Source organism: Bacillus sp. PK3_68 (assembly GCF_003600835.1).
Classification (GTDB): domain Bacteria; phylum Bacillota; class Bacilli; order Bacillales; family Domibacillaceae; genus Pseudobacillus.
This window is the reverse complement of sequence record NZ_NQYC01000001.1, coordinates 2491472-2606814: the sequence shown is the minus strand read 5'-3', so window position 1 is coordinate 2606814 and position 115343 is coordinate 2491472. Positions and strand designations below refer to the sequence as shown.

Genomic DNA, 115343 nt, shown 5'->3' with positions numbered 1-115343 from the left:
GGATGGCAGGGGTATTCGTGATTATCAAATAAACGGGCTGCGAAAAAGAGTAGGGATCGTTCTTCAAGACACGTTCTTATTTTCAGGAACGGTTATGGAGAATATACGCTACGGGCGTTTAGAAGCGACGGATGAGGAAGTGATAGCCGCGGCAAAAATGGCATCGGCTCATCAATATATTAAGCATTTGCCTCAAGGCTATCAAACTCCGCTTACTTCTGGCGGGGCTAATTTGAGCCAGGGGCAGCGCCAATTATTGGCTATTGCTAGAGCAATTTTAGGTGATTCAGATATTTTGATTCTTGATGAAGCTACGTCAAGTATTGACACAAAGACTGAAATAGAAATCCAAAAAGGGATCAATCAGCTGATGAAAGGGCGGACAAGCTTTGTCATTGCCCACCGATTGAAAACCATCGAAAATGCTGATCGAATTTTAGTTATTCATCAAGGAGAAATCATTGAATCGGGCACACATCAAGAGCTGTTACAGAGAAAAGGATTTTACTTTAGTATGTATGAAAGCCAGTTCCATTTTCGGGGGAAACCATCAGGTTTGTCTAGGTAAAAACTGGCGGCCATTTATAGTATAAATCATATAAGAATGGGAGAGATAATGATGTTTGTACAAATGAGAAAGACTGTGGTTACGGAAGGCAATGCAGAGAAGGTAGTGGAGCGTTTTAGTGGAAAAGGGCTGATTGAAGAGCAAGAAGGATTTATTGATGCAACAGTCATGGTAAAAAAAGTGCGACGTGGCGATGAAGAGGTTGTTGTCATGATTAGATGGGAATCTGAGGAGCATTGGAAACAATGGGAGAAAAGTGATGCTCATATTGCCGGCCATAGAGCCAATCTTGGAAAGCCAAAGCCTGAATATATTATCCATTCAGAAGGTGGAGTATACGAAGTAAAAACAATTAAGAAGCCAGCAAACTAACTTCTTTACAGAAGTTTTAAGTAGGGCTCAATCTTATTTTAATAATAAAGAGCGATTTATCAGGGGTAGAATAGCTAAAGAAAGAAGCATCGAAGATTATTTAAATAATCTTCGATGCTTCTTTTTAGAAATAAAGTTACGAAAGGCATTTATATAATTTCTAGTGTAACATCGATATTCCCGCGAGTTGCTTTTGAATAAGGGCAGAATGCATGAGCCTTGTGAGCCAGTTCTTCAAGCTGTTCTCTGTCGATTCCACTGCCTTTTACTTGAAGAGTTACGGCTAATTTAAACCCTTGGTCGGATTCGTCTTTTAATAAACTCACGTTTGCCGTTACTTCTGATTGAAAGGTGACGCGTTCTTTTTTCGCAATTAATTGCAGGGCGCTGTCAAAACAAGCGGAATATCCAGCTGCAAAAAGCTGTTCTGGATTGGTTGCCTGAGAAAGCTGTTTGGCTCTTGGTGTTCCCGGCATGGCCAAGTCTAATTTGATGACGCCATCGGGAGATTCTACTTTTCCTTCTCGTCCTCCCACTGCTGTGACAGTTGATGTAAATAGCGGATTTGCCATTATAAATTCCTCCATTCATTTTTGGAATTCTGCCTATAGTTTCTCTTTGCTTGATCCTCATTTACTTTACCCAAAGAGGAATAAATATAATACTCTCTTTGACTATTGAGTTGTTCAAATCAGAATAGCAGCTCATTTCATAAAATAAAGAAAGGAGGCTTACCCATTATGGACAGGCCTCCTTTCTTCTATCTTGATGCAGACGCGAAATACTGCCACCGTTAAAATAAGTAAAGACCTCTACAGTGGTTAGGAGTGGTGTACTACCCTTCATAAACTCTAACAAATTAAACAGAAACGGAAACGTCCTTTTTATGTCCCAATCTTCGGTAAACAAGCGCCAACAACATAGATGGAACGCTGCACACAATCATCCCAATAAAGGCGTATCTTGGCTCAATTTCGTATAAATAACCGCCGAAAATGGTGAATATAGCTGTGCTCCAGCTAAGGGCTAACGCTGAATACATGCCTTGGGCTTTCGGAATCTGCGCCTGTGGAATATGTTTGATTAAATATTTCATAAAGGCATAATGGCCCATTGCAAAGGAACAAGCATGCAGCGTTTGTGCGATACAGAAAACGATCACGTTTGGAAAAGCGAATACCAATATCCAGCGTATAGATGAACCAAGTGCGGCTAGCGCTAGCAAGGAGCCGACGGAAAATTTATGAAAACTTCGATCGGCGATGGAAAAGAAAATGATTTCTGCGATCACAGCAATGTTAATAATGACGCCAATTAAGTATTTAGGTGCATGGATATCTTGTAAAAAAATATAGCCGTAGCTGTAATAAGAAGCATGTGCTGCCTGCAGTAAAACCACGATGGCAAGCACTAGACCAAAGTGTTTAATGCGAAATAGTTGCAGCATCCCTCCGGTGTTTGTTTGCTCCGCCGTCGGTTTCTCTGATAAGACAGCAGGGGCACGCATGATACCCAAGCCTGCGAAGATGACTGTACCGAGCAACAGCGCCCATAAAATAACTTTATCTCCAAGCGCGCCTGTAAAGACGGTTAAGATCATTCCGGCTACGACAAACCCGATCGATCCCCATGAACGGCTTTTTCCATAATGCTTTAATTGTTTATTTTGTGCCAGGAAGCCAGCAATGCTGTCTAAAGCCGGCATCAAACTTGGATAAAAAAAGTGCAGAAGCAATGTCACCACAAGCAGGCTGGCAAAAGAACTTGCCGGAATATAGCATAGGAGCGAAATAAGCGTCCCAATCGCCATTCCGTTTAATAAAGTTTTGCTGCTGAATTTTCCTGATAAATAGGGAAATACAACCAGTGTAGCAAGCCCTCTGGCGACCAAGCCTAAACTCATAATCAAACTAGCCTCGGAAACCGTAATCCCTTTTGTATGAATCATCCATCCTGTCCAATAGGGGAGAAAAATCCCCCATGTCATAAAAAAACTAAAGAATTGTTTGCTCATCCAGCGTTGTGTATTCATTTTTTATCCTCCCATTATTTGCATGATATCATGGAGGTGCAGACAAAAATATGAGATATCTCATATTTCTTGAGGTGACTAATGAAAGTTTATAAGAATAAAAAAAGACAGTGCTATTTGAACGAACACTCTATTGCTCATTTATTTTCTTTTCCGATTGAAGAGTTTATCGAAGTACAGGAATATCAACGTGATGAATGGATCATTCAAGAGGGAACAAGGCCAGATTTCTTGTTTTATGTTGTAGAAGGAAAAGCAAAAATTTATGTGACCCATCAAAATGGGAAAGTTTCCTTAATAAATTTTATCAATACCAATGATTATATCGGGGAAATGGAGTTACTACATGAGGTTTACTACACAAAAGGGATTCAGACCTCTACCAAGACCATTTGCTTTGCCATTCCTTTATATCGCTGCCGTGCCCAGATGCTGGAAGATGTCACATTTCTTCGTGAGTTAACGAGGTTTTTAAGTGTGAAAGCCACGCAAATGGCCGCAAAGTACTCACAAAGCCTTGCTTTCCCGCTTGAAAACCGGCTGGCGGATTTTATTTTACAAACCGCTGATGAAGGGGTTTATAAGGAAAAACACGTAACGGTTTGTGATTTTTTAGGCGTCTCTTATCGACATTTATTACATGTGCTTGCCCAATTTTGCGATAAAGACTATTTGCAAAAAGAAGGCCGGCATTATCGCATTCGGCAGTATCACTCGCTATATGAACTCGCAGAGGTGCTGAGGAATAAATAGTGAGCGTATGATGGGGCATACCCCCATCATAGTAAGGTGTATCTTAAATGAAAGAATAGCGGTTCAAAGTAGCTGTAAAAAATTATTTTATTTATGGGAAGACAGCGTGCAGCAAGCAAACGCTCTCCAGATAGAGGGGATAGATGGTGTAAAAGTAAAAAAATACATTAAATGTACTTCTAGAAAGAATAAGAGATGTAAAAAGAAAGCGCCTGTTTCCCGAGGCAAAGGGATTCAGGCGCTTTCTTATAGGATTTTAAGTCATTTTTGGTAAGTAGTGGCCTATAGGTAATAAAAATTAAAAGCATAAAACGACAATTTTGTAGGGGGTCGTTTGAGCTGGAATGCTTTTTGTGCTAGGGCCATAGATAGCAATGAGATTACGATTTGCTGGATTGTTGGAAAAAGCCTGGCCGTTGGTTAAAACGATTTGGGTAAAGGGCGAGAGATTTAATTTTAATTGGCCGTCGCTGCTCTCTAACTGACTGTTAAAATAGTCTACTTTTACATTCTGAAGCGGATTAAATTTTGCCATGACAAGCGCTTGAAATTGCGGCGGGAAAATAAGAGGGGCAGGTGCATTTGCATCATAATAGCCTGTAACTTTATCTCCTACAGCTACCATCGCATGGTCTACAAAGTAAGTGGCAGGCGAAGCAACAAAATTAACGATAGATCCAGATCCATTGTCTGCAGATAGCAGTTTATAACAACCTGCTCCTATATCATTTTGACCAGTTATCAGATCACTAATCGATGTAATAGTCCCTTGATAGGCTTTGAAATTGACCATCCTTACGCCTCCATTACAATATTAGATTTTATTCATCTAAGTATTAACATATAAATGTTTGCTGTTGATAGGGGGGGATTTATGATACTTTGCCTCAAAACAATATATGGCAATTGCCTAGAAATGTGAGAGTTGACTTATACTGAAGGCAAGCGTATAGAAAGCTTATTGGAGTAATGAATCCAGCCAAGGGAAAATTCTTTTCTTGGCTGCTTCCATTTTATAACACGCAACTGGCTTTTAGTTATAGTTATCAGAATATAATTATTATTTTTGTAATTAAAAGATATTAACTTTGTTTACATTGATTAACATGTGTTTTTCTGAGAAAGACAGTTGTATTTTTCTGAAAAAATATTATGATAGAATAAGAAAGTTGCTAGTGTTGATTACAAAAGGGAAGATGGCCATTCTTTCGAATGGCGGGAACACTAAAAAGAAGCAAGGAAATACTCAAGGGTAGATAAGAAGTGACGCTGGATGGGTTCCTTTGATGTTAAATAAAAGCGTAGAGTATGCCGCTTAACATTTCGGCTATTGTTGGAGTAGAAGAGGAGGAAATAAAAGTGGCAAATAAAGAATTGAAGAGAGGCCTGGAGTCGCGTCACATTCAGATGATTGCTTTAGGTGGAACGATTGGTGTCGGTTTATTTATGGGGTCGGCAAGCACGATTCAATGGACAGGCCCGTCTGTTATGCTGGCTTATGCCATTTCGGGAGTTTTTATATTTTTATCATGCGTGCAATGGGAGAAATGTTGTATGTAGAGCCAAGTACAGGTTCCTTTGCAACGTTTGGCTATAAATATATTCATCCGCTCGCCGGATATATCACTGCCTGGAGCAACTGGTTTCAATGGGTGATTGTCGGAATGTCAGAAATTATTGCGGTTGGAGCATACATGCAGTATTGGTTTCCCAACCTGCCAGCTTGGATCCCGGGTATGATTGCTATGATTATTCTTGGTGCAGCCAATTTAATTTCTGTTAAATCGTTTGGGGAGTTCGAATTTTGGTTTGCAATGATTAAAATTGTCACTATTGTTTTAATGATTGTGGCGGGATTTGGACTTATTTTCTTCGGTATTGGCAATGGCGGGGGTGCTCTGGGGTTGTCTAATCTTTGGACACACGGTGGTTTCTTTGCAGGTGGCTGGTCAGGCTTTTTCTTTGCTCTTTCACTCGTTGTAGCAGCTTATCAGGGTGTCGAGTTGATTGGAATTACGGCTGGCGAAGCAAAAGATCCAAAGAAAACATTAACAAAAGCTATTCAAAGTATTATTTGGCGTATTTTAATTTTTTATATCGGTGCGATTTTTATCATTGTCACAGTTTATCCTTGGGATCAATTGAATTCTATTGGCAGCCCGTTCGTTGCCACTTTTGCAAAGGTCGGCATTACGGCTGCGGCTGCACTGATTAATTTTGTCGTTATCACGGCGGCTATGTCTGGCTGTAATAGCGGTATTTACAGCGCAGGCCGCATGCTTTACACATTAGGAGTGAATGGCCAGGCTCCTAAGTTCTTTACGAAGCTGTCCAAAAATGGCGTTCCTTTAATCGGTACGCTTGGCGTACTCGTTGGTTTGGCCGTCGGTGTTATTTTAAGTTATCTTGCCCCGGAAAATTTATTTGTCTATGTATATAGTGCCAGTGTACTTCCCGGCATGGTTCCGTGGTTTATCATTTTGATTAGCCAAATTTCATTCAGAAGAATGAAAGGGGCAGAAATGGAGAAACATCCATTTAAAATGCCGTTTGCCCCGGTATCGAATTATCTAACCATTGCTTTCTTAATCATGGTATTAATCGGTATGTGGTTCAACGATGATACGCGCATATCGCTGATTGTCGGTGTTGTTTTTCTTGCCGTGATCACAGTTAGCTTTTATGCTTTTCGAATAGGCAAGCGTGTTCCTGTAGAAGGACAAACAGATGATGAAGTGACTAAGGGATAAGGTAACAAAAGGTAAAATAATTTGAGGTAGACAGGTGGAAAAGAAGCGGCGATCTAAAGCTGCTTCTTTTTATTTGGCTCTGTTTAAGAGAAATGTGGTTTTTTCAATAGTTGATTGTAGCGATAGCGTTGACTCTAGGGAGAAAAGCGAGTCCTGATAAGACCCCATAAGAGCGCATGTAAAGAGTCGGCTTACGGACCGCTCTTGGAAAGCGTCCGCCTGCAGCGGAAATCAACAACCGGTTATACCATAGCCTTTATAGTAGAGACAGCAACTTTATTTAAGAAGCGTCATTGAGCTGTGGAAAGGGTATAATAAATTGGTAGAAGTAGACATTAAAAAGAGACTGCATCGTATTTTTATGAGTGTAGATCGTTAAAATCATTTCTTGCATATACAAAAAACATTTATAAAAAGAAAGGAGAAGCTATGACAAAAAGTAAGAGTATAGGATGGAACACGGACAATAGTTATGCCCGTCTGCCAAACTTCTTTTTCTCCCATACTAATCCGACCCCTGTGCCCTCACCGGAGCTGGTGGTTTTTAATGACCGATTGGCGGAGCATTTAGGTTTGAGCGCACAGGGATTGAAAAGCAAGGAGGGCATAGCCGTGCTTGCTGGAAACAAAATTCCCGAGGAGGCTTCTCCTCTTGCTCAAGCATACGCGGGGCATCAATTCGGAAACTTTACCATGCTAGGGGACGGGCGAGCGGTACTGCTGGGCGAGCAGGTGACTCCACAAGGAGAGCGGGTTGACATTCAGCTTAAGGGCTCTGGCAGAACACCGTTTTCTCGTGGCGGGGATGGCCGTGCATCTCTTGGGCCGATGCTTCGCGAGTATATTATCAGTGAAGCCATGCATGCGCTTCGTATTCCTACTACCCGCAGTTTAGCCGTGGTCACAACGGGTGAGCCTGTATTTCGCGAAACCGAGCTTCCGGGCGCTATTCTCACTCGAGTGGCTGCCAGCCACCTGCGTGTTGGTACTTTTCAGTATGTAGCGAATTGGGGAAAAGCAGAAGATCTTCAAACATTGGCAGATTATGCATTACGCCGGCATTTCCCAGACATTGAAAGGGATGGAGAGCAATATTTGTCTCTGCTTCAAGAAGTGATTAGGCGTCAAGCAGAACTAATTGCTAAATGGCAGCTTGTTGGATTTATTCACGGCGTAATGAATACCGACAATATGACTATCAGCGGAGAAACGATTGATTATGGTCCTTGCGCTTTTATGGATACCTATGACCCGGCGACTGTATTTAGCTCCATCGACCTTCAAGGCCGCTATGCCTACGGAAATCAGCCATACATTGGCGGGTGGAACCTTGCGCGCTTTGCAGAAGCTTTATTGCCACTGCTGCATGAGGAGGAGGAAAAAGCGGTTGAATTAGCTCAAAAGGAAATCTCTCATTTCACCAAGTTATATCACTCTTATTGGTTTGCAGGAATGAGAGCCAAGCTTGGGTTAGTGAATGAAGAAGCGGAGGATGAAGCCTTAATTAAAGATCTTCTTCATATGATGGAACAACACCATGCCGACTATACGAATACTTTTAGAGCTTTAACCCTTAACAGTCTGAAGGATCAAGAGCTATTCGCCACTTCTGAATTTAATAAGTGGCATGAACGTTGGAAAGAGAGGCGAGGCAGACAAAAGGAGTCGAAAGATGCTTCCAATCAGCTGATGCGTGAAAGCAACCCTGCGCTCATTCCAAGGAATCACAGGGTAGAAGAGGCGCTAGCTGCAGCTGTGGAAGAAGGAGATGACAGCGTCATGCACAGGCTTCTAGACGCGCTTTCCAATCCGTACGCATATTCTAATAAGTATGAGGATTACTGTACGCCAGCTGCACCCACTTCCCATCCTTACCGAACCTATTGTGGTACCTGATATGGCGCAAGCGAATGCTGTCTTTCTTTTGACAGCATTCGTTTGCTTTTTAAAGTTTTTAGATTCCAATATGGTATTTGAAATAAAAAGGGAACATGTATATTGTTTTATTCAGGAAGGACAAATAGTAAAAAAATCAATAATTTGTAATTTTTGAGGGTATTTAGAGGTAATTGGTATCTAGGGGTCTTACTTATTCAGGTATAATTTATTTATGGCTCGTCCGTGTAATTGGTTGCTTTTAAGAAAATATCCTTATGTTTCTTACAGGTTGGTATTATTTTCTTTATTGCCTATATTAAATTTAATGGAACCTCTGTACAATAAGAAGTAATAAAATATTCATAAATAAAGCAAAACAGTGCTATGCAGGCCTTGTTTATGTAATAAGGTTTATTTTATTATCTCTACGATTGGGGATCGGCAAATGGGAGTAGAACAGACGAGATATTCTCGGCTTGCAAATATAACAAAGATTATCAATACAAAGTTAGAATTACGGGAAGTGCTTGAACATGTAACAAAGGCCATATCTGAAGAAATTGTTCAGTGTGATGCTGTAGGTATTTATTTGCCGCAGCAAGATGGAACATTTAAAGGATTTGTAGGGAAGCCTGATTTTATAGCTGGAATAACGATTGATAAACAGATCATTGATCCGAAAAAAGACTTATTAGCCAAAGAGGTAATTGAAACGAAGAAACCTATTTATATACCTCATACATCAAAGGATTCAAGGCCAGATCCAGCAGTTATCAACGCCTTTAAAATTAAATCCTTACTAGTACTGCCCATCTCGTACGAGCAAGAGCTATTTGGCCTTGTTTTTTTATTTGATTATGGCATTCCAATGAATTTAACGGAAGCTGAAATTCAAAGTGTGGAAGCCTATGTAAATATGGCTGCTGTTGCTATTCAAAATGCGAACAACCTTATGCAAAAAGAAAATCTGATTACCGAAAAGCAGTTATTACTAGATATTACACGTGAGTTACCGATGTGCTCCTCTGTGCAGGAAAGTCTCGATACATGCTTTTCCTATTTAGGGAAGGTATTAGGTAGCCACCATATAGCTGCATGCCTTCTAGGTCCGTTGGATAAGAAGGTAATAAAATCTGTAAGGCTAAGCAAAGAGAGCGATTGGACAGAAGCAGAGTATCAAAATATTCAAATGAGTTTAAACTACGAAGCTATTATTCAAGAGGTTATTAAGGCGAAAAATGCTGTTTTTATACCGGATGTTTGTGCAGATGAAAGAATGGATCATGACAGTTGTAGCCATCTTCATATTGAGAACCTGCTTATGATCCCATTTATTTCAATGGGAGAAGTGCTTGGCGTAATAGCTGTCGTCAATCTAAAGGAGAAAGGCCACTATTACTGTGATTCCCAAATTCGAATAGCGCAATCAATTGTTGATGCGACGGTTCCAGCATTTTTAAACTTGCAATATATGAATCAACTTGAATATATAGTGGAAGAACGAACAAGAGAATTGGCTACGGCCAATAAGAAAGTGACAAGTATCATTGAAGGCATCACGGATGGATTTTTCACCTTAGATAAAGAATGGAAATTTACTTATATAAACAAACATCAGTTTCTTCCAAAAAATAAAACAATAGAAGATGTAATAGGAAAAAACATCTGGGAGATATACCCGGAGGTAATTGGAACAACGATGTATAAGGAGTTTCATCGGGTACTGTCAGAGCAGATATCCATACAGTTTGAAACGCCTTCAGTCTATGAAGATTATTGGCATGAGATAGTCGCTTATCCTTATGACGACGGTCTCTGTTGCCTCTTTAAAAATGTAACTGACAAAAAGAAATATGAGAAGGAATTAAAGCGATTGTCGAGCTTGGATTTAATAGGACAAATGGCGGCAGGCATCAGCCATGAAATTAGGAATCCAATGACAACTGTCCGCGGGTTTTTACAATTATTAAAGAAAGAGGATCGTTTTGATCAATACAATCATTATTTTAATTTAATGATTGAAGAGCTGGACCGTGCAAATTCTATTATCACGGAGTTTCTTTCCATGGGCAATACGAGGACCTCTGATTTGCAGATGCAGGATTTAAATGCTCTTATTCATGATATGACTCCCTTGATTAAAGTGGATGCGTTCAGCCAAAACAAAATTATTAAAATTCATACGACACCTATTCCAGAGCTACTTTTAAATCGCAATGAAATACGCCAGTTATTAATCAATCTATATCGGAATGGACTAGAAGCAATGAGTGAAGGGCAAACGCTTACTATTAAAACCTATAAAGAAGGAAACGACAATGTGGTTCTTACTGTACAAGATCAAGGAACAGGGATCGAGCCGGAAATATTAGAGAAGCTAGGTACCCCATTTTTCACTACAAAGGATAATGGAACTGGTTTAGGTTTAGGGGTGTGTTATGCTATTGCCGCTCGACATCATGCAAAGATTGAAACTCAAACAGGACCGGAAGGCACGACATTTTTTATTAAATTTCATTTAAGCAATCAGTAACTATATGTTAAACGGGGAGAGAACTTCTCTCTCTTTTTTTTGAAAAAATACGTAGGAAATATTTTCTTTCCTTTATTAAATTTCATTATTAGGTTGTAAACTAATGGCTATAGTAGCTGCTAATTCTGACAGGGAAGAGTTGAATCATGAATCTGTCTCCGTCTATTTTACCTATTTTTCAATTCTTAAAATAATCTACCAGTTATACAAAAATTGTATGGTACTATATAAAAGTTATTTAAGATGACGTGATGAGAATAATTGAACAATGGCGGTTATTTTTTGATATAAAAATAAAAAGGAGTAGATATGAACGGGATTTATACTCATGTAAATAAAACATTATATTACATTACAGCAGTAAGTGTAATAGCTCTTATGATTGTAGGCTTGTTAATAGATAACCCGCATTTGGAAAAAATAGATTTTGGCCATCTTTTCCACATTGTGCTTGTTTTTATGCTAGCAGGCTGTTTGTTATTTTACCCTAAATATGCTACGCATATTTTTAGAGTGGTAATTACAATAGTGACATTCATTTATTTTTATACGCTTTTCTTTCTCTATCCAGACACTTGGTCTACCTTTATTTTTCTCTGCCTAGTGCCAGCTGTTTCTATCTTATTTTTTGATTCCAAGCTATTTTATTTTTCATTGTTATTAAATAGTGTGGCTATCGTTCTTGCATTTAGTTATATTGCAGTCTTTGATCAAGGACATTCCTATCCCTATATAAAAGAAGATATAACCGGCAATATCCTTAATTTTATAGGCAGCCAGGTGATGGTGTACTTCATCTTCTATCTATCGCACCGCCGAATAAAAAAGCAGCAGTTATACTATGAACAAATACAACAATCGGAGCGCCTAAGAATAACAGGACAACTGGCAGCGGCTGTTGCTCATGAAATTAGAAACCCTTTGACTGTCATAAAAGGATTTTTGCAGCTATATCAACAAGAGACAGCACCTAATTGTGAAGATGCCAAAAGGCATTTTGCTTTGATGATTGATGAATTGGATACAGCTGAACAGGTGATTTCTCAATTTTTAGAGATTGCCAAGCCAGATAAAGATAAAGAAATGGAAACTGTCAATGTAAAGAATGTTCTTCAGAGTGTAACGGATTTTCTTTGTTCTTATGGGTTGTTACATGATAATAAGATCCAGTTAAACGTCGTAGATGACTTTTTTATTGCTGCTAATAATATAGAGTTTAAGCAGTTACTCGTAAATATTATTAAAAATGCCATTGAGGCTTCCAATGCCGGCGATCCTGTAATTGTATCAGCTAATAGAAAGAAAGATTTCATTGAGATCAAAGTGATCGATTATGGACAAGGCATGTCAGAAGCAGAAATTAAGACCCTCGGTACACCTTTTTATTCCTTGAAAAGTAAAGGGACAGGCCTAGGAATGATGATTTGTTACAATGTTGTAGAAAAGTACAAGGGAACCATTGATTTTCAAAGCTCAAAAGGTAGAGGAACAACAGTGACTATACGCTTTCCCTCGAAATAATCATAGACATTGATAACTAGAATGCAGTAGGAATATACGGTAAAAAAACACCTTCAATTGAGGGTGTTTTTTGCGTTATTGCTTTATTAATAAAAGAGCTTTGTTTGAAGGACATCGAGGGCGCGGTCAATATCCTCTAAATCTTCCTTCGAAGCATGCTGTACACGGCTTAAGAAGTTGGATTCTATAAGTGAAAAGGCATCATCCATCATAGTTTTTCCCTTTTTAGAGAGACGTACATATTGTTTTCGTCGATCTTTAGGGTCGGTTAACCTCTCAATTAAGTTTTTTTCGCTTAATTTTTTTAATTCACGGCTCATATTTGGCATGGATACATGCATGCATTCACTCATTTCACTGGGAGTAACCGGCTGATTAACGGTTATATGTTCAAGGATCGTATATTGAACAGGTGTAATAGAATCGGATTTAGCGTTTTTTGTTAATTCATGCGTCACACGATGAACCGAAGCTGTGAAGGACACACATTTAAAAAAAGAGCTTTTTTGTCCATAGTTTTCACCTCTTATTGACAAGATAACAAATTTATTATCAATGCACAATTATCATTTGACAACAAAACACGAATCGTCATATAATAATTATTATCATATGATAACTAAATGAGGTGCTTTATGAAAACACTAGTTATTTATGCACATCCTAATAATGAAAGTTTATGTCATGCCTTTTTACAAAAAGTAATCCAAGGGAGCCATGAAAATTTCTTCATAAACGAATTGCAAGTTCTTGATTTATATGAAGAGCAATTTAATCCTCTTCTAGTGTTTAATAAAGATAAGCGGAGACGCGATATATATCGTGATCCTCAGATTGAAAAATATAGACAACAAATTACCTGGGCTGACAAGATTGTTTTTATCTATCCCATTTGGTGGGGAAGACCACCGGCTATGCTGTTGGGATATATAGATCAATTATTTGCTGCGAATTTTGCTTACAGAGACAAGAAGGGACTTTTCCCGGAAGGGTTATTAAAAGGAAAATCAGTTGTATGTGTATCCACCATGAAGGGGCCTGCAAAATATCCTCTTTTCTGGTTAAACAATGCGCATAAGATCTTAATGAAAAGAGCTTTATTTCGCTTTGTAGGTATTAAAAAAGTGAAGTTTTTTGAATTTGGCAATATGGAAAGCCCAAAAGGAAAACAAGCAAAAAAGCTGGAGAAAGTATATCGCTATTTTAAAAGCGTGAATGCTTGAAAAAACTCTTAAGTGATTCATAGCAATGAAGATGATTAAGGAAGAGATATTTACAGTCAGCGAGCCTACTTTCTTGTTTTGGGAGCTTAGTGAGGCGACAGCGAAAAAATCCGGCAAAAACTATTGTTCTTTGCCGGACTTCATTTATTGTTGAGGGCTATCTTTTATGGATTGGAAGGATAGGAATTATTTTACCGATTGCTAGGGAAGTCAAAGTCTACCTGGTCGCTATAAACCTGGTTTTCCGGCCATCTTTCGGAGATTGTTTTTGATTTTGTAAAGAAGCGTGCCGTGTCCGGCCCAAACATATGGCCTTCGCCAAACTTTGAACGCTTCCATCCGCCAAAATTGTGGTAACCGACCGGAATTGGAATCGGTACATTGATGCCGACCATGCCGACTTCAATTTGTTCCGCGAACTTTCGGCCTGCATATCCGTTATTTGTAAATATCGTTACGCCATTTCCATATTCGTGATTATTAATTAGTTCAATCGCTTCGTCCAACGTATCGACACGAACGACGATCCGCGCTGGACCAAATACTTCTTCACGATAGATTTCCATATTAGGAGTTACATGATCGAGCAAAGTGGCTCCAAGAAAGAAGCCTTGTGCATTCTCAACTTTGGGATTCCGTCCGTCTACGCATAAGTGGGCACCCTCTTGAATGCTCTGTTCTATAAATCTTGTCACTGTTTCCTTTGATTCTTGTGAAATAAGAGCACCAAAGTCGGCGTTCTCATCGTTATAGGCACCAACCTTCAATTCTTCCACTCGACTTTTTAACTTGGCTACGAAGGCCTCCGCTGTTTTTTCTCCTACGGGCACCGCTGCAGAGATAGCCATGCAGCGCTGGGAAGCAGCTCCGTATGCTGCTCCGAGGAAGGAGTTAACAGCGAGGTCTAAATCAGCATCAGGCATAATAATCATATGATTTTTTCCACCACCGAAGGCCGCTACTCTTTTATGATTCCGGCATCCTTCCTCGTAAATATATTGGGCAATCTTCGTAGACCCTACAAAAGAGATGGCCGGAACATCAGGATGTTTCAGCAAAGCATCTACCGCTTCTTTATCCCCGTTAATGACATTCCATACGCCATCCGGCAGACCCGCCTGTTTCCAGAGCTCCGAGAAGAATAACGCCGAATTGGGTACTTTTTCGGAAGGTTTTAAAATAACGGCATTTCCGCACGCTACAGCCATTGTCGACATGGAAACCGGAACCATGAAAGGAAAATTAAATGGCGAAATAGCAGCGACTACACCAAGTGGTTGCTTCATCGAATAAGCATTAATTTCTCCGCCTACATTAACGGAGTACTCGCCTTTCAAAAGATGGGGAGCATTAATGGCTAGATCAACCGATTCAATGCCCCTGCTGATTTCACCTTTAGCATCAGAAAGGGTTTTGCCGCTCTCGAGGCCAATTAAGTTTGCTAGTTCATCAGTCTTCTCAACTAGCAGGCTTCTGAAGCGGTGAATGACTTCTATCCTTTGAGCAACAGGCGTTTTTTTCCAGACACCAAAAGCTTTTTTAGCTATTTCTACTGTTGCATTTACTTCCTCTGTTGAAGCATATGGACATAGAGCCATTATCTCACCTGTTGAAGGCTTGTACACTTTGCCGAAACGCTTGCTCGTCCCTGGCTTCATTTCTCCACCGATAAAATGAGTGATCTTTTGTACCTCGACTAATTTTTCCATCTTCGCTATCTCCTCCACCTTATTCATTATTTTTATATGAAAGCTTTCATTCATTAGTCTATACATGCAGCTGTTTACAAATGATAAAAAATTGGATAAGTAGATGTTTAAAGAGATATGCCTATAAAGAGTGGTCATCTGGGCTGGTGGCATAGATTTAGTACTTTCTATCCGCCTATACATACCAGTTATAACAGGGTATGGAGATAGAAGGACAAGGTTAGCTTTTTAGAAGGGCGAATCTTAAACATAAGCTATCGCTCTTTGACTGCTCCGATCATTTAAAGACACAAGATTCCTTCTAATGATTGAAGCAAGTTTTTAGCATGGATTCCCATTTAGAGAGATGATGAGGAAAAAATTGCTGAGTAATTGGCTTGGCTAAAGATGAATATTGTTTTTTCACTAGTTGATTGCAGCGAAAGATGATGAGTCTAGCGGGAAAAGCGAGTCCTGGTGAGAACAAGCAGAAGCGCACGCAACGAGGAGGCTCACGGACCGCCCGCAGAGAAGATCGATAATGAAGTGTAAAGAGACTTAGTAATGAAATAGTTATATAAACTATATAATTAAAAACATTGCTAAACAATAGACAGATTGTTGCTAATAATAATAATATTTTATACAATTTGTTAGATTAGAGCAATAAGCATCAGTTGCTTTTTTACTTGCTTTCATTCTGTTCCTTTATTATTAGAACAAGGGAGACAATGTAACGGTCCATGCTTAACCATTAAAGAAAAAGGAAGAGGACTATAAAACGTTCTCCTTCTTCATGAGTGAGCAGCCTAGTTTGTTTTGTAATGCCAACAGAATCCAACCTGCCGGCAACAGCTTGTACTTCTTTTTCTTCTCCGTGAAGATCGACGGAGGGATTGACAATAAAGTTGTTAATTTTTATTGGACTAACGGGGCGGAATAGTTGAATGCGAGTATAGTACATACACAAGTTCCTCTAATAAATTGTTGTTTTTTTCAGTCTAATAAGTAAGATAAGCTTAGAGATGCATGGAAAGGGGAATTAAGATTCTACATGTGGCAAACTCTGTGATGAATAATCATAAATAGACAGCTTTAACTTTATACCCATTTAAGGGGAGGCATGTGTCTAGTTATTTGAATGATAATCATTCGGGGATACATGGTGTGGAGTTATAAAATATCCATTGACTAGGCAGATACTATTAGGGGGTCTGCTTTTGTTTTTATGAGAATCGACATCTCTATTACCCATAGCATATTATCCCTATAATCTGGGGGTTAAAATAATGAGTCATATTCAAAAAAAAATTGCACTAATTACAGGAGCGAGCAGTCAAGGAGAGATTGGTACAGCTATTTGTCGTAAGTTAGCCTCACAGGGGATAAATATTTTCTTTACTCACTGGAATTCTGATGAGGTATGGATAGAAAAATTTCAGCAAGAAATTTTACGAATGGGTGTCCGTTGCGGGGCAATGAAAATTGATTTATCAGATGCAAATGCTGCCTTTATCATATATGAGGAAATTTTGGCTAAATTAGGGTATCCCTCAATCTTAATTAATAATGCAGCTCATTCCACAAGTAATGATTATTTATCGTTAGATGCTAAATCACTTGATGATCATTATGCGGTTAATATGAGGTCAAATTTTCTTCTTTGTGTGGAGTTTGCTCGTCGTTTTAAAAAATCTAATTTAGAATCGGGAAGAATAATAAATATGACATCAGGGCAGGATTTAGCTCCTATGCCCGGGGAGTTAGCCTATGTAGCAACTAAAGGGGCTATTTCTGCCTTTACTAGGTCGTTATCACAAGAACTTGCACCATTAGGAATCACTGTTAATGCTGTAAATCCAGGTCCAACAGATTCTACATGGATGACGGATGAAATAAGAAATTTTCTTTTACCTAGATTTCCAATGGGCCGTATTGGTACACCAGATGACGTGGCACGGGTTATTGCTTTTCTTGCAAGTGATGAGGCTGAATGGATAACTGGACAAATCATACATTCAGAGGGTGGATTTGTTCGCGGGTAGGCTAGAACTAACGGAGGCGTCAGTTGAGTTAGAATTAAACAACTTTAAGGAGCCTTGCTACACAATAAAATGTAGCAAGGCTCCTATATTTACTCTCAAAATTAACTAACTTTATTATCTCTTTACAGAAAAAGAAGCCAAATGAGTGATCACTCATTTGGCTTTTTCATTTACCACTGTTTCGGCTCATAGTCCAGGTCTTTGAATAACTGGGTGCGTTCTTTTTTCGTCAAATCTCTCCATTGCCCAATAGGCAGGCTGCCTAGGTGAATGTTCATAATCCGGATGCGCTGGAGCCTTAACACTTTATACCCGAGTGCCGCGCACATGCGGCGGATTTGCCGGTTTAAGCCTTGTTTTAATATGATGTGAAACTCATACTTTGAGGTTTGGATGACTTCACAAGGAAGTGTTTTTGTATCTAAAATTTCCACACCACTAGCCATTTTCTTTAAGAATTCGGAGGTAATTGGCTTGTCTACAGTGACGATATATTCTTTCTCGTGATTATTTTCAGCACGCAAAATTTCATTTACAATGTCGCCGTCATTTGTAAGGAGAATGAGGCCATCTGAGTCTTTATCAAGCCGTCCAATATGGAAAATTCGCAAAGGGTGATTGACGAAGTCAACAATGTTTCCTTTTACATGCTTTTCTGTTGTACTTGTGATGCCAACTGGTTTATTTAATGCAATGTACACATGGTTTTTCTCTATTTGAACAGATTCTCCATTAATTCGGACGTCATCGCCGGGTTCTACCTGGCTTCCTACTTCGGCCAACTTTCCATTGATGGTTACTTTTCCTTCACTAATTAATTTATCTGCTCCTCTTCTGGATGTTTTTCCTGACTCGCTAATGAATTTATTAATACGCAACGTTAATCACAGCCTTAAGTAAGAATTGTATGCTTAAGAATAACTTACTAACCCGTGTGTTTTCAAGAATTTTTCAGCTGCTTCGTAATAATGCCCAAGCGGAATGCGGTGTCATATAGCTGAAGAGATACACATTTTACAGCTTTCTTTAATCTATTCTTCTATTTTTGAAGTTCTAACTTAGAGTGCATCAATTTTTGTGATCTAAACACCCTTATTTGAAAAAAAGAACGAGAAAGCAGAGAAAATTTTATTTGTCCTGAAAGGGGTCAATGGGAATAGCTTGAGCCCATAAGATGAATGGCATTTTCCGTTTTTCCGGATTTTTAAAGGGAAGAGATTCCGCAAAACAGGAAATTTCCGTGTTTTCGGAACGGATCTTTCATTTTTATAAAAGCCTTCCTTTTGCTAGAGGGAGATTCTTGAATCTTCTTTAATTGGTATGATAATTGCAATTTGAAGACGAGAGAGAAATGAAAATCATCCTGTTTCATGGCGGTCAAACAACATAGCAGGGTCGTTCGCCTGTGTGACTGAGGGCAGAAGGAGTAACAAAATAAAGGCTAGCCTTTATTGTAAACGCTTACTAAGAGGGGCCTTTATGATTGATCAAACGATACGGGGGGATTTGCATGGATTTGCTAGTTATTTTATTGTCGCTCGGACTCTTAATCTTTTTTGCTTATCGAGGTTACTCAGTTATTTTGTTTGCGCCCATATGCGCGCTTCTCGCTGTCCTGTTAATTGCACCGCTGCATGTTTTGCCGTTCTTTTCAGGTGTATTTATGGAAAAGATGGTCGGTTTTATTAAATCCTATTTTGCTGTTTTTCTATTAGGGGCTATTTTTGGGAAAGTCGTAGAAATGTCCGGAATCGCGGAATCTATCGCCAAGACGATTGTACGTTGGCTCGGGGCCAGACGGGCTATGTTGACGATCGTGTTATTAGGAGCAATTTTAACGTATAGCGGCGTTAGTTTATTCGTGGCCGTGTTTGCCATTTATCCATTCGCAGCCCAAATGTTCCGGCAGGCAGATATTCCAAAAAGGCTCATTCCAGGAACGATTGCTCTCGGTGCGTTTACCTTTACGATGGATGCCCTGCCAGGAACGCCGCAGATTCAAAATGTCATTCCTATTTCGTTTTTCAAAACAAATATTTATGCAGCGCCAACACTCGGGATTATTGGGGGGATTCTTGTTTTAGCTGCAGGCTTGTTTTATCTGGAAATGAGGAGAAAGAAAGCTGAAAAGGCCGGTGAAGGCTATTACGGCTTTGAATCAGAAGAAGCAGCTGCTGTGGAAAGTGCCAAGGCACAAGGGACGGGCGTTGAGCCCTCTAATCTGGCTTCACAACAGTCAGTAGCCAGACAGGTTCTTGCTTTTATTCCGCTTCTTCTCGTTGGGATCACTAATAAGCTGTTTATTACGTATATACCAAAATGGTACCCCAATGGTTTTGACTTTTCTGCCATTGGCTTAAAGGATTATTCAGTAGATGTCGCCGCCGTTGCACCTGTTTGGGCGATTATTATGGCCTTATTAGTGGGGATTGTCTCATCAATAGCGTACGATTGGAAACGTGTTACACAGGGATTTAAAGAAGGCGTAAACACAGCAATCGGCGGTTCACTGCTGGCGACTATGAATACCGGGGCGGAATATGGATTTGGGGGAATTATCGCCGCGCTTCCGGGATTTGCAAAAATAAGTGATGGGATTTCTAGTACATTCACCAACCCGCTTGTAAATGGAGCAGTGACGACAACGACACTTGCCGGTATGACCGGATCGGCCTCTGGCGGTATGGGTATTGCATTGGGAGCGATGGCAGATAAGTACAACCAGGCAATTGCAGCGGCTAATATCCCTCCTGAAGTGATGCATAGGGTAGTAGCTATGGCTTCTGGCGGCATGGATACTCTTCCTCATAACGGGGCTGTCATCACGCTGCTTGCTGTGACTGGATTAACACACAAGCAATCGTATCGAGACATATTTGCCATTACAGTCATTAAGACATTAGCTGTATTCGTTGTGATCGCGCTTTATACATTTTTGGGGATTATTTAAGTTCGTTTGATAACTAAAGTGTCTAAATTTAAGGAGGCAATAGAAGTATGAACAAAGCATTAGCTGGAAAAACAGCGTTTATTACAGGATCGGCCAGCGGGATTGGCTTAGAGATTGCCAGGACATTTGCTGAAGAAGGAGCCAATATCGTTATTTCAGATTTAAATGCAGAAAAAAGTAAACAGGTGGTTTCAGAATTAAAAGAACAAGGGTTCACGGGATTGGCCGCTCCATGTGATGTCACTAATGAGGAAGCTTATAAAAATAGTCTTCGATCAGCACAGCAAACTTTCGGAAAAATAGATATCTTAGTTAACAATGCAGGGCTTCAATATGTTGCTCCCATCGAAGAGTTTCCTACAGAGAAATTTGAGCAGCTAATAAAAGTGATGTTAACGGCTCCGTTCATTGGAATAAAACACGTATTCCCAGCCATGAAGGAACAGGGCTTCGGCAGAATCATCAATATGGCTTCTGTAAACGGCATTATTGGCTTCGCTGGAAAAGCAGCATATAATAGCGCCAAGCATGGAGTCATTGGTCTAACGAAGGTAGCAGCCTTAGAAGGTGCGGCATATGGAGTCACTGTCAATGCTTTATGCCCCGGCTACGTGGATACACCGTTAGTCAGAGGGCAATTAGGCGACTTGGCAGAAACAAGAAATGTCAGTTTGGACCGTGCGATTGAGGAAGTTTTACTACCGCTTGTCCCGCAAAAACGGCTGTTAACGGTAGCAGAAATCGCTGATTATGCGGTCTTTTTAGCAAGCGACAAAGCGAGGGGGGTGACAGGGCAAGCGGTCGTGCTGGATGGCGGCTACACAGCCCAATAAAGCTTTCTCTTCTCGAAAAGCAGACTAGATATTAAAGAGAACCTTGTTCGATTCGTTAGAATAGGGTTCTCTTATTTGCCGTTGATCCATTTCTCATAAGGAAATTTATGGGTTAATCTTTGTTATAATAAATGCACCAATGTAAAAAGGAGGGATGTGGAATGAAACGGGCTTTTGAAAAAATTCCTGACAGCTGGTATGAGCAAATCATTAACTTATTGGCAGAAAGAGTGGTTGTTGTCGATCGCAACGGCATAATTCTCTATATCAATGAGGGATACTGCGAATTTATTGGGACGACGGTAGAAGAAGCAGTCAATCGTCCGGTACAGGACATAATTGAAAACTCACGCATGCATATCGTTGCCCAAACGGGACAAACCGAACTGGCTGCCCTTCAATCAATTAATGGCAGCGAAATGATTGCTAACCGGTTCCCTCTGTTTGAGAATGGAGAAATTGTCGGCGCTGTAGGCAGTGTCATGTTTCGCAATCCAGAAGAGTGGCAGATGTACAAAACAAAAATCCAAAATCTCGTGGAAGAGTTGAAGTATTATCAAGCAAGAGCCCAGCGAGATTTGCAAAGTAGGTATAACTTTAATGATTTAATTGGAGACAGCCCTGCTTTTCTGTCGGTCAAAAATCTTGCTCAAAGAATCTCAGGTAGCAACTCCTCGGTCTTACTGATCGGTGAATCGGGCACGGGAAAGGAATTGTTTGCCCACGCCATTCACCATAACAGCATGCGCGCGTCCGGTCCTTTCGTTGCCATTAATTGCTCCTCTATCCCGGAACATCTGCTGGAGTCCGAGCTGTTTGGCTATGAGGATGGAGCTTTTACAGGAGCCAAAAAAGGCGGAAAGAAGGGGCAGTTTGAAATGGCCAATGAAGGTACGCTTTTCTTGGATGAAATCGGGGATATGCCTCTCTCTATGCAAAGTAAATTGTTAAGAGTGCTTCAGGAAAAAGAGATTCACCGGGTAGGCGGCCAAAAATCCATTTCTGTGGACGTGCGGATCATTGCAGCGACCCACCGCGATTTAGAAAAGATGGTGAAGGAGGGGGAGTTCCGCCAGGATTTATACTATCGCTTAAATGTCATCAAAATCGAAATTCCTCCATTGAGACAAAGAAAGGAAGACGTGCTTTCTATCTCCCGATTTTTACTGAAGAAGCTAGAGAAAAAATTTTACCGCAGTGGCATTGAATTATCACAAGAGGTGGCATTGAAGTTAAGGCAGCATTCCTGGCCGGGAAACATCCGTGAATTGGAAAATGTGCTGGAGCGTTCAATCAATGTGCTGGATGGCAAGGTGATTCAATTGGTTCATCTGCCCCTATATTTGCGCGACCAGGAAGCTGGAGGAGCAGAGGAAACGGAAATCAATATACAGTGTGACCCTGACCCAGCAAGTATTTCTGCATCTATGTCAGTATTACCGTTAAAAGAAACACTAGCTGTTGTTGAAAAACAAGCCATTCAACAGGCTTTAACTGCTGCAAAAGGAAATAAAATAAAAGCAGCCAAGCTATTAGAAATCAGTAAAACCAGCTTTTACGATAAATGCAGATTATATGATATTAAATAAGGTTATCTAAAATAAAACCTGCCGGTATGGATGACTGTTCAAGTGTAGCAGCTCATGACTGCCTTCTGTGCGTTTGTGCAAAGCACAGTGCTGACATGAGCTTATTAATATTCTCTCGAATTATTTTTTGCAGGAAGGATAACTTGTTCACCTTTCTCGTAAATGGCTAACAGCTTTCTCATGACGCTCAACTTAGGTACTACCTGACAAACAATGAGAGCCGTGAAGATACTAAGAAGTGCTCCTGTAATGACATCTGCCGGGTAATGAACACCCACCCAAATACGCGAGAGGCCAACGAGGGTAGCCAATAAAATCCATAACAACCTCCCCCTCTTTTTAAATAAATAAAAGGTCATACAAAACGAAAAGAATAATATGGTATGATCACTTGGAAAAGAGTTATCTACTGCGTGTCCTAACAGCTTATTTACATTTTCCAGCTCAGCAAATGGCTGGTGGTTTGAATGGAGTTTTCCAGCAATCTTTCCGAATACCTCAGCTACGGCCAGAGTGAAGGCCCCACAGATAATCATCATTCTATTGTCCTCCGTTCTCGTAAACCAAAAAAGAGTGACGCTTAAGGCTAAGATAAAGACTGTATATTCAGCGATGAAAGTCATAGATGGATTTAAATAGGTGAAATGCTTTCCGAGATCATTAATAAATCTAAACAAATCAACGTTTAGTTGGAAAAAATTCACTGATATGTCCCTCCTCATAACGAATCTAAAAAGAGTATATGTAATTTGTTCGAGGAGAAAAATTGGTTTTGCTTACATAAATATTACATTTTCGTAAGATTGATCGCTTGCCACTATTCCAACTATCTATCTGCTGGCTTTTCGGATCTTCTCTCTGCTCTTTTTGCTATCTTTCCATAATTGCTCCTCGCGATCGTACTTTTACACCAATATAGTTAAAGGTTTTTGGCAATAATACAGGAGGAATTTGATCTTTAACTTTTATTCGATAATAAATGTATATTTTTCAAAAGTAACTTTACTTGGGAGTGGTGGCATGAGGAACTGTGAAGATATACAGATGAAGTTTTATCAGAGTGGAGACGAGGGCGCCAAACTTTTGCCAGTGTCTATAAAAGAATGGGAAGAGAAGGCAAAAAAGACGCTTGCAGCCGGTCCCTTTGATTATGTAAATGGCGGGGCAGGAGCGGGAGATACCATGCGTGCCAATTTGGAGGCCTTTCAGAAGTACCAGCTCCGACCAAGGATCTGCCGTGATGTCAGCAAGCGGGATTTAACGATCAAATTGTTTGATCAATCCATTCCTGTGCCGATTTTTCTTGCACCCATTGGAGTAAATTCTATCTTGCATCCGGAAGCTGAGCTGGCTCCTGCAAAAGCGGCAGCTCAATTAGGAGTTCCTTATATTCTCAGCAATGTTTCGACAAAGTCAATGGAAGAAGTGGCGGAAGCAATGGGAGATGCTTTACGGTGGTTTCAGTTGTATCCTCCTAAAGACCATGACCTAACAAATAGTTTTCTAAAAAGAGCCGAAGATGCCGGCTATTCAGCAATAGTAGTAACGATTGATTCCATTTTGCTCGGTTGGCGGGAAAAAGATCTTCATAATGCCTACTTGCCTTTTCTTTCAGGAGAAGGGATGGGAAATTACTTCTCTGATCCTGTGTTTCGCTCAAAACTGGAAGAGCCGCCAGAAAAAAATGTAAAAGCAGCGAGTCGAAAGGTGCTGGACGAGGGAAATAACACGGCATTTACGTGGAAAGAGCTGGAGTACATTTGCCAGCAAACGTCATTGCCGGTTTTGCTCAAAGGAGTAACTCATCCGGATGATGCCTTGCTTGCGCTAGAACATGGCGCGGCCGGTATTATCGTATCTAATCACGGAGGGCGACAATTGGACGGAGCGGTGGCAACGCTGGATGTTTTACCTTCCATATGCGAAGCGATTGAACAGAAAATTCCTGTTTTACTGGACAGCGGAGTAAGGAGAGGAGCGGACGTGATCAAGGCAATGGCTCTCGGAGCCTCGGCTGTACTGATCGGTCGGCCTTACGCTTATGCTTTAGGAGTAGCTGGGGAAACAGGAGTAAGAGAAGTTATTGAAAATTTTATTGCAGAGACGGAATTGCAACTGGCTATTTCAGGGCGAAATTCAATTAAAGAAGTGGATCGTTTTCTCGTAACAGATGCTTATCGATAGAATCAGAAGAAAAATAAAAGTACACGCATGAGCGTGCACTTAAAGATGTTTCAAAGGCCCGTCATAAGGCTAACGAAATAATGGTTGCACCCAAGAAGGAGAAGTATTTCTCCTTCTATTTATCGTCTGATAATGTTTTAGGGGAGGCTATTAGGCTACACTATTCCAGTCGGACACATCCTCTTCAATTGGCAGGTCGTTTGCGCGTGCTTTTTTAGCGGCGTGAAAGAACAGGGCAACAAGTATAATAGTGCCGATAGTACTGCCGATCCAGGAGGTTGTCATGGATAAGCCAAAACCAATTGGTGCATTTAAGATGTAAGCGAGAACCATGACAAGCATAAAGGTTCCCGGTATGAGCGAAACCCAGTAGTTTTTTCGGGCAATATATAAATACATAGCGCCAACAAACAAGGCAATGACTGCCGTGGACTGATTCGCCCAGCTAAAATATCTCCACAAGATATTAAAGTCGATCTGTGTAAGCAAGACAGAAATAACGAATAACGGCAGAGCAATCCATAAGCGGCTCGAAAATTTCTTTTGGCCAATATTCAAATATTCAGCGATGATCATGCGAGCACTCCGAAAAGCTGTATCTCCGGAAGTAATTGGTAAAACAACGACACCAAGCACAGCCAGTGTTCCGCCGACGGCACCGAGCATGGAGGTTGACACTTCGCTGACCACTGCTCCCGGACCACCTGCGGCAAGCACTTCGTTTAAACCACCATAACCGTCGAATAAGCTCATTGCCGCCGCCGCCCAAATCATAGCGATAATTCCTTCCGCAATCATCATGCCGTAGAAGATTTTTCGGCTCTGCTTTTCATTTTGAGTTGTGCGTGAAATAATGGGTGTTTGGGTAGCGTGAAATCCTGAAAGTGCGCCGCAAGTAATCGTAAAGAACAACAATGGAAATACCGGTGCATGATCAGGATGGAAGTTAGTTAAAGAAAGTTCTGGGATTGGTGCCCCTGTAAAGATTAAAGCGATGCCTACTCCAAGAGCACTAATCACTAGGAGGGCACCAAAATACGGATAAAGACGACCGATAATTTTATCTACAGGGAGCAATGTAGCTAAAATATAATAAATAAAGATAGCAGCGATAAGAATGCTTAAGGCGACTTTGCCATTCATTAAAACATGGAGCAAGCTGGCCGGCGTCGACACAAATACAGTTCCTACTAATAAGAGAAGAAGAACAGCAAAGGCATTGACTATGTGTTTCATTACTTTTCCTAAAAATTTACTTGCTAGTTCAGGCAAGTGGGCGCCGCGGTTACGGATGGAAATCATGCCCGTTAAATAGTCATGAACAGCGCCTGCAAAAATACAGCCAACCACGATCCAAATAAAAGCAACTGGCCCATAAAGCGCCCCCATAATAGGCCCAAAGATCGGTCCTGTGCCGGCAATGTTCAACAATTGGATTAAGGAGTTTTTCGATGTACTCATCGGTACGTAGTCCACTCCGTCATTATTGACATAAGCGGGTGTCGCCCGCTCTTCTTTTACTCCAAAATATTCTCAATAAATTTGCCATACGTAAAGTAACCAATGATTAAAAGGGCAATTCCTGCTAAAAATGTGTACATGTTTCTCCCCCCTATTCAATAAGTGAATGCGTTTACATAATAAGTATAATAAACAGCAAGGAGGAAAAGAGGTTTTCAGGGACAAAAAGCTAAAAATTCAGATTATCATGCAAAAAAGCGAGAATAAGATGCAACAGATAAATTAAATTTCCAACCGTCTTCTTAACCCTTTTACATAATTTCGACTAACTGACAGCCTTTCCTCTCTTCCTTCCACCTGCAGCTGGTAAGCGCCATTAAACCAGGGAGTAAGGCGGGTGATGTACTCTAAATTAACAAGATAGCTCTTATGGATTCGGAAAAAGTGAAAAGTATGAAGCCGGTTTTCCAAATCCTTCAGCGGAATTTTTGTATCAAACTCACCGGTTTTCGTAATAATTTTAGTTAATTTATCATCTCTAAATGTGTAAAGAATCTCTTTAGGCTCCAAATAAAAAATTTCCCCATTTGATTCAACCGCCAGTTTGCCCGCTGGTTTGCTTGCTTCAGCCTCTGTGACAGAGAGGATCTTTTTTTCGATGCGTTCAATGGTTTCCTTCAATTGATCTTCGTCATAGGGCTTCAATAAGTAGTCAACTGCCTCGTATCGGAATGCTTCAGCCGCAAATTGCGGATAAGCAGTCGCAAAAACAATTAAGGGAGGCTTTTTTAATTCCATTAACGCTTTAGCTGCTTCCATTCCATTCATCCGTGGCATTTCGACATCTAAAAATATAATATCCGGTTGCAGATGAAGTGCCTTCATGACGGCAGCTTCTCCAGATTCAACTTCACCAATAATATGAATGGAGGGAAAGGCCTCTAACAGATGCTTCAGCTCATCACGGCTGTATAATTCATCGTCTGCGATGACGGTTTTAATAGATAGATCCATTTAATTCGCTTCCTCCATGTATGGAATAGAAAAGGTGATTTCTGTGCCTTCTTCAGGTTTACTGTTTATTTCAAGCATTGTCTGATCTCCAAACATCATTGTTAGTCTGCGATTTACGTTATAAATCGCAAGACCGCTTCCTTCCTTTGAATCAATAAGTGCTTTACCAATCTGTTCTGAACGTTCCTTGCTCATTCCTTGTCCGTTGTCCTGTATTTTTATATAAGTAGAGCTGCTTTTTCTTTTAACAGTAATTTTCACTATGCAGTTGCTTTCTTTGTCCTTGAACCCATGTTTAATTGAATTTTCAACGATGGGCTGCAATGTAAGAGGGGGAATGTTCTGCAAAAGCGCCTTTTCATCAATATCGTAGATCACTTCAAGTTTATTAATGAACCGAGCTTTTTCAATTAGTAGATAGGCCTTTACATGCTTTAATTCCTGTTCAAGTGTTGTCATGCTTTTTGTCGTTGCAGACATGTTTTGCCGCAAATAATGTGATAGGGAGATGAGCAGCTTTCTTGCTTTAGAAGGATCAAGACGGACGAGTGAAACAATCGTGTTTAATGTGTTAAATAGAAAGTGAGGACTTATTTGAGCTTGAAGCACTTTGATTTCTGTTTCTTTAGCGAGTTGATAGGCTTGTTCTGCTGCAGCAACCTCCAGTGCATTGCTAATCATTGTGCTGAGACCAGTAATAAGCTCGATGATGACGTTAGAAATCTCTTTTTCTGAGCTGAAGTAAAACTTCAACGTCCCAATCGTTTCACCTCGTTGTTTTAATGGAGCGACAACAACAGCACGGAGCGGGCAATTTTCTACTTGGCAATAAATCGAATGCTGGTCTGCGACAATTACCTTCCCTTTCTTGAGAGTATCAAGAGTAACACCGGTTTGAATGGGGCTATGGGGGCGGTGATGGTCTTGGCCCAGCCCGACATGTGCAAGAATTTCTGTTAAATTGGTTATAGCCACTGCGCTAGTTTTTATTTCATTATGGATAATGCAGCAGACAGCTTGGGCAGAATGGACGTTGAGCCCCTCTCGCAAATAAGCAAGGGTTTGGTCGGCAATGCGCAAAGTTTTTTGTGCTTGTACAGCAACCGCCTTTTCTTCCTCATTAATCACATTTTTTATAACTAAAAGAAAAAGGGCACAGCCTACCCCGTTAGCCAAAATCATAGGCAGACCAATGATCTTGACCAATGTCAGGGCTTGTTCAAAGGGGCGGGAGATCAGCACGATGACGACCATTTGGATCGTTTCCGCCAAGGCACCAATGAAAAGGGCAGATGAGAGGCTGACATGCCGGTTTTTTCTATGAAACAATCCGGAAAGCACGCCAGCAATAATGGAAGCCACTCCACAGGAAACAGCTGTAAATCCTCCTAAAGTAAACCGATGGATTCCAGAAATAAGGCCTGCTCCAATGCCGACTCTATAACCTCCAAGAAGCCCGCCTAGCACAACACCAATCACCCGCGAGTTAGCAAGGGCTTCATCAGTGGTTAGGCCAGAAACCCAACGATTGAATTGCAGACTTTCTGTGCTGAGACTTAATCCAGTATATGTACCGATAATCCCGAAAAAACCAAAAAATATAATGGCAGTCAGCTGTTGCGGGCCATCAAGCCGCTCCTGATAGACCATGTCCCTGAAAAACTTAAACCGTGTTAAAATGAAAGCAATGGTTACAATAATGCCAAGTCGTTCTATCATCGTAATAAATAACTCCAACATAGAATGACCCCTTTTTCTACGTATGCACGTCTGAATTTTCTGTAACTATTTTATTATATCAGTATTTTAAACAGGGCTAACAGCTTTTTAGTTAGATAGAAGTAATGTTACACTCAAGTTTAGGCACCATGTATATTAAGGGAAAATAAAAAGAGTATCTACCATTCATTAAAAAAAGTACAATTAATAGTATTAATTCATCTCGTTTCCTTATTAGGAATGAGTTACAATATCGCAGAGGTACAGAGAAAAGAAGGTGAGGATATTATGAAATTCGAGCCAGAAGCAATGAAAGAAAACAGTCTGTTTTACGGTGACAATCTATATATTATGCAAGGATTGATGAATCAAGGATACCGGGAAGCGTTCGATATGATTTATTTTGATGGCCCGTTTAATTCTGGATGGGTTTTCTCCGTATTTAACCGAACATTAAATGAACACATTGTTGATCCTTGGAACGAGGCCAATACTATTAGAAATTTTTATCGATCAGATATTTATCGGTCTGATTATCGGAAAAGAATAGAAGCTGCCAGGGAATTGTTAAATGAAAAAGGAATCCTTGTTTTTCATACATCGCAAAAAGAAGGGCATTATCTAAAAGTCATTTTAGATGAAATATTTGGAGCGAACCATTTTCTTGGAGAGGTTATTTGGAAATTTGCTGATGACGCTGTCTATAAACATTCCCAATTTGGTTTAAATCATGAATCTTTATTTTTTTATGCCAAAACGGAAAATTATTTTAAAAAGAAGGGAATCACCTATTCTTCTGTTTGGGATGATGGCGGGAAGTATGAATACCTGGGACAGGAAGATACGTCCTACGCTACACAAAAACCGGAAAAATTGATGGAACGGATTTTGCAAATGACAACAGAGGAAGGAGCTTTAGTCGGTGATTTTTATTGTGGGAGCGGCACCCTGTCATTTACAGCAGAGAAGATGAACAGGAGATGGCTGGCAAGTGACAATTCCCGACTAGCTATACAAACTACAGCGAGCAGAATAAGCTCGTTAGGGAAGAATGTCACCGTACACCAGCTCATTGAAGATTTTAATAGATCTTATCTTTGTGGAAGAGAGTATAGAAAGAAAACAAAAATCCCCTTTTCTTTAAATGAATACCAAGGTCTAAAGGCTGAAATAGGCGATATGCCTGTTACCGTTTATGCTTATGAGTATACCTCCGAAATAGATGTACTTGAAAATCAAAATGTTACATTTCAATTGATTATGCCTTCTATAACTCCTGACGGCATAAAAAGTGAGATTTGCACTGCCATTTCAAGACCAGTCCCTTCATTAACAGAAGAGGGCTATCAGCTAGCTGTCGACAATCCATTAAGTTGGATCTTGTATCATCTTATACATGGAGAGATTGAAGGCGATCGTTATGTTATCGATTTTCCGATGTTGCAGCAAAGGGCTCATAACGCTCATTTGAAAATCGCTAATAATTGGATTGATAGTATAAAAGAACATAGCGAATATGATGTGTTAACGGACATTTTTGGCTATGTATATAAAGTTACCAAATGAAAGAGGTGCAATATGAGAGAGAAAGTAGCTATTGTTATAGGCGGTTTAAAGGGAATTGGCAAGGCTATTAGTTTAGAGCTCGCCAAGCAGGGGTTTGTCACATATGCCACAACCCGCGAGAAGAATGTAGACAATCATATAGAAAATTTGATCCCTTTGCAGATGAATATTATGGACGAGAAAGAAGTTCAAGAGGTTTTCCAACGTATCGGTGAGCGACACAAAGCGATAGATGTATTGGTTAACAATGCAGGCATTGGTTATTTTAAAGCGTTTGAGGAGTTTGCAGCTAAAGAATGGGAGGCTGTTTTTCAAACGAATGTTTTTGGTGTGTTTCACTGTATTCAACAGGCTTTTCCGTTACTGAAAGAAGAAGGAGGGCGCATCGTTAATATAAGTTCCATTGCAACTAAAAGAAGCCTTCCGATGAATTCTGTGTACGCAGCTTCAAAGCAAGCGATGAGTGGCTTGGGAAGCGTGTTAGCAGAAGAATGGTATCCATACAATATTTTTACTACAAATATTCAGTTAGGTGCTACGTATACGGATATTTGGAAAGAGGCCGAAGGGTTTTCATCTGAAGATATGTTGGACGTGAATGATGTTGCGCGCGTCGTCTCATTTGTGGCTGCGACTCCTCTTCACGTTCGGATGGACGAAATTACCTTAACCCCGCCCAAGGGCGTATTATAGGACGCTAAAGGCAGCTAACAGAATAAAAATCTATAGATAAACAGCTCGAATTGGGGGAGATAGTTTGTCTTTAAGGAAAAAACTATCATTCATCTTTGCTACGATAGTAACAGCCATACTAATTTTAAATAATATCTTATCTTACTACTATACGAGAGATCTGTTAATAAAAGATCAGGAAAAACAGACAGAGCTCTTAGTGAATGAAATTAGTATAGCCATTAATCATTCACAATTTGGGGTGGAGTCCCTGGAAAGTGAAATAGGGGAAAAACTCCGTGCAGCAGCTATTGCGGCAGAGAACGCACTAGATCCTCATATAAATAATGTGACGAATGAACAGCTCGTTGAGCTTAGCAAAAAGCTGGATGTCTCCCATATTACCCTGCTTGTTAAGGAGAAGGGAGACATTGTGGGAGTAAAATCTTCTGATCCCCACGAGAGAAACTTAAGTACGAAAGAATGGGGATATTGGTATACTGCCTTCCAACAGCTATTCAACAATAAAAATGTTACGATTGCCCAAGGGCAAAAACTTCCAAACTATTGGTCAGGTCCTGTAAATGTTTCTGCCTCTAACCCTGATCATGTGGATAAATGGGGATATTATTATGACGGCACGACCGATTATATAATCAGCCCCTATATGCGTGACAAGCGGATTACAGACTTTGAGAAACGTATTGGTCCCAATGCCATTGTAAGGAAAACATTAAGCGATAATGATATGCTGTTAAATATTACCGGTTTTAATCCGGAAACTTTCGGATCTCCGCCTGTCTATACAGAGCAGAATGGAAAGAGATTTATAGAACTGGCAAATAAGGATATTCAATTTGGTAAGTACCAGTATAAGGACAAAAAAGCTGATATTAAAGCTGTAAGAGAAGCGATGAGAACGGGCAAGCTCGTTAGTTTTCAGAGCACGGTGAACGGTAAAAAAGTGTTTAAAAGCTTTGTTCCTGTTTCTTCTGAAGATCCTTATGTTATTGGGATAGTGACAGATTACAAAGTGATCCAAAGCGTATTAAATAAACAGTTGTTAAACAACTTAATGATTTCTATTGCTGTTTTAATTCTCGTCTTTGTTATTAGTTATTTCTTAGCTAGATATATTGTTAGGCCTATTAATCAAATTTTATTAAAGGTAAATGAAATCGCTAAGGGGAATTTCGGGGAGCAGGTATTGATTGAACGCCGTGATGAATTAGGATCACTTGCCAATCAAGTGAATGTTATGTCATTAAACCTGCTAGATTATACCGATGAGCTGAAAGAAAAAAATAAAGAAATACAGTACCATGCTTACTATGATTTTTTGACGGGGCTTCCTAATTCGCGTTTATTTAATAAGACCGCATTAGAGTTAGCAGAAATAAATGAAAAGAGCCCGATGGCATTCTTATTTCTTGACTTGGACAGGTTCAAATTTATCAATGATTTGCTGGGCCATTCGGCAGGAGATGTAATTTTGAAAGCTGTCACTAATCGTATCTTGCCTTTTCTTAGAGAAGGTGAAATGATGTCACGCATTGGGGGAGATGAATTTATTTTACTTTTACCCAATACTAGCAGTGAAGCGGCGAATAGCATGGCACAAACGATTTTAAAAGCACTGGAAAAGCCTTTTTTATATGAAGGAAACGAATTGTTTATCACATCAAGCATAGGAATAAGCATGTTTCCGGAAGATGGGGACAATATCGAAGATGTAATTAAAAATGCGGATATAGCTATGTATCGTGCCAAAGAACAAGGTAGAAATAATCACCAATTCTATACATCCGGCATGAATGACTGGATTCAGAGAAGAGCGATTCTGGAAAAAGGTATGCGTCAAGCATTGGAGCATGACGAATTTACTTTATTTTACCAGCCTAAGGTCGATATAAATACTGGAGTTATTACTGGAAGTGAAGCCTTAATTCGCTGGCGCCATCCACAATTGGGAGTGATTTCCCCAGAGGAGTTTATTCCATTAGCTGAGGAAACCGGCCTGATTGTGGCGATTGGCGAGTGGGTTCTACAGACTGCCTGTAAGCAAATGCGGAAATGGCAAAATTCTGGATTTCCACACATGACTATATCTATTAATCTTTCTCCGCGGCAATTCCAGCAAGCAAGCTTAGTAGAGCAAGTAAGCAAAGTATTGGAGGAAACGGGTCTCAAACCGCAATATCTAGAATTAGAAATTACAGAAACGATAGCAATGTATAACGAAGATTATGTAATTGCTAAGCTGAACGCTCTAAAAGACTTAGGCGTTAAAATTGCGATTGACGATTTTGGAACTGGGTATTCTTCATTAAGTTATCTTAAAAAGTTCCCCTTCCATACTCTAAAGATTGATAAGTCATTTGTTCGAGACATCGAAGATGATTCTGATGATAATAAAATCATTGCTACCATTATTGCAATGGCTCGTAATTTAAAAGTTAGTGTGATTGCTGAAGGCGTGGAAACAGACAAACAGCTTTATTTCCTTCAACAGCAAAAATGTAATGAAGTACAAGGTTATTTATTTAGCAAACCTTTATCAGTGGAAGAGTTTAACAAAACATTTGTTGAGATACAGAAAGCGGCACTAACTAAGGTGAATAAAAGGATATAATAGTAATATAGCTGGCATTGTTAAATTCTTGAATGAAGAAGAGGTGAGACCTTGGTTTTATTAACGAGAAAAGTAGAGTTTTCAGCAGCCCATAGTTATCGTGTTCCATCGTGGGATGAAGACAAAAACAGAGAAGTATTTGGGCTATGTAGCAATCCAAATGGTCATGGCCATGATTATCTGTTAGAAGTGACAGTTAAAGGGCATCTTAATGAAAAATCAGGTATTGTAGTGAATATTACAGATGTTGACCGTGTAGTGAAGGGGATAGTTCTAGAGGAATTAGACGGCAGGTTTCTAAACCGTGAACACCCTTTTTTTGTAGAACATATCCCGACGACAGAAAATATTGTGGCGTATATATGGAATGAATTAAAAGATAGATTCGAAGATTGTAAGCTTCATAAAATAATATTGCATGAGAATCCATTTTTGCTCTCTCAAAAAGGAGAAGGTTCAATGATTCAATTAACGAGAAAATATCATTTTTCTGCTGCACATCGATTGCATAGTGATCAGTTATCAGATGAGGAAAACAAAGAGATCTTTGGAAAGTGTAATAATCCGAACGGGCATGGGCACAACTACATTCTTGAAGTAACAGTCGAGGGAGAAGTTGATCCTGTTACAGGAATGATTATAAATTTGGCTGAACTTGACGAGATCGTTGATCAAACAATTATACAAAAGTTTGATCACAAACATTTGAATCTAGATACTGAGGAGTTTAACGGGTTAAATCCTACCGCTGAAGTTATGTCGATCGTCTTTTGGGACTTGCTTCAATCGCGCTTACCAAATCTGCATAAAGTAGGACTCTGGGAAACAGCAAAAAATTATTTCGAATACTGTGGACCAACAAAAGAATAAGAGGGCTTTTATGAAATGGAAAACATTCTTATTCGTAATAATGTAAAAGTGACTGGTCAAGGGGAGCAAACCATCGTTTTCGGGCATGGATTTGGGTGTGATCAAAATATGTGGCGATTTGTCGCTCCCCATTTCGAGAAGGAATACCGAGTGGTGTTATTCGATTACGTTGGCTCAGGAAAATCAGACTTAACGGCTTATAGTTATGAGAGATATGGAACTCTTAAAGGGTACGTAAAGGATTTGCTAGAAGTTATTGATGTGTTAGAAATAAAAAAAGTTATATTCGTGGGGCATTCTGTCAGTGCAATGATAGGCATGCTGGCCTCTATTCAAAGACCCGAGTCATTTGAATGTCTAGTTATGCTTGGCCCATCTCCTCATTATTTAAATGATGAGCCTGATTATTTTGGAGGCTTTGAAAAGGAAGATGTAGAAGAGTTATTGGACATGATGGAGATGAATTTTGTTGGCTGGGCAAGCTATCTTGCCCCTCTTGCGATGAAAAATCCGAATCAGCCTATGTTGACTCAAGAGTTGGAAACAAGTTTTTGTTCAACTGATCCAGCTGTTACCCGCAAGTTTGCCGAAGCTACTTTTTTCTCGGATCATAGAGAAGATTTAGCAAAAGTAGAGGTCCCCTCACTTATTTTACAATGTTCGGAAGACAGCATTGTTCCTTTAAAAGTTGGAAAGTATTTGGAACGCCATCTTAAGAACAGCACTTTTCGATTAATGGAGGCAAAAGGACACTACCCACATTTAAGTCATCCAAAAGAGACTGTCTGCCTGATACAAGAATACCTTTCATCTTTTAAGAAGAACCATGGCTAGTGAAAGGATGCATATAGATGGATGAGCGGCTAGACCGTGCCCCTTGTGGATATGTCATCATTACAAGTCGGGGGTTATCACGTACGCAAACCAAGCATTTCTTGACATGGTCGGTTACAGTAAAGATGATGTATTAAACCATCATATGGAATCGATTATGTCGATGGCTAATAAGTTTCTTTTTCATACCTATTTTTACCCGTTTATTCAACTGTACGGACATGTAGATGAGATGTATTTAACGTTGAAGTCCAACAAAGGAGAGAATGTCCCTGTTCTGCTAAATGGGAAAAGTGGTGAAGGAAATCAAACAGAGCTCATAGAGTGTGTATTTGTAAAGATGAGCAGACGAATTGATTACGAGAAAGAAATTCGCAATGCCAAGAGAGAAATGGAGGAAGCGTACAGAGTTAAAAATGAGGCACTTGAAAAATTAGAGGCATTGCACCGGGATATTGAGGCAAAACAAGAAGAACTCATAAGGTTAAATGCCAAATTAGAGAGCCTGGCAGTAACAGATACTTTGACTGGACTGAAAAACAGGCGTTATTTTATTGACAAGCTGGATTCACATATTGAAAGCTTTCTTCTCTCTAAAGTCCCTTTTTCACTCCTTATTATGGATATCGATCATTTCAAAAAAGTGAATGATACATATGGCCATCTTGCTGGGGATCAAGTGTTGAGGGAATTTGCACAGATAATAAAGGAACATTCGAAAGAAACTGATACAGTAGCTCGTTACGGTGGAGAAGAATTTATCATTCTTTTGCCAGAGGCGGATGAGGAGCAATCTAAGCAAGCAGCTGAAAGGCTAAGAAAGAGTATAGAACATGCCTCCTGGAGCCATTGTCCCACAACAGTGAGTATCGGTGCAGCTACCTTCACTCCCGAAGATACAAATATTTCTATATTGGCCAAAGCAGATAAGGCTCTATACACATCTAAGTCTAAAGGGCGAAATCGTGTCACACATTTTGCAGATATAAAAGAAAGCCTTTAATTATCAATATATGAGAGAATTTCTTTTTCCTGCTGCAGGGTTACATTCGTTTTTGATGCGTTAAAGCCACTTTGTGGGCGGTACACAGGTTATCTTGTTATCCCTAAGCACGTTATTCATCCGTGTCTAGGGATTTTTTAATGATAGGGCGTTCCGAGCAAAGAAGTAGAATTTAACATAAAAAATAGCATGTAAATGATTATTTTCCGATACAATGTAATTATTCAGGAAAATGGAAAATAATAAAAGGACTAATCTGCAGAATCGCAAAGTCATTGACCGATATTAGATCAACCGTTTGGAAAAGCATTAGGTTCTCATACGCATTAAAAATGCATGATAAAGCTCTTTAGTTAAAGTAAAGGTTAACATTTATTGAAAATAGACAACTTATGCAATAATCATGCCACTATTATGTTACATTAGAGTGTATACTAAAGGGCTAGAAAGAATAGACTGCTGGCTTTGTCTATTAGTTTTCTAAAGAGATTAAGCAAGGAGAGAGTGTTCATTATGAAATCCATTACGATTGAGGACATAGTCCGTCGGTTTTCATTAGAAGTATTAGCTGGAGAGGATCAACTGCACCGAAAGATTGAAAAATCTCCAACGCAGCGTCCAGGTTTGGAGTTCATTGACTATTTTGACTTTTTTCCAAGTGGACACGTCCAAGTGCTCGGCACCAATGAAATCAATTATTTACATAGATTAAGCGACAGTGAAAGCAAGCTGCGAATTGGTAATATTGTTAAATATAATCCCCCTTGTATTATTGTTACGGCTCACGAAGAGGAATTAATGTATTTGCCGCAATATTGTACCGAGGAAAAAATTCCTTTGCTTCGTACGGATGCATCTACCTATGAGTTTGTTGGAAAATTAGATGCTTATTTGACCAAGACGTTAGCACAAGAGATTGCTGTGCATGGAGTTTGTGTAAATGTCTCGGGGATCGGCATTTTGCTTCGGGGCAAATCAGGAGTGGGAAAAAGTGAAACGGCCCACACGTTGATCGGCCGGGGGCATCGGCTTGTGGCGGATGATATTGTCGTACTCAAGAAACTGAGCCCGCAAACGCTGCTTGGCACCCACAATGAGAAGAATAAGGAATTTCTCGCCTTGCGCAGTGTGGGACTATTAAACGTTGTGCGTCTATATGGGAGAAAAGCTTTTCAGGAAGAAACACGGATTGCACTCGATATTGAGCTGACAAAGTGGCAAAATAATTCATTGAATAATGAGCTGGAGGTGGAAGCGAAGTTTACGGAATATATGGGAGTTCGCGTTCCTCATATTCAAATTCAGCTCCAGCCGGGCCGCGATGTGGCTGGATTAATTGAAGCAGCGGCGAATAACTGGTACCTTCAACAGCAAGGATACAGTGCAGCTGAGGAGTTTATGAAACGGATTCAATCGGAGTTCACTGAAGAATAACAGCGTTGCAATAAAGACAGACACGTCCTTTTTCAGGTACGGCCTGTCTTTTTTCTTAATCAATTTGTGTCTTACGAGGAGAAGATGAAGAAACAATTATTCTTCATTATCGGGTTGCCCGGATTCATTGCCTCAAAAATCCTTGGGAACTTAATTACCAGGGAACTGGCGGCAGAGTTTAAGCTGCTCGTTCATCCTAGCGATTAGAGAGGCTCCAACGCCAAATTCAACGAATCAGCAAAGATGAATTCCATCTATCTAATTTTATCAGGAATACCGGAACGACTGCGACAAAATGATAACAGTAAATGAAGGAGGAACGTACATGACATGGACAGTGAGAAGTCCCGCAACAAAGAATATCATTGGCGTATTGGAGGAAACATCTGTAGAACAAGTTGATATGTTCTATGAAAGCGCGAAGGGAGCTGGCTTAACTTGGGCTGACTTGCCAATTTCAGAGAGAATTCGCTCGCTTCGAAAGCTGCGGCTTCACATTCTGGATGAATTGGATCATATCGTGAAAGTGATTAGTGACTCCACGGGAAAAGTGGCTGTGGAAGCATTAACAACAGAAGTGATGACAGTCGTTGATTCAATTTCGCACATTGAAAGAAGAGCAGCTGCCGCGTTAAAAACAAAAAAAGTTAAAACGCCCCTGATATTTATTGGAAAATCCTCTTATATCGAATATAAGCCACGGGGAACCGTATTGGTCATTTCCCCGTGGAACTTTCCATTCCAGCTTTCTATGATTCCGATCGTTGAAGCGCTCGTTGCCGGAAATGCGGTTATTTTAAAGCCGTCCGAGATTACACCGATGGTTGGTGTATTAATTGAAAGCTTATTTAAAGCGGCTGGCTTTCCCCGAGGTCTATTACAGGTAGCGCATGGCGGCAAGGAGTTAGGAGCTGCGCTTATAGAGGGCAAGCCGGATTTTATTCATTTCACGGGCTCTGTCCGAACAGGGAAAATCATTCAGATGGAAGCAGCTAAGCAATTAATTCCGACGCTGCTGGAGCTTGGCGGTAAAGACCCGATGATCGTTTGTGCCGATGCAAATATGGAAAGAGCTGTACAGGGGGCTATTTGGGGAGCCTTTACGAACAGCGGCCAGGTGTGTATGTCTGTTGAGCGGGTGTATGTGGACAAGTCAGTCTATGAAGAATTTGTTGGTCGTTTAGTTCAGGCAACGCAATCTTTAAAGCAAGGGACAGCTTCTGACAGCGATGTTGGTTCGATGACTTTTCCCCAGCAAACAGCCATTATTAAGGAGCATGTGACAGAAGCGATCGAAAAAGGAGCAGAACTTATTGCTGGTGAGCACCCAGATCAGTGGGCAGACGATCAGATGTTCATTAGACCTATGATAGTAACGAATGTCAATCATGACATGGCCATTATGCAGGAGGAAACCTTTGGGCCTGTCTTGCCGATTATGCCATTCGAGACAGAGGAAGAGGCTGTTTCTTTAGCTAACGATACCCGCTTTGGCTTGAATGCCAGTGTCTGGACGGCCGATGTAGAACGAGGCAAGCGCATTGTCTCCCGGCTCGTATCAGGCAATGCAGTTATTAATGATGTAATCATTACAGTAGCCAATCCTTATCTTCCTTACGGAGGAACGAAAGAGGGAGGAATTGGCGCGTATCATGGGGATGTAGGCATGCAGAGCTTTTGTGTTCAAACAGCCGTTATGGTGGACAAGGGCCGTAAGAAAAAAGAAGTGAACTGGTACCCTTATGAAGGAAAGTATGAACTATTTGTACGCCTGGTTCGCAGCTTTTGGGGAAAAAAAAGAAACTGGGGCGAATTCTTAACGGCCTATCGTCAGCTTTTGAAGACTGGAAACCGAAAATAATACGGATGTAAAGGAGTGTTGATTCTTGGGTGAACAATGGAAGCTAGCTACATTTGCAGGCGGCTGTTTTTGGTGTATGGTATCACCGTTTGATGAACAACCGGGAATTAAAGAGGTTGTCTCCGGTTATACGGGTGGCCACACAGAGAACCCGACGTATGAAGAGGTATGCTCTGACATAACGGGTCATTATGAAGCGGTACAAATCATGTATGATCCTGCAGTTTTTCCTTATAAAAAATTACTTGAGCTGTTTTGGCATCAAATTGATCCAACTGATGCGGGCGGACAGTTCAATGACCGGGGATCATCCTATAGGACGGCCATTTTTTACCATGACAAAGAACAAAAAGAATTGGCGGAAGCTTCGAAAGCAGAATTAGCAGCAAGCGGCCGTTTTCAAAAACCGATCGTGACAGAGATTCTGCCGGCGAGGCCCTTTTACCGAGCGGAAGAAAAGCACCAGCACTATTACAAAAAGAATGCCTTCCACTACAATCTTTATAAAGAGGGGTCCGGGCGAGCAAAATTTATTCGTGAAAACTGGAAAGATCAAAAAACAGATGAGCAATTACGGGAAGAACTCACTCCTCTTCAATACGAGGTAACAAGAAATAATGCGACAGAGCCACCATTTCATAATGAATATTGGGACCACACGGAAGAGGGAATCTATGTGGATATTATTTCAGGAGAGCCTTTGTTCAGCTCGACGGATAAATATGACGCGGGCTGCGGCTGGCCAAGCTTCACGAAGCCCTTGCGCCGGATAGAGCTAGCAGAAAAACTTGATACGTCTCATGGCATGCGCCGGATTGAGGTGCGGGCAAAAACATCTGACGCTCATTTAGGCCACGTCTTTGATGATGGTCCTGGTCCTGACCGCGCACGCTATTGTATTAACTCGGCTGCTCTCCGTTTTGTGCCAAAGGATAAGCTTGAAGAAGAGGGCTATGGAGAATTTAAAAGCCTGTTCGAATAAGAGAAGTTCCTTTATTGGCCACTTCTGTTTGTTGATCCATCAATTCTGCACCTTTACGGATCAATGACGCTTATGTACTCGCCACAAGAGCCAATTTATTGGTCCGTTCAGCAGATTGACAAGCGGTATTCGTTTGAGTGGATTATATCGTCCGCTTTATAATAAAGAAAAACAGATCGGGGAATGGCAATGAATGAAAAAGAATACGATCGCTTGCTAAAGATTCAGACAGGCGGCACATGGGAATGGCTATATCAGTCAATTCACTATAATCGTTATGAGGCAACCCCCTATGAGGCCATCGATGAGCTTTTTCGGGAGTATGAGGTGAAAAGAACAGATGGGGTAGTTGATTTCGGCTGTGGAAAAGGGCGTTTACTATTTTATATCCATCATCGTTTTCACGCTCGGGTAACAGGGATTGAGGTAAACGGCCAGCTTTACCAGGAAGCACTTGAAAATCAAGCCGATTATATGAAAAAGAAGAAGAGGTCGGATCAATCTATTCGCTTTGTATGCTGCGCGGCAGAGGAGTATCAGATCGAAAAGGCAGACAATCGGTTCTACTTCTTCAATCCTTTTTCGATCCAAATTTTCATGAAGGTCGTCCATCATATCCTGCACTCAGTTGAAGAGCATCAACGGTCTGTTGATATTGTCCTTTACTATCCGACAGCGGAGTACATCCAATTTCTTGAAGTGTATACTCCATTTCAACTGGTGAAAGAAGTGAGAGTGCCGGGTTTCTATGAAAAAAATGACAATGAACGTTTTGTTATTTTTCATTATGGAGGATCTAGTCTATAGGTAAGAGAATTGGGAAAACAATTGACAATCACCAATATTTAAATTATTCTGAATAAAAATAGCGGATGACGATTGTGGGAGAGTGCGAGCAATAAGCCACCGAAGGAGCAAGTTCCAAAAAGGCCCTTGGAATTAATCTCTCAGGTAGAAGAACCACAATGGGACGCACCTCTGGAGAGCGCGTTTAAGTACGCCACCAAAGGGGAAGGCCCTATTGAAGATAGGGTTAAACTCTCAGGTAAAAGGACAGAGAAGGGATTGTACCCTTTTCTGTCCTTTTTTGCGTGCAGAAAAAGGGAGTGAGCAAAACAAGGTGTATAACTAGAAAACGCTCGCAGAAGGAGGGAAGGATGATGATTACATTAACAGGACCGGCGATGAAGCAGCTAAAAGCAATGATGCTTGAAGAAAAGTATTCTCCAAGAATTGATGCTGATGTGGCTGGTGGATGTGGAATATCGGTAAGGTTTGCCCTTACATTTGATGAGCCGCGCCGAAATGATAAGGTGATTGATTGCAATGGGGTGCAAATTCGCATAGATCGCTTTACTGAACGTTATCTCGATGCTGAAACACATATTGACTATACAAAGGAAACGGGCTTCTTAGTTGGAGAAAGCTTTGCCTCAAGTGATTGTGCGATCGAATAGCTTTTCGTTATACAAAGAATGGCGTTTAAGGATGGGGGAAGAATTTTGCATAAAAAGGGGAATATTCATTATTTTAAATTGTTAGTTACTTGTCCAGAAAAACCGGGCATTATTTCAGCCGTATCTAATGTATTATTGGAACATAAAGCAAATATCGTTCAATTTGACCAGCATACCACGAATCCTAAAGATGGCATTTTCTTTATGAGGGTTGAGTTCGATATGGATGAGAAGGGCTCTGCTATTGATAAGCTGGAGCAGAGATTGCAGGAATTATCTGAATCCTACCCAATGGAATGGCAGTTGAGAAATAAAGAAAAATCAAAGCGGATGGCGATTTTTGTTTCTAAAGCAGACCATTGTCTCTTGGAGCTTCTTTGGCGCTGGAAATCAAAAGAACTCCCGGTTGAGATTCCAATGGTTATCAGCAATCACTCTGATTTAAAAGAAATGGTGGAAAGCTATGGCATTCCTTACTATCATATCCCGCTTTCTCATGAATCGAAAGAGGAGGCTGAACACAAGGCGATGGAGTTAATGGAAGGAAAAGTCGACTTTATTGTTTTGGCAAGATATATGCAAATCCTCTCTCCTAGTTTTATAGCCAAATATCCAAACCAAATCATTAATATTCACCACTCATTTTTGCCGGCATTTGTAGGGGCAAATCCTTACGTCAGGGCTTTTAACCGCGGAGTGAAGTTGATTGGGGCGACTGCTCATTATGTAACTAATGAGCTTGATGAAGGGCCGATTATTGAGCAGGATATCTTGCGAGTCAACCACCGCTACACAGCAGAAGATTTGAAGATTGCCGGTCGTCATGTGGAAAGAAGTGTCCTTGCAGAAGCCGTTTCCTGGCATGTGGAAGATAAAGTTATCGTTCACGGCAATAAAACAATCGTGTTTACGTAAGCCGGATGATAGCCAATCAACTCCTGTTAGATATTACTTGCATCATCTTGGCAATGATATGTGTGGGACTCTTTTTAGTGAATAAGCAGAGAAGAAGAACGGGTCTTCTGCAAGTCATTTTACTTATCTATGCTTTAACTGTTTTGATTACCTCGCTGTTGAATCAGTGGTGAATGGTTAGAAAAGAAAAAGCTTAACGGGCCGGCAGCCCATCAAGCTTTTTCTTTTCAGAAGATCATTAGCTTTTTTGCCGTAAATACTTTTTATCATGCATAAACAGCCTCCAAAAATAAATAAAGCCGGGAAAGAGAATAACGAAGCCGGCAATATAAGTGGCAAATACGGCCATAAAGGAGTTAGGATCGGTAAAACCGGACTGGATAGTCACATTGGGGTAAACCATATATGGCAGATGGGCTTTGCCGTACACATAACTGGCAATGAAATATTGAGTCGTAACTGCCACAACAGCAAGCCTTGGCATTCCCCGTACATCTTTCTTTGAAAATGAAGGAAGAAATAAACCAAGCCCTCCAATTAAAAAGAAGCCAAGTGACACAAGCAGCAGAGGCAGATCTTCCATCATGCGCGTATATAACCATGGTGTTTCTGCCCTTAAAGTGAGCATAATGGCAAAGGCCATCAGTAAAGAAATTGGCCCTAAAATTCTTCCATCTCTCAAGTACACTTTGTAGGCTTCCTCTTCATTGGATGTCTTGGAATAATCGGCTAACAGCAAGGATGATAAAAATAAGGTGCTGCTAATGGCAAATCCAATAAATGCATATTCACTCGGACTCGTAAAAAGCTTTTGTAAATTCAAAGTGGGATGTCCGCCTTTATAATCGATAAATGTGCCGTGGGTGATAGGTAAGACGCTGATTAACAAGCCCGGAATTAAGATGCCGGTAATACCTGAGACATATGTCAGTGGCTTTTTATATTCTACAGCAATATTAGAAAAGACTAAGAAGGCGCTTCTGACGGCGAGCAGCAACAAGATAATGCTGCCCGGAACGAGCAAAATTGTACCAAGTGTATAAGCTGCCTTCGGAAATAAGCTGTACACAGCCACAACCAAGGCAACGATAAATGTGTTCGTCACTTCCCAAGTAGGTGACAAATAGCGGTTGGCGATATTCGTTGCTCTTGTCTTTTCACGATGTATGTAAATCATTGACCAGAAGCCGGCGCCAAAGTCCATCGTTGCCATGATCGAGTAAATAAATACAAATCCCCATAGAATCGTAATAGCAATCAGCTCATTTGGCATGAATCACGCCTCCTGTATAGTTAAATAGCATGGCTAAGCTCCTTTCTCGGCCTTCTCAAGATCATCTAATTCAGTGTTCTTTCTAAAGAAATACAGCAGCACCATGACAACCGTAATGCCTAACAGAACGTACACAAAAAGAATAGAAGAGAAAGAACGCCCAGGTTCGTAGCGGTTGTAACCGATTCGGCTGTTGCTAACACACGATAAATCACCCATGGCTGTCTTCCTGAGCAAGCGAAAATCCAGCCGCACTCAATCGCAATAACAGCGAGAGGGCCAGATAGAACTAATAGCCACAAAAACCATTTCGGAAATCGGTCTTTCTTCAGAAATTTTCTCCATACGATCCCGGCTAACGAAATAAGAATAAGCAGTGAACCGATCCCTACCATGGCATTAAAGAGAGTATGGATAAACAATGGCGGCCACAGTTCTTCAGGAAAGTCGTTTAACCCGACAACAACGGTATCAAAGCTGTTGCCTGCCAGAAAGCTCAGCAGCCAGGGAATTTCGATGGCTCCCTTGATCGTTTGTGTTTCCCGATCGGTAATGCCTCCAATCGCTAAAGGAGCATGTGATTGTGTTTCAAACAGCCCCTCTGCAGCAGCTAACTTTTCAGGCTGGTACTCATGTAAATATTGAGCGGACGCATGGCCATTAATCGCCGTTAAGAAAGAGAAGATCCCTCCTAAAACAAGGCTGACCATTAATGCTTTTTGATGAAAAAGATACACTCTTGAGCCGTGCTTATTTCGCGTCATTTTAAACGCTGCCACGGAGGCAACGACGAAAGCGCCAACGACATAGGCGGATAGGGCGACATGGCCGGCCGTAACAAAAAAGCTTGGATTAAAAAAAGCTTCCCATGGATTAATATCAAAGAACTTTCCATTTTCATAACGAAAACCAGCGGGTGTTCCTTGAAAGGCGTGCACATTTGTAATCAGTACGGCAGAGGCTAAAGCTCCCAAGGCGACTAGTATTAAGCTGACAATTCTCATCCACGGAGCGATTCTCTCGGCTGCGTAGACATAGATAGACATGAAGAGGGCTTCAACAAAGAAAGCATAAATTTCAATTTGAAACGGCAGTGGCATAACTTTTCCAATAATCTCCATAAACCCAGGCCAAAGAAGGGATAACTGCACACCGGCAATTGTGCCTGTTGGAATACCAACTCCAAGTAAAACAGCAAACGTTTTTGTCCAGCGCTTGGCCATCACTACGTAGTCCAGGTCTTTCGTCTTTTGATAGAGCAGCTCTGCTGTTAAAATCATGAGAGGCAGCCCCACCCCGATGGTAGCGAAAATAATATGAAATGCCATAGTCGTTCCAAATAAGGAACGTGCAATCAGTAAATTATCCATTCTGTCTTCCGTCCTTTCTTTCTGCCCCTATCATTACCAATAGAGAGAAAGAATATGTAACCATTATTGGGGCAAAGAAAAGCCTCCTCATCAGACAATGAGAAATAAGGTGCCTAGTGTCTGAAAAGCAGAGAGTCCCTATCTCATTAATAGAATAAACAAATCATTTTAAAATTAAATAATTAGATGTTAAAATAGTTTGGCAGGTACAAGTTAATCATTAAATGAATCGGTGAGAAAATAGCTGGGAAGCATTAAATAAAGGAGTGAAAGACATGGGACGAGTAGAAGGAAAAGTAGCTCTCGTTACAGGGGGAGCTTCAGGAATTGGCTTATCAGCAGCTTCGTTAATGGCCAAAGAAGGAGCCAAGGTTGTTATTGCTGACTTTAATCTCGAAGGGGCCAAAGAAGCAGCTGAAAATATAAAAAAACAAGGTGGAGAAGCAGCAGCTGTATTTTTGGATGCTTCTAAGGAAGATTCTATTCAAGCGGCCGTTGATTTTACAGTCGAGCAATATGGAACAATTACTGTTCTTTTTAACAATGTCGGCTTAACAAACCTTCATAAAGATTTAGATGTCATAAACATAGATTTAGAAGAATGGGACCGCTTAATGAACGTCAACACAAAAAGTGTGTTGTTAGGCAGCCGATTTGCTATTCCTCATATGATTAAAGCGGGAGGCGGCTCTATTATTAACACGGCTTCCATGGCGGCATTTGCTGGCGACGCTCTGCGCTCTGCCTATGGAGCTTCTAAAGCTGCCGTTGTAAATTTGACAAGATACATTGCAGCACAGTATGGAAAAGATGGCATTCGCTGTAATGGAGTGGCCCCAGGACTGATTTTAACTCCTGCAGCTAAAAACAATATGCCAGAAGAGGTGCTGAATATTTTCGCTAAATTTAACGCCCTGCCATACCATGGCGAGGCGGATGACATTGGCTATACGGCTTTATTCCTTGCTTCTGATGAATCTAAATTTATCACAGGACAGACAATCCAAGTAGAAGGCGGGCATTATATCTCTAATCCAACGATGCCGGATTTCAATCAATTTGTAGAGCAATCACGTTCTAAATAAGAGCGTTAAGAATAGATAAAATAACCAACATAAAGCTGGCTGAAGTTTGTAAAAAACAGCAAAAAGCCCATTGAGTCTAAGCTATTCAGACTCAATGGGCTAAATTTATGCTAAACACGTGATTACTTTTTCAGCAGCAAATACATAAAATAGGGAGCTCCAATCAAAGCAACTATAATGCCAGCCGGGATACCGTCGGGATCAACAAGATTGCGCCCGATCGTGTCCGCAAGCAGCAATAGCCAGCCGCCAATGAGAATGGCAACAGGAATAAATAGCTGATTTCTAGGACCGACCAAAGCTTTGGCAATGTGAGGAGCCATTAATCCGATAAAGGAAACCCCGCCGGTCACAGAAACGGCTGAAGCAGCAAGTGCTACTGCTGTTAAAAGCAGCGTGAGCCGCTCTTTTTCAATTGCTACGCCAACACCGATAGCTACTGGCTCATTTAAGGCAAGGAGGTTAAGCCGATTCGCTTTATATAATGAAAAAGGAATAAGTACGACTAACCACGGAAGGAGTGCCCAGACAAATGGCCAATCAGTGCCCCAAATATTGCCGGCCAGCCACTTAGCGATAAAGTCTACTTTTGAACGCTCAGCGGATGAAATAAGGACAATCATCAGACCGGAAAGCGCCATAGCAAAACCAACTCCAACAAGTACGAGCCTTACCGGCTGCAGACCATTGCTTTTGCTGTACGAGAAGGCATAGATAAGGCCAGCAGTTAATAAAGCTCCGGCAAAAGCGACGAGAGGCAGGGCGTAAACGAACGACCCGGCTTCGATTGGAAAGAATAAAAAGAAAACAGCGATCGCTACACCTGCACCGGAGTTAATGCTGATAATGCCGGGATCAGCTAAATCATTACGTGTAATGCCCTGTAGAATAGCTCCAGACAAAGCGAGTGCCATTCCTGCTAACAATGTAATAACAATACGCGGCAAGCGAATGGAAAATAAAATAAACTCTTCCTTAAATGTGCCCTGGCCAAGAAGGGTTGGAATAATCCGATCATAGGACAGGGAGGCATACCCCATTCTTATACCAATGATGACGGTGATCATAATAAAGGCAAATAAAATCCATAAAATCATGCGCTGTTTTCTTACTAAAGCGGGCTCGATCATGAGAACATACTGCCTCCTTTACGTACGATCAACAGAAAGAAGGGCAACCCCATTATGGATACGATAGCAGCGACCGGTGTTTCGTACGGAGAGTTAATTGTGCGTCCGAGTGTGTCAGCGACAAGCATAAAAGCAGCGCCTACAAAGATGGACATGGGAATAATAAAGCGATAATCCGTTCCGACCACAGCCCGTACAATATGGGGGATCATTAAACCGATAAAGGCCATGTTCCCAACAAGTGCAACAGCAGCGCCTGCCAGCAGGATAATAGCAATAAAGAGTGCTATTTTGACAAGCAGCGTCTTTTGACCTAGACCAACGGCAACTTCTTCGCTCAAGCTTAAAATCGTCAACTGCCTGGAGAGCAAAAGTGAAATGAGGAGGCCGATTAAAATAACTGGCACGACAAGTTGAAGCTGGTTCCAGGATGTGCCGATCATGCCTCCTGCTGTCCACATAGATACATCCTTTGAGATTTTAAAATAAATGCCTACACCTTGTGCGATAGCATATAAGAATGCTGAAACAGCGGCGCCCGCTAGTACAATTCGTAGAGGGGAGAAGCCCCCCTTTTTAATCGCACCAATACCAAAAACCATCATAGCCCCGGCAGCTGCTCCGATAAAGCAAGCTATCATAATCGAGAGATAGTTTGCCGAAGGAAAAAGAGCAATAGTTATCGCGAGAGCGGCATTTGCTCCGAATGTTAGCCCTAACAGCCCTGGGTCTGCCAGTGGGTTTCGTGTCATCCCTTGCATAATAGCCCCCGAAACAGCTAATGCCGCTCCGACAAAGATAGCTGCTACTTCACGCGGCAGGCGGATTTCACGAATCAGGGAAATATTTTTGCCGGAGGCATCGGAGGTCAGTGCCAGCCATACTTCCTTTACGGACGTATCAGCTGCCCCAAATACCATCGCTATAACAAAGGTAATGATCAATAAAAGCACACTGACTATGAACTTATAAATAAATAAAGTAGAACGTTGATTTTCTTTTTTCATCCGTCTCTCATCTTTTCTTTTGTGAAATAAGGAAAGGGAATTCTTGAATAAGAACTCCCTTAATGATCATTAGTTACCAAGAAAGCTTTTAACAAAGTAGTCTAATTGTAAATCTAAAGTAATTGGATCATTAAAGTAGAACTCTTTTGCATTCACTTCAAGCACGTGATTGTTTTTCACAGCCGGGATGTTTTTATACGTGTCTGTTTCCTGGAATGAATTATCGGTATCTGGGTTTTTGCTAAAAACCATATAATCGCCAGCAAATTCAGGTAAAACCTCTAAAGATAATGCATAGTAGCCGTCTTTTAAAGCCATTTCTTTTACTTTCTCTGGCATTTTCAGTTTCATTTCCTGATAAAGGATTTCGGTACCGCGACCCCAGTTATCACCGAATACGTAAAGCTGTTTATCGAAGTTTTCAATAACAGAAACGGTTGTATCTTCACCAATTTTCGCTTTAATATCTTTTCCGGCAGCTTCAGCGCGTTTTTTAAAGTCGTCAACCCAAGCCTGTGCTTCTTTCTCTTTGTTGAGCAGTTTACCAATTTCTACATGTTGAGTTAAGTAATCTACTTTTCCGTATGTATAAGTGACAGTAGGAGCAATTTCTTTTAGCTTATCAATATTTTTAGTAGTAGATAAACCAATGATTAAATCGGGATTCAACTCAATAATTTTCTCAAGATTTTCCTCTGACACTTCTTCCACATCTTTAAGCCCTTTCTCAAAGCGTGGGTTCATTTTTGACCATGAATCGACCCCTACAAGGTTAACGCCTAGAGACATGACGTTGCCCGCAAATGATTGAAGAACGACCACACGTTTAGGATGGGCAGGAACTTCGACAGGTCCATTTTCAGATTGATACGTGATCGTTTTCGATCCTTTTTCATTTGAATCTGAGCTTTCCTTATTCTCTGTTGCTCCGCCGCTGCAGGCGCCAAGAACAAGCGCAATTAGCAGGACAAATGAGATGAGTATTTTTTTCATGTTTATTCTCCTTTTACCAAGTTATAAGTAATACAAATCGGTTTGTTTGTTCGGGGATCCCGTCCAATGTCGGCATCAATATGAAACACTTGTTTCAGCACCTCACGTCTCATGACTTCCTCGCAATCTCCAACTTTTACAATTTCACCGTTTTTTAAAGCAATAATATGATCAGCAAAACGGGCAGCTTGATTTAGGTCATGAAGGACCATAACAATTGTGCGTTCCTGTTCTTTATTCAGCTTTTGCAAAAGCTCCAGTACTTCCAACTGGTGGGCCATATCTAAATAGGTCGTCGGTTCATCAAGGAAAATAATTTCTGTTTCCTGAGCAAGAGCCATGGCAATCCAGACACGCTGACGCTGGCCTCCTGATAGTGCATCCACCGGCAGGAATTTAAAGTCCTGTGTTCCGGTAACCTCAAGGGCCCAATCAATGACTTCATAATCTTTTTTCGTCAAGCGCCCAAACCCTCTCTGGTAAGGAAAGCGTCCATAAGAGACTAATTCACCGACTGTCAGGCCGCTTGCACTCTCAGGTGTTTGTGGAAGAATCGCCATTTTTCTGGCGAGTGCCTTTGTATTTTCCTTTGCAATATTTTCTCCATCTAAAATGACTGTTCCCGACTGATGAGAAATAATCCGGGTGATGGCCTTTAATAAGGTGGATTTACCACAGCCATTTGAGCCGATAATCGTTGTAATTTTTTTATCGGGAATTTCTACGCTCAGCCCTTTGACAATTAAGCGCTCGCCATAACCTACATGCAAGTCATCTGTATAGAGACGAATCATAGCTTCACTTCCTAAGATTTATTGATAATGATTATCAATATCGTTTATATGCTTACTATAATTGTCCCTTATTCAGTTGTCAATGGCTATTTTCGTTGTAAAAGCAAGAGAAAAAGGTTATATTAATTGATAATGATAATCAATAACGATTAGTTGCCAAGGGGTGAATGGGAATGGAAAGAGCAGAATTGTTCGATGTGACGATTATTGGTGGCGGACCAGCAGGCCTTTATTCAGCGTTTTATAGCGGGTTAAGAGAAATGAAAACAAAGCTGATTGAGTATCAGCCCCAATTAGGAGGAAAGTTGCATGTCTACCCGGAAAAGATGATTTGGGATGTGGGTGGTCAGCCTCCTATACCAGGGGCAAAATTAATTGAGCAGCTTGTAGAGCAGGGGTTAACATTTAATCCGGAGGTCGTATTGAATGAGAAAGTAGAGTCAATTACCCGGGATGAAGAAGGAATCTTTATATTACACACGGCTTCCGGGCGAAAGCATTTTTCCAAAACGGTGATTGTCGCTGTCGGCGGCGGGATATTAAATCCGCAAAAGCTTGAAATTGAAGGGGCAGAAAGGTTTGAAGTGTCTAATTTAAACTACACGGTTAAATCTTTGAAACGCTTTAAGGATAAAACGGTCATTATTTCAGGAGGCGGAAACTCGGCGATAGACTGGGCGAATGAATTAGAGCCTATCGCTAAAACGGTGTATGTAACTTATCGAAAAGCAGCGTTAAATGGACACGAGGCACAAGTGACACAGCTGATGAATAGTTCAGCGATTTGTTTTTTCCATACGTCCATTACAAAGCTGATTGCCTGCAAAAATCATGAAGTGATTGAACGGGTTGAGCTTACCAATCATCAAACAGGCCAGATTGCATATTTGCCCATTGATGAAGTGATCATTAGCCATGGCTATGAGCAGGACAAGACATTGCTTGAAAGCAGTGAATTAAATATTGAAAGAGCGAATGAGTACTTTATTGCCGGCACCGCCGCCAGCGAGTCATCGGTAGAGGGGCTTTATGCTGCCGGGGATATCCTAAAACATGACGGCAAGGTGCATTTAATCGCCGGAGCTTTCCATGATGCAGCGAATGCAGTCAACAAAGCAAAACAATTTATTCAGCCAGGTGCTGCAGAATATGGGATGGTATCCTCGCATAATGAGAGGTTTAAAGCACGTAACAGAGAATTAGTGAAACAACTGGTTAAATAATAAAGGAACCTCCCTTTAGTGGGAAGTTCCTCTTTATCGTTGCTTAAAAAAACACTGGGATCCATGGGACCATCAAAAGAGTAATAAGTGCAGCCAGAATCATAGATAAACTGGAAATGGTCCCTGTAATTGAACTAAACTCAAAAGCCTTTGACGTGCCGGCGCCATGTGCTCCTGTACCAAGCAGGACACCTCGGGCAATTTCATTTTCGATCCGAAAAAGCTGAATAATAATTGGGCCAATAATAGAGCCGAGCAACCCTGTCATAATAACAAATACAGCTGTAATTGCTGGGATGCCGCCAATGCTTTCAGAGACTCCCATGGCAATAGGAGTAGTGACAGAACGGGGAATAAGGCTATCAACAATTTGTGTGTTTAAGTGCAGTACTTTAGCAATAGCCATAGATGAAAAGATAGCTGCAATTGAGCCTGACAGCACACTGATGATAATTTCAGCTGCATGTTTTTTTAATATATTGAAATACTTATAAAGCGGAATGGCAAACGCAATCGTTGCTGGTTCAAGCAACCGGCTCAGCCACTGTGCTCCCATATCGTATGATTCGTAAGATGTGTGTGTCAAAAATAAACAGCCGACAACGAGTACCGGCACTGTGAGTAGGGGAGACAAATACACTTTTGGCTTCCGTTTGTAACACCATTTAGCTCCCCAATACAAACATATAGTAAAAACGAGACTACAGAGAGCGATCATGATGAGTGTCTCTGCTCCTTTCTTTCAGCAATTTTTTTAGCTGTCAGCCCCGTGCAAGCCATCACGATGGCTGTGCTTAGAACGATCACTAATGTGACATAAAGGCCATCATTCATTAACACATTTTTATATTTTACGATTCCCACAGCAGAGGGGATGAAGAACAATAACAACTCGGCAAGAAGCCAATTCGCCCCTAGTTCAACCCACTCAATCCGGACGATCCTCGTTTGCAGCAGAATAAACAGAATGAACATGCCTAAAATACTTCCTGGAATTTTTAAATGAAGCCAGTTAACGAGCTGGTCCATGCCTAGAGAAAAGGCGCATAAGAGGATGATTTGAACAATGCTTTTAAGGAAAATCCTCATGTCATTTCCTCCCTTCAAAGAAAAGTGTACTTCATCTGCTTTCATAGGTAAAATGCATATATAGAATAAATGGCATTCCTTTTATCTATAGCTAAAAAGGAGAAGGAAAATGGATATCCGGCATTTACAATATTTTTTAAAGGTTGCCGAGTATAAGAGTTTTACAAAGGCAGCTGAGTCTTTATATATTACACAGCCAACGATTAGCAAAATGATTAAGAGCATTGAAGAAGAGTTGGGAGTTATATTGTTTAACCGTTCAGGCAAGCAGATCGAATTAACAGATGCCGGGCAAGTTATTTTTGCTCAGGCACAGGATATTGTTCATTCGTTTCATCATCTCTCAACAGAGTTGGATGATTTAATGAATTTAAAAAAGGGCCGTATCACTATTGGTCTGCCTCCAATGATTGGGTCTAGTTTTTTTCCTAAAGTATTGGGGAAGTTTCGTGAACAATATCCGGATGTCGTGATTCATCTTGTAGAAGACGGAGCAAAGAAGGTAGAGGCGGATGTGGAAAGCGGTTTGCTCGATATTGGGGTGGTGCTGTCGCCAGCAAATGAGGCATTGTTTCATTCCTTTTCACTCGTAAGAGAAAAGGTGATGCTGCTCGTTCACCCGTCTCATCCACTAGCGGAAAAAGAAAAAGTAACTTTGGCAGAGCTGCAGCAAGAGTTTTTTATTTTTTTTCGTAAAGATTTCGCCCTCCACGACCGGGTGATTGCAGAATGTGTACGAAAGGGGTTTCAGCCGCAGGTCATATATGAAAGCTCGCAATGGGACTTTATTAGTGAGATGGTAGCTGCCAATCTGGGCATTGCCTTTCTCCCGGAACCGATTTGTCGGGAACTAGATAAGGAGAGAATTCGGGTTTTGCCGCTTGTAGATCCGATAATTCCTTGGCATCTGGTAATGATTTGGCGTAAAAATCGGTACCTTTCGTTTGCGGCGCGTGAATGGCTGAGATTTACTGAAGATTTATTTGGAGGCAGGAGCGATTGACTGCTCCTGCTCCTTCAAGGAGTAAGTAAGAAACAAAAGCTGGCAAGGGGCCGGTTTAATGCTCTTCCAGATTATTTAAGGATACGTGTTGTTCTTTTTCCGGTTCATCCAAAGGGTAGATTCTGGCTGTTTCATTCTGTTCATCTACGTGTTGGATGTAAACAGGCACTCCCTGATAGGTCACATTCATCATAACAGGTGAAGTAGCAATTTCTTTGGCACGCTGTTTGTTCATGGGCTGGCCTCCTTATAATTTACTTCTTTTCTAATATTGGCATGAAGCTGATCGTATATTCTGTGTTTTGCCACAGGCTGCTATTATTTTAGAATAGGGCGTTCATGAAGCTGCATGTTAAAATGTAAGCACAAAATGTTTGTTTTCAAATAAAGGAATCCATTTGAAAAGGTGGTTATATGAAAAAATTTATTGTGGTCGGTGCAGGAATTTTAGGAGCATCAACAGCGTATCACTTGGTGAAAGCAGGAGCGAAAGTCACTGTTATTGACCGGCAAGATCCTGGTCAAGCAACGGATGCGGCAGCCGGTATCATTTGTCCATGGCTGTCTCAGCGGCGAAATAAGGCCTGGTATGCGCTTGCCAAAGGAGGAGCGGCGTACTATGCTTCGCTGATTGATCAGCTTGAAAAAGACGGGGAAACAGAAACAGGATATCAGCAAGTGGGAGCAATTAGCCTGCAAACGGATGCCGGCAAACTCGAAAAAATGAAAGAAAGAGCACTGAAGAGGCGGGAGGATGCGCCAGAAATCGGTGAGGTCTGTCTGCTTACTTCTGCTGAAACGTCCGCCTTATTTCCGTCCTTATCGAAAGACTTTGCTTCTGTGCATGTGGGCGGGGCAGCGCGCGTGAACGGTCGTGCCTTGCGAGCGGCGCTTCTGCGAGCGGCACAAAAGCAGGGCGCTGTACATATACATGGCTCTGCGGAGCTGATGAAGACAGGCAGTGAAATCACCGGCGTACGAGTAAAAGGCAAGGAGCACGAGGCAGACAGTGTAATTGTAGCAGCCGGAGCATGGGCAGGTGAATTATTGGCGCCGCTTGGATTAAGTTTTCAAATCACCTCCCAAAAAGCCCAAATTGTTCATCTTCAACTGGAGAACACGGAGACTGGGAGCTGGCCGGTTGTTATGCCGCCAAGTGACCAATATATTCTTGCGTTTGAGGAAGGACGGATTGTCATTGGCGCTACACATGAGGAACATGAAAATTTTGACCGCCGTATTACAGCCGGCGGCTTACAGGAAGTTTTTGATAAAGCCTTATCTGTCGCACCAGGGTTGGCTGATGGGACATTTGTGGAAGCGCGCGTTGGCTTTCGCCCTTTCACGCCGGGGTTTCTGCCGGTGATCGGGAAGGTGCCAGGCTTTGAAAATCTTCTTCTTGCCAATGGTTTAGGTGCTTCTGGATTAACAGCCGGACCGTTTCTTGGCGCACAGCTTGCCAAACTTGCTGTTGGTGAAGCCGTTGATATTGATTTACAGCTGTACGATGTAGCAGGAGCCATTCATTCCTAGGCTGCTCTTTTATCCAAAATCTTCTTTTTTTAAATTAGCCAATCCCGGGTATAACACTAATGACGAAGCAACCAGGGGAGGAAGCAGGATGAAGTGGAGAGGAAGAAGGGAAAGCTCCAACGTTGAAGATAGAAGAGGAATGAGTGGAGGAACGCTCCTCGGGGGAGGAATCGGCGGTTTGATTCTTATCCTCGTCTTTACTTTTCTCGGCGGCGATCCGACGGATTTGATGAACAGTCTGCAAACGACAGATAATAATAACAGCGGCTCTTATGAAGAAACGGAGCAGGAGAAAGAGCGTTCAGAGTTTGTATCTGTTGTATTGGCGGATACAGAGGATGTATGGTCAGAAATCTTTAGGCAGGAAGGGTTGGTCTATAAAGAGCCGACGCTGGTTTTGTATACAAATAGTGTGCAATCCGCCTGTGGAACATCGAGTGCATCAGTGGGACCATTTTATTGTCCAGGTGACCAAAAGCTTTATATTGACTTAAGCTTTTATGATGAGTTACAGCAAAGATTCGATGCACCCGGAGATTTTGCGATGGCTTATGTGGTTGCTCATGAGGTAGGACATCACGTCCAAACGCTTCTCGGAACAAGCGACAAGATTATGCCGCTCCGGCAGCGTCTCAGCGAGGAGGAGTTTAACAAGTACCTGGTCCGCTTTGAGCTGCAGGCAGACTACTTGGCTGGTGTATGGGCCCGCCATGCTCAAGGAATGGGACTGCTAGAGGAAGGCGACCTTGATGAAGCACTAAATGCTGCAAGTGCTGTCGGCGATGATACCCTTCAGAAACAGGCGAGAGGATATGTTGTTCCTGAAAGCTTCACTCATGGAACATCCGAGCAGAGAAAGCGCTGGTTTTACAAAGGGTTTCAGTCGGGAAGCTTAGAGGGTGGAGATACATTTAACGCCCGCGACTTATAAAAGCATGCAACTGAAAAAGTTGTTTATGAAAAGCCTTGTGAAATGGAAAGAAACGCTTCTTTTTGCACAAGGCTTGTTCTAACTAATCCAATTGTATGTTCAGGCGCTCTTTAATAAAACCGATAGCTTCTTTAATGTGACTGACCGTGTAGTCTGCTTCGTGTAGGCCAATGCCAATGGCTACCCCGGCCTCCCTTAGCATTGGCAAGTCGTTAGCGCTGTTTCCGACTGCTATCACTTGCTCTTTCGTGATACCTTCCCAATCCATAATAATATTTAGAGCAACCCCTTTGTCAATCCCAGGAGGGACGATTTCAAAGCTGTCATCAGGATGGACATAAAACGTGTATTCTTGATCATCAATCACATGATGATAATAATGGGTAACGAAGTCTAAAAGCTCGTCACGCACTTCCTGCTTCATTGGAAAAACAGCAAAGTTAGTGAAATTCGGTTGTATCCAGGCAGTATGGCCAAAATTCTTTTGAACAAGTGAGCGCAGATGATCCAGCTTTTGCTTTCCTGATGGATGGACTTCATGAGTAAATACTTTTTTAGGAGGAAAGCCGATTTGATAGTAAATATGCGCGCCGTTTTCTCCAGCAATGATAGGCTCTTTTAACCCTAGCTGCCTTCCTAAGCCCCCTAAGTACATCGCAGGGCGGCCTGATATAATAGCGATCTTTATTCCTTGATCCTCAGCCTTTCGTAAAAATTGAAGTATATCTGGATGAATCGGCCTATCAGGATCGGAAAGCGTATGATCTAAATCAAAAGCAAGCAGCTTATACATAGGCAGAACTCCTCTGAATTTTTTATATAACTTGATGTGGGAACGTTCCCACATCAAATATTTTAACATGGTGCGAAGACATTGTCATTCAACTGGAAAATATTGTTTTAAAAAAGTGGAGAGATGGTCTCTTCTTCTTTGTTTCAAAGCAGCTTTAATTGCGGTATAATATAATCTGCGCATGATTAAGCAACGTACTTGATTCGTTATATATAATCGTCACAAGCTCCTTTGAAATAGCGTTGAAAAGCCAGTTTGTTTTGCATTCATCATTTAATTTAGATTCAAAGTGGAAAGAGAGTGTTCACGATGGGACGTAAATGGAACAATATTAAAGAGAAGAAAGCAGCAAAAGATGCTAACACAAGTCGCATATATGCTAAATTTGGGCGTGAAATTTATGTAGCGGCCAAACAAGGTGAACCTGATCCAGAATCGAATCAGGCGCTAAAGTTTGTACTGGAACGTGCTAAAACATACAGTGTGCCAAAACATATTATTGACCGCGCGATTGAAAAAGCAAAAGGCGGATCAGATGAGAACTATGACGAACTTCGTTATGAAGGTTTCGGTCCAAATGGATCGATGGTTATCGTTGATGCTTTGACAAATAACGTAAATCGTACAGCGTCAGAGGTGCGGGCTGCCTTCGGCAAAAACGGCGGCAATATGGGTGTAAGCGGATCGGTTGCTTATATGTTTGATGCGACAGCTGTTATTGGAATTGAAGGAAAAACAGCCGATGAAGTATTGGAAATTTTAATGGAAGCAGACGTTGATGCTAGAGACATCATAGAAGAAGATGACGCAGTCATCGTTTACGCTGAGCCAGACCAGTTCCATGCGGTGCAGGAGGCATTAAAGGGAGCCGGCATTACAGAATTTACGGTGGCTGAGCTGACAATGCTGGCACAAAATGAAATTGTTCTGCCAGAAGATGCACAGGATCAATTTGAAAAGATGATCGATGCCCTGGAGGACTTGGAAGACGTTCAGCAAGTGTATCATAATGTAGATTTAGGAGAGTAAGAATACTAAGCAGACCTTTGCCTCATGCAAAGGTCTGCTTTTTTGTTGTTTGTAAAATTAAATCGTGTAACGTTTAAAAAATTGTAAATAGTGCGTGCTTTCCCTATCTTGAATTTTAAAAATAGTTAGAATATGATATATACTTATTATCATTTTTAAGGTCAAGGAGGATAGAATCATGCCGTGGATCATTCACCCAAGTTCTATACACAAATGAACGACGTAGAAATTCTTATGTGAAATGTTAAGTATGGTCATTTTAGAATAGGGTGGAGGAAGTATTCGATGTCTAAAACGAAAAAGGATTTCACAATTGTTTTGCAAATTATTCCTAAGGTTCTTCAAACCATATTAAATGTCTCTCTGATTTTTCTTGCTATCATTTTATCTTTTTTATTAGTGAAAGAGCTGATTGTTTTCAGCCAAATTTTAATAGAAAGAGGGGCGAATGATTATAAGCTTTTCCTCGCGAATATTCTTATCTTTTTTCTATATTTCGAATTTATCACAATGATCGTTAAATATTTTAAGGAAGATTATCACTTTCCGCTTAGGTATTTTCTATATATCGGCATCACGGCTATGATTCGGCTTATTATTGTTGACCATGACCATCCTATCAACACATTGCTTTATTCGCTTGTTGTTTTAATTTTGATTATTGGTTATTTTATAATGAATCTTACCCCGCACGAAAGGCCGGAAGTACGGTGGTTCTTTAGAAGGGAAAATTCAAATGAAGAGTAGTTTTTAGGACTGTTCTTAAGCCTTTGTTTTCTGGGCTTTTGAATGGTCCTGTTCGTTTATAAAGGCAAGATGCAAATAATAAGAGATTAAAAAGTAGTGTGTTATAATGAGGTCTTGATATGCACAGCTCTATAAGTAGAGAGGATTTTTCTCATGTTCTCGCAATCATTTCTACAATTAAACACAATTTTTATTAGTATATTAATAGAAGCGATTCCATTTGTATTAATTGGCGTTTTCATTTCTGGATTTATTCAAATGTTTATCACAGAGGAAATGATAGCGAAAGTTATACCGAAAAACCGTTTTTTGGCTGTCCTGTCTGCAGCGGTCATTGGATCTTTATTCCCAGCCTGTGAATGCGGCATCGTACCGATTGTCCGCCGGCTTCTTTTAAAAGGCGTTCCTTTGCATGCCGGCATTGCGTTTATGTTAACGGGACCTGTAATTAATCCAATTGTTCTGTTTTCAACCTATGTTGCGTTTGGCAATCAGTGGGATATGCCTCTATACCGGGGCGGCTTGTCATTTATCGTAGCTATTTTAGTGGGGTCTATTATTTCGTGGCAGTTTAACGAAAACCAACTTTTAGAGAAAAGTTCAGCACATGACCACTGTCATACTCAGGGAAAGCAGACATTCATCCATAAGTTTGTTGGTATGCTGCGTCATGCCGCAGAGGAATTTTTCTCGGTCGGTAAATATTTGATTATCGGAGCATTTATTGCAGCAGCTATGCAAACGTACGTTAAAACTTCCACTCTATTAGAGATTGGACAAACGGAAGCCGCTTCTCATCTTGTTATGATGGGCTTGGCTTTTGTTTTGTCTCTTTGTTCAGAGGCTGACGCTTTTATCGCCTCTTCTTTTAGAAGTACTTTTTCCACCGGCTCCCTAGTTGCTTTTCTCGTTTTCGGAGCGATGGTCGATATTAAAAATCTTCTTATGATGTTAGGTACATTTAATAAACGATTTGTATTGTATTTAGTTGCATATATTACGATTTTTGTATTTATTGGTTCATTGTTGATTTAAAGGAGGGAATGGGATGTTTCGAATCTATATTTTATTGCTGTTTACCTTTTTCTTTTTTCATCTCCATGCTTCCGGAAATATCACTAAATATATCAATATGAAATATGCATATTTATCATACAGCGCGATTTTTATTTTTGCGCTTCTTACCGTTGTTCAGGCCTATGACTATTTTAAGGGATCAGAGGAGTCAGCCGATGAGACATGCTGTGACCATGATCACGAACACGAAAAGGATAAGCCTTTTTACCAGCGGTGGCTTTTCTATCTTGTTTTTGGTTTTCCTTTAGTAGCAGGTTTGTTTTTCCCGGTTGCTACACTGGATTCAACAATCGTTAAATCAAAGGGGTTTTCATTCAAGCCGATGGAACAAATAGAGGCTGCCGACCATTATGCCCAAACTCAATATTTAAAGCCTGATACGAGTGTCTATTACGGCAAAGAGGGGTATGATGAGCTGATGGAAAAGGAGTTAGCTAAATATGCCTCTAAGCAGGAGATCGTTTTAGATGATGCTCAGTTTTTAAAAGGAATGGAAACTATTTATGATTTTCCAGGGGACTTTCTTGGAAAGAGCATTGAGTTTGATGGTTTTGCTTTTCATGGAGAGAGTACGGATAAGCGACAGCTGTTTGTGCTTCGTTTTGGTATCATTCATTGTGTCGCAGATTCAGGGGCTTTTGGGATGCTAGTTGAATTCCCGGAAGAAACAAATCTTCAAGATGATGATTGGATTCATGTGAAAGGCACCTTGTCATCCATTTATTATCAGCCGTTCAAGTCAACGATCCCAGTATTGTTTGTAAAAGAATGGCATCCGATCGATAAGCCAAAAGATCCTTATGTCTATAGAGGGTATTAATATCTTGAAGCTGAACGATAAGGGCTTTTATGCTAGATTGTAGTTGAAGGACTAATGAAGAGATTGGAAAGGGTGGTTTGCATGGGACAGTGTAATATTGATCATTCACAACAAGATGTGATTCAAAAGCTGGAAAGCCAAAAAGAATTTCTTTCGACATCTTTATATGAAAATTTGTACAAGTTTTTAAAAGACCAGCACGCACAGCATACGCTAAATGAACTTTTCCACTTACTTAAAAAATATGATCTATCCTCCCAGGAAGAGCAAGAAACAAGAAATGAAAAGCTAAGGCAGCTCGTTAAGGGATAAAAGATTTAAAGGCATGGTATAAAAAATAGCCTGCCCGGTCAGCAAATAAACGTACAATAAGCAGAAACAGCAACGCCCGGCAATCATCAATAAATGGATTGCCGGGCGTTTTGTATGAAAAGCTATTCCATCATGTCGGCTACAATCTCATACGAACGCAGCCGGTCTTGGTGGTGAAAAATTTGTGAATTAACGATAATTTCATTCGCTTTTGTTTCTTCCAGGAAGCTGGAAAGTTTTTGCTGAACAATTTCAGGTGTACCAACAATAGTGGCCCGTGAATCCAGCGTTTTCTCAATGGCGGCTCGTTCAAATGGACTCCAAACTTGATCAATATCATCAATAGGCGGCTTCAACTGTGTGGGTTCGCCCCTTCTTAAGCTTAGAAATTGCTGCTGTTGAGAAGTGGCTAACCACTGAGCTCTTTCTTCCGTATCAGCGGCAATAATATTTACTCCAACCATAGCGTACGGCTCCTGAAGCACACTGGAAGGGGTAAAGTTGTCGCGATAAATTTTTAAAGCTGGAAGTGTATATTCTGCCGCAAAGTGACTGGCAAAAGCAAAAGGCAAACCTTTCTGAGCAGCAAGGCGGGCGCTGAAATCGCTTGAGCCAAGCAGCCAGATTGGAATGTCCAAGCCCTCGCCAGGAAACGAACGTACACGGGCAGAGGGACTTCCTTCAAAGTAAGCTTGGAGTTCGTCCAACTGCAGCGGAAAATCCTCGACGCGGCTATGAAGTGTGCGGCGCAGTGCAAAAGCGGTCGCCTGGTCGCTGCCAGGGGCACGGCCAATGCCGAGATCGATCCGGCCGGGATATAAGGACTCGAGTGTTCCAAATTGTTCGGCTATAACAAGCGTCGCGTGGTTCGGCAGCATAATGCCTCCCGATCCGACGCGAATATGCTTGGTCGCTCCGGCGATATGGCCGATGATTACGGACGTCGCTGAACTGGCAATGCCCGGCATATTGTGATGCTCAGCCAGCCAATAACGGTGAAATCCCCATTTTTCCACGTGCTGAGCGAGGTTGGTACTATTCTTAAAAGACTGTGCTGCATTGCTTCCTTCGTTAATAGGAGCAAGATCGAGCACAGATAAAGGAATGCCTTGGAAGTGTTTTGGTTTTATTGCAGTCATCATTTCCCCTCCTTATGGGTTCTGCAATAAGAAATAATACAGTGTTTGAGATCAATCTTCCAATGAACTGCCTGAGGAGCTGGATGATATAGCTCTGATGATCTACCTGATTTGCTTTCCCCGTTCTTTTAATAACATGATGGTGTACAGAAGCATAGATAAAAACACTGAGACAGCTGAGGCTAAGTAAATGTCCTTGTAACCGAGCAAAAAGGCGATTTGACCAAAGGCTACTGCTCCAACGCCTACACCAAGATCAAAAAAGGAGAAAAACGTCGCATTGGCCATCGCTTTTCGGTTGTTTGGCGCCTGATTAACTGACCAGGCTTGCAAAGCAGGATTGACACTGCCGAAACCTGTGCCATATAGCGCTGCTGCTATAAAAAGAGCTGTAGAGTTAGGAAGCCATGCAAGCAAAAGCATAGCGATAAAAATAATGAAAGATCCTGGGAGAAAAATAGCGATATGCCCTTTTCTATCATAAATTCTGCCAGCAAATGTTCGGGTAATCATGAGAAAGAGAGCGAAAATCAAAAAGTACATTTCAATTCCGCCAATGCCTTTTTGCGCTGTGTACAAAGGTAAAAAAGAAGAAATCCCACCAAACGTAATCGTGATAAAGAACAGTAGCACGGATGGTTTAACTGCTGTTTTTTCTAAAATGTCAAATCTGCCAGGAGACTCTTTCTTTAAAGAAGGTTCTGCCTTCTTGTAACGTACCCTGGTTGATAGGATGAGTGCAACCACACCCAGACCGGCACAAATCATAAACAACTTTGCAAAGGAGATTGAGCTAGCCAGAGTTAATCCCAAGGCGGGGCCGATCGCCATAGCAAGGTTACCGGAAAGCCCGAAATAGCCCATCCCCTCACCGCGTCGTTTAGGAGGGATTAAGTCAGTCGCAATTGTGCCGGTGGCTGTTGTTGAAAAGCTCCAGCCGATTCCCTGAATAATGCGCAAGGCAAGCAGAAAGGCAATACTGACAGCAAAACCGAAAGAACCAACTGAAAAGACAAAAATAGCGAGCCCGAGCATATAAATGAGCTGACGTCCTCTCTTTTCTAACGCATGGCCTACATAAGGCCGGAGCAAAAGAGCAGAAAAAGTGAAGATCCCTGTAATAATACCGATGGACTGCTCGCTGCCCCCCAGATGTTCAACAAAAAGAGGTACGGTCGGCAATGTCATTTGAAATCCGAGAAAAATGAAGAAATTTGCCAGACAAATAAGAATAAAGTCTTTTGTCCAGATTTTATCCGCTTTTGTCCGTATGTATGCTTGCCCGGTCATATCATCCTTCCTTTCAGTTGTGACAAGTAAAAATTATATAACTTATATAAAGGAGTACTGAAAGCCAGCAGTGAACGCAAATGCTTGTCATAAAGAAGCTACATTCGGCTGCTTCTGAATAAAAAGAACTGATTTAATAACCTATCAAGCAGGCATTAAATCAGTTCTTGTCGTCGCTTTATCAAATCCTTCAACGCTGCTTTAGAATTGGCCGAACGAATCTCTTACCATTTTAAGCATGCCAAGCTGAGATAAATTAGCTATACCGCAGAGTGAAAGGGAGATTTCCGTTTCACGGGTGAAATTCTCAATAACCTTTTCTATTCCCTGTTGTCCATGAGCCGCCAGGCCATAAAGGAATGGTCGTCCAATTAAAACCGCATCCGCACCTAGTGCAAGAGCTTTAATCACGTCAGTGCCTCGCCGGATGCCGCTATCAAATAAAACAGGCACCCTTTTTTGGACAGCCTCCGCAATAGCAGGGAGAGCATCAATAGAAGCGATCGTTCCGTCGAGCTGTCGTCCTCCATGATTGGAAACGACTAGGCCGTCTACCCCATATTCTAATGCCCTTTTTGCATCTTCAGGGTGTAAAATACCTTTTAACAAAACAGGCAAGTTGGTTCTTTCTTTCAGCTTGGCGATATGGTTCCAATGAAGAGATAACGTTTGCATGTTTTCCAGCATAGACGTAACTATTGCTTCCTCATCATGGCTCTTTAAGGCATTCATAAAGGCAGGATCACTTTCGTAATTCGCTTTCCCCAAGCCTTTAGCGAGCGGGGAAAATTGATTGCGAATATCGGTTTCACGGAAGCCTGTTCGAATTGTATCCACTGTCACGACAATGGCTTCATAACCTGCATTCTCCGCTCTTTCCGCCATGCTGAAAGAAACATCTTCGTTGTTAGACCAATAAAGCTGAAACCATTTAGAGCCCGTTGGGGCGGCCGCTGCTACTTGTTCAATAGAATGGCTTGCTACTGTACTTAATACAAAAGGAATTCCTAAAGCGGCGGCGGCTCTAACAGAGGCCAATTCTCCCTCGGGATGAGCAAGCTTTTGCATGCCGATCGGTGCCAGCAGAAACGGCCGCTTATATGTGCGGCCAAATAATGACACGCTCATGTCGGCATTAGACACATCGCTTAACATTCTCGGAACAATTGCCCATTTGCCAAAGGCTTCTTCGTTCCTTTTAGCTGTTTCTCCTTTTCCAGCACCCGAGCTGGCATAGCCGTATCCACCAGCCTGCATGAGACTCGCCGCTTTTTGCTCCCACTCATCAAATGAAAGCGGAAATTCGACTTCTTTACTGACTTCTTCAGCCGGTATTAGCTGTTCTGGTTGACTCATTTGCAGGACCTCACTCTTCTATTATTTTGTGTCATTCCCTAAGGTAAATTTCGAATTTTCTTTCTTTTATTATTGTAAGGTTTATTTTTCCACTTGTACATACGTTTCAGATGGATATATTGCCATCTGAAATAGAAAGACCGGCTGAAGGCCGGTCTCTTGTGTTTAAATATTTAATTCCTGACGCTCTTCCGGTGTGAAGACACGCGACCTCGTTAAAAATCGCTTGCCTTCAGGACCTTCGAGGGAAAACATCCCGCCACGTCCGTCAACGACATCAATGATCAGCTGTGTATGTTTCCAGTATTCATATTGGGCTTCACTAATATAAAAAGAGGAGCCGCCAATTTTACCAAGCAGTACGTCACTATCGCCTGTTAAGAATTCACCCTCCGGATAACACATTGGGGAGCTGCCATCACAGCAGCCTCCCGATTGGTGAAACATAAGGGGACCGTATTTTTGCTTCAGCTTGTCAATTAATTCAAGGGCAGCAGGGGTGGCTGTTACACGTTCAACCATTTAAATACGCTCCTTTCCGCTAGTGCAGAAGATGCTGTGCTTGTAAGTATTAGAAGAATCCAAGGGCATCCTCGCTGTAGCTGACGAGCAGGTTTTTCGTTTGCTGGTAATGAGACAACATCATCAAATGGTTCTCACGGCCAACGCCCGACATTTTGTAGCCGCCGAATGCCGCATGGGCCGGATACTGATGATAACAGTTTGTCCAGACACGCCCTGCCTGAATGCTGCGGCCGAAGCGATAGGCCCGGTTCACGTGGCGAGACCAGACACCGGCGCCCAGCCCATACAGCGTATCATTGGCGATCTCCAGTGCTTCTTTTTCATCTTTAAAGGTGGTCACAGAAACGACCGGTCCAAAAATTTCTTCCTGGAAAATTCTCATGTTGTTCGCGCCTTTAAAGACCGTTGGTTTTACATAATACCCATTTTCAAAACCTGCGACCGTGTTTTTGCCGCCACCCACCAGGCATTCTGCTCCTTCCTGGTTGCCGATATCAATATAAGAAAGGATTTTCTCCATTTGCTCACTGGAAGCCTGGGCCCCCATCATCGTATCGGTATCAAGCGGATTGCCCGTCTTGATTTGCTTGACACGTTCAATCGCGCGCTCCATAAATTGATCGTAAATACGTTCATGAATCAATGCACGGGAAGGGCATGTACAAACTTCCCCTTGGTTTAAGGCAAAAAGCACAAAGCCTTCGATCGCTTTATTCAGGAAAGCATCATCTTTTTCCATGACGTCGTCAAAGAAAATGTTCGGTGATTTGCCTCCAAGTTCCAGGGTGACAGGAATCAAATTTTGCGAAGCATACTGCATAATCAGGCGGCCCGTTGTCGTCTCGCCTGTAAAAGCAATTTTGGCAATGCGTTTATTAGAGGCGAGCGGCTTGCCGGCTTCGAGCCCAAAGCCATTCACAATGTTTATGACTCCTGGAGGAAGCAGGTCCTGGATCAGTTCCATAAAGACTAAAATAGAAGCTGGCGTCTGTTCTGCCGGTTTTAGCACGACACAGTTGCCGGCCGCAAGGGCGGGAGCGAGCTTCCACACGCCCATAAGAAGCGGGAAGTTCCAAGGGATAATTTGGCCGACGACACCGAGCGGCTCATGGAAATGATACGCAACCGTGTCATCATCAATCTGGCTAAGCGATCCTTCCTGGGCACGGATCGCACCGGCAAAATAGCGGAAATGGTCAATCGCCAGCGGTAAATCGGCATTCAACGTTTCCCTTATGGCCTTTCCATTGTCCCATGTTTCGGCTACCGCCAGCTTTTCAAGGTTTTCTTCCAGGCGGTCGGCAATTTTATTTAAAATATTCGCTCGTTCGGCCACGGATGTCCGTCCCCAAGCATCTTTAGCCGCATGAGCTGCATCTAAGGCAAGTTCAATATCTTCTGCCTGCGAGCGAGCTACCTCGCAAAATACTTCCCCCGTCACAGGTGAAATATTTTCAAAGTACTGGCCGCCTACAGGCGCCTGCCATTCTCCATTAATAAAATTTTCATATCGTTTCTTAAAGGTTACTTTTGACCCTTCCTGGCCTGGATTTGCATAAATCATTGCGACTCCCCCTTTAAAAATTGAAAATTCATATTGTTTGAAAAAATCACTTACATTCTCATCATCCATATTTAATAGATGAAAGTCAACTTATATACTTAGAGACTAATAGATTATTAATCGCTTCATTCTGCGTCCTCCTAATGATTCTTCTTGCACGATAGTCTTAATTTATATTGAGGGTTGATTATTTATGACAAAAATAATAAATAACAATTTCTTATTTAAAATAATTATAATTTAGTATTGATTTTTCTTTGAGAAGTGTTATCATTAAGTTACTAACAAAATAATGATGAGGTGACAAGGATGACAAATAATCGACTAACAACAAGCTGGGGAGCCCCGGTAGGCGATAATCAAAATTCACAGACAGCCGGACAACGTGGACCGACATTAATACAAGATGTTCATTTACTTGAGAAATTGGCACATTTCAACCGTGAACGCGTACCGGAACGGGTCGTTCATGCAAAAGGAGCTGGTGCACACGGCTATTTTGAAGTGACAAACAGTGAGATTGCCAATTATACGAAAGCAGACTTTTTGTCTGAAGCTGGAAAGCGCACTCCATTGTTTATTCGATTCTCAACTGTAGCAGGCGAACTGGGTTCAGCAGATACAGTTCGTGATCCACGTGGGTTTGCTGTGAAGTTTTACACAGATGAAGGGAACTATGACTTGGTAGGAAATAACACGCCTGTTTTCTTTATTCGTGACGCTATTAAATTCCCGGATTTTATTCATACACAAAAACGTGATCCGCAAACACACTTAAAAAATCCAACAGCTGTGTGGGATTTCTGGTCATTATCTCCGGAGTCGCTTCATCAAGTAACGATTTTAATGTCGGATCGCGGTATTCCGGCAACCCTTCGCCATATGCATGGCTTCGGAAGTCATACATTTAAATGGGTGAATGATAAAGGGGAAGCCGTTTGGGTGAAATACCATTTTAAAACAGACCAAGGTGTTAAAAATTTAGATGTCGAGCTAGCTGCAAAATTAGCAGGAGAAAACCCTGATTATCATACAGAGGATTTGTTCAATGCGATTGAGCAAGGAGACTATCCTTCTTGGACGCTTTACGTACAGATTATGCCAATGGAAGATGCCAACACATACAAATGGGATCCGTTTGATGTGACAAAAGTTTGGTCGCAAAAAGACTATCCATTAATTGAAGTCGGAAAAATGGTACTGAATCGCAATCCAGAAAATTACTTTGCTGAAGTAGAGCAGGCCACTTTCTCCCCGGGCACATTTGTCCCTGGAATTGAAGCCTCTCCTGATAAAATGCTTCAAGGCCGCTTGTTTGCGTATGCGGATGCTCACCGTTACCGCGTAGGTGTTAACCATAATGCACTGCCGATTAATGCACCGAAATGTCCGGTTCACAATTATCAACGTGATGGCCAAATGCGTTTTGACGGCAACGGCGGCAAATCCGTCTATTATGAGCCAAATAGCTTTGGCGGTCCGAAAGAGGCGCCGGAAGCTAATGTTACGCCATTTGAGGTAACAGGCCAGGCAGGTACTCATAATTATAATCATGACGACCATTACACACAGGCAGGCGACCTCTACCGCTTGATGAGTGAAGAAGAGCGCGCACGCCTTGTAGCAAATATTGTCGGTGCCATGAGGCCAGTAGAAAGTGAAGAAATTAAACTTCGCCAGATCCGTCATTTCTATAAAGCTGATCCGGAATATGGTACACGTGTAGCAGAAGGGCTTGGTCTTGCTGTACCCCAGGAAGCATAATGTAATAAAAGGAGTGGGAGAATGGAAAGAAAACTCAATAAGCAAATGGCAATTGAGAAGGTAAACGAGCATTTTTGTGTAGTGAGGGAAGACAAAGGGGATAAAAAGAATATCGAGTTATGTTTTTACTCTCTAGTTGATGCGTTATCGTATGCTTCGGAACGCAACTACGCTTAAATATAAAACTTCATATCCTATTGAAAGCCTGCGGAAGAAAGCTCTGCAGGCTTTCAGGCTGTTGGTCATGCTTATTCAATCATTATATGGGGAGGTTTTTTTCTTCTTGTGGAAAGAGCTAGAATGTAATTTCTTCTACATAATCTTTCATTTATGAAATCTTTCTTTTCATAAATGAAAGATTTTTTCTTTTTAAGAAGTTAAATAACCTTACAAACGTTTAAAAAATTAGAATATTCCGTTTTTAAAAAGCTGGTATGAATGTTGCATTTACTAATATGTATGGAAGAGTAGGAAATTAAGTGAGTGAGGTGAAGCGAATTGACCCGTTACGAGTATGGCGGTGATGAGTTTATTTTTGTGGAATTATCTGAATCTATGAGTCTAGAAGTAAACTTTCAGGCGATGGCTATTACAAAGCAACTGAAAGAAGAAAAATTACAAGGGATACTGGACATTTGTCCTTCTAATGCTTCGTATATGATCCGATTTAAACCGGAAGAGATTCATCCTAATCAATTGATTTCAAAATTGAAAGAACTTGAACACTCTGTGTCGGTCGATGATTTTAATATTTCTTCAAGAGTGGTAGATGTGCCCATTTTATTTGATGATCCTTGGACCAATGAAGCATTGGTGCGCTTTAGGGACCGTCATCAAGATCCATCTTCGACTGACCTAGAGTACGCAGCGCGGATTAATGGCTTTCATTCCAAAGAAGAGTTAATTAAAGCCATTACAGATTACCCTTATCTCGTATCAATGATCGGATTTGTGCCCGGCTTGCCATGGTGTTATCAAATGGTGCCGCGTGAGCAGCAGATTGAGGTGCCAAAATATGTTCGGCCGCGTACTTATACACCTGAGAGAGCCTTTGGATTTGGCGGCGCCTTTGCCGTTATTTATCCGGTGCAGGGGGCAGGTGGCTATCAATTGTTCGGCATTGCGGCAGCCCCGATCTACCAGAAGGAACAGCGGTTGTATGATTTCAAAGATTCCATGACGTTTCCGAGACAGGGAGACATTTTTAGGTATCGCAGCATCACAATGGAGGAATTCCAATCAATTGAAAAGCAAGTAGAGGACGGTACATTCCGCTACTTAACGAGAGAAATCACATTCAAGCCTCAACAAGTGCTGGAAAACCCAAAAGCATTTTCAGATGAGATTTTAGGGGGGTTGTACGCATGATTAAAGTGATTCAGCCCGGTTTACAAACAACTGTTCAGGATTACGGCAGAATTGGCTATTACGAGGTCGGCATGCCGCCGTCCGGTGCTATGGATAAATACTCGTTCACTGCAGCTAATGTACTTGTAGGCAACAATGAAAATGCAGCGGCTCTTGAAATCACGTATATGGGACCTGTTCTTCAATTTCAACAAGAGGCCGTTATTGCATTGACAGGCGGTGAAATTCCGCCAAAAGTGAATGGACAGCCTGTCCCCATGTGGGAAACGCTAGCTGTAAAGGCGGGAGATGAGCTTTCCTTTGACTTTGTTAAGCAGGGAGCCCGCGTTTATTTAGCGGTAGCAGGCGGCATTGATGTGCCGCTCGTCATGGATTCCCGTTCTACTTATACTCTATGCGGAATTGGCGGTTTGGAGGGACGTCCGCTTCAGGCCGGCGATGAATTGAAGATTGGCAAGGATATCGATCATCAAGTGAAGGTAGGGACGCGTATACAAGATGAACTAATCCCGGTCTTTTCAAAAACAAATGAAATCCGAGTAGTCGTCGGCTTATGCAGTTATCGCCTGACCGAGGAAAGCAAGGAACGGTTCTTCTCACTTGATTGGACAGTTACGACAGAAGCGAACCGAGTCGGTTACCGTTTTAAAGGGGAACGATTGAACTTTGTAGAGCGAGAGCAGCCGTTTGGAGCTGGCAGCAATCCTTCCAATGTGGTGGATCTCGGTTATCCGATCGGATCCATCCAAGTACCGGACGGAGTGGAGCCGATTGCTCTATTAAATGACGCGGTAACAGGCGGAGGCTACGCGACAATTTGTACCATTATCAGCGCCGATTTAAACAAAATGGCCCAAATCAAAACAAATGAAAAAGTGCGCTTTGTCGCTGTCGACATTGAGGAAGCCTTGCGGGCGAGAAAAGAATACACAGACAAAGTGGCAAAAATAAAACAGCAATTACAACTGTTATAGGAGGAATGACAATGCCTGGCACAAAAAGTAAAGTTCTCTCACCTATTCCTGGAGTGTTCTATCGCAGACCGGCACCCGACAAGGAAGCATTTGTCAAAGAAGGGGCTGCCGTGAAGACTGGAGATGTACTCGGTTTAGTAGAAGTTATGAAAAATTACTACGAGATCAAAGCGGAAGCCGACGGTGTACTCGAAAGCTTCCTTGCAAATGAGGAAGATATTTTAGATGCAGGACAAGAGATTGCTATCATCGCAGTCCAATAACGAAGCCGGAACTTTAGCGGAGGAATCATATGTCATATTTTAATAAAGTACTTATCGCCAATAGAGGAGAAATTGCCAGGAGAGTCATTCGGACATGCCGCCAACTTGGCATCCAAACCGTTGCTGTCTATTCAGAAGCGGATGCTCAGGCACCATTTGTCAGTGAAGCGTCGGAAGCGGTTTGCATTGGACCGGCTCAGGCTAAGAAAAGCTATCTAGATATAGAGAAAGTCATCCAGGCGGCTAAACAAACAACAGCCGATGCGATCCATCCTGGTTATGGGTTTTTATCGGAAAATCCGCTATTTGCTAAACGTTGTAAAGAGGAGAATATCGTATTCATCGGCCCTGAAGCTGACGTAATGGAGACGATGGGATCGAAAGTGGAAGCAAGAGCACATATGCAAAAAGCAGGAGTTCCGGTTGTTCCTGGATCATCCGGAAAAATCGAATCTTTAGAAGAAGCCTTAGCCATTGCGGATAACTTGGGCTACCCACTCATGCTCAAGGCGAGCGCCGGCGGAGGCGGAATCGGCATGCAGCTTGCCCACAATCAAGAGGAGCTGGAGAAAGCCTTTCATTCGACCATACAAAAAGCTGAATCGTTCTTTAACGATGGAACGGTCTTTCTTGAAAAGTGGATTGCCGATCCGCGGCATATTGAGGTGCAAATAGCAGCCGACCGTCACGGGAATGTTGTCCATTTGTATGAGAGAGAATGTTCTGTTCAGCGCAGAAATCAAAAAGTAGTTGAAGAAAGCCCCTCCCCATTTTTGGATGCTTCCCTTAGAAATCAGTTGTTGGAGGCCGCTGTACGTGGAGTAAAGGAAATTGGCTATACAAATGTCGGCACGATGGAATTCATCTTTGACAGCGATAGGAACTTTTACTTCCTGGAAATGAACACACGGCTACAGGTAGAGCATCCGGTAACGGAAGAAATCACCGGCATTGATTTAGTTGAATGGCAGCTGAGAATAGCGGCCGGGCAGGAGCTTCCTCTTCAGCAGGAACAAATTAACAAAGCGGGCCATGCTATTGAGTGCCGGCTTTATGCGGAGGACCCGAAAACATTTTTTCCGTCTCCAGGGACAATTGAACAGCTGAAGCTGCCTGACAAAGACATAAGACTGGACTTTAGCATCGTAGAAGGAAGTATTGTTTCCCCATTTTATGATCCTATGATCGGCAAATTGATCGTTCACGGAGCAAACCGTGTAGAAGCAATTGAGAAGATGAGACAAGCATTGGCGCAAGTAGAAATCCACGGGTTAAAAACGAACCTTGCTCTCTTGGCTTCCATTATGGAAAATGAGCAATTTGAGAGTGGAGATTACACAACACAGTTTTTAGAGAAAAAAGAGATTTTGTCTTGAGAGGTGAACAGGATGCATAAGGTCGACTTGAACTGTGATATGGGAGAGAGCTTCGGGCTATATGAGCTGGGAAATGATGAAGAAATGATGCAGTATATTACCTCCGCCAATATTGCTTGCGGTTTTCATGGCGGGGACCCTCACGTTATGCGAAAGACGGTAGAGCTTGCCAAAAAGTATGACGTAGGCATTGGAGCGCATCCTGCATTTCCGGACCTGTTGGGTTTTGGCCGCCGATACATGACTTGCACACCCGACGAGGTAAAAGATTACGTGACGTACCAATTAGGGGCCTTGCGGGAGTTTTGCCGGGCATCAGGTGTGAAAGTTCAGCATTGCAAACCACATGGTGCACTTTTCATGAAAGCCATGGAAGACAAACCCTTAGCCCGTGCCATTCTTGAAGCTATCCATGAAGCAGATCAAGAGATGATTATTTTTGCCTTCAATCAATCGGAAGTATATGAAGAAGCACTGAAGATGGGCGTACCGGTAGCCAAGGAAGCTTATTCAGATCGCGAGCATACGGAAAGCGGCTCTATCGTCCTTACAAGAAGAGGAGCGGAAATTACCGATTATGAAGCGATGGCGAACCGTGTTGTCCGGATGGTGAAAGAAGAGAGAGTCGTTACTTACGATGGTAAAGACGTGTCGATTCAGGCGGAAACCATTTGTATTCATGGAGATACACCGGGAGCCCCAGTCTTGGCAAAAGCCATTGTCACTGCTTTAAAAGCAGGCGGCGTAAAAATCGCTCCTATTAAAAACATCATCAGGTAACCAATTAACTGAATATTAAAAAAGAGAGGGGAATGCACAGTTGAATATTGAACATTCATATACTTTTAAAGGCGTTTCGAGAGAACTTCTATGGAAAACACTCCAAAATAAGGAGGCATTGCAAAGGGCGCTTCCAGGCTGTCAATCATTCAAGGAAGTGGAAGATAATGTGTTTGATGCCGAACTTGGCATGAACATTGGGCCAATTAAAGGAATGTTTACAGGGGTTGTTCGCCAGGTGGATATTCATGAGCCAGAATCTTACCGCCTGCTTCTTGATGGAAAAGGCAAGCCGGGGGAGATAGATGCCGATGCCCAAATGAAATTGGAGGAATCTACTGAGGGAACAACACTTACTTGTCAGGCAGAAGTGAAAGTGACCGGCATTCTTGCTTCTATGGGACAACGCGTGATGGGCGGAGTAGCAAAGGTGATATTGGGACAATTTTTCAAAGACATTGAAAAAGAAACAAAGGAAATAGCCAAGCTTTAATCTTGATATTATGCAGGGGGTGCAAACATGGCAATTGAAAATCGGAAAGTGACAGTTCTTGTTAACGGGCAGGAGAAAAGTGCGGAAGTAGAACCGCGCAAATTACTCGTTCATTATCTTCGTGATGATCTTGGCTTGACAGGCACACACATTGGCTGTGATACGAGCCAATGCGGGGCTTGCACGATTACGGTCAATGGCGATGCAGTAAAGTCATGTACGATGCTGGCTGTACAGGCAGACGGCGCGGAAGTGACAACGGTTGAGGGCTTGGGAACGGTCAGTAATCTGCATCCAATGCAGCAAAGCTTTTGGGAAGAGCACGGACTGCAATGCGGTTATTGTACACCAGGTGTCATGATGGCTATGATCGGCCTGCTGAAAGAAAATCCAAATCCAACAGAAGAAGAAATTCGTGAAGGAATGGAAGGTGTGATCTGCCGCTGCACTGGCTATCAGTTTATCGTAAGTGCTGTGCAAAAGGCCGCCAAGATCATGGCGGAAGCGGCTGCTAAAAATGATCAGACAGTCATTGCTAGTCAATTAGTAGGGGAGGGGACCCATAATGGCTAATGTAGTTGGCACTCCTTTAAAGAGAAAAGAAGATCCGCGCTTGTTAACAGGAAATGGCCGTTTTTCCGATGATATTCAATTGCCGGGCATGCTGCATGCAGCGATTTTGCGAAGCCCACATGCTCATGCAAAAATAAAAAAAATCAATGTAGAGGAAGCGCTGAGTTCTCCTCAAGTGGTTGCTGTATATACAGGGAAAGGCTTGGAGGGGAAAATCGGGCCAATCCCTTCTTCCTGGCTAGTGCCTGATTGTAATTTGAAGGAAGCGCCGCAATATCCACTCGCTATTGATTATGTACGCTATGTTGGAGATGGAGTAGCCTTAATTATCGCTGATGACCGCTATGCTCTGCGGGATGCTCTTGACTTAATCGATGTGGAATATGAAGTGCTGCCAGCTGCCGTTCGTCAAAAAGAAGCCATGCAGGAAGGCGCGCCGCTCGTTCATAGTGACATTGAAAACAATATTGCTCTGCACTGGAAAGCTGGAGAAGTACCAGAAGAGGTGATTGAGAATGCAGAAGTTGTGGTACGCGAAAGCTTCTATGTTCAGCGTGTATTTCCAAGTCCAATCGAAACGAGAGCGGCCATTGGGCAATATGATCCGGGCAGTGAGGAGCTGACCTTATGGTGTACATCCCAGAACCCTCACATTCACCGTATGGTCTTATCAGGAGTGCTCGGCATTTCCGAAGCGAAGCTTAGAGTCATTGCCCCTGATATGGGAGGAGGCTTCGGTGGCAAAATTGGCGTCTATCCGGATGAAGCCTTAATTGGTTATGCCGCCCGCGATCTGGGCCGGCCGATTAAGTGGATTGAGCAGCGGAGCGAGCACTTTACGGCTTCCAACGCCGGCCGTGATGAAATCATTGATGTTGAGCTAGCAGGAAAACGTGATGGCACGCTGATGGCTATTCGTGTGAGAAACACAGCTAATTTAGGCGCGTATTTATCCACCATGGGTCCTGGAGTGTCAACGATTGACTTTGGTTTAATGATCACAGGTGCTTATGATATTCCCCATGCTTCCTGTGAAACGTTTGGTGTATACACGAACACAACTCCGACGGACGCATACAGAGGAGCGGGAAAACCAGAGGCAACGTATCAAATTGAGCGGATTATTGATTTGTATGCACGTGAAATCGGGATGGACCCTGTTGAACTGCGAAGAAAGAACTTTGTCCGTAAAGAGGCCTTCCCTTACACGAATGCTCAGGGACTCATCTATGATAGCGGAGATTATGAGAAACCACTCCAGAAAGCCCTCGAGATAGTGAACTATCAGCAGCTGCGCCAGGAACAGGAGGAGCTTCGCAAACAAGGCAAATTAATCGGCATTGGGTTCTCTACTTATGTAGAGTTATGCGGGTTTGGCCCGTCCAAAGTAGCCGGAGCCATCGGCTTCCAGGGCGGTGTGTGGGAAAATTCTACAGTGCGCGTGCATCCTTCGGGCAAGGTAACTGTTTATTCAGGCACTTCCCCGCATGGACAGGGACATGCCACGACTTTCGGCCAAATTGTGGCTGATAAGCTCGGAGTTCCGATGGAGGATATTGAGCTGATATTCAGTGATACGAGAGCCATTTCCATGAGCTGGGGCACATATGGTTCCCGTTCTACTGCCGTCGGAGGAGGAGCAGTGGCGATTGCCGCCGATCGCGTCGTTGAAAAAGCAAAGAAGATTGCTGCTCATGAACTGGAAGCAGCAGTGGAAGACATTGCTTTTGAAAACGGTGTTTTTCAAGTAAAAGGAGTGCCGGGGCAGCAGCGTACATTTCAGGAGGTTGCAAAGTCAGCCAATATGGCGTGGAACTTGCCAGAAGGCATGGAGCCGTCTCTTGAAGCACAATCGTTCTTTGACCCTGAGAACTTTGTCTATCCTTTCGGCACACATATTGTGGTCGTGGAAGTGGATAAGGCTACAGGAGAAATCCAATTGAAGCGCTATATTTGTGTAGATGACGTCGGGCGTGTGATTAATCCGCTCACAGCGGAAGGACAAGTCCATGGCGGCATTGCCCAAGGGGTCGGTCAGGCTCTCTGGGAAGGGGCTATTTACAGCAAAGAAGGGCAGCTCTTATCGGGCACATTGATGGATTACACATTGCCAAAAGCCCGTTTCTTCCCTCACATTGAATCTTCATTTACAGAAACACCGTCACCGGTGAATCCGCTCGGCGCCAAAGGAGTAGGGGAGACAGGAACGACTGCCTCTATTCCGGCAGTAATGAATGCGGTTATGGACGCGCTGAAGCCATATGGAGTGAAAGATATTGACATGCCGCTTACTCCGGAAAAAGTGTGGCGGGCGATTCAAAAAGGGGAGGGAAACTGATTGATACCTGTTAAATTTGATTATGTTCATGCTGAAACAGTTGACCAGGCTATTAAGCTGATGCAAGAAAGCAACGGAGAAGGCAAAATCATTGCCGGCGGGCACAGCCTGCTGCCGCTCATGAAATTCAGGCTGACTGAACCGGGCATTCTAATTGATATTAGCCGGATCGATCAGTTGAAAGAAGTGAGAAAAGAAGGGGATCGGATTGTTGTCGGGGCTTTAGTGACTCACCATGCTGCTTCGAAGCACCCGCTCATTAAAGAGCATGTTCCAGTTCTGGCGGATACAGTCAGCCAAATCGGCGATTTGCAAATACGCAATCGGGGTACCATTGGCGGCAACCTTGCCCACGCTGATCCGGCTGCCGATTTGCCGGCTGCTGCTTTTGCCTTAGAGGCAGAAATGATTATCCAGGGAGAAGACGGAGAGGAAAGGATGGGCATTGACAGTTTTGTCATCGGACCGCTTATTACGATGCTACCAGAGAACAGCCTTGTCACGGGTGTTTCATTCGCAATTCCGCCATCTCATACGAAATCTGTTTACCTGAAATATTTTCATCCGGCCTCCGGCTATCCAGTAGTAGGGGTAGCGGCCGTAGCAGGAACAGATAAGAATGGAGCAATTGATTACATCCGTGTAAGCATTACCGGCGTCGGTGATGTAGCTTTTCGAGCAGCATCCGTTGAACAGACATTATTAGGGCAAAAACCGTCGGAAAAAATGATTCGGGAAGCAGCTAGGCTTGCTGCTGAAGAAGGGGAAATGGGAAGTGACTTATTTGCTTCTGCCGAGTATCGGGAAAACTTATGCAAGGTTTATACGGAACGGGCATTAAGCTCTATCCTTTTATAATTATTTGAATAGATGAAAAAACAGGGACCGGTTCTCCAGTGAACAGGCCCCTGTATTTTCTTTCTATTCCTGCCATAAAGGACAGACAGGAGGGATTATCATCAATAGCAGCAGGCAATCGATAGAAAGTATTTTTCTTCAAAACGGCTATGTAACAGATCAACCGGTAGCAGCCGCTTTGCATCTTGCACAGGTACTGCAAAAGCCATTGCTCATCGAAGGACCGGCTGGAGTTGGAAAAACGGAAATGGCGAAAGTACTGGCCCAATCATTGAATACACGGCTAATCCGCCTGCAGTGTTATGAAGGTCTCGATGTTGCCAATGCATTATATGAATGGAACTATGCAAAGCAAATGCTTCATATCCGCATGTTGGAGAACAGTGGGGTTGGATTGGCCGAAAAGGAAGCAGCTATTTTTAGCGATTCTTTTTTATTAGCTCGCCCATTGCTCCAGGCTTTGACAGAAGAAAAGGCATCTCCGGTCCTGTTAATCGATGAAGTAGATCGAGCAGATGAAGAGTTTGAAGCTTTTCTTTTAGAAGCCTTGGCAGAATTTCAGATTACTATTCCGGAGATTGGCACGATCCAGGCCAAACACCGCCCGTATGTCATTCTGACATCGAACCGAACACGAGAGCTGAGTGATGCTTTAAGGAGAAGATGCTTGTATCAATGGATAGATTACCCTGATTTTGAGAAAGAAGCAGCCATTCTCCAGGCCAGGCTGCCTGCCATTAATAAACAGCTCGCTCGCCAGATCGCTCATATGATGAAAAAGATTCGGCAAATGCCATTGCAGAAAGTACCCGGTGTCGCAGAAAGCCTTGATTGGGCGGAAGCGCTTATGCTGCTTCATCGCAGCGAACTGAACGAGGAAACGGTTCAAGAAACGCTCGGCTGTTTTGTGAAGGACCGGGAAGATTGGGAAATGGTTCATGAGGCAGTAGAAAACGGAGTTCTTTTGCGCTCACAATTTTAAACCGTTCAAATAAGGAGCAGATGTATGAAATGAGCAACCTTTCGGAGCATGTATTATCCTTTTGCCGTTATTTGCGGTCGCAAGACTTCTTAATTGGATTAAAGGAAACAGAAGACAGTCTGAGGGCATTGGAAGCTATTGATATCGGTGAACATGAGCAATTCAGGTTAGCGCTAAAAATTGTTCTTTGTTCAAGCCGGGAAGAGCAGTTTGTTTTTGACCGGGCCTTTCCCTTATTTTTTGCGAATAACTTCAGCAATCAGTCCCTTGTTCCCTTTTTGTCTACCGACAAGCAAGTAGATGGAAGGCTGAATGCGGGCACGGCACGGGAACAAGTAGAAGAACGTTCAGAGAAAGCAGCGGAAATGGGTGACACAGACGCAAAGGAGAATCATTCAGTGGAAAGCGCTGTTGCAAATGGGAAGGATGAATCAGAAAAAGCGGAGAAAGAGTACAGAAAGGCATTCAGATGGTTTGCCGCTCATGCGATCAATAAGCGCCCTCGGGAGCGGAAAGTACCCATTTCATCAAGCCAGCTTTATCACATGGAGAAAGCGGCACAAAGGTTTGTTCGCCGGATACAGATTAAGCAGTCGCGGCGATTCGCGGCAATGAAGAAAGGTCGAAAGTTTGATGAACGGAGAACATTACGAAACAGCTTGCAAACAGGGGGGTTCCAGCTGCCCCTGTTTGGAAGGGCCGTAAAAAAGTAAAAGCTAAATTTGTCCTGTTGTGCGATGGGAGCCGTTCCATGGCAGCTTATACCGATCAGTTTTTGCAGTTTGCATACGCGATGACGGAGTGTACCCGTCATGTGGAAGTGTTTCTCTTTTCAACAAAGCTGAAAAGAGTCACATCGCAATTAAAAAAAGGCAGAGGCGGACAACTGCCGGTGCTAACTGTATTTGAAAATGAGTGGGGAGGAGGAACGCGCATTGGCGAATCGCTTTGTTCATTTGTGCAACAATATGGTTCTCAGATGCTGCGGAAGGAAACGGTCATTATGGTTGTAAGCGACGGGCTTGATTCAGGTAATATTGTCAACTTGCCTTGGGCAATGAAGGAGATGAAGCAAAGGACTTCCGCTGTTATTTGGCTGAATCCGCTGTTAAATATTACTGGATATCAACCGGAAGCAAGAGGAATGAAAGCGGCGCTTCCTTATATTGATGTCTTCTCAGAAGCGCAAAATCCTGAGTCATTCCAAAAATTATCTCGAACGATCACGATCCGGAGGTGAAGGCGATGTCGGAAAATAGATTAGTGATGGAAGCGGTTCATGAAGCTCGAAAAGCTGGACGAAAAGCGGCGCTAGCTACTGTTGTTCGTGTGTTTGGCTCTGCTTATCGTCGAGAAGGGGCGAAAATGCTGGTTGATGAACAGGAAAATATAACAGGAATGATCTCGGGAGGATGTTTGGAAGCAGATGTTGCAGAAACAGCAAAGAAGGTAATAGAAACAGGTAGGCCCATATTAAAAACATATGCCATGGATGAGGATGTTGTTTGGGGTCTTGGTCTCGGCTGTCCGGGCACGGTAGAAATACACATTGAACTAGTATCTGGTCAGCAGCCTGTTCTTAGTGCCTGGCTTGATTGTATAAGAAAAGAGCAGGAAGGAATACTGGCCACGATTTTGCCAGGCGGCAAGAATGAAAAGGTGCATCGCCTATTTATCCCGAAGGAGGGTCAGCCGGTTGGAACACTGGGTGATTCGAGATTAGATTGGCAAGCAAGTAATATAGCGCTCCGAAAGTTAAGTGAATCAAATCCGAAATCGGAAACTCTTATAATTGAAAGTGCAGATCAAAGGGAAGACCACGTGTTTGTTGATGTGTATATCCCGCCATTAAAGCTGATGATTTTTGGAGCGGGGCATGATGCGATACCTGTGGCTCGATACGGAGTTTCACTAGGGTTTGATACGATTGTGATTGATCAGCGTTCCTTTTATAACAGCGAGGAAAGGTTTCCTGGCACAAGGCGAATTGTTGCAGACACGACGAGATTCGCAGAAACGGTTCATATTGATAGCCGAACATATATTGTAGTAATGAACCATCATCTTGAAAGAGACCAAGAAACGCTAAAATTTGTCTTGCCCTCAGCATCTCCATATATAGGCGTACTTGGACCTCGTTCCCGGCGAATTCGCATGCTAGAGGCAATTGAAAAGGAAGGTAGCTCGTTTGAGAATAGCCAGCTTCAGAGGATGTACAGCCCGATCGGTCTCGACATTGGCGCCGCCACTCCTGAAGAAATTGCAATTAGTATTTTAGGGGAAATTGTCGCCATTAAAAACGGACATACAGGAGGGTTCCTCCAAAATTCTGAATACATCCACCAGTTCGCAAAATCTTAATGATTGCTAGAAAAAGGCGGGAGAAACATGACTGAAAATGTATACGCAGTAATTTTGGCTGCTGGAATGTCTTCAAGGATGGGCGAAGCAAAGCAGTTGCTTCCGCTTGGTGAACGCTCTATTTTACAGCATGTCATTGACCGAGTGCTAAAGGGAAAATTCACTAAAGTCTTGGCAGTAATTGGTCATGAAGCTGCCGCTGTTCAAAAAACGATTCATATTGAAGACAAAAGGTTCGAATGGGTCGTCAATAAGGATTACCAATTAGGCCAAAGCACCTCGTTAAAGACCGGGCTTCAACAACTTGCCCTGTCACAAGTGAATGTGATGATTTTCCTTGGCGATCTCCCATTTATATCAGAACAGACCATACATGCTATTTATGAAAGTGGTTTAAAAATGCTCGACGAACATACAGAGCCATTTATGGTTCGCCCGGTATACCAAAGTGTTCCGGGGCATCCAGTATTTTTGGGAAGGGTTCATGAAGAGTTGTTTTCAAGAATGACTGGTGACCAGGGGGCAAAATCAATGCTTGAGAGCTTCTCTTATAAAGAGCGAGTGCCAGTAGAAGATGAAGGGATTATCATAGATATCGATACTCCAGAAGCCTATCAAGAAGCAAAAAAGCAAAATAATAAACTGAGAATTTAAAATAGATAGTATACTATAAGGGATAAAAGGTGCTTTTTTGTTGTGACGGGAGGGGTATGTTGATTATTTGGAAAGATATTCTCAAGCCAATTGGTGTAGTGGTCGATACGGAAAGCACATTAGAAACTGTTATTCAACGGCTCACAGAAAATAAGGCCGACACAGCTTTTGTAAAAAGAGAAGGAACGCTTGTCGGTTACTGTACGATGCAGCACATAATGGAACAAGTCGCACATTCAGGGCAGTTGCACGTTCCTATTTCCTATAAGAGCGATATATTGAAAGTACCTCAGCTTTCTCCTGTTCAGTTTTCCCATAATATTTCGATGATTATCGGTGAGGATCTAAACAGAGAAATAGTTGGCTATATTGCCGTCGGAGAGGCAAAAAGCAAAATTAACGAGCTGGAGCTAATACAATTAAATCAGCTGCTGCATGGCTCCGGAGTGGGCATTATTAGAACAAATATTCATTATGAGATCGAATTTATTAATGAAACAGCAGAAAAGATCTTAGGAATGCCTAGCTCATTTTTACTGTTTCGAAATTATAAAACACTGCTAACAGTCGATAAAGACCTCGATCGGGTGATGAACGGAGAAACACTTGTCAGCTTAAATAGCTCAATTAATTTTAAACAAATGAGCGGGAATTTCTACCCGCTCAGGATTAATGGAAAAATAACTGGTCTTGTCCATATGTTTTTTTTGCGCGAAGTATTTGAGGAGGCTGTGCAGGAGCTGGACTTTGTCCGCAATTTATACTCTGATCTCCAGGCGGTCTATTCTTCTTCACAAGAGCAAATTCTCGTGATCGATGAGAACGGAAAAATCATCCGTGTAGCTGGTCTCTTTTTAAGCAATTTCTGGAAAGTAGACAAGCCGGAAAGAATTATCGGCAAGTATATCAGTGAGTTTACAGCGAAAAATATTTTTCAGCCGGATGTGTTCAAGTTATGCATTAATCAAAAGAAAAAGGTAACGGCACTTCAGGAGGCAACTGGAGGGAGAAGGATATGGTCTGTGGCTACTCCAGTATACCATGAGGGGAAGCTGGAAAAGGTAGTCATCCTGTCAAGAGATATCTCTTACAACCGGGACGAACGTTCCTTTTCTGAGAAAGCAGTCGGTGCAGATATAACTGATAAGCTTGCCTCTATTAACGTGCAAGGAAAAAAACTCGTGTACCGATCCCAAAAAATTGAAAACTTATTAGCTGAAATGCAGCGGGTGGCACAGATGAATTCCACTGTTCTACTTGAAGGTGAATCAGGTGTCGGAAAGGAAGTATTTGCTCACAAGATCCACTCAGCAAGTACCAGGAAGGAACAACCGTTTATCCGTGTGAATTGTGGGGCAATTCCAGAACAGCTAATTGAAAGTGAATTGTTTGGATACGAGAAAGGCGCCTTTACCGGGGCGGATAGAAATGGAAAGGCTGGTCTCTTTGAGATCGCCCATAACGGCACTATTTTTCTGGATGAAATTGGTGAATTGCCGTTAACAATGCAGGTAAAACTGCTGCGGGTTTTACAAGAGAGAGAGATTACGAGAGTCGGGGGCACCCGCACGGTAGCAGTCGACGTAAGAGTCATTGCCGCTACTAATAAAAGCTTGCAGAAAATGGTCGAAGCAGGCGAGTTTAGAGAGGATTTATATTACCGGTTAAATGTCATTCCTTTTGAAATTCCGCCATTAAGGGCAAGGAAGGAAGATATTTTTCCGCTTGCTATCTTTTTTCTGGAGCAATTCAAACGAATGTATGAAATTAAGAAGAGCTTTACACCCGAAGCAATTGAGGTGCTGGAAACATACGACTGGCCGGGAAATGTCCGAGAGCTTCAAAATATTATTGAAAGATTAATTGTGTTAAGTGAGGATGAATGGATTCAGCGAGAGAATGTCATTAAATCACTTTACGGCGATGGGCAGAAGAGAGAAAAGCCGCCATTCGTTTTTGAAATCATGCCATTGAAAGAAGCTGTAGAGAAGCTAGAGAATCAATTAATTATCCGGGGTATGCAGAAATACCGGACAGCTGCTAAATTATCGGAAGTACTCGGGGTAAGCCCGGCTACGATCAGCAGGCGGATGAAAAAGTTGAAAGAATAAAGAGGTGGAGCCGATTGTTTAACCTGCCCGAGACAAGTTTTCACTTTTGTGGAGACGAATACATTTATGCAGAAATTTCCCGCGATATGAGAGTGGAAAGTAATTTTAAAGCACTTGCTGTAACGGAAGAATTGAGGAAAAGAAATATCCCTGGAATTATTGATATTGTTTCATCCAACGCCTCTTATTTAGTACGGTATGATCCAGATGTTATCTCTGCAAGAGACCTCGTTGATTATTTAAAAGAAATTGATTTCTCTAAAAGTGATCCGACTACACTTGATTTATCTGTCCGGATGGTGGAAATTCCGATCTGGTATGACGATCCCATCACAAAAGAATATTCCCGCCGCTTTAGAAACCGCCATCAGGAGCCGAATCTCTCAAACTTTGATTATGTTATGAAATTAAATGGTTTTACCGAAAAAGAAGCTTTCATTGAAAGGCATTCAAGTGATCCTTATTTGATTACAATGGTCGGTTTTCTGCCTGGGACTGCCTGGCATTTCCCATTAGGGGTCAAGCCGGATGAAATTATTCAGGCCCCCAAATATAAGAGTCCGAGGACGGATACCCCAGAAAAAAGTGTAGCCATCGGCGGGGCCTTCAATGTTATTTATCCTGTGAAAGGGACGGGCAGCTACCAATTAATCGGTATGTCTGCTGTTCCGGTAGTGGACTTATCTAACCGACTAATAGATTTAAAGGATACTTCTTTTTTAGCAAGACCGGGGGATGTTTGGAAATACAGACCGGTCAATGAATCTGAATACACTGCGATTGAAGAGGAAGTAAAGAGCGGCCGTTACCGATACAAGATGAAAGATATTGATCTTTCTCCAATGGAATATATGGCAAAGGGGAAAACGTATATTTATGAATTAATGGGGGATTTTTAAATGATTAAAATTAAAAGCCCGGGTTTATGGACCACTGTACAAGACATGGGGCGGGTAGGGAATTATCATCTAGGTGTTCCGTCTTCAGGAGCGGCTGATAAATACTCATTTATCATTGGAAATCTTCTCGTCGGCAATCCAATTAAGTTTGCCGCATTGGAAATGACGTTGATCGGCGGGGAAATGGAATTCCGCAAAAACACGATTGTTGCTTTAACCGGGGCGCCGATGAAGGCTTATTTGAATCAGCAGCTCGTTCCGTTTTGGGAGACGATCCAAGTAAAGCAAGGGGACACTCTCACTATTAAGAAATGTGTCAAAGGGGTAAAAAGCTATCTCTGTGTGTCAGGCGGCATTCAGGTGGATGAAGTGTTTGGCAGTAAATCTACCTATGAAACCAGTAAGATAGGAGGGTTTCAAGGGAGAAAACTGGCAGCCGGTGATGAAGTGATGATTAATGAACCGTTGCCGGGAGCGCTTAAGCAAGTTGGCAAATCAGTTCCTCTGGAATTCACTCCGTCGTTTGATTCTTTTCAGGAATTAAGAGTAACGCTGGGTTGTCTGGCTATTTATTGAGCGATCAAGGACTAAAGGAGTTCTTAAATTCCGAATGGAAGGTCTCGCCTGAATCGAACCGTGTAGCTTATCGTTATACGGGAGCAAAAGTATCTTTAACCCAGCAAAACCCGCCGTTCGGTGCGGGCAATAGCTTTTCCAACGTAGTGGATTTTGCCTATCCAATTGGCTCCATTATGTTTCCTAATGAGGAAGAGCTTATTGTATTACATAATGATACCGCCACAGGTGGCGGCTTTGTCACGATTGGTACTGTTATCAGCCAAGACTTGGATCTGATTGCCCAGTCAAGGCCGCACTCATTCTGCCGCTTTATCGCTGTGACGATCGATCAGGCGATGGAGGCGCGCAAAGAGCGGCGAGAAAAGATCGATAAAATAGAAGCAATGATGAAAAGGTAAATAGCTTGTCAGGCACAGAGACCATGAATAGCAGGAGTTTAGCCTCTATTCATGGTTTTTATGTGTTGTGCAACGGCCAATTATGGTAAAGTGAACACTATTCCGGTAAGGGAGGAGTGGATTGGAAATGATTTTTTCTTTTGCTGTTATCGTTTTCGTTGCTTCCATTTTGCAAACGAGTACAGGATTTGGCTTTTCTATTATGGCGACCCCTTTTTTGCTCATTTTATTTGAACCGAGAGAAGCCATTCAAATTAATTTGATTCTCTCCCTCGTTATTTCTTGTGTATTGATCCAAAAAATAAAAAAAGATACAGATAGCGGATTGGTGAAAAGATTTATCATTGGCAGTGCTGTTGGTCTCCCGATAGGAATAGTGATCTTTTTGTTAGCGGATATAGATAAATTGAAGATAGGTGTCAGTTTGCTTATTTTAAGTTTCACTGTTTTATTAATATTAAAATTTCGTATCCGTCAAACAAGAATAAGAGATTTGGCTGCAGGCGGCTTTTCAGGCATACTTACAACCAGCATTGGCATGCCAGGACCGCCCGTATTGTTGTATTTTTCCGGTATTGACACTGGTAAAGAACGGCTGCGAGCGACCACCCTTGCTTTTTATTTATTCATTTACTCAGCAAGCTTGCTCATTCAAATTTTATTTGTTGGCACGTCAAAAGCGATTTGGTTGTCAAGCGCTACTGCTCTGCCCCTTGTTCTAGTTGGTTTATTTATAGGAAACAGGCTATTTATAAAAATTAACCAGCGGATCTTTCAAGCATTCTTATATGCCCTTTTAATTTTTACCGGTGTTTATTTACTCTTAGAAAGCTGGCAATAGGATCAATTGTCTTTCGACGGATAGGTGATTCCGAGCCGTTTCATTCTGCGAATTAAATTCGCATGGTCGATACCGAGAGATCTGGCAGCAGAACGTATACTTTTTGAAGAATGGAGAGCGTCTGTTATTTTTTGTGATTCAAATAAAGCGAGTGCTTCTTTCAGATTTGGTTGATCGGTAGAAATGGACTGAGGATTTCCTGATGCACTTTCGAAAGCAGCGGTACTATATCCTCCGTGATCTTTCATATGTTCCGGCAAATCACGAGGAGTAATAGAAGATAAAGGTGTAGAAACAACAAGAAATTCAATAACATTTTTTAACTCCCGTATATTTCCCGGCCAGGGATAATGGGTTAGAATTGATAAGGTATCTGGAGTCATATGTTTATCTAAATAATATTTGCTGCAAAATTTTTTTAAATAATGGTCAATGAGCGGCGGGATGTCCGCTGTCCGCTTTGACAATGGCTGCATCGGCAGATGAACAACATTAATACGGTACCATAAATCTTCACGAAATTGCTTATTATAGACCAGCTCTTTTAAATCCTGGTTTGTAGCACAGATGAGCCGGAAGGAAAGGCGTTTTGGCTTCACTTCTCCAATGCGGGTGATAGATTGATCTTGCAAGACACGCAGCAGTTTTACTTGCATCGGTAAGGGAAGTTCACCAATTTCGTCCAATAAAATTGTACCCTTATTAGCTTGCTCAAAGAGACCGGGTTTTCCTTCTTTTTTCGCGCCTGTAAATGAGCCTCCGCTGAAGCCAAACAATTCGGACTCAAACAGTTCTGGAGGAATAGCTGCACAGTTTACTTTTACAAAAGGCTGGTCTTTTTGGGAACTGTGTTGATGGATGAAGTTGGCCAATACTTCTTTGCCTGTTCCTGACGGTCCTGTAATCAGCACAGGCGTAGGGAAAGCAGCAATTCTTTTTGCTTGCTCAACTAAGTTCTTCATTTGTGTGCTCTTGAAGATGATGAGGGAATCTTCATTGTTTATGGAGGAATGGATAGGCTGTTCTGCACTCTTCTGTTCCGCTTCCCTTAGTTGATTTTGCAAGTGGTTTAAATAGGTCAGGTCGCGGACACTTGTAACGACCATCTTCACTTTTCTCTTCTCGCTATGTTCATTGTCAAATACAGGGGTCGCTGTCACAACAAAATACTTTCGCTTTTTAATTTTTTGCATGATTGTCGTAGTTTGTTTGGTTTGTAGTGCCATGTAAGCAGCAGAGCGGTCAAAGTATTCTCCAAAGACTAAATCTTTAATGTGCTTACCGACGACTTCATCTCGGGAGATTCCTGTCATTTCCTCATACGCTTTATTCACTTCTAAAGTAACGCCTTGATGATCCACTACATAGAGGCCGTCAGAAGAAAAATTAATAATCGTCCTCATTTGCTCATTTGTCTTTTCTAATTGATTTATTTTTTGAATGAGCTCGTCTGCTATAACATCCATTCCCATACCTCCTTTTTGTGTAGTCGTTTTATCACCAACCCGGTGTTAAAATAACACCGCTTTATCAGAATATTTAACAAATATTCTGATTGTTGTCAATATTATGATACTGGCATGATTCTTGTATTGGTTAATAGTAAGCACCCCTTTCTGTAAGGAAGCACAGATAAATGGGCTTGTTAACTTATTTTAAAAGGAGAGATTTATATGCCAACACTTGATTTGTCAAGACATATTGTTATTGAGAGCGGAGCAATAGAGCGTTTAGATGAGTTAGTGGCAGCAAAAGGGGGAGCCGGGTCTTTGTTATCATAGATTCTTTTCTGGCAAGTCCGTCTGTAAAGTTGCACGAAAAAGTAACAGCTATCTTTTTAAAGAGAGGTTTTGCCTGCTCATTTTTCAGCAATTATGCAGGTGAGCCTACAACCAAAAATGTAAAAGAGGCTGTTCAGCAGCTGCAATCTTTTCAAGCAGATTGTGTCGTTGCTGTCGGGGGAGGCAGCGCGATTGATCTGGCAAAAGCTGTAGCCGTATTCAGCAAAAACAACGAAATCAAATGGAGTGAGATTTCCTGCCAGCAGCAGCTAAAGAGGTTGCCTTTAATTGCCGTGCCAACTACAGCAGGTACCGGATCGGAAGCAACAAAGATTATGGTTATCACAGATCCCGTAACGAATGTAAAAATGAACCCGAGCCATCCAGACCTTATCCCGGATGCAGCTGTGTTGGATCCCGAACTTACGGTGAGCCTGCCGCCCAGTTTTACTGCTTATACTGGCCTGGATGCGTTAACCCATGCGGTTGAAGCCTATGTATCTAACCGTGCTTCACAGATGACCGATTTGTTCGCTCTAGAGGCCATTCGACAAATCGGTCTGGCTTTGCCAAAGGCGTATGAAGATGGAAGAGATAGCGACTCGCGTAAGGACATGATTTTGGCTAGCTGCTATGCGGGTCTTGCTTTTTCTAATGCTTCTACTAATCTGGCGCACGCGGCCGGAAGACCGCTTGGCGCTCAGTTCCATATCCCGCATGGTTTAAGTGTAGCTTTGCTTCTTCCTTTTGTTCTCGAGTTCGGTTTGGAGTCTTGCCCAGAGCGTTACGCAAAGGTTGCGGTAGCTCTCGGAGCAGATCCTTCATTAAGTACAGAAAAGCTAGCGCAGGCATCTATTCATATCGTTGAGGATTACAATGAACGCTTTGGGATTTGGAAGGATGCCAGCAAATACCTTCAGCCTGAACAGTTGATGCAAGCCATTCCGTCTCTGGTTATTGATGCTCTTTCAGGAAATGGGATTGATACGAATCGAAAAGTTCCGGCAGATCAGGACATAGCAGGAATTTATGAAAAGTTAGCAGAAAAAATAAAAGAAACAAGCCAGCAGACGCTCTTAAATAATTAATAGATTATTTATGTATGTTTTTGCAAGCGCTTTCGTAAAAATAGAAAGCATGTAAATGATGGCCGTAGCATTGTTTGATTCTAGAAATGGGGAGGGAAAAAAATGAACAAAGCAGAAGGAAAGATGTTGAAGCGTGTGGTTGGTGCCAGTTTGATAGGTTCAACAATTGAGTGGTATGACTTTTTCCTCTATGGAGTCGTCGCAGGCATCGTTTTTAACCACTTATACTTTCCAGCGGATGATCCGTTTGTCTCTACTTTGTTAGCCTATGTGACCTTTGCCGTTGGTTTTATTGCCCGTCCAGTTGGCGGTGTCATCTTTGGGCACTTTGGAGATAAAATAGGCAGAAAAAGTATGCTCGTTCTTACGCTGTCTATTATGGGCGGGAGTACAGTGCTTATCGCTTTTATTCCCACCTATGATCAAATAGGCGTATGGGCACCTATCTGTCTACTCTTTTTAAGAGTCATGCAAGGGATCGGCTTAGGAGGGGAGTGGGGAGGGGCTGTTTTGATGGCATATGAGCATGCCCCAGACGCCAGAAAAGGATTTTATGCCAGCTTTCCGCAGATTGGCTTATCAATAGGGTTACTGCTTGCTTCCGGTGTTGTCGGGTTTCTCTCCTTTACTTTATCAGAGGGGCAATTTATGGCCTGGGGATGGCGGCTTGCTTTCGGGCTGAGTGCCATTTTAATTTTCTTAGGTATGTGGATTCGATTAAACGTATCAGAATCACCGGAATTTACAGAAGTGAAAGAGACAAAGAAAGAATCGAAAATGCCTATTAAAGAGATGTGGCATAACAATACCGGCAATGTGCTTGCCGGCATGGGAGCAAGATACATTGATGGGGTGTTTTTTAATGTGATGGGTGTGTTTTCTATTACCTATCTGACCGGCACCTTGCAAATCTCCAGGACAGATGCTTTGCTAGGCGTATCGCTTGCTGCCTTTGTTATGTGTTTCTTTATTCCGATTTTTGGTCATATTTCCGACCTTGTTGGCAGAACTCGAACATACTGGATCGGCAGTCTGATCACCGGCCTTTCCGCATTGCCAGCCTTCTGGTTCATGTCACAGAGCGGTGGAAGCACGACCGTTATCTGGCTGTCTATCATCATTCCGTTTGGTATTCTCTATGCTTCCGTTTATGGGCCGGAAGCCGCTTTATTCGCAGAATTATTCGATGCTAAAGTAAGATACACCGGCATGTCTTTTGTTTATCAGTTTTCTGGAATATTCGCGAGCGGTCTAACACCAATTATCGCCACTGCATTGCTTGAATACAATGATGGAAGCCCATTGCTGCTTGCCCTTTATGTAGTTTTCGCCGGAGTTATTAGCGCAATTTCAGTCAAATGGATCAACATCCGGCAGCCTGATTTGATGCAAAGGGGAAGCAATGGCAAAAACAGCAATATAGAAACGACAGGAAGCTGAAGACTTCTTAACATAAAGGAGGTTAATAGATTGAACAGGTTCTCTCCACGGATTGAAGGCGTGATTTTTGATTGGGCTGGAACCATGGTTGATTATGGCTGCTTTGCTCCATTAGATGTGTTTAAAGAAGTGTTTAAAAAAAGAGGGATAGATGTACTGGATGAAGAAGCGAGGGAACCAATGGGACTTCAAAAGAGGGAGCATATTCAAGCAATGTGCCGGATGGATCGGATTGCCCACCTATGGAAGGACCGCTATGGAAGAAACCCGGATGAAAATGATATTGATGAGTTGTATGCCGACTTTGAGCCTATACTGTTTGCTAGCCTCCCGGCTTATTGCAGTCCCGTCCCTGGAGCAGTTGAATTAGTTGGACGGTTACGGGAAGAAGGAATCAAAGTTGGTTCAACGACCGGTTATACCTCAGAGATGATGGCCATTGTCAAACGAGAAGTGAAAAAGCAAGGCTATGTCCCCGATTCGCTCGTTACATCGAGCCAGGTGCCCGCCGGCCGCCCGTTCCCCTGGATGTGCTACCACAATGCGATCAATCTAGGGATTTATCCAATGAATCGTATGGTAAAGGTGGGGGACACGGTGAGCGATATTCAGGAGGGGCTCAATGCCGGGGCCTGGAGTGTAGGAGTCATTAAAGGAAGCAGTGAACTGGGCCTCAGAAAAGAAGAGGTGAAGGCGATGGAGCCCGCATTGCTGGCTGAGAAAATGGAGGCGGTGGCTGAAAAGTTTAAAAAAGCGGGGGCCCATTACGTTATTGAGAGTATTGGGAAATTGGACGGGGTGCTCTCGCAAATTAATATGCGGATGGCTAACGAAGAAACACCTACATTAACAAGCTTTTAATAAATAAAAGACTGGAACCTGGTAAGGTTCCAGTCTTTTATTTTAAGCCCATCCTGCAAACTGTCTTACTTTATCCCAGTTGACGTTGCCAGATTCTACATCGTGGAAGGCTTGATCAAGAATATGAAGCGCCTTGGCAATCTCTTCCCGGCTGATCGTCAATGGTGGAGTAATTTCCAACACATTTCCGTAGATGCCTACATAATAAATGAGCAGACCTAATTCATACGCCCGGTAACAAATGGCTGCTGTTATTTCGGAAGCAGGAGTTTTTTTCGACCGGTCTGTCACGATCTCTACTCCAAGTGCCAGACCTTTCCCGCGAACTTCCCCTATAAATGAATATTTTTTCTGGAGGGAAAGCAATCCTTCCATGAAAACGTCCCCATTTGTCTGCGCCTGCGTTATTAAACCTTGCTCTTCAATGAGACGAATGGTTTCAAGCGCAGCCGCTGTACAAAGCGGATTGCCACTTGTGGTGAACATGTGGCCCGCTGTCACCGAGTCTAGTATCTCCTCGCGTCCGACTACTGCACTAATAGGCAGGCCGCCGCCGAGTGATTTGCCAAGAACGACCGCATCAGGAATGACAGGAGAGTGTTCAAAGGCAAACCATTTCCCTGTCCGCCCCATGCCAACCTTTACTTCGTCAATAATGAGGTAAATGCCGTGTTGGTCACAAATTTTTCTTAAAGCAGAAAGAAAATCAGCGGGCAGCAGCACAACGCCTCCATCACTTTGGATAGCTTCAATAATAATACCGGCTGTTTCTTCGGGCGGACAAATTGTAGCAAATACTTCATTCATAAAATGGAGCGTCTGCTCCGTTAACTGCTCGTTAATGCCGCTAAAAGGCCGGTAAGGATTTGGATAAGGAAGCTTAACAACATTTCCTCTTCCTTCAAATTTTGCTTGGGCGGAATGCCCGGATAAGGACAATGCCCCCATGGTCTGCCCGTGGTAAGCCCCCATAAAAGCAATCATCTTCGGCCTTCCGCTAGCAGCGGGGACAAGCTTGCTGATTAAGTCATTGGCATCCGAGCCTGAATGTCCGAACCAAACTTTTTTGGAGAAATCTCCCGGAACGATTTGAGTTAATTTTTCAGCCAGATCCACCATCGTTTGGCTCGGAGCGCTTAGTTGAGTAGTAAAAGAAAGCTTGGCATACTGCTCCTTCAGTTTTTCAGCGATAGATTCTTGTCCATAGCCGATGTTCGCTACGGCCCATCCTGCCGTTAAATCAAGGAATGAGCGGCCATTCTCATCGAATAAATAACAGCCTTTTCCCTTTGAAACAGTCATCGGATGAAATCTTAACTTTAGCGCATCGGAAATAAATTGCTGGTCTTTAGCAAGTACAGATTGCTTCTCCATACATATCCCCCTATTTATGAATTGGTATTGATAGTTTTTTTATTTTATAATTTAAATTTTGGCGGGAAATCCCAAGTTTTTCGGCTGCATTTGTGATGTGATAATCTGTTTCCTGCAAAGCCTTTATAATTAGCTTTCTCTCTAATTTTTCAACCTGAGCTGGAAGGGTGTCTGAAAAAGTAGGTTCCATTTCTTCTGCAGCTGAAAAGGGTGTCTCTTCGGGGGTGTCAAATTTAATAGCCGCAGGTAAATATTCAGTTGTGACAATGCTTTCATCGATCATTAAATTTAAGGCGCCCTCAATAATATGTTCTAGCTGCCGGACATTGCCGGGATAATGAAAGCCGAGCAGCACGTCTTTTGCTTCCTCTGTCAGTCCTTCAACCTCAATATCAAGAAGCCGGGCATGTTTACGGATAAAATGTTCAGTAAGCAAGGAGATATCTTCCTTTCTCTTCCTCAGAGGAGGCACATGGATAGTAACTACACCTAAACGGTAAAATAAATCCTCGCGTAAGTGCTTATTTTTAATCGCTTCTTCCGGTGTTTCGTTCATTGTAGCGATCACCCGTACATCCACACTTTTTTCTTTCGTTGAACCAAGCCGCATAATTTTTTTCTCTTGAATGGCCCTGAGCAGTTTGGCTTGCAGGCTGATTCCCATTGAGTTAATTTCATCCAGCAATATCGTGCCACCGTTTGCTTGTTCGAATAAGCCCGGTCTATCTACTGCACCGGTAAATGTACCAGAAACTGTCCCAAATAGGATGCTCTCAAGCAAATTTTCGGGAATAGCTGCACAATTGTGTGCGAAGAAGGGCGCATTCTTTCGCGGGCTTTCATTATGGATGCTTTGAACGATCAGTTCTTTGCCAGTGCCTGTTTCTCCATAAACGAGAATGTTTGAAGAGGATCTGGAAGCACGAATCGCTTTATTGATTGTCTGGCGCATGTGGCTGCTGCCGAAAATAATATCCTTGAATGTAAAGCGTGTATTGTTCTGTTTCTTCTTTTGGGGAACAGAAGGCTTCTTTTCTGTCACCTGTAAATTTTGAATAGTAGAAGTTAACTTTTTGATTTCCGATAAGTCTCTAACAATAGCCAGTGCGCCAATCTTTTCTTTGCCAAGATGAATTGGTTTGCTTTTAATGACAACGGAGTATTCCTTTCCCTGATTAGAAAAAAAGGTCTCTCTATTTGTCAGCATTCTTTCGGTTAAAAGTGAGTTTAATAAAGGATCTGAATGCTCATCTGCTTCCTTAAATACATCAAGATAATATTGTCCCCTTACAGAGTTTGGCTCGAGCGTTTCTAACTCTCCAAGCTTACGGTTATAGAATACAACTTTCTTTTCATTATCAATGACACAAATTCCTTCATCAATGTGGTCTAATATCGTATCAAAAAGCCGGAACTGTTTTTTCAGCTGGTTTAATTGAAAGGTTAATTGATGAAGTTGAGTTACATTTTTCATGACGAGCAGGGTAGAATCATCGTCCATAAAACGCACATTGGCAAGCAATTGATTGGTGCCGATGGACAAGGAAACGTTACGCATGTTTTGTTTATTGATAAAGCACTTTTCGAGATCACTAGAAAAAATAAAGTCGGTGACAGAAGAGCCGATCAAGTCATCGGTTGCTGTTTCGGAGAAGAAACCACGGGCAATACGATTTAGCGACAAAATACGACCGGTTTCATCTGTCAAAATGATACCTTCAAATGCACTAGACCAAAAGTCGGTAAGTTGAATAGCTGAAGGTGTTTTATTCATAACGCATCACCTCACCTATAGAAAAATTTTTTTCGCTCCATCATGTTTATAGGAGCAGTTGAACGGTTGGACTAGTACTACTATACAAAATCCTAATAAAAAAACAAACTATTAAATAAATTAAAAATTTTGTAAAAACATTTTTCGTAAAAATTTTTTCTTTGCAAATAATTTTGCGTTTTTTAAAGTAGTTCTCTAGCTTTTACTGCCTTTAGGTAGTTGGCATGGATCTTGCTTTTTAGAAAAGGAGAGAATTTTTTAGGAGGAGACAAAATGCAAAAAGTGACGCTTGACGGTATAAAAGTAGTAGACGTTCATGCCCATCCATTTCGAGAACAACGGGAACCAGAGAATCCAGTTGATTTTCTTAGAAAGCTATCCTTATCAGTTATTCCTGAGATGTTCACAAACATAGAGGATGTGGAAAAGTTTCAGCCCTATCCCGGTACAAACATGTGGATTCAAATTCTATTCCGCCATATGGCTAAGTATTTAAATTGTGAGCCGGATTTGCCTTCGATTGTGGAGGCGCGGAATAAGAAAGCAAAAAACTTTCCTGATTACACGAAAGAATTGTTTGCAGATGCGAATTTAGAAGGATTAATCATGGATTTTGGCTATCCACAGCCGCCGATTAACCGCGATGATTTTCAACAAATGAGCGGAGCGCAGATTTGGGAAATCCATCGAATTGAACCGGTGATGGTGGAGCTTGGAAAACAAAAGCTTTCGTTCGAAGAATTTATCGAAAAGTACCGTGATAACTTGGAAAAAGCGCTCAAAAGGGATGGAGTAGTCGGCTTAAAAACAATTATAGCTTACCGAAGCGGGCTGGAGATCAGCAATAAAGATGGAAAAGCCGCAGCCTCTGCTTATGAAGAGTTTTTATTAAATGAAAAAGCCCCAGCCAAAGCGATGCGCGATTACTGTTTCCATATCGCCATGGAGGAATGTACAAGGGCAGATAAATTTATGCATATTCATACGGGCATTGGTGATGGAGAGGTTGTGTTATCAAAGGCTAGTCCTAGCTTTTTGCTCGATACATTCAGGAAGCCGGAATACAAGGAAACAAAGATCCATTTAGTCCACGGAGGCTATCCTTGGATGGAGGAAGCCGCTTTTATCGTTAGTATTCTGCCGAATGTATATATGGACATTTCTTTGCAAAACCCGTTTACAGGACATGGTGTCGAACGAATAATTTCTCAAGTGCTAGAGCTCGCTCCGTTCGATAAAGTGATGTATGGGTCGGACGCTTTTACAGTACCGGAGATGAACTGGCTCGGTGTGAAATTATTTAAAGATTGTTTCGAAAGAGTGTTAAGTGACTGGGTGGAAAAAGACTACATGGATGCTGACCAAGCTCATTATATTGGAGAAATGATTTTATATAAAAACTTTGAAAATATTTACAAAGTCAAAATTTAATTTCCAGGGGGAATGGAAATGGGAGAGTTGAAAAAGCAGCCGGTCCTTGATTTACAGCCGGAACGTACTTTAACGTTTTGGCATATATGGGCTCTCGGTGTTGGTGCAGTAATTGGTGATGGGATCTTCCTGCTGATGGGGCAGGGGATCGCCATGGCAGGTCCAAGTTCAATCCTAGCCTATTTAATTGCTGGCATTTCACAATTTTTTCTTGTTATTGCATTAACAGAAATGGCGGTCGGCATGCCGAATGCCGGAGCTATGTCCTTTTGGGTAGAAAGGTTTATGGGGAAATCCTGGGGCTTTTTGGCGGGAATTACGTTTGCTATTGGCTGGATCATTGCAGGAGGAAGTGTAGGGCTAGCCTTAGGGAAAATTACCATGTGGTTTTTCCCGCAGCTCGAAGCAAGCTGGTGGCCTGCTGCCTTCACCGTCTTTTTCCTGACGTTGTTCGCATTTATTAATGTGCTGGGAGCTGCTACGACTGCTCGGTTCCAATTATATCTCGTACTAATTTTAACGGGCGTAATGGTGCTGTTTGCTTTGATTGGTTTAAAAGATATTGATTTTGCAAACTACACGCCGATGTTTCCGCATGGAGTGGAAGGATTCTGGGGAGCGGTTCCGCTTGGCACCTATGCTTACCTAGGAGCGGTTACATTAGCCACAGCCGGTGCAGAGTGTATAAATCCGCAAAGAGATTTGCCAAGAGGGCTGATTTGGTCAAGTGTCACATTCTTGGTTTTATATACCCTTGCCCATTTTGTTTTGCAAGGAATTATTCCGTCTAATGAGGTAACGATGGACAGCTCGCCGTTTACTGTGGCGGCTGGAAAGGTGTTTGGTATTGCCGGGGCATTTATCATGAATATAGCTGCCTGGATCGCCGCTGCTACCTGTATTTTAATGGGAACGCTTTATGCCGCTTCTCGAATTTTCTACCAGCAGGCGCGAGAAGGGCTTTTACCAGGCTTTTTAGGATATCTTCACCCGAAAAAACATACACCTGTTTATGCGATCATCACTATTTGGGCGATCACTGTTGTTCTCGTATTAATCGGTCAATTTAATCCTGATTTCATCTATGTAGAACTGACAAACCAAATGGTTCTAGCTTGGCTCGTGTCCTGGACGCTTGCTTTGATTTCGGGTATCCTGTACCGGAAAAACCATAAAGAAGAAATTGAAAAGCTGCCGTGGAAGCAGCCGTTGTATCCGCTCTTTCCAATCCTGGGCTTCATTGGAATCGCCATCGTTCTTTATGGAACATTTGTCGGCTCGATGATGACGCTTGTGAGAGGATTTATTTGGCTAGCAGCATTATACATTTTGTTCAGAATATTCAATAAGAAAGTGTTTCAAACATCACAGGTAAGCAGTGGAGGAGGTCAGCATGAGCAATCCATTCGTGAAAGTGGAAAATGAACAAGTAGAGGGCGTTATTCAGATACGACGACATTTACACCAGTATCCGGAGCTGTCGTTTCAAGAATTTCAGACTGCTGATTATATTAAATCTATTCTGCAAGAGTGGGAGATTCCATACCAATCAATTGGTGAGACAGGTGTACTTGTCGACATTAGCGGAAAAGAAAGCGGACGTGCCATCGGTTTAAGGGCGGATATTGATGCCCTGCCTATTCATGAGCAAACGGATTTGTCGTATAGCTCTAAACATGATCAAGTCATGCACGCTTGCGGGCACGATGGCCATACTGCCATCTTGCTAGGGGCTGTTTATGAGTTGAATAAAATAAAAGATGAGCTTCCGGGTACAGTCCGATGCATCTTTCAGCCTGGTGAAGAGGCTGATGGAGCAGCGAAAGCCTTAATTGAGCAAGGGGCGTTAAGCAACCCGGAAATAGAAGCGATGGTCGGCCTGCATTTGTGGCCTCACCTTCCTTTTGGCACAGTTGGAATTAAGTACGGCGGCATGACAGCTTCGTGCGATGATTTCAAAATTACGATTACGGGAAAAGGGGGACACAGCGCCCGTCCGCATCAGGCAATAGATGCGATTACCATTGCTGTGTCGATTATCCAGTCTCTTCAAAGCATGACAGTTAAACGCTTTAATCCAGTTGAGCCGGTTGTTATCCATATCGGCAAGATCCATGGCGGTGAGGCGAGCAATGTGGTAGCTTCAACAGTCGTACTCGAAGGAACAGCGAGGGCTATGAATAATAGTCTGAGGGGAGAAATTTATCAGGAAGTTTTAAAGGTTTGCCGGGCAGCCGAGCTGCAATGGGAAGCACGAGTAGAAGTCGACTATGCGCTTGGGCATCCACCGATTGTCAATAATGAAGCGATGACAAGGCAGTTTGAAGAAGTGGCTTCCGGCCTTCTTGGAGAAGAAAAGGTTATTTCTTTAAAGGAGCCTTCCATGGGTGCTGACGATTTTGGTTACTTTTCTGTCAAAGTTCCGAGCATTTATTTCCGGCTTGGTATTCATAAAGAGAACGAACCTGTTTATGACTTGCACCATTCGAAATTCCAATTCGATGATTCTATTTTAAAAACAGGAGTCGAATTATACGTCAACTATGCTTTATCACTTTTACTGGATGGGAGAGAGAAATAATGGTCGCTACTCAACAAAGATTAACTAAAGAACGGGTGCTGCAAATAGTAGAAGAGCAGCAAATTGAATTTATTCGCATTGAATTTTTAGACTATACGGGCGTGACAAGAGGAAGAACCATCCGGAAAGATTCTTTACAAGGTGCTATGGAAAAAGGGGTCAACTTTAGTACAGCCATTATGGATTTTACGATGTTTGACACTTATGTGCCTGACCCAACATATGGCACACAAGGCGGCGACTTTTTTGCCATACCGGACCCGGAAACATTTGCTGTTTTGCCGCATAGAAAACAGACGGCAAGAATGTTCTGTGATTTAGTAGATGAAAACGGCAACCCTTGGGAAGGGTGCCCGCGGAGCGCATTAAAGCGTCTGCTTCATAAAGCGGAAGCTCTCCTTGGCGGGAAATTGTTCATGGCTTATGAACAGGAAGCGTACTTATTAAAAGAAGAGGACGGCAAGCTTGTCCCGGCCGATAACAGCACTTGCTTCTCATCAGACGGAGTGGATATCCAGGAGGATTTTGTTCAGAAGTTTACGGAAACTATCGGGAAAATGGGCGTGGAAACGGAGCAAATTTCCAGTGAATACGGCCCCGGACAGCTGGAGATCAATTTGAAATACGACCATTGCTTAAAAGCAACCGAAGACCAAATTACATTTAAGCAATTGTTTAAACATTTAGCGAGAGATATGGGCATGGTAGGCACGCTCGCGCCGAAACCGTTTAATGATTTTGCTGGAAGCGGCTTGCATGTTCATATGAGTTTATATAATGAAGAAACCAATTTATTTAAGGATCTTAATGATGAGAAGGGACTTGAACTCTCAGAAAACGCCTACCATTTTATTGGAGGGATTCTTCATCACGGCCGTTCCATTGTTGCAATTGGAGCTCCGACAATGAATTCCTATAAACGGATGGTTCCAGGCTCCTGGGCACCTGCTCACGTTTGCTACGGTTCAGGTAATCGCTCTGTTCTCATTCGTGTACCGGAAAAAAGACGGGAAAGAAGATTTGAGTTCAGAGGAGCAGACGGCACCTGCAATCCGTATTTGCTGTCAGCTGCTTTAATCGCAGCCGGTCTTCATGGCATTAGAAAACGGATCGATCCAGGCGAGCCGCTTGAAGTGGATGCAGGCAGCTTAAGCAATAATGAATTAGAAGCAATGGGGATTGAGTGGGTTCCCCGCAATCTTGAGGAAGCGATGGATTCATTAGCTAAAGACACCATTTTAGCGGACAGTATCGGCCGGCCAATTTGGCAGGAATTCATCAAGGTGAAAAGAGAAGAGTGGAACAAACATTTTTATCGCATAGATGAATGGGAAAGAAGTCAATATGCTGTGCTGTACTAATAACATAGAAGCCTGTCTCCAGTTGGAGGCAGGCTTTCTTTTCTTTAGACATTATGGTACTTGATGGTTAATTTTCGCTGCAGCTGGCCGCTTTCCGCTGCAATCAACTATTGAAAAAACAACATTCCTCTTTAAGAGAGCCTTTCTTTCAAAGATTCATTGTTTAAGGATTCAGCTGTTGGGGTATAGCCAGAATTGGGTAACGATCACAGCTGTGCTGATACATACATTTACCGGTTTATCTTGAATTTTTATAAAAAAAAATCAGGAGGGAATAGTCAATGAAAAAAAATGAACATAAAGAGACCGTACAAGGCAACTTAAAGAACGAGCAATTGGAACAATTCCGTGTAGATCATAAAGGAGAAAAAATGACGACTAATCAAGGGTTGCGAGTGTCAGATGATGAGCATTCTCTAAAGGCGGGCAACCGGGGACCGACGTTAATGGAGGATTTTCAATTCCGTGAGAAAATGACCCACTTTGACCATGAACGGATTCCGGAAAGGGTCGTTCATGCACGCGGCTTCGGGGCACATGGTTATTTCCAAGTGTATGAGCCGATGACAGAGTACACGAAAGCAAAATTTCTCCAGGACCCTTCTGTGAAAACCCCTGTGTTTGTCCGCTTCTCTACCGTCGCAGGTTCACGCGGCTCAGCCGATTCGGTTCGCGATGTAAGAGGGTTTGCGACAAAATTCTATACAGAAGAAGGAAACTATGACCTCGTTGGCAATAACATTCCGGTTTTCTTTATTCAAGATGCAATGAAGTTTCCGGATCTAGTTCATTCTTTTAAACCGGAGCCGCATAATGAAATGCCACAGGCTTCTACAGCGCATGATACATTTTGGGACTTTGTTGCTAATAATACAGAATCAGCTCATATGGTGATGTGGGCCATGTCCGACCGAGCTATTCCGCGCAGCTATCGAATGATGGAAGGCTTTGGTGTTCATACATTCCGCTTTGTGAATGAACAAGGGAAGGCACGCTTCGTGAAGTTTCACTGGAAGCCGGTGCTCGGCGTTCATTCATTTGTTTGGGATGAAGCGCAAAAGCTGGCTGGCCGTGACCCGGATTTTCATCGCCGAGATTTATGGGAAGCCATTGAAATGGGGGATTACCCAGAGTTTGAGTTAGGCGTGCAAATGATCGAAGAAGAAGAGGAATTTAATTTTGACTTCGATATTTTAGATCCGACAAAACTATGGCCGGAAGAAGTGATACCGGTAAAAATTATCGGGAAAATGACGTTAAATCGCAATCAGGACAACGTCTTTGCAGAGACGGAGCAGGCCGCTTTTCACCCGGGCCATGTCGTACCGGGCATCGATTTTTCTAACGACCCGCTGTTACAAGGCCGCTTATTTTCCTACACAGACACGCAGTTGATTCGTTTAGGCGGACCGAATTTCCACCAAATTCCGATTAACCGTCCTGTGGCACCAGTCCACAATAATCAACGTGAGGGCTATCACCAAATGAACATTGATAAAGGGCAGGTAAGCTATCATAAAAACTCACTGCAGGAAAATGATCCACGCCCTGCTTCCGAAGAGGAAGGTGGATATGTGCATTATCAGGAAAAAATGGAAGGCAAAAAAGTCCGCCAGCGCAGCGACAGTTTTAAAGATCACTATTCGCAGGCCAAGCTGTTTTGGAATAGCATGACAGATATAGAAAAAGAGCATATTATTGAAGCCTTCCATTTTGAAGTGGGCAAAGTACAGAGCAAAGAGGTAAGACAGCAGGTTGTCGATGTCTTTGCCAATGTCGATGAAGAATTGGCAGCAGCCATTGCCGCGGGCATCGGAGCAGAGGTGCCAGCAGGAAGAACGGCTTCGAAAGTAACGCTTTCTTCTCCCGCTTTAAGTCAGGAAAAAAATAAGAAAAAGAGTGCAGCAACACGCAAAGTGGCTGTCCTGGCGGCAGATGGCTTTGATAACTTAACAGTTGAGCCTTTGATGCAGGCATTAAAAGGAGCAGGAGTTCACCCGGAAATTGTCAGCAACCATGTCGGCATGGTTACAAGCGCCGACGGACAGCAGCAGGAAGCGAAGCATTCTTTCTTGACGAGCGACCCGGTTATATTTGACGCTGTTTATGTAGCGGGAGGGAAAGCAAGCGTTGAACAAATAAAAGGTAATCCAAAAGCGGCTGAATTCATTAAAGATGCCTTTAAGCATTTTAAAACAGTTGGCGCGGCGGCAGAAGGTGGCGAGCTTTTGATTATAGCAGGAGTGCAGAGCGGATCAGATCCCGGCGTCGTTATTGCACATGATCCGAAAGAGTTAGAGGCATTCAGCAAATCGTTCATCACAGCTTTAGCTGAACACCGCCATTGGTCCCGCCAACTATAAGGGAGATGAAAAAGCAGCTGGTGACCGGAGACGCTTTTGATTGAGTTTTGCACTTTGAGGGACATATTAGCCTGTAAGTTAGACAAAAATAGACTACATTTACACTTTAAGAGGCCGTGCCATTTTGGGCACAGCCTCTTTTTTGGGTGACGCGGACGGAGATTACGCTTTTTCTTCAAATAGTTTAGCGATTTCGATAATGGTCTTCACTGCTTTTTCCATGTTGTCAACTGAAGCATATTCAAAACGGCCGTGGAAATTTTCACCGCCTGTAAAGATGTTAGGCGTTGGCAGACCCATATAGGAGAGCTGAGAGCCATCGGTTCCACCACGGATCGGTTCAACAATCGGCTCGATGCCCAAGTTGGTCATCGCCTCATAAGCGATATCTACGACTTCCTTTACCGGCTCAATTTTTTCTTTCATATTGTAATATTGGTCATTTAATTCCAACACAATTCGTTCTTCTCCATATTTGTTTTGTAGGTCTTTCACAATTTGCCTGAATACATCTTTGCGTGCTTGGAACTTTTCTTTGTCATGATCACGAATAATATAGTGCATTTCAGTTTTTTCCACATCACCGTGAAGGGAAATGAGATGATAAAAACCTTCGTAACCCTCTGTGTGTTCAGGGGCTTCATCAGCAGGCAGCTTTTCATTCAGTTCCATAGCAATCTTTGCGGAATTGATCATTTTTCCTTTAGCTGATCCAGGATGCACATTTTTTCCATAAAACGTTACCTGGGCTCCGGCTGCATTAAAGCTCTCATATTGTAGTTCACCGAGCGGTCCACCATCGACGGTATAAGCAAATTCAGCCTGAAAAGCAGCCACGTCAAATTTGTGAGGCCCTCTGCCGATTTCTTCATCTGGAGTAAAAGCGACACGGATTTTTCCGTGTTTAATTTCCGGATGCTGAATTAAATAGTGCATGGCTGTCATAATTTCTGTTACACCAGCTTTATTGTCTGCGCCAAGCAGCGTGGTGCCGTCAGTGGTGATGAGTGTGTGGCCTTTATACTTTGACAGTTCGGGAAAGTCTCTCGGTGACAAAATAACGGATAATGATTTGTTTAATAGGATGTCTGCACCATCATAATTGTCAACGATTTGCGGCTGTACATTTTTGCCGGTAAAATCTGTCGCTGTATCTACGTGAGCAAGAAAGCCGATGACGGGAACATCTTTCGTTGTATTGGATGGAAGCGTAGCCATTAAATAGCCATTTTCATCCAGATTCACTTCTTGCATGCCGATTTGCTTCAGCTCCTCTTCAAGCATGCGCAATAATGTCCATTGTCCTGGTGTAGAAGGGGTCGTGTCGCTGCTTTCATCTGATTGTGTATCGATTCTGGCATAGGAAGTAAATCGGTCAATGATTTCTCTTTTCATTCAAAAACAGCTCCTTTTCATATGTATGTAGTTGATTTTAACACAAGCAATAGTTAAATATTAGTAAATTAAACCGCCGATAACAGGATTAAATGACGCCAATAGCGAACAGTTGGTAAGTATGATAGAGAAAAGCCATCAATATATATAAGATAAGTCCTAGAATGATTCAGGGGATTTAGGGGAAAAAATGAATAACGATCCTTTACAGCTGACACGCCAGCTAAATGATTGTAACTGTCCGGAAAGGGGTTATCAAATGGATGAAAAGCCATTATCATTAGCATTTTCTGTAGAAGCAAATAAAGGAGTCTATGCCCTCCTTCTGGGTTCAGGTATTTCTTATTCAGCAGGCATACCAACTGGCCGCGGCATTTTACGGGAGCTTTGCCGGCGAATAATGTGCGTCAATGGCGCAAATGAAAGTGATCCATTTGCCTGGTATGAAAAGAGATACGGAAAAGCCCCTTTATATAATGAAGTGATAGAGCTGTTAGCTAAAACCTCCTCGGAACGCAATGGGTTGCTAAAAGAGTTTTTTGAGCCGACGCTTGAGGAGGTAGAACAAAAGCAAAAGGTGCCGACAGACGCTCATTATGCAATTGCTAAGCTGGTTCAACGAGGCTATGTAAAAGTCATTGTTACGACAAACTTTGACCGCCTGCTGGAGCACGCGCTGGACGAGCATAATGTGCAATACCAAACGCTTTACCATGATACGGACATTGAAGGGATGAAGCCGCTCGCTCACGCTGATTGCACAGTATTAAAAGTGAATGGGGACTATCGCGATACTCGTTTTAAAAATATAACAGGGGAGCTGGATAATTATACGCTCCCCCTTGCCCAGTTATTGCGCCGGGTGTTTGATGAATATGGCATCATCGTATCAGGCTGGTCAGCGGAGTGGGACACAGCGCTCCGCGAGCTGATTAAATCGGTGAAAGGTCGCCGGTACTCATGGTATTGGCATGCCTTTTCGGAAAAGTTGACCCCCTATGCAGATGAGCTGATTAGTTTTCGTGATGCTAATAAAATCATCGATCCAAAAGGGGCAGATCACTTTTTTACTGAGTTGTATGAAAACGTTATAAATATTGCAAAAGTAAAAAAAGTGAGCCCTGAAAACATTCAAGTAAAAACCAAAAGGATGAAACGTTATATTCAGGATAGACGGGAAATCGAATTAAGAGAAATGCTGACAGACCAGACAAGGAAGGTAGTTTCCTTCCTTTTTGAACAACGCTATACAGAAGAAGCAACAGCCGAAGCACTGTCTGTCCGCGCTCAGATGGTTGCTGAAAAAAGTAAAACACTGGCAATGCTCGTTGCCATACTAACCTACTATATGAGAACGCCGGAACAGGCTGAACTGTTAATTCAGACAGCTGAGCGCCTTACCGGTTCACGGCATCACTTTGGCGACCCGCATTTATTAGCTACACAGGAAATTCCGCTTCAAGCCATTTTTTATAGCACTGGCATTAGCGCTGTGATGAAAAAGAATTATCAACTATTAAATAAGCTGTTCACTTTGCCAAAGGTACAGGATCCTCATCGCCGTCAGCTCTCTTTTTTAGCTTATACCTCTACGGAGGCAGGATTAGATCCTCTGTTCCAAAAGATTTCCGGCAAAGAGACCCATCTGGCGCCAACAGAAGTAATGTTTACGTATCCATATTTAAAGAGTTTGTTCATTGAAGCGAGACTGGCATTTGATGAGCAGGAGTTTGAACAGCACTTTGACCAATTTGAGCTGTTAAGGGCGATTAAATGCCGCTATATGAATGAGGTGAGCAGCATGTGCGGTCAATTCGGCTATAAGGAAAACCGAGAGCACCTTATTCGCTTTTTGAATGAGGGGGCAGAAACCGAGGACTGGCCTGCTCTTGCTATCTGTGACGGACGCCGCGAAAAGTTCACTGATTCGCTTGAGAAGTTAGCGGAGGATTTGAATGAAAAAGAAGGATTTAATGGCAAAGGCTTGTTATATGCTTATACGAAATTTGAGGAATGAGAACCTGACACACAGGTTCTTTTTTGTTGGCTGAAATCTTCAGAAATTCTTCAGAATTATGCTGCTTCAATATTAAGAATTGGCCGGTAAAATAGCATCAAACATTAGGCAGCACACATGCTATACTTTCGAAAGGAGGCGAAACAAATGAGCGATTATACGGTATTGGTTGTTGATGATGAAAAAGAAATTCGCGATGCGATCGAAATATATTTAAAAAATGAAGGAATTACGGTCATTAAAGCGGGAGACGGGATAGAGGCGATCGAAAAGCTTCATGAACAACCCGTTCATTTAATTATTTTAGATGTCATGATGCCAAGGATGGATGGAATATCCACCACGTTCAAGATCAGAGAAGAGAAAAACATTCCTATTATTATTTTAAGTGCCAAAACAGAGGACACGGACAAGATCCTCGGCTTGCAAATGGGGGCCGATGATTATGTCACAAAGCCATTTAATCCAATGGAATTAATTGCCCGGGTAAAATCACAGTTGAGAAGATATGTAGCGCTCGGCACATATGAAGGGATGAAAAAAACAATTGATTTAAATGGACTGACGCTTGACCAATCAGCTAAAGAAGTGACGGTTCACGGAGAGCCGGTCAAACTGACGCCAATTGAATACAAAATCGTTGAATTATTAATGGTTAATGCTGGCCGGGTGTTTTCAATTGATGAGATTTATGAACGTGTATGGAACGAGCCAGGTTATAATGCAGAAAATACAGTGGCTGTCCATATTCGAAAAATCCGAGGAAAGATAGAGATTGATCCAAAAAATCCGAGGTATTTAAAGGTGGTATGGGGAATTGGATACAAAATGGAAAAGTAGAGTGTTATTCGCCGGATGGCTGCTTTTGCTTGTCATCGGTCTGAGCAGTGTAGTGTCAGCTATAAATGATGGAAGCATGTATTTTAAGAAAGATTATTTTCACACTGAGGAGTTTGACAGTCACCTGAATCAATTTATCTCTGATTTAGAGACTTACGAATTAGGGGCTGTCTCGAAGGAAGAAGCCAAAAAATCGATAGTCGTCACTCCTGAGGAAATCAAGGGGTACCGTTATCGATATGGGAGTTTAGCTGAACAAATTGCCAATATAAAAAGCCAATACGAAATGGACATTCAGGAGGCGTCTGGTGCAAGCAGCAAAGAAGCCGAACAAGCATTAATAAAGACACGGGATCAAAAGATAACAGATGCTACGAAAAACTTCCAAGATGAAGATTATGTGCGACAAAAAGTCCAGGCAGAGAAAGAACAGGCCATTGATGAATATTACCGTTTATTGGAAACAGAACGCTCTAATCTGGACGACTATCAAGCATTTTTTAAATATTATTTCAAGAACACTTCGACAGGAAAGGTCTACACGAACGTCAACCTGGCGGATAGTTCAGTTAAAGAGGTATTCAACGACAAGGACATGCTGTTTGTCCGTAAATATGAAGGATCTAACCGACTCCATGTAGATCAAAGGGCAATCAGCTATGGAGAGAACGGAGAAGAGCTGTTTGTGGGAACAGAAGGAGCATTTGAAGGAAGGATCGCGGCTGTAAATCCTCCCTCTGAAACAAGTCTCGTTTATAGCGATTACAAAATGTTTCAGCGCGAACAAAAGGCTTTTCTTATTTACACAGCTAGCGGGCTTATTCTTCTTATTGTTAGTTTATATATGAGCAGAAAACTTTCTGTTTTTCCGGCAGGAATGACAGAGAAGCTGCAGCCCTTTTATAACCGGCTGCCGATTGACGCTGTGGTTGCAGCCGCTCTGTTGACGTTATTCATTGCGTTTTTGTCACTGGAGTGGAGCAGGTCGCTCATTTACTATGATTATACGTATACGTTCATACAGTATATCGTAAAACTGGCGCTCACCTCCTTTATCTTAGTGCTGCTTTCATTAGTGCAGGGGAAAATGCTCTGGGAAAGGTGGAAGCAGGCAGAAGAGCCTCAGGAGGAATGGAATCACAGCTTGCTGGCGAAGACGGGCCGCCTTTTAACCAATGCTTTTGCGGTTCGTTCGGTTGGTATCCAGTTCTTTTTCTTGCTGGCGGTCTTTTTCTTCACGGGGTTTGGGGTGCCGATTGTTATACAGCACACAGTGTTATTGCCGTTTTATTGCATTCTGTTTCTGCTTATATCCTTGCCGGCGCTGGTGTTATTGTTCAGGGGCATGGCTTATTTAAACAACATTATCCTTCATACAGGGAGACTGGCATCCGGTCATTTGGCGGCTGACCTGCCAGTCCGAGGAAAATCCGTCTTTGCCAAACTGGCAGAGAACATTAACCTGCTGAAGAAAGATGTGAGAGTATCACAAAAAGAACAGGCAAAAAGCGAACGCTTAAAGACTGAACTGATTACTAACGTGAGCCATGATCTGCGAACACCGCTCACATCTATTATTAGCTACACAGAGCTATTAAAGAATGAAACGATTTCCGATGAAGAAAGGCTGGCGTACACAGAAATTATCGACCGCAAATCCAAGCGGTTGAAAGGATTGATTGATGACTTGTTTGAAGCATCCAAGATGGCGAGCGGCAATGCGGAACTGGTGAAAGAAAAAGCCGATCTCGTCCAGCTTCTTCAGCAGGCGCTTGCAGAATACAATGAAGCCATTGATGAATCAAGCCTACAGTTTCGAGTGACAAATCCTGACGAACCTGTTTTTGCCATGGTAGATGGGCAGAAGATTTGGCGGGTATTTGATAATTTGATCGGCAATATTTTAAAATATTCCCTGGAAAATACGCGGGTGTATATTTCCATTAAAACAGAGAATGAGCAGGCGGTTATCACCTTTAAAAACGTGACTAAATACGAGCTTGGTGACAATGTTGATGAAATGTTTGAGCGTTTTAAACGGGGAGATCAGTCACGCCACACAGAAGGCTCGGGACTCGGGCTGGCCATTGCTAAGTCGATCATCGACCTGCATGAAGGGACGCTTGATATTGAAGTTGATGGCGATCTTTTCAAAGTGACTGTTGCTCTGAATATAGCTTAACAATTGTCTGCAAGTATATAAAATAGACTTTGTCTACACTATAAAAGAAGCACTCATGGTGCTTCTTTTATACGTTATTAACATATTTTATCTCCAGTTTTCTCAATAGTGGCAGGCATTTATTTGTTATAAAAATTCATGATTGGAGTTATTGGTAGCATAATGCTCTGTTATCGTTTTCCATCCCTGCCCTGTTAATATTTGTTTATGCTCGGTTCGCCTTTTTGTACACGGTTGATATTAATGACTTTTGGGGCAGAAGAATGGGAATTATCAATTTTAGAAATGACGCACCATCTGCCTGGTTCTTCAGAGGTTAATGGCACGTCTATCTCATCACCCGTATTTGTTTTAATCGTTACTTTGCCGTCATACTTGGCAAAATTGTCGTCTTTCTTAAAACGAAAAAAGCGGAAAATGTTAGTTGCAATGATAACAGATTCTATATCTTCCAAGGTTTTAATCACTAGATTTTCTTCGTTATGGCCGGACTTATTGCCAACACCAGCATCTTTATCGAGAGCGATATAAGGAGACTCGTTTGCCTTCCCTTTGTTTCCGAAGAAGATATGACCTGTTCTACCATTTTTTGTTTTATAGAAAGCGTGCATATCAAGATCGACGCCTTTCGTTCATTGCAACTTAATGGCTATATGTTTAATTTTATCGGCTTTTTTTAAAGAAATGGAGTCACCCGGTTTTTCGAGGGTAATTTTCGACAGCTGAATTACCGATGGAGCTTGGTCAACATTTATGTTCTCATTTTCAATAGCAGGGGCCGCTTCTTTTTGAGCCTGTTTCATACTAGCAGTTGGCTCAGTTTCCTCTGCTACTTCTAAGCCGAAATGCTGGCACAGCTGGGCAAGCCCTCCAGCGAACCCGCCTGTGTTGGCGGAAATTTTCCATCCGCCATTCCGGCGGTAAGCCTCTGCGACGACGAGCGAGTTCTCTACTGTGAATGGACCAAGGTCATAATGAATTAGTTCTGTGCCATTTTTTTTATTTAAGATTTTCATAGAGGCATGGTTCATTTGTGCAAATGTCTGTCCCTTCTGCTCCTCTTCAAAAATAGTTAATGTAAGGACCAGCTTCTGCACAATAGGTTCTATTGTATCCAATTTAATGGAAAATGATTCGGTCTTTTCGGAAGACTGGTTGTTTACTGAATGACAGACAGATTGGTTAGCGGAACTGGCATTGCCATAAAAGATCATATAAGGATCCCCTGGGCATTTCCCCGATTCATCAATCATGAAAATAGAAGCATCAATATCAAGTGAAGGATCTGCTTCCCAGCTGACTTGAATAATGATTTCGTCTAAACCCGGTTCATTTTTAGTGATATCTGCACGCGCGCCTTTAACGAGGTTCATTGTTATCTCCTCCTTTTGCTTTCCATGAGCATATCAAATATAACCTTTCCAAGGTACTCTTAATATTGGAGTTTGTTACATGGGATGAAAACAAAGTAAACTATTAAATTTTCAGAAAAAATCCTGCATAATGAAAGAGTTATTTGAAAAATGCAGAGGAGGCGGATTGTGTGAAACGTATGTATACAGGTAAAACAAAAGATGTCTATGAATTGGAAGATGGAAATTATTTGTTGAAATTTAAGGACGATGTAACAGGCGAAAACGGTGTGTTTGATCCTGGTGCCAACACAGTCGGTTTGACAATGGAAGGGGCAGGCCGAGCGGGGCTCCGGTTAACGAAACACTTTTTTGAGATTTTAAAAGAAAAAGGCATTCCTACTCATTATATTGAGGCTGATATTGATGAAGCGACGATGACGGTTCAGCCGGCTACTGTATTTGGCAAGGGACTGGAAGTGATTTGCCGTTACCGGGCGGTCGGAAGTTTCTTGCGCCGTTACGGCATGTATGCGGAAGAAGGGCAACGGCTTGACGGGTTTGTAGAGGTGACATTGAAGGACGATGAACGCCAAGATCCGCCAATTTCCGAAGATGCGCTTGCAATGCTTGGTATCCTTTCGCATGAAGAATACAAAGAGCTGAAAGAACTCACAAGAAAGATTGCCGGCACGGTAAAAGAAGAGCTCGCTAAAAAAGAGATAGATTTGTATGATATTAAGTTTGAATTCGGCCGTGCAAAGGACGGACAAGTACTATTAATTGATGAAATTTCCGGTGGAAATATGCGGGCATACAAACAAGGAGAATATATAGAGCCGCTTCGGCTTGAGAAAATGATGCTGGAGATGTAATTGCTGGCCTTTAAACTGGTATTAAATCATGATTCGGTACCTGTTTTGCTGAGAGGCAGTGCATGGCAAAGTCAGCCTGGTAGAAAAATAGAAGCAAAGAGGGACGCTTTTCCAATTAAAACTAATTGAAAATTAGCGAAATTGCTTATCTTTTGTAGTATGATAGTACGTGTAGTAAAATGGAAAAAGAAAGCCATTTGAAGCAGGAGTCCTTGTCTCTTGCTGACTTTGAGGGAGTGATTGATTTGGCTATTGTCCTCCAGAAAGGGCAGAGAATTGATTTAACAAAAGGCAATCCGGGACTTGAAAAAATTATGGTTGGTCTTGGATGGGATCCGGTACAGAGGAAATCTGGCGGGTTGCTTGGCATGTTTGGCGGAGGTGGAGGTGCGAATTTTGACATTGATGCTTCGGTCATTATGCTGCAAGACGACAAGTTTGTAAGCAATGAAAATCTCATTTATTTTGGTAACTTAAAAAGCAACTGCGGCAGCATTGTACATACAGGAGATAATTTAACAGGCGACGGCGACGGCGACGATGAGCAAATTCTCATTGATTTAAAGAGTGTGCCTTCTCATATTAACAAGCTTGTGTTTGTTGTTAACATTTATGACTGTGTTTCTCGAAAGCAGGATTTTGGCATGGTCCAAAATGCATTTATTCGTGTAGTCAACTCGGCAAATCGAGAGGAACTGCTTAAATTTAATTTATCCGAGGACTACTCCGGTTCTACAAGTTTAACAGTAGCAGAGATTTACCGTCATGGCGCTGACTGGAAGTTTGCAGCCGTTGGTACCGGCACACGTGATACAGGGTTACGCGAAATGGTACGCCGTTACGCTTAATAAAAAATAGGAAAGAGGGTTTTTAATATGGCAATTTCATTGAGCAAAGGACAAAAGGTCGATTTAACAAAAGGCAATCCAGGATTGAAAAACATTACAGTTGGCCTTGGTTGGGATACGAACAAATATGATGGCGGTCATTCATTCGATTTGGATTCTTCTGTGTTCCTTTTAAATGGGGCAGGCAAGTGTGGAAGCGAACAGGACTTTATTTTTTACAATAATTTAGAAGGCGGCAATGGTTCAGTCGTCCATTCAGGAGATAACTTAACAGGTGAAGGCGATGGCGATGATGAACAAGTACAGATCAGCCTAGCTGATGTTCCTGCTGCTATTGAAAGAATTGCTTTTACTATTACTATTCACGAAGCAGAACAGCGCAACCAAAATTTTGGACAGGTGTCCAACAGCTATGTTCGTATTGTTAACAGTGAAAACAATGAAGAATTAATCCGTTATGACTTAGGCGAAGACTTCTCAATTGAGACAGCAGTAGTGGTAGGAGAGCTATACAGACATAATGGCGAGTGGAAGTTCAATGCTATCGGCAGCGGCTACCAAGGTGGACTGGCTTCACTCGTTAAAGATTATGGATTGCAAGCCTGATAAAATGTAACATCACTTTATCAATAAATGGGGAGGGATTTGAAGATGGGTATTACATTATCAAAAGGACAAAAGATTGATTTAACCAAAACAAACCCTGGCCTTGTAAAAGCAGTGATTGGTCTCGGATGGGATACAAATAAATATTCCGGCGGGCAAGAGTTTGACCTGGACGCATCCGCGTTTCTTGTTAATGCTAGCCATCGTTGCCAAAATGATCACGACTTTATTTTTTACAACAACCTCCAACATCCAAGCGGTGCGGTGATTCATACAGGCGATAACCGGACAGGTGAGGGGGAAGGAGATGACGAACAGCTGGTTGTGGACTTCTCAAAGATTCCAGATTATGTGGAGAGAATCGGCATCACGGTAACGATTCATGATGCAGACTTACGCAACCAAAACTTTGGACAAGTATCCAATGCATTTGTTCGTCTTGCTGATGAAGCAACTGGCCAAGAGCTTCTGCGCTTTGATCTGGGAGAGGATTTCTCGATTGAAACAGCGGTCGTTTTTTGTGAATTGTATAAACACGGAAATGACTGGAAATTCAGCGCGGTAGGCAGCGGCTTCTCTGGAGGATTAGCTGCACTTTGCCGAAACTACGGGTTAGAAGTTTAATTTTTAAAGCCAATAAAGGGCGGGAAAGCCTTTTATTGGTTTTTTTCAACAGGAGGAACGAATGGACATTATTCATGGTATTTTTAACACGTATGCTGCCTTCTTCGATTGGCATATGTGGGCGGAGGTATTAACTGACCCGGTTAGCTGGGGATTGATCGGCACACTTGTCATTTTAGAAGGACTACTTTCAGCGGATAACGCTCTTGTATTGGCCGTTATGGTAAAGCATCTGCCGCCTGACAAGCGAAAAAAAGCACTATTTTACGGTTTAATAGGGGCGTATGCTTTCCGCTTCATTGCCATCGGTATTGGTGTATACCTGATTAAATTGTGGTGGGTAAAAATTTTAGGAGCCGCTTATCTTGCCTGGTTGTCGATTAAATACTTTATCGATAAATCGAAAGGGGCAAGCGAAGAAGAAGATGCAGAAGGCGGATTGAAGACAGAAGGAATATTAATCCGGATGTTCGGCGCATTCTGGGGAACGGTCGTAGCGGTTGAAATCATGGATATTGCCTTTTCTGTGGACAGCGTGCTGGCGGCTTTCGGTGTCAGTGAGGAAATCTGGGTACTCTTAATTGGAGGAATGCTTGGTGTTCTAATGATGCGCGGTATTGCGGGCGTATTTTTGAAACTCATTGAGAGGGTACCGGAACTGGAGACAACAGCGTATATTTTGATTGCTATCATCGCTCTGAAAATGGGAGCAGGTGTGGCAGGATATGAAGTTTCGCATTATGCATTCTTTATTATTTTAATTATTACTTTCCTTGCGACTTTTGTGGTGCACCGCATCAATCAGCGCAAGCTGGCTGAACAGGAAGCAGCTGCAGGCAAGAAGAAGGAATAAGATAGAAAGGGGCATGTATCCTTCCCCTGATATATTTAAATAGACGTTTATTTACATTTTTAAAGAAGGAGACCACCTCCTTCTTTATTTATAAGAAGGTGTAAAGTTTGAAATACTTTAATCATTTGCCGGAACTGCAATTGGAAGGTTTTTTTCATCAAAAACCGAAAGTGATTAGTAAATACACAAATAGGAGAAAACTAGCCTGCAGTCTTGGCCCTTTACTCTACATGCCGGCAACGAGACCGGATATTGCCCAATTGATTATTTCCAATAAGTACAAAGAGCTTGTTGCTCTTGTCATCTGCCTGGAAGACGCAGTCGGGGATCTAGAGGTAGAGCAGGCAGAAGAACAGTTGATTTCTCATATGGAGGAAATAAATAGAGCAGTAGCAGCTGGACAGCTTACGGATGAAACAACTCCGCTCATTTTTACCCGGATTAGAAGTGCCCGGCAAATGCGCAGGTTGGCTGAACGACTTGGTCCCTCTTTAGAGCAGCTGGCGGGCTTTGTGTTCCCGAAATTTTCCTCAGAAAACGGCGAAAGCTTTCTCTCTGAATTACAGCGCATCAATGTTCAATCAGGAACCGTTGTGTATGGGATGCCGATATTGGAATCACCTGCAGTGCTTTATAAAGAAAAACGGATTGAGGAATTGTTGC

The 115343-nt window shown here is 42.3% G+C and carries 101 protein-coding genes, 6 pseudogenes and 2 riboswitches (2 of these 109 running past the window's edge); of the genes and pseudogenes, 75 read left to right on the top strand and 32 right to left on the bottom strand.

From position 1 onward, the window contains the following. Both CJ483_RS13195 and CJ483_RS13190 read left to right on the top strand, forming a co-directional pair. Positions 1-568, top strand: partial view of an ABC transporter ATP-binding protein gene (locus tag CJ483_RS13195; RefSeq protein WP_220702338.1) — the final stretch only. 1244 nt of this gene lie to the left of the window's left edge; the window shows 568 of its 1812 coding nt (coding positions 1245-1812); its start codon lies off the left edge, out of view; the stop codon is at positions 566-568. A 51-nt stretch (positions 569-619) separates the two neighbouring features. Then, positions 620-940, top strand: a complete 321-nt coding sequence (locus CJ483_RS13190) for an antibiotic biosynthesis monooxygenase (protein WP_220702337.1) — start codon at positions 620-622, stop codon at positions 938-940. A 149-nt stretch (positions 941-1089) separates the two neighbouring features. Here the strand turns inward: CJ483_RS13190 and CJ483_RS13185 are convergent, their stop codons facing one another. Together CJ483_RS13185 and CJ483_RS13180 are read right to left on the bottom strand one after the other, a co-directional pair. Next, entirely contained in the window at positions 1090-1512 is a 423-nt protein-coding gene (locus CJ483_RS13185) for an organic hydroperoxide resistance protein (RefSeq protein ID WP_120035672.1), read from the bottom strand. 287 nt (positions 1513-1799) lie between these two features. After that, positions 1800-2972 (bottom strand): MFS transporter, encoded by a 1173-nt coding sequence (locus tag CJ483_RS13180; RefSeq protein ID WP_120035670.1) that lies wholly within the window; start codon positions 2970-2972, stop codon positions 1800-1802. A gap of 81 nt (positions 2973-3053) precedes the next feature. On the opposite strand from CJ483_RS13180, the gene yeiL reads away from it, so the two are divergent. Continuing rightward, on the top strand, positions 3054-3725 hold the full coding sequence (gene yeiL / locus CJ483_RS13175; protein ID WP_120035668.1) for a transcriptional regulator YeiL: 672 nt from the start codon (positions 3054-3056) through the stop codon (positions 3723-3725). Positions 3726-4023: 298 nt separating this feature from the next. Here yeiL and CJ483_RS13165 read toward each other — a convergent pair whose 3' ends face one another. Continuing rightward, the gene (locus CJ483_RS13165; protein WP_120035664.1) at positions 4024-4518 is read right to left on the bottom strand and encodes a hypothetical protein; all 495 of its coding nucleotides are present in this window, start codon (positions 4516-4518) and stop codon (positions 4024-4026) included. A 566-nt stretch (positions 4519-5084) separates the two neighbouring features. Between CJ483_RS13165 and CJ483_RS13160 the strand changes: the two are divergent. The 4 genes and pseudogenes from CJ483_RS13160 to CJ483_RS13145 all read left to right on the top strand — a co-directional run bounded on the left by CJ483_RS13160 (position 5085) and on the right by CJ483_RS13145 (position 12407). After that, positions 5085-6475: pseudogene (locus CJ483_RS13160) on the top strand (amino acid permease). Between the two features lie 429 nt (positions 6476-6904). After that, positions 6905-8371, top strand: coding sequence for a protein adenylyltransferase SelO (locus tag CJ483_RS13155; protein ID WP_120035662.1), 1467 nt, complete (start codon positions 6905-6907; stop codon positions 8369-8371). A gap of 427 nt (positions 8372-8798) precedes the next feature. Continuing rightward, a complete protein-coding gene (locus CJ483_RS13150; RefSeq protein ID WP_120035660.1) occupies positions 8799-10886 on the top strand; it encodes a GAF domain-containing protein in 2088 nt (695 codons plus the stop codon). Positions 10887-11195: 309 nt separating this feature from the next. After that, positions 11196-12407 carry a sensor histidine kinase gene (locus tag CJ483_RS13145; RefSeq protein ID WP_120035657.1) on the top strand — a complete coding sequence of 404 codons (1212 nt, stop codon included), beginning with the start codon at positions 11196-11198 and terminating at the stop codon, positions 12405-12407. Between the two features lie 86 nt (positions 12408-12493). Here CJ483_RS13145 and CJ483_RS13140 read toward each other — a convergent pair whose 3' ends face one another. Further along, positions 12494-12865: a MarR family winged helix-turn-helix transcriptional regulator gene (locus CJ483_RS13140; RefSeq protein ID WP_259455650.1), complete on the bottom strand. Its 372-nt coding sequence runs from the start codon at positions 12863-12865 to the stop codon at positions 12494-12496. Between the two features lie 177 nt (positions 12866-13042). Here CJ483_RS13140 and CJ483_RS13135 point away from each other — a divergent pair, with 177 nt between their 5' ends. Next, entirely contained in the window at positions 13043-13630 is a 588-nt protein-coding gene (locus tag CJ483_RS13135) for an NAD(P)H-dependent oxidoreductase (protein ID WP_120035655.1), read from the top strand. A gap of 191 nt (positions 13631-13821) precedes the next feature. Here CJ483_RS13135 and CJ483_RS13130 read toward each other — a convergent pair whose 3' ends face one another. Both CJ483_RS13130 and CJ483_RS13125 read right to left on the bottom strand, forming a co-directional pair. Continuing rightward, positions 13822-15339: a CoA-acylating methylmalonate-semialdehyde dehydrogenase gene (locus CJ483_RS13130; RefSeq protein ID WP_120035653.1), complete on the bottom strand. Its 1518-nt coding sequence runs from the start codon at positions 15337-15339 to the stop codon at positions 13822-13824. Between the two features lie 733 nt (positions 15340-16072). Continuing rightward, positions 16073-16282: a hypothetical protein gene (locus tag CJ483_RS13125; RefSeq protein WP_120035651.1), complete on the bottom strand. Its 210-nt coding sequence runs from the start codon at positions 16280-16282 to the stop codon at positions 16073-16075. Positions 16283-16607: 325 nt separating this feature from the next. Here CJ483_RS13125 and CJ483_RS13120 point away from each other — a divergent pair, with 325 nt between their 5' ends. Beyond that, positions 16608-17363, top strand: coding sequence for an SDR family oxidoreductase (locus CJ483_RS13120; RefSeq protein ID WP_120035649.1), 756 nt, complete (start codon positions 16608-16610; stop codon positions 17361-17363). Positions 17364-17533: 170 nt separating this feature from the next. Here the strand turns inward: CJ483_RS13120 and rluF are convergent, their stop codons facing one another. After that, positions 17534-18241, bottom strand: a complete 708-nt coding sequence (gene rluF / locus CJ483_RS13115) for a 23S rRNA pseudouridine(2604) synthase RluF (RefSeq protein ID WP_120035647.1) — start codon at positions 18239-18241, stop codon at positions 17534-17536. A 632-nt stretch (positions 18242-18873) separates the two neighbouring features. Here rluF and CJ483_RS13110 point away from each other — a divergent pair. The 3 genes from CJ483_RS13110 to CJ483_RS13100 all read left to right on the top strand — a co-directional run bounded on the left by CJ483_RS13110 (position 18874) and on the right by CJ483_RS13100 (position 22735). Further along, positions 18874-20313 carry a GntP family permease gene (locus CJ483_RS13110; protein ID WP_120035645.1) on the top strand — a complete coding sequence of 480 codons (1440 nt, stop codon included), beginning with the start codon at positions 18874-18876 and terminating at the stop codon, positions 20311-20313. Positions 20314-20360: 47 nt separating this feature from the next. Then, complete coding sequence (locus CJ483_RS13105) at positions 20361-21146, top strand: 3-hydroxybutyrate dehydrogenase (RefSeq protein ID WP_120035643.1); 786 nt, start codon at positions 20361-20363, stop codon at positions 21144-21146. A 161-nt stretch (positions 21147-21307) separates the two neighbouring features. Beyond that, on the top strand, positions 21308-22735 hold the full coding sequence (locus CJ483_RS13100; RefSeq protein WP_120035641.1) for a sigma-54 interaction domain-containing protein: 1428 nt from the start codon (positions 21308-21310) through the stop codon (positions 22733-22735). A gap of 104 nt (positions 22736-22839) precedes the next feature. On the opposite strand, the gene CJ483_RS13095 is transcribed toward CJ483_RS13100, so the two are convergent. Then, a complete protein-coding gene (locus tag CJ483_RS13095) occupies positions 22840-23439 on the bottom strand; it encodes an undecaprenyl-diphosphatase (RefSeq protein ID WP_120035639.1) in 600 nt (199 codons plus the stop codon). A 316-nt stretch (positions 23440-23755) separates the two neighbouring features. Here CJ483_RS13095 and CJ483_RS13090 point away from each other — a divergent pair, with 316 nt between their 5' ends. Continuing rightward, positions 23756-24919 (top strand): alpha-hydroxy-acid oxidizing protein, encoded by a 1164-nt coding sequence (locus CJ483_RS13090; protein WP_120038025.1) that lies wholly within the window; start codon positions 23756-23758, stop codon positions 24917-24919. A 150-nt stretch (positions 24920-25069) separates the two neighbouring features. Here CJ483_RS13090 and CJ483_RS13085 read toward each other — a convergent pair. From CJ483_RS13085 to CJ483_RS13075, 3 genes and pseudogenes are all read right to left on the bottom strand, one after another. Further along, positions 25070-26520, bottom strand: a pseudogene (locus CJ483_RS13085) (carbon starvation CstA family protein). Positions 26521-26662: 142 nt separating this feature from the next. Beyond that, a complete protein-coding gene (locus CJ483_RS13080) occupies positions 26663-27394 on the bottom strand; it encodes a LytR/AlgR family response regulator transcription factor (protein ID WP_120035637.1) in 732 nt (243 codons plus the stop codon). After that, positions 27395-29134 carry a sensor histidine kinase gene (locus CJ483_RS13075; RefSeq protein ID WP_120035635.1) on the bottom strand — a complete coding sequence of 580 codons (1740 nt, stop codon included), beginning with the start codon at positions 29132-29134 and terminating at the stop codon, positions 27395-27397. Between the two features lie 267 nt (positions 29135-29401). On the opposite strand from CJ483_RS13075, the gene CJ483_RS13070 reads away from it, so the two are divergent. The 15 genes and pseudogenes from CJ483_RS13070 (at position 29402) to purU (ending at position 43339) form a co-directional block, all read left to right on the top strand. Continuing rightward, positions 29402-30679 carry a DNA methyltransferase gene (locus CJ483_RS13070; protein ID WP_182917047.1) on the top strand — a complete coding sequence of 426 codons (1278 nt, stop codon included), beginning with the start codon at positions 29402-29404 and terminating at the stop codon, positions 30677-30679. A gap of 12 nt (positions 30680-30691) precedes the next feature. After that, complete coding sequence (locus CJ483_RS13065) at positions 30692-31372, top strand: SDR family oxidoreductase (RefSeq protein WP_120035630.1); 681 nt, start codon at positions 30692-30694, stop codon at positions 31370-31372. A 64-nt stretch (positions 31373-31436) separates the two neighbouring features. Then, complete coding sequence (locus CJ483_RS13060; protein ID WP_120035628.1) at positions 31437-33983, top strand: bifunctional diguanylate cyclase/phosphodiesterase; 2547 nt, start codon at positions 31437-31439, stop codon at positions 33981-33983. Positions 33984-34034: 51 nt separating this feature from the next. Beyond that, positions 34035-34853 carry a 6-carboxytetrahydropterin synthase gene (locus CJ483_RS13055; protein ID WP_120035626.1) on the top strand — a complete coding sequence of 273 codons (819 nt, stop codon included), beginning with the start codon at positions 34035-34037 and terminating at the stop codon, positions 34851-34853. A 15-nt stretch (positions 34854-34868) separates the two neighbouring features. After that, a complete protein-coding gene (locus tag CJ483_RS13050) occupies positions 34869-35687 on the top strand; it encodes an alpha/beta fold hydrolase (protein ID WP_120035624.1) in 819 nt (272 codons plus the stop codon). Positions 35688-35730: 43 nt separating this feature from the next. Beyond that, positions 35731-35784: pseudogene (locus CJ483_RS25110) on the top strand (hypothetical protein); the annotation flags it as partial. Between the two features lie 9 nt (positions 35785-35793). Continuing rightward, complete coding sequence (locus CJ483_RS13045; RefSeq protein ID WP_182917046.1) at positions 35794-36690, top strand: GGDEF domain-containing protein; 897 nt, start codon at positions 35794-35796, stop codon at positions 36688-36690. A 513-nt stretch (positions 36691-37203) separates the two neighbouring features. After that, on the top strand, positions 37204-38124 hold the full coding sequence (hprK, locus tag CJ483_RS13040) for an HPr(Ser) kinase/phosphatase (RefSeq protein ID WP_120035620.1): 921 nt from the start codon (positions 37204-37206) through the stop codon (positions 38122-38124). An 84-nt stretch (positions 38125-38208) separates the two neighbouring features. Then, on the top strand, positions 38209-38331 hold the full coding sequence (locus tag CJ483_RS25105) for a hypothetical protein (RefSeq protein ID WP_259455649.1): 123 nt from the start codon (positions 38209-38211) through the stop codon (positions 38329-38331). Positions 38332-38449: 118 nt separating this feature from the next. Then, a complete protein-coding gene (locus CJ483_RS13035; protein ID WP_120035618.1) occupies positions 38450-39985 on the top strand; it encodes an aldehyde dehydrogenase family protein in 1536 nt (511 codons plus the stop codon). Positions 39986-40010: 25 nt separating this feature from the next. Then, positions 40011-40532: pseudogene (msrA, locus tag CJ483_RS25790) on the top strand (peptide-methionine (S)-S-oxide reductase MsrA); the annotation flags it as partial. Further along, the gene (gene msrB, locus CJ483_RS25785) at positions 40518-40967 is read left to right on the top strand and encodes a peptide-methionine (R)-S-oxide reductase MsrB (RefSeq protein ID WP_481747741.1); all 450 of its coding nucleotides are present in this window, start codon (positions 40518-40520) and stop codon (positions 40965-40967) included. The pseudogene msrA and the gene msrB, both read left to right, overlap by 15 nt. 189 nt (positions 40968-41156) lie before the next feature. Further along, positions 41157-41774 (top strand): class I SAM-dependent methyltransferase, encoded by a 618-nt coding sequence (locus tag CJ483_RS13025; RefSeq protein ID WP_120035614.1) that lies wholly within the window; start codon positions 41157-41159, stop codon positions 41772-41774. Positions 41775-41839: 65 nt separating this feature from the next. Continuing rightward, positions 41840-41940: riboswitch (glycine riboswitch) on the top strand. Positions 41941-41943: 3 nt separating this feature from the next. Then, positions 41944-42026, top strand: a riboswitch (glycine riboswitch). Positions 42027-42124: 98 nt separating this feature from the next. Beyond that, a complete protein-coding gene (locus CJ483_RS13020; RefSeq protein WP_120035612.1) occupies positions 42125-42424 on the top strand; it encodes an iron-sulfur cluster biosynthesis family protein in 300 nt (99 codons plus the stop codon). Between the two features lie 18 nt (positions 42425-42442). Next, entirely contained in the window at positions 42443-43339 is an 897-nt protein-coding gene (purU, locus tag CJ483_RS13015) for a formyltetrahydrofolate deformylase (RefSeq protein WP_120035610.1), read from the top strand. A 238-nt stretch (positions 43340-43577) separates the two neighbouring features. Here purU and CJ483_RS13010 read toward each other — a convergent pair whose 3' ends face one another. Both CJ483_RS13010 and CJ483_RS13005 read right to left on the bottom strand, forming a co-directional pair. Further along, the gene (locus tag CJ483_RS13010) at positions 43578-44612 is read right to left on the bottom strand and encodes a cytochrome d ubiquinol oxidase subunit II (protein WP_120035608.1); all 1035 of its coding nucleotides are present in this window, start codon (positions 44610-44612) and stop codon (positions 43578-43580) included. Between the two features lie 33 nt (positions 44613-44645). Then, positions 44646-45982, bottom strand: a pseudogene (locus CJ483_RS13005) (cytochrome ubiquinol oxidase subunit I). A 275-nt stretch (positions 45983-46257) separates the two neighbouring features. Here CJ483_RS13005 and CJ483_RS13000 point away from each other — a divergent pair. Further along, entirely contained in the window at positions 46258-47067 is an 810-nt protein-coding gene (locus CJ483_RS13000) for an SDR family NAD(P)-dependent oxidoreductase (RefSeq protein ID WP_120035606.1), read from the top strand. Between the two features lie 122 nt (positions 47068-47189). On the opposite strand, the gene CJ483_RS12995 is transcribed toward CJ483_RS13000, so the two are convergent. The 4 genes from CJ483_RS12995 to CJ483_RS12980 form a co-directional block, all read right to left on the bottom strand. Further along, the gene (locus tag CJ483_RS12995; protein ID WP_120035604.1) at positions 47190-48197 is read right to left on the bottom strand and encodes a FecCD family ABC transporter permease; all 1008 of its coding nucleotides are present in this window, start codon (positions 48195-48197) and stop codon (positions 47190-47192) included. Then, positions 48194-49204, bottom strand: a complete 1011-nt coding sequence (locus tag CJ483_RS12990; RefSeq protein WP_120035602.1) for a FecCD family ABC transporter permease — start codon at positions 49202-49204, stop codon at positions 48194-48196. Before CJ483_RS12990 ends, CJ483_RS12995 begins: the two co-directional genes overlap by 4 nt. Positions 49205-49273: 69 nt before the next feature. Then, positions 49274-50197, bottom strand: a complete 924-nt coding sequence (locus CJ483_RS12985) for an iron-hydroxamate ABC transporter substrate-binding protein (RefSeq protein WP_120035600.1) — start codon at positions 50195-50197, stop codon at positions 49274-49276. Between the two features lie 2 nt (positions 50198-50199). Continuing rightward, entirely contained in the window at positions 50200-50991 is a 792-nt protein-coding gene (locus CJ483_RS12980) for an ABC transporter ATP-binding protein (RefSeq protein WP_120035598.1), read from the bottom strand. 173 nt (positions 50992-51164) lie between these two features. On the opposite strand from CJ483_RS12980, the gene CJ483_RS12975 reads away from it, so the two are divergent. Further along, positions 51165-52214: an NAD(P)/FAD-dependent oxidoreductase gene (locus tag CJ483_RS12975; protein ID WP_120035596.1), complete on the top strand. Its 1050-nt coding sequence runs from the start codon at positions 51165-51167 to the stop codon at positions 52212-52214. 43 nt (positions 52215-52257) lie between these two features. Here CJ483_RS12975 and CJ483_RS12970 read toward each other — a convergent pair whose 3' ends face one another. Beyond that, positions 52258-52932, bottom strand: a complete 675-nt coding sequence (locus tag CJ483_RS12970; protein WP_120035594.1) for a CidB/LrgB family autolysis modulator — start codon at positions 52930-52932, stop codon at positions 52258-52260. Then, positions 52929-53303 (bottom strand): CidA/LrgA family protein, encoded by a 375-nt coding sequence (locus tag CJ483_RS12965; RefSeq protein ID WP_120035592.1) that lies wholly within the window; start codon positions 53301-53303, stop codon positions 52929-52931. Before CJ483_RS12965 ends, CJ483_RS12970 begins: the two co-directional genes overlap by 4 nt. Positions 53304-53412: 109 nt before the next feature. Between CJ483_RS12965 and cidR the strand changes: the two genes are divergently transcribed. Beyond that, a complete protein-coding gene (gene cidR / locus CJ483_RS12960; protein WP_120035590.1) occupies positions 53413-54306 on the top strand; it encodes a cidABC operon transcriptional activator CidR in 894 nt (297 codons plus the stop codon). 55 nt (positions 54307-54361) lie between these two features. Here cidR and CJ483_RS12955 read toward each other — a convergent pair whose 3' ends face one another. Continuing rightward, positions 54362-54541: a small acid-soluble spore protein H gene (locus tag CJ483_RS12955; RefSeq protein ID WP_120035588.1), complete on the bottom strand. Its 180-nt coding sequence runs from the start codon at positions 54539-54541 to the stop codon at positions 54362-54364. A gap of 179 nt (positions 54542-54720) precedes the next feature. Between CJ483_RS12955 and CJ483_RS12950 the strand changes: the two genes are divergently transcribed. Together CJ483_RS12950 and ypfJ are read left to right on the top strand one after the other, a co-directional pair. Then, positions 54721-55839 (top strand): NAD(P)/FAD-dependent oxidoreductase, encoded by a 1119-nt coding sequence (locus CJ483_RS12950; protein ID WP_120035586.1) that lies wholly within the window; start codon positions 54721-54723, stop codon positions 55837-55839. An 88-nt stretch (positions 55840-55927) separates the two neighbouring features. Next, complete coding sequence (gene ypfJ / locus CJ483_RS12945) at positions 55928-56770, top strand: KPN_02809 family neutral zinc metallopeptidase (RefSeq protein WP_120035584.1); 843 nt, start codon at positions 55928-55930, stop codon at positions 56768-56770. 82 nt (positions 56771-56852) lie between these two features. Here the strand turns inward: ypfJ and CJ483_RS12940 are convergent, their stop codons facing one another. Continuing rightward, the gene (locus tag CJ483_RS12940; protein WP_182917045.1) at positions 56853-57563 is read right to left on the bottom strand and encodes an HAD family hydrolase; all 711 of its coding nucleotides are present in this window, start codon (positions 57561-57563) and stop codon (positions 56853-56855) included. Between the two features lie 309 nt (positions 57564-57872). On the opposite strand from CJ483_RS12940, the gene CJ483_RS12935 reads away from it, so the two are divergent. The 5 genes from CJ483_RS12935 to CJ483_RS12915 all read left to right on the top strand — a co-directional run bounded on the left by CJ483_RS12935 (position 57873) and on the right by CJ483_RS12915 (position 61548). Beyond that, positions 57873-58592 (top strand): YebC/PmpR family DNA-binding transcriptional regulator, encoded by a 720-nt coding sequence (locus CJ483_RS12935; protein ID WP_120035579.1) that lies wholly within the window; start codon positions 57873-57875, stop codon positions 58590-58592. 285 nt (positions 58593-58877) lie between these two features. Then, a complete protein-coding gene (gene psiE, locus CJ483_RS12930) occupies positions 58878-59339 on the top strand; it encodes a phosphate-starvation-inducible protein PsiE (protein WP_120035577.1) in 462 nt (153 codons plus the stop codon). A 153-nt stretch (positions 59340-59492) separates the two neighbouring features. Then, positions 59493-60374 carry a permease gene (locus CJ483_RS12925; protein WP_120035575.1) on the top strand — a complete coding sequence of 294 codons (882 nt, stop codon included), beginning with the start codon at positions 59493-59495 and terminating at the stop codon, positions 60372-60374. Positions 60375-60387: 13 nt separating this feature from the next. After that, complete coding sequence (locus CJ483_RS12920; RefSeq protein WP_120035573.1) at positions 60388-61236, top strand: TIGR03943 family putative permease subunit; 849 nt, start codon at positions 60388-60390, stop codon at positions 61234-61236. Between the two features lie 81 nt (positions 61237-61317). Beyond that, the gene (locus CJ483_RS12915) at positions 61318-61548 is read left to right on the top strand and encodes a group-specific protein (RefSeq protein ID WP_120035570.1); all 231 of its coding nucleotides are present in this window, start codon (positions 61318-61320) and stop codon (positions 61546-61548) included. A 122-nt stretch (positions 61549-61670) separates the two neighbouring features. Here the strand turns inward: CJ483_RS12915 and CJ483_RS12910 are convergent, their stop codons facing one another. From CJ483_RS12910 to adh, 5 genes are all read right to left on the bottom strand, one after another. After that, positions 61671-62690, bottom strand: a complete 1020-nt coding sequence (locus CJ483_RS12910) for an LLM class flavin-dependent oxidoreductase (protein WP_120035568.1) — start codon at positions 62688-62690, stop codon at positions 61671-61673. A 99-nt stretch (positions 62691-62789) separates the two neighbouring features. After that, complete coding sequence (locus tag CJ483_RS12905) at positions 62790-63977, bottom strand: MFS transporter (protein ID WP_120035566.1); 1188 nt, start codon at positions 63975-63977, stop codon at positions 62790-62792. A gap of 201 nt (positions 63978-64178) precedes the next feature. Continuing rightward, the gene (locus CJ483_RS12900) at positions 64179-65333 is read right to left on the bottom strand and encodes an alpha-hydroxy-acid oxidizing protein (protein WP_120035564.1); all 1155 of its coding nucleotides are present in this window, start codon (positions 65331-65333) and stop codon (positions 64179-64181) included. Between the two features lie 165 nt (positions 65334-65498). Further along, positions 65499-65855 carry a DUF779 domain-containing protein gene (locus tag CJ483_RS12895; protein ID WP_120035562.1) on the bottom strand — a complete coding sequence of 119 codons (357 nt, stop codon included), beginning with the start codon at positions 65853-65855 and terminating at the stop codon, positions 65499-65501. Positions 65856-65904: 49 nt separating this feature from the next. Next, positions 65905-67422 carry an aldehyde dehydrogenase gene (gene adh / locus CJ483_RS12890; protein ID WP_120035559.1) on the bottom strand — a complete coding sequence of 506 codons (1518 nt, stop codon included), beginning with the start codon at positions 67420-67422 and terminating at the stop codon, positions 65905-65907. 309 nt (positions 67423-67731) lie between these two features. Between adh and katA the strand changes: the two genes are divergently transcribed. The 20 genes and pseudogenes from katA to CJ483_RS12795 all read left to right on the top strand — a co-directional run bounded on the left by katA (position 67732) and on the right by CJ483_RS12795 (position 87034). Beyond that, entirely contained in the window at positions 67732-69186 is a 1455-nt protein-coding gene (katA, locus tag CJ483_RS12885) for a catalase KatA (protein ID WP_120035557.1), read from the top strand. Positions 69187-69207: 21 nt separating this feature from the next. Further along, the gene (locus CJ483_RS24530) at positions 69208-69363 is read left to right on the top strand and encodes a hypothetical protein (protein ID WP_182917044.1); all 156 of its coding nucleotides are present in this window, start codon (positions 69208-69210) and stop codon (positions 69361-69363) included. Positions 69364-69684: 321 nt separating this feature from the next. Further along, positions 69685-70554 (top strand): 5-oxoprolinase subunit B family protein, encoded by an 870-nt coding sequence (locus CJ483_RS12880; RefSeq protein WP_120035555.1) that lies wholly within the window; start codon positions 69685-69687, stop codon positions 70552-70554. Further along, the gene (locus tag CJ483_RS12875; RefSeq protein WP_120035553.1) at positions 70551-71528 is read left to right on the top strand and encodes a 5-oxoprolinase subunit C family protein; all 978 of its coding nucleotides are present in this window, start codon (positions 70551-70553) and stop codon (positions 71526-71528) included. The genes CJ483_RS12880 and CJ483_RS12875 overlap by 4 nt, the downstream gene beginning before the upstream one ends. Before the next feature lie 11 nt (positions 71529-71539). Continuing rightward, positions 71540-71791, top strand: a complete 252-nt coding sequence (locus CJ483_RS12870; RefSeq protein WP_220702330.1) for an acetyl-CoA carboxylase — start codon at positions 71540-71542, stop codon at positions 71789-71791. 29 nt (positions 71792-71820) lie between these two features. Then, the gene (locus tag CJ483_RS12865; RefSeq protein WP_120035549.1) at positions 71821-73167 is read left to right on the top strand and encodes an acetyl-CoA carboxylase biotin carboxylase subunit; all 1347 of its coding nucleotides are present in this window, start codon (positions 71821-71823) and stop codon (positions 73165-73167) included. A gap of 12 nt (positions 73168-73179) precedes the next feature. Further along, on the top strand, positions 73180-73947 hold the full coding sequence (locus tag CJ483_RS12860; protein WP_120035547.1) for a LamB/YcsF family protein: 768 nt from the start codon (positions 73180-73182) through the stop codon (positions 73945-73947). A 40-nt stretch (positions 73948-73987) separates the two neighbouring features. Continuing rightward, positions 73988-74440, top strand: coding sequence for an SRPBCC family protein (locus CJ483_RS12855; protein ID WP_120035545.1), 453 nt, complete (start codon positions 73988-73990; stop codon positions 74438-74440). Between the two features lie 27 nt (positions 74441-74467). After that, a complete protein-coding gene (locus tag CJ483_RS12850) occupies positions 74468-75013 on the top strand; it encodes a (2Fe-2S)-binding protein (protein ID WP_120035543.1) in 546 nt (181 codons plus the stop codon). Then, entirely contained in the window at positions 75006-77351 is a 2346-nt protein-coding gene (locus tag CJ483_RS12845; RefSeq protein ID WP_120035541.1) for a xanthine dehydrogenase family protein molybdopterin-binding subunit, read from the top strand. The genes CJ483_RS12850 and CJ483_RS12845 overlap by 8 nt, the downstream gene beginning before the upstream one ends. Next, complete coding sequence (locus tag CJ483_RS12840; protein WP_120035539.1) at positions 77352-78209, top strand: FAD binding domain-containing protein; 858 nt, start codon at positions 77352-77354, stop codon at positions 78207-78209. It begins immediately after the preceding gene. Positions 78210-78387: 178 nt separating this feature from the next. Further along, positions 78388-79191 carry an AAA family ATPase gene (locus CJ483_RS12835; RefSeq protein WP_259455647.1) on the top strand — a complete coding sequence of 268 codons (804 nt, stop codon included), beginning with the start codon at positions 78388-78390 and terminating at the stop codon, positions 79189-79191. A gap of 29 nt (positions 79192-79220) precedes the next feature. Continuing rightward, the gene (locus CJ483_RS12830; protein WP_120035535.1) at positions 79221-79904 is read left to right on the top strand and encodes a hypothetical protein; all 684 of its coding nucleotides are present in this window, start codon (positions 79221-79223) and stop codon (positions 79902-79904) included. Beyond that, complete coding sequence (locus CJ483_RS12825) at positions 79838-80431, top strand: VWA domain-containing protein (protein ID WP_120035533.1); 594 nt, start codon at positions 79838-79840, stop codon at positions 80429-80431. The genes CJ483_RS12830 and CJ483_RS12825 overlap by 67 nt, the downstream gene beginning before the upstream one ends. A gap of 5 nt (positions 80432-80436) precedes the next feature. After that, the gene (locus CJ483_RS12820) at positions 80437-81552 is read left to right on the top strand and encodes an XdhC family protein (RefSeq protein WP_120035531.1); all 1116 of its coding nucleotides are present in this window, start codon (positions 80437-80439) and stop codon (positions 81550-81552) included. Between the two features lie 27 nt (positions 81553-81579). Continuing rightward, positions 81580-82206, top strand: coding sequence for a nucleotidyltransferase family protein (locus tag CJ483_RS12815; protein ID WP_120035529.1), 627 nt, complete (start codon positions 81580-81582; stop codon positions 82204-82206). Positions 82207-82265: 59 nt separating this feature from the next. Further along, positions 82266-84317 (top strand): sigma 54-interacting transcriptional regulator, encoded by a 2052-nt coding sequence (locus CJ483_RS12810; protein WP_120035527.1) that lies wholly within the window; start codon positions 82266-82268, stop codon positions 84315-84317. Between the two features lie 14 nt (positions 84318-84331). Next, the gene (locus CJ483_RS12805; RefSeq protein ID WP_120035525.1) at positions 84332-85216 is read left to right on the top strand and encodes a 5-oxoprolinase subunit B family protein; all 885 of its coding nucleotides are present in this window, start codon (positions 84332-84334) and stop codon (positions 85214-85216) included. Continuing rightward, positions 85217-86193 (top strand): annotated as a pseudogene (locus CJ483_RS25780) (5-oxoprolinase subunit C family protein). Between the two features lie 127 nt (positions 86194-86320). Next, positions 86321-87034 carry a sulfite exporter TauE/SafE family protein gene (locus CJ483_RS12795; RefSeq protein WP_120038023.1) on the top strand — a complete coding sequence of 238 codons (714 nt, stop codon included), beginning with the start codon at positions 86321-86323 and terminating at the stop codon, positions 87032-87034. A 2-nt stretch (positions 87035-87036) separates the two neighbouring features. Here the strand turns inward: CJ483_RS12795 and CJ483_RS12790 are convergent, their stop codons facing one another. After that, positions 87037-88500 carry a sigma-54 interaction domain-containing protein gene (locus CJ483_RS12790; RefSeq protein ID WP_182917043.1) on the bottom strand — a complete coding sequence of 488 codons (1464 nt, stop codon included), beginning with the start codon at positions 88498-88500 and terminating at the stop codon, positions 87037-87039. 344 nt (positions 88501-88844) lie between these two features. Between CJ483_RS12790 and CJ483_RS12785 the strand changes: the two genes are divergently transcribed. The 3 genes from CJ483_RS12785 (at position 88845) to phnX (ending at position 92204) form a co-directional block, all read left to right on the top strand. Continuing rightward, positions 88845-89903: an iron-containing alcohol dehydrogenase gene (locus CJ483_RS12785; RefSeq protein WP_259455644.1), complete on the top strand. Its 1059-nt coding sequence runs from the start codon at positions 88845-88847 to the stop codon at positions 89901-89903. Between the two features lie 102 nt (positions 89904-90005). After that, on the top strand, positions 90006-91343 hold the full coding sequence (locus tag CJ483_RS12780) for an MFS transporter (protein ID WP_120035521.1): 1338 nt from the start codon (positions 90006-90008) through the stop codon (positions 91341-91343). Between the two features lie 51 nt (positions 91344-91394). Further along, positions 91395-92204, top strand: a complete 810-nt coding sequence (gene phnX / locus CJ483_RS12775) for a phosphonoacetaldehyde hydrolase (RefSeq protein ID WP_120038021.1) — start codon at positions 91395-91397, stop codon at positions 92202-92204. Positions 92205-92246: 42 nt separating this feature from the next. Here phnX and CJ483_RS12770 read toward each other — a convergent pair whose 3' ends face one another. Beyond that, positions 92247-93578, bottom strand: a complete 1332-nt coding sequence (locus CJ483_RS12770; RefSeq protein WP_120035519.1) for an aspartate aminotransferase family protein — start codon at positions 93576-93578, stop codon at positions 92247-92249. A 10-nt stretch (positions 93579-93588) separates the two neighbouring features. Next, positions 93589-95352, bottom strand: a complete 1764-nt coding sequence (locus CJ483_RS12765; RefSeq protein WP_120035516.1) for a sigma 54-interacting transcriptional regulator — start codon at positions 95350-95352, stop codon at positions 93589-93591. Between the two features lie 273 nt (positions 95353-95625). On the opposite strand from CJ483_RS12765, the gene CJ483_RS12760 reads away from it, so the two are divergent. From CJ483_RS12760 to CJ483_RS12740, 5 genes are all read left to right on the top strand, one after another. Then, on the top strand, positions 95626-96783 hold the full coding sequence (locus CJ483_RS12760) for an amidohydrolase family protein (RefSeq protein WP_120035514.1): 1158 nt from the start codon (positions 95626-95628) through the stop codon (positions 96781-96783). 18 nt (positions 96784-96801) lie between these two features. Continuing rightward, positions 96802-98208, top strand: a complete 1407-nt coding sequence (locus tag CJ483_RS12755) for an APC family permease (RefSeq protein ID WP_120035512.1) — start codon at positions 96802-96804, stop codon at positions 98206-98208. Next, the gene (locus CJ483_RS12750) at positions 98177-99364 is read left to right on the top strand and encodes a M20 metallopeptidase family protein (RefSeq protein WP_120035510.1); all 1188 of its coding nucleotides are present in this window, start codon (positions 98177-98179) and stop codon (positions 99362-99364) included. Before CJ483_RS12755 ends, CJ483_RS12750 begins: the two co-directional genes overlap by 32 nt. After that, positions 99364-100725: a glutamine synthetase family protein gene (locus tag CJ483_RS12745; protein ID WP_120035508.1), complete on the top strand. Its 1362-nt coding sequence runs from the start codon at positions 99364-99366 to the stop codon at positions 100723-100725. Before CJ483_RS12750 ends, CJ483_RS12745 begins: the two co-directional genes overlap by 1 nt. A 281-nt stretch (positions 100726-101006) precedes the next feature. After that, positions 101007-103088, top strand: coding sequence for a catalase (locus tag CJ483_RS12740; RefSeq protein WP_120035506.1), 2082 nt, complete (start codon positions 101007-101009; stop codon positions 103086-103088). 162 nt (positions 103089-103250) lie between these two features. On the opposite strand, the gene pepT is transcribed toward CJ483_RS12740, so the two are convergent. Then, on the bottom strand, positions 103251-104483 hold the full coding sequence (gene pepT / locus CJ483_RS12735; protein ID WP_120035504.1) for a peptidase T: 1233 nt from the start codon (positions 104481-104483) through the stop codon (positions 103251-103253). Positions 104484-104673: 190 nt separating this feature from the next. On the opposite strand from pepT, the gene CJ483_RS12730 reads away from it, so the two are divergent. From CJ483_RS12730 to CJ483_RS12720, 3 genes are all read left to right on the top strand, one after another. Beyond that, a complete protein-coding gene (locus tag CJ483_RS12730; protein ID WP_259455643.1) occupies positions 104674-106500 on the top strand; it encodes an SIR2 family protein in 1827 nt (608 codons plus the stop codon). A 147-nt stretch (positions 106501-106647) separates the two neighbouring features. Then, positions 106648-107340 (top strand): response regulator transcription factor, encoded by a 693-nt coding sequence (locus CJ483_RS12725; RefSeq protein ID WP_120035500.1) that lies wholly within the window; start codon positions 106648-106650, stop codon positions 107338-107340. Next, positions 107318-109522, top strand: coding sequence for a sensor histidine kinase (locus CJ483_RS12720; RefSeq protein WP_120035498.1), 2205 nt, complete (start codon positions 107318-107320; stop codon positions 109520-109522). The genes CJ483_RS12725 and CJ483_RS12720 overlap by 23 nt, the downstream gene beginning before the upstream one ends. A gap of 194 nt (positions 109523-109716) precedes the next feature. Here the strand turns inward: CJ483_RS12720 and CJ483_RS12715 are convergent, their stop codons facing one another. Both CJ483_RS12715 and CJ483_RS12710 read right to left on the bottom strand, forming a co-directional pair. Continuing rightward, complete coding sequence (locus CJ483_RS12715) at positions 109717-110133, bottom strand: hypothetical protein (RefSeq protein ID WP_120035496.1); 417 nt, start codon at positions 110131-110133, stop codon at positions 109717-109719. Between the two features lie 21 nt (positions 110134-110154). After that, positions 110155-110895 carry a TerD family protein gene (locus CJ483_RS12710; RefSeq protein ID WP_120035494.1) on the bottom strand — a complete coding sequence of 247 codons (741 nt, stop codon included), beginning with the start codon at positions 110893-110895 and terminating at the stop codon, positions 110155-110157. A 170-nt stretch (positions 110896-111065) separates the two neighbouring features. Here CJ483_RS12710 and CJ483_RS12705 point away from each other — a divergent pair, with 170 nt between their 5' ends. From CJ483_RS12705 to CJ483_RS12680, 6 genes are all read left to right on the top strand, one after another. Beyond that, the gene (locus CJ483_RS12705) at positions 111066-111749 is read left to right on the top strand and encodes a phosphoribosylaminoimidazolesuccinocarboxamide synthase (protein ID WP_120035492.1); all 684 of its coding nucleotides are present in this window, start codon (positions 111066-111068) and stop codon (positions 111747-111749) included. Positions 111750-111994: 245 nt separating this feature from the next. Continuing rightward, entirely contained in the window at positions 111995-112597 is a 603-nt protein-coding gene (locus CJ483_RS12700; RefSeq protein ID WP_120038019.1) for a TerD family protein, read from the top strand. Positions 112598-112624: 27 nt separating this feature from the next. Next, entirely contained in the window at positions 112625-113203 is a 579-nt protein-coding gene (locus CJ483_RS12695; protein ID WP_120035490.1) for a TerD family protein, read from the top strand. Positions 113204-113248: 45 nt separating this feature from the next. Next, positions 113249-113827, top strand: a complete 579-nt coding sequence (locus CJ483_RS12690) for a TerD family protein (protein WP_120035488.1) — start codon at positions 113249-113251, stop codon at positions 113825-113827. A 61-nt stretch (positions 113828-113888) separates the two neighbouring features. Next, a complete protein-coding gene (locus CJ483_RS12685; protein ID WP_120035486.1) occupies positions 113889-114680 on the top strand; it encodes a TerC family protein in 792 nt (263 codons plus the stop codon). A 107-nt stretch (positions 114681-114787) separates the two neighbouring features. Beyond that, a protein-coding gene (locus tag CJ483_RS12680; RefSeq protein WP_120035484.1) for an HpcH/HpaI aldolase/citrate lyase family protein crosses the window boundary here: on the top strand, positions 114788-115343 show its 5' portion. 635 nt of this gene lie beyond the right edge of the window; the window shows 556 of its 1191 coding nt (coding positions 1-556); the start codon lies at positions 114788-114790; the stop codon falls past the right edge of the window.

Coding starts and splice junctions, on each gene's coding strand:
- CJ483_RS13190 (WP_220702337.1), top strand. CDS start 620: ATGTTTGTACAAATGAGAAAGACTGTGGTTACGGAAGGCAATGCAGAG.
- CJ483_RS13185 (WP_120035672.1), bottom strand. CDS start 1,512: ATGGCAAATCCGCTATTTACATCAACTGTCACAGCAGTGGGAGGACGA.
- CJ483_RS13180 (WP_120035670.1), bottom strand. CDS start 2,972: ATGAATACACAACGCTGGATGAGCAAACAATTCTTTAGTTTTTTTATG.
- yeiL (WP_120035668.1), top strand. CDS start 3,054: ATGAAAGTTTATAAGAATAAAAAAAGACAGTGCTATTTGAACGAACAC.
- CJ483_RS13165 (WP_120035664.1), bottom strand. CDS start 4,518: ATGGTCAATTTCAAAGCCTATCAAGGGACTATTACATCGATTAGTGAT.
- CJ483_RS13155 (WP_120035662.1), top strand. CDS start 6,905: ATGACAAAAAGTAAGAGTATAGGATGGAACACGGACAATAGTTATGCC.
- CJ483_RS13150 (WP_120035660.1), top strand. CDS start 8,799: ATGGGAGTAGAACAGACGAGATATTCTCGGCTTGCAAATATAACAAAG.
- CJ483_RS13145 (WP_120035657.1), top strand. CDS start 11,196: ATGAACGGGATTTATACTCATGTAAATAAAACATTATATTACATTACA.
- CJ483_RS13135 (WP_120035655.1), top strand. CDS start 13,043: ATGAAAACACTAGTTATTTATGCACATCCTAATAATGAAAGTTTATGT.
- CJ483_RS13130 (WP_120035653.1), bottom strand. CDS start 15,339: ATGGAAAAATTAGTCGAGGTACAAAAGATCACTCATTTTATCGGTGGA.
- CJ483_RS13125 (WP_120035651.1), bottom strand. CDS start 16,282: ATGTACTATACTCGCATTCAACTATTCCGCCCCGTTAGTCCAATAAAA.
- CJ483_RS13120 (WP_120035649.1), top strand. CDS start 16,608: ATGAGTCATATTCAAAAAAAAATTGCACTAATTACAGGAGCGAGCAGT.
- CJ483_RS13110 (WP_120035645.1), top strand. CDS start 18,874: ATGGATTTGCTAGTTATTTTATTGTCGCTCGGACTCTTAATCTTTTTT.
- CJ483_RS13105 (WP_120035643.1), top strand. CDS start 20,361: ATGAACAAAGCATTAGCTGGAAAAACAGCGTTTATTACAGGATCGGCC.
- CJ483_RS13100 (WP_120035641.1), top strand. CDS start 21,308: ATGAAACGGGCTTTTGAAAAAATTCCTGACAGCTGGTATGAGCAAATC.
- CJ483_RS13090 (WP_120038025.1), top strand. CDS start 23,756: ATGAGGAACTGTGAAGATATACAGATGAAGTTTTATCAGAGTGGAGAC.
- CJ483_RS13080 (WP_120035637.1), bottom strand. CDS start 27,394: ATGGATCTATCTATTAAAACCGTCATCGCAGACGATGAATTATACAGC.
- CJ483_RS13075 (WP_120035635.1), bottom strand. CDS start 29,134: ATGTTGGAGTTATTTATTACGATGATAGAACGACTTGGCATTATTGTA.
- CJ483_RS13070 (WP_182917047.1), top strand. CDS start 29,402: ATGAAATTCGAGCCAGAAGCAATGAAAGAAAACAGTCTGTTTTACGGT.
- CJ483_RS13065 (WP_120035630.1), top strand. CDS start 30,692: ATGAGAGAGAAAGTAGCTATTGTTATAGGCGGTTTAAAGGGAATTGGC.
- CJ483_RS13050 (WP_120035624.1), top strand. CDS start 34,869: ATGGAAAACATTCTTATTCGTAATAATGTAAAAGTGACTGGTCAAGGG.
- CJ483_RS13045 (WP_182917046.1), top strand. CDS start 35,794: ATGGTCGGTTACAGTAAAGATGATGTATTAAACCATCATATGGAATCG.
- hprK (WP_120035620.1), top strand. CDS start 37,204: ATGAAATCCATTACGATTGAGGACATAGTCCGTCGGTTTTCATTAGAA.
- CJ483_RS25105 (WP_259455649.1), top strand. CDS start 38,209: ATGAAGAAACAATTATTCTTCATTATCGGGTTGCCCGGATTCATTGCC.
- CJ483_RS13035 (WP_120035618.1), top strand. CDS start 38,450: ATGACATGGACAGTGAGAAGTCCCGCAACAAAGAATATCATTGGCGTA.
- CJ483_RS13025 (WP_120035614.1), top strand. CDS start 41,157: ATGAATGAAAAAGAATACGATCGCTTGCTAAAGATTCAGACAGGCGGC.
- CJ483_RS13020 (WP_120035612.1), top strand. CDS start 42,125: ATGATGATTACATTAACAGGACCGGCGATGAAGCAGCTAAAAGCAATG.
- purU (WP_120035610.1), top strand. CDS start 42,443: ATGGCGTTTAAGGATGGGGGAAGAATTTTGCATAAAAAGGGGAATATT.
- CJ483_RS13010 (WP_120035608.1), bottom strand. CDS start 44,612: ATGCCAAATGAGCTGATTGCTATTACGATTCTATGGGGATTTGTATTT.
- CJ483_RS13000 (WP_120035606.1), top strand. CDS start 46,258: ATGGGACGAGTAGAAGGAAAAGTAGCTCTCGTTACAGGGGGAGCTTCA.
- CJ483_RS12995 (WP_120035604.1), bottom strand. CDS start 48,197: ATGATCGAGCCCGCTTTAGTAAGAAAACAGCGCATGATTTTATGGATT.
- CJ483_RS12990 (WP_120035602.1), bottom strand. CDS start 49,204: ATGAAAAAAGAAAATCAACGTTCTACTTTATTTATTTATAAGTTCATA.
- CJ483_RS12985 (WP_120035600.1), bottom strand. CDS start 50,197: ATGAAAAAAATACTCATCTCATTTGTCCTGCTAATTGCGCTTGTTCTT.
- CJ483_RS12980 (WP_120035598.1), bottom strand. CDS start 50,991: ATGATTCGTCTCTATACAGATGACTTGCATGTAGGTTATGGCGAGCGC.
- CJ483_RS12975 (WP_120035596.1), top strand. CDS start 51,165: ATGGAAAGAGCAGAATTGTTCGATGTGACGATTATTGGTGGCGGACCA.
- CJ483_RS12970 (WP_120035594.1), bottom strand. CDS start 52,932: ATGATCGCTCTCTGTAGTCTCGTTTTTACTATATGTTTGTATTGGGGA.
- CJ483_RS12965 (WP_120035592.1), bottom strand. CDS start 53,303: ATGAGGATTTTCCTTAAAAGCATTGTTCAAATCATCCTCTTATGCGCC.
- cidR (WP_120035590.1), top strand. CDS start 53,413: ATGGATATCCGGCATTTACAATATTTTTTAAAGGTTGCCGAGTATAAG.
- CJ483_RS12955 (WP_120035588.1), bottom strand. CDS start 54,541: ATGAACAAACAGCGTGCCAAAGAAATTGCTACTTCACCTGTTATGATG.
- CJ483_RS12950 (WP_120035586.1), top strand. CDS start 54,721: ATGAAAAAATTTATTGTGGTCGGTGCAGGAATTTTAGGAGCATCAACA.
- ypfJ (WP_120035584.1), top strand. CDS start 55,928: ATGAAGTGGAGAGGAAGAAGGGAAAGCTCCAACGTTGAAGATAGAAGA.
- CJ483_RS12940 (WP_182917045.1), bottom strand. CDS start 57,563: ATGTATAAGCTGCTTGCTTTTGATTTAGATCATACGCTTTCCGATCCT.
- CJ483_RS12935 (WP_120035579.1), top strand. CDS start 57,873: ATGGGACGTAAATGGAACAATATTAAAGAGAAGAAAGCAGCAAAAGAT.
- psiE (WP_120035577.1), top strand. CDS start 58,878: ATGTCTAAAACGAAAAAGGATTTCACAATTGTTTTGCAAATTATTCCT.
- CJ483_RS12925 (WP_120035575.1), top strand. CDS start 59,493: ATGTTCTCGCAATCATTTCTACAATTAAACACAATTTTTATTAGTATA.
- CJ483_RS12920 (WP_120035573.1), top strand. CDS start 60,388: ATGTTTCGAATCTATATTTTATTGCTGTTTACCTTTTTCTTTTTTCAT.
- CJ483_RS12915 (WP_120035570.1), top strand. CDS start 61,318: ATGGGACAGTGTAATATTGATCATTCACAACAAGATGTGATTCAAAAG.
- CJ483_RS12910 (WP_120035568.1), bottom strand. CDS start 62,690: ATGATGACTGCAATAAAACCAAAACACTTCCAAGGCATTCCTTTATCT.
- CJ483_RS12905 (WP_120035566.1), bottom strand. CDS start 63,977: ATGACCGGGCAAGCATACATACGGACAAAAGCGGATAAAATCTGGACA.
- CJ483_RS12900 (WP_120035564.1), bottom strand. CDS start 65,333: ATGAGTCAACCAGAACAGCTAATACCGGCTGAAGAAGTCAGTAAAGAA.
- CJ483_RS12895 (WP_120035562.1), bottom strand. CDS start 65,855: ATGGTTGAACGTGTAACAGCCACCCCTGCTGCCCTTGAATTAATTGAC.
- adh (WP_120035559.1), bottom strand. CDS start 67,422: ATGATTTATGCAAATCCAGGCCAGGAAGGGTCAAAAGTAACCTTTAAG.
- katA (WP_120035557.1), top strand. CDS start 67,732: ATGACAAATAATCGACTAACAACAAGCTGGGGAGCCCCGGTAGGCGAT.
- CJ483_RS24530 (WP_182917044.1), top strand. CDS start 69,208: ATGGAAAGAAAACTCAATAAGCAAATGGCAATTGAGAAGGTAAACGAG.
- CJ483_RS12875 (WP_120035553.1), top strand. CDS start 70,551: ATGATTAAAGTGATTCAGCCCGGTTTACAAACAACTGTTCAGGATTAC.
- CJ483_RS12870 (WP_220702330.1), top strand. CDS start 71,540: ATGCCTGGCACAAAAAGTAAAGTTCTCTCACCTATTCCTGGAGTGTTC.
- CJ483_RS12865 (WP_120035549.1), top strand. CDS start 71,821: ATGTCATATTTTAATAAAGTACTTATCGCCAATAGAGGAGAAATTGCC.
- CJ483_RS12860 (WP_120035547.1), top strand. CDS start 73,180: ATGCATAAGGTCGACTTGAACTGTGATATGGGAGAGAGCTTCGGGCTA.
- CJ483_RS12850 (WP_120035543.1), top strand. CDS start 74,468: ATGGCAATTGAAAATCGGAAAGTGACAGTTCTTGTTAACGGGCAGGAG.
- CJ483_RS12845 (WP_120035541.1), top strand. CDS start 75,006: ATGGCTAATGTAGTTGGCACTCCTTTAAAGAGAAAAGAAGATCCGCGC.
- CJ483_RS12830 (WP_120035535.1), top strand. CDS start 79,221: ATGAGCAACCTTTCGGAGCATGTATTATCCTTTTGCCGTTATTTGCGG.
- CJ483_RS12820 (WP_120035531.1), top strand. CDS start 80,437: ATGTCGGAAAATAGATTAGTGATGGAAGCGGTTCATGAAGCTCGAAAA.
- CJ483_RS12815 (WP_120035529.1), top strand. CDS start 81,580: ATGACTGAAAATGTATACGCAGTAATTTTGGCTGCTGGAATGTCTTCA.
- CJ483_RS12795 (WP_120038023.1), top strand. CDS start 86,321: ATGATTTTTTCTTTTGCTGTTATCGTTTTCGTTGCTTCCATTTTGCAA.
- CJ483_RS12790 (WP_182917043.1), bottom strand. CDS start 88,500: ATGGATGTTATAGCAGACGAGCTCATTCAAAAAATAAATCAATTAGAA.
- CJ483_RS12780 (WP_120035521.1), top strand. CDS start 90,006: ATGAACAAAGCAGAAGGAAAGATGTTGAAGCGTGTGGTTGGTGCCAGT.
- CJ483_RS12770 (WP_120035519.1), bottom strand. CDS start 93,578: ATGGAGAAGCAATCTGTACTTGCTAAAGACCAGCAATTTATTTCCGAT.
- CJ483_RS12765 (WP_120035516.1), bottom strand. CDS start 95,352: ATGAATAAAACACCTTCAGCTATTCAACTTACCGACTTTTGGTCTAGT.
- CJ483_RS12760 (WP_120035514.1), top strand. CDS start 95,626: ATGCAAAAAGTGACGCTTGACGGTATAAAAGTAGTAGACGTTCATGCC.
- CJ483_RS12755 (WP_120035512.1), top strand. CDS start 96,802: ATGGGAGAGTTGAAAAAGCAGCCGGTCCTTGATTTACAGCCGGAACGT.
- CJ483_RS12750 (WP_120035510.1), top strand. CDS start 98,177: ATGAGCAATCCATTCGTGAAAGTGGAAAATGAACAAGTAGAGGGCGTT.
- CJ483_RS12745 (WP_120035508.1), top strand. CDS start 99,364: ATGGTCGCTACTCAACAAAGATTAACTAAAGAACGGGTGCTGCAAATA.
- CJ483_RS12740 (WP_120035506.1), top strand. CDS start 101,007: ATGAAAAAAAATGAACATAAAGAGACCGTACAAGGCAACTTAAAGAAC.
- pepT (WP_120035504.1), bottom strand. CDS start 104,483: ATGAAAAGAGAAATCATTGACCGATTTACTTCCTATGCCAGAATCGAT.
- CJ483_RS12730 (WP_259455643.1), top strand. CDS start 104,674: ATGAATAACGATCCTTTACAGCTGACACGCCAGCTAAATGATTGTAAC.
- CJ483_RS12725 (WP_120035500.1), top strand. CDS start 106,648: ATGAGCGATTATACGGTATTGGTTGTTGATGATGAAAAAGAAATTCGC.
- CJ483_RS12715 (WP_120035496.1), bottom strand. CDS start 110,133: ATGCACGCTTTCTATAAAACAAAAAATGGTAGAACAGGTCATATCTTC.
- CJ483_RS12710 (WP_120035494.1), bottom strand. CDS start 110,895: ATGAACCTCGTTAAAGGCGCGCGTGCAGATATCACTAAAAATGAACCG.
- CJ483_RS12695 (WP_120035490.1), top strand. CDS start 112,625: ATGGCAATTTCATTGAGCAAAGGACAAAAGGTCGATTTAACAAAAGGC.
- CJ483_RS12690 (WP_120035488.1), top strand. CDS start 113,249: ATGGGTATTACATTATCAAAAGGACAAAAGATTGATTTAACCAAAACA.
- CJ483_RS12685 (WP_120035486.1), top strand. CDS start 113,889: ATGGACATTATTCATGGTATTTTTAACACGTATGCTGCCTTCTTCGAT.